Source organism: Nocardia spongicola (genome assembly GCF_047200775.1).
Classification (GTDB): Bacteria; Actinomycetota; Actinomycetes; order Mycobacteriales; family Mycobacteriaceae; genus Nocardia.
On sequence record NZ_JBJZOO010000002.1, the window covers coordinates 1 to 115,343 of the forward strand.

A 115,343-nucleotide genomic window follows, 5' to 3' on the forward strand; every position below is an offset into this window, starting at 1 on the left:
ATTGTTGTCCAGGTAGAAATAGGCGCCACCACCGAAGTTGGTCAGCGCGCCCGGCTGCAGCAGATCGACGGGGCTCTTACCTTCCAGGGCGTGTTTGCCGAGGACGGTCATGGTCGCTGGGTCGATGAGATACAGGCCGGGGTTCAGGCCGATGCAGGTGGCGACGATGCGACCGGCCCGGTCGAAGGCTATCGAAGCGCATTCGCTGAGCAGTTGTAGCGAGTTGGTTTGCGGTGCCAGGCCGAGCGGGCCTGGGCGGGTGTAGGTATCGCTCATCCACCCGTCGCCGTGGATGCCAGAGTCACCGTTGGGCGCCAGGTACGGATTCTGCGGGATCGGGGGGATGCCCGTGATCGGGTTGGCGGTGGCGGGTGTGCCGAGGAACTGTGGTGCCTCGGACCCGGCTGAACCAGGGGAAATCGGTGCTGCGTTGGCGGGCGCCGCTACCGCTGCCAGGGCCACGGCCAACAGCGGTAGGCGAAGGATACGAGAACGGAGAGGCATCGACACATGGGCAGGGTATACAGCTACGTGGCGGTATCGAATCCCCCACGCGGGGGACTATGCCTGTTCGGATGGGATCACGGCCAACCGTGGCCGAGCGATTTCGCCGGCTCCGCACCGATCGGCGCACTCGTTACTGCTGCTGTGCGCTCAGCTGCTGCGCGATCACCCCGTGTAACCGTTGCAGACCGTCCACGGTGATGCCGCTGTGCAGCTGTGCCTCGATATCGCGTACCAGTCCCGAATCGTTCAGCACTTTCTCGCTGGACTGGATCAGGACGGTGCCCTTGCCGGTGAAATCGAACTGGCGTTCCTCACCGGAGCCGACCCCGAAGCGCGCCGCGCCCGCGGCCAGGAAATCGGATACCCATCGTTGGTCGTAGTGATGGCTCGGTGAGGGGCAGTCAGCCCATCCCACCAGTGATTCCGGGTCCACTCGCAGCGGTGGTTCGGCGAATATGACCGGTCCGTTGGAGGAGGCAAGGAAGGTGCCGGTGCCGATAAGGGTGAGGAAGCCGGGCACGATGGATTGATTCAGCGACAGTCCCGGTTCGAAGGCCAGCAAGTTCGCCGCTCGAATGGTCAGGTTGCCGTTGTCTTCGAGGTCATAGGAATTGATGTCGTAGCCACGGTCGCCGATGATCAGCTTGCCGTGTCCTTCCGCGACGACGTAGTCGCCGGTGAACAGCGGTGCGGAGAACTGTTGTGCCACCATCTGCAGCAGATCACCCTGTAGCCCATGGGTGAGCGTCTGGAATCGCATATCCCCGTAGTAGGCGATCATCGCGCCCTTGCGCATGAACCACGGGCGGTCAAGGTCGATGCAATAGGCGTAACTGTTTTCCGGGATATTGTCGCTCGCGCTGAGATTCGTGGGATCGAGGATCTCGGACATGATCACAACTTCTCTTCGGAGGCTTGTATGTAGACGACACCCTGTCCGGTGCATTGCAATTGCATCGCCTCACCGGAACCACGTCCGACAGCGTCTCGCCAGCTCAGCGCTGTCTTCAGTTCGGTATTCACCGCACCGTAGGCAGCGACGAAAGCCTGCGGGTCGACCACGATCGGATTCGGTCCGCCGACGGACAGTTCCAGGAACCCGCCGTGCGCGAGTAGCGCTGCGGCGCCCTGCCCGGACAATTGGGTGGTGAACATGCCCTGACCGGTCAATGTGCCCGAGGCCGCACCGCGTAGCGCGCCCATCAGGCCACCGCCGCCGCCACCGCCGGAACTCAGTACCGAGACCACCGAACTCTGCAGGCTCGCGGTGTTGGCCAACAGCCGCGACGCCTCGACGCGTAGCGTCGCACCTGGCTCTATCCGCACCACATGGACTTCCAGCCCAGCGAACCCGTAGTGCACTTCCCCACTGCCCTGCGCCAGCATGGTGTGCTCGTGCTCACCGGCCATCGCGCGCCCGGCCAACCGCATCAGGCCGCCCGCACCACCCATTGCCTGCATACCCGGAATCTGGTGTGGCGCAAAGGAAACATCGCCGGTGTAATAGAGCATCGCGCCTTTGCGGGCGATTACGCTACCGGCCGCGGCGAGGTCGGCCTTGACCACCTTGTCGTTGATCTTCTCGAACATCGCGTCCTACCGTTCTGCCGGCTGGATCGACACCACACCTCGACCTTCCCAGCGCAAGGAGAATGCCTCGCCTCCACCCTGGCCGACCACACTGCGCCAGGATACGTCCGTGACGAACGAGTGGCTGAGGTCTCCGCGCGCGGCGACGAAGGCATCCGGATCCACTACGAGGGGGTACTGCGGTGTCACCGCGAGATGGATGAGCGGCCCACCAGCCGAGAGCAGCGCGACCTGACCGTGCCCGGATACGGTCGTGGTGAACAGTCCCTGGCCGGTGGACGCGCCGCGGACACCGGCGAAACGTACATCGGTGCGCAGATTTCCGGCGAAGGCCAGTAGCTGTTGTGATTCCACCTGCAGCGTCTCGTTGTTCAGATCGACCACGGTGACGTGCTGGCCATCGACCGCGAAAAAGACCCTGCCCTGACCGGAGCACTCCATCAGCGACAGCTTCTCACCGGTCGCCCGGCGCTTGAGCCCGGCGAGAACCCCGTCGCCGCCACCGAATCCGGCTGCCTTGAACTGGATATTTCCTTCGTAGGCGATCATCGAACCGGAGACCGCTCGTAGTCCGGTTCCGGCGAGCTGGGCCTCGATCACCTTCTTCGATTGCTCGAACAATTGCGCCATGGCGTGTTTGCCTGCCGTCTCGACGGGTCATGGTGCTATCGCGTATTCCCTGCGCGTGTTGTCACCTTAACCGATCTTTTCGCGGGTGTCGGGGTATCGCGGTCGTTCAGGATCCGCGGCACCGAGCGGGTTTCTCGTAGAGTGTCAGGCGAACACACCGACAAGCGAAGGGTCCGAACTTGTCCGCAACACTCGTCAAGGGTCAGAACGGTCCGCTGGACACCAATGATGTGGTGATTTCCATCCAGCTCACGGCACCGGCGGATCTGTCGGCGCTACTGGTCACCGAGCGCGGTAAGGTCCGCTCCGACGCGGATTTCGTCTTCTTCAACCAGCCGAGCGGCCCCGGTGTGAATCTGCAGCCCGCCCCGGCAGGACAGCCCGCCTCGCTGGCGGTGTCGTTGTCCGCGGTGCCCGCCGATATCGACCAGATCCGCGCTGTGATCACGCTGGACGACGCCACCAGCAATTTCGGCAGGTTTCCCGCCCCGGTCGCGATCGTGTCCGATACGGCGGGCAATCACTTGTACGAGTACCGGATCGACGGACTCGACACCGAGTCGATTGTGATCGCGCTCGAACTCTACCGGCGCCAAGGCTCTTGGAAGGTGCGCGCGGTGGGTCAGGGCTACGCGGGTGGTTTCGCCGCGCTGGTCACCGATCACGGTGTCACTGTCGACGATGCCCCCGCTCAGGCTCAGCAGCCCGCTCAGGCTCCGCCGCCGCAACAGCAAGCGGGTTATCCGCAGCAGGCCGCTCCGGCCCAGCAGCAGCCGCCGCAGTACGCGCCGTCGGGCGCGTATCCGCCGCCAGGGGGTCCGGGCTACCCGCCGCCGGGAGGTCCGGGCTACCCGCCGCAGGGTGGGCCGGGGTACCCGCCGCCGGGAGGCCCGGGTTATCCGCCGCAGGGTGGGCCGGGGTACCCACCGCCTGGTCAGGGCACCGGTGGGTACCCGCCGCAGGCTCCGCCCGAGCCTGCGGGCGAAGTCAGCTTGAGCAAGGATCGGCCGGTCAGCTTGGTCAAGGGCCAGCAGGTCACACTCCGTAAAGAGGGTGCCGCGCTGACCTTCGTCAAGATGGGTCTCGGCTGGGATCCGGTGCGTAGCCGTGGCATGTTCGGTAGCCGTACCGTCGATATCGACCTCGATGCGGCGGTCGTCCTATTCGCCGAGATGAATCCGGTGGATGTCGCCTACTACGGCCAGTTGACCTCCAAGGATGGTTCGATCCGCCATCAAGGTGACAACCTCACCGGTGAAGGTGCGGGGGACGATGAGGTGATCCTGGTCGACTTGACTCGCGTCCCGGCGCATGTGACCACACTGCTGTTCATTGTGACCTCCTATAAAGGCCATACCTTCGAACAGGTGCAGAATGCCTTCTGCCGCTTGGTCGACGGCACCAACAACGGCGAATTGGCCCGGTACACCATGGCGGGCGGTATGCCGTTCACCGCGATGGCGATGGCCAAGGTGTACCGGAGGGGCAACGACTGGAAGTTGCAGGCGCTCGGCGAGGGGTTCCAGGCCAAGCATCCGGGCGAAGCGATCCCGCAGCTCGGCCGGTTCCTCGTCAACGGTTGAGCATGCCGGTGGTTGAGTGCGTCGATGGTTGAGCGGCGGCGCGAATAGCAGGGAAGACTACGTGATTGAGCTGACGGCCGGTCAGAATATCCCCCTGACCGGTGCGACCGTGCGTTTCAGTGCGAAAGCCGATGCCGCTCTCGATATGTGCGCGCTGGTTGTCGACGCGAATCTGAAAGTGCACTCCAGTGCCGATGCCGTTTTCTACAACCAACCCGCCACCACCGGGGTGGTCGCGGCCGCCGACGGGATTACGATCACGCCCGCCGCGGTGCGTCCCGATGCCGCGGCGGTGCTGTTGGTGGTCAGCGCGGACCCGGGTACTCCCCCGCGACCGGAGCGGCTCGGTCCGGTGCTGGCGACGTTGTCCGAGAACGGTGGGGTGATCGCGGAATTCCCGATCACCCCACTATCCGGTGAGACAGCGCTGATCTGCCTCGAGGTATACCGGCGTGGTCCAGGCTGGAAGCTGCGTGCGGTCGGCCAGGGATACGCGGGCGGGCTCGCGGTGCTGTTCACAACGCACGGTGTGGACGTGGATGGGGCCGAGGGCGGTGCCGATAGGGGCGCGGGCGGCGCATCCGAGGAACGACATCAGGCAGCGAGGTCCGGTGCCTATGCTCTGTCCAGTCATCCGGTGGACGAGACGCGCACTGCCCCGGCGGGAACTCCGCTGGAAGTCGGGCACGGATTGGAACGGCTGTGGATGATCTTCGAGGATGCCGCACGATCGGCCGCCGCGTTGATCTCGGCGCGTGAGTACGCGGCGCAGCGATTGGACAATGAGCTTTCGCTCGCCGTCTCCGATCCGGCGACCAGGAACAGTCCTGCGGCCGCTGAGGCATGCCGGGTCGCGCAGCGGCGCAATGACGAACTGATCGAGACTGCCGAGCGCAACCATCAGCGCGATTCCGAACAACTGGTCCGCGAACTCGCCGAGGCGGATCTGGTGCTGCCGCCCGCACTGGCCTCATGGGGTTCGCCTGCCTGGGATGGGCCGCCCACGGTCAGCGATGGCATCCGGCTCGGTGAGCTCTACGCACTCGATCGTGGACCGTTGCGTATCCCGTATTGCGTTCCGGTGCCGCTCAATCGGCCGCTGTGGATCGACACCGAATCGACCCATGCGGTCGCCCCCGTGGTAGGCGCGTTGCTCGCGCGACTGCTCGCCGCGGCACCGCAGCGGCGAACACTGGTCGACATCATCGATATGACCGGCGCGTTCAGTGGTTTCACCGATCTGCTCACTCCGGTGTTGAACGGTCCGCCGATTACCGACCACACCGAGATCTCGGCACGATTGCAGGCCTTGGTCGATGCCGCCGAACTCGCGGAATTGGCTCAGCTCAGTGGCGCCGCTATGCCACCGAGCACGCATCGGGTCCTCCTGGCGGCGGATTTCCCACACGGATACCAGAGTTCGGACGCGCAGCGTCTCGGCGTGCTGATCGCCAAGGGTGCGGCGCTCGGATTGTCCACAGTGATCATCGGCGCCGTCGATTCGGCGGTGGTCGGTACCACTGTGGCGATGCTGTCGAGGTTGTGTCAGCATCTTCCTGTCGCGGGTGCCACTCCGCTGTTCGATCCGTGGACCGGCAGCGCATGGCAGCTGGATCTCGATCTGCTGCCACGGGAACCGGACCAGCGGGCACGATTCTTGCGGACCCGGTAAGCGGATGGACCCGTCTCAGCCGCGTGCCACCGCGGTCCGTGGCCGCAGTGGTGCGGGCAACCATCCGGACAGCGGATCGGGCATCCGGTCGAGGATACCGCCCACCGGATCGTCGATGTAGTTGCGTCGTACCGGATCCTCCGCCGGACGATAGATCTGGCGCACGATCAGCGCGCACAACCCCGCTACCGCTAGATCGCGTAGCACTACGGTGCCGGTGAACCACTGTTCGGGCAGACCTTTGTTCGCGGGGTGTGCGCCGAGATAGTAGAACATGCGGGGTACCCAGACCAGTGCGTCGATGGTCATCCAGGCCAGCAGGATGCGCCGGTGCGGCAGCGCGAGCACAGCGAGTGGCACCAGCCATAGCGAGTACTGAGGGCTCCACACCTTATTGGTCAGCAGAAATGCCGCGACCACGAGGAAGCACAGTTGCGCCAGGCGTGGGCGCCGCGGTGCGGTGAGGCCGATATAGCCGATCAGTGCGCACGCCACCACGAACGCCAGCAGGGAGACCATATTCAGGATGCTCGGTTGCTGGCTGTGGTCGAGCACGCCGTCGAAGCCGGGCCAGCCGGTGAACGAGGTGATCACGTTGTAGATCGAATCGGGATCGGCGTGCCTGGTGGTGTTGAGCCGGAAGAATTCTCGCCATCCGTCCGGATACAGCACGGCGATGGGCAGGTTCACCGCCACCCAGGTAGCCAGTGCGGCGGATACGGTGTTGAGTGCGGCGCCGAGCGGCCTGGCATTGCCTGCCCGGAGGCGGTGGGGTGTCTCGCGTATCCAGACCAGCAGGGCCGACCAGCTGTCGATATCGCGTATTCGCAGGTTGTTGTTGGTAAGCGGTAGGCGAGATGTCGTCTCGGCGCGTAGGCACAGCACAACGATGGGGCCGAGCAGCAAGAGCGGATACAGTTTGGCGGCGCCGCCGAGGCCGAGCAGGATCCCGGCGAGTACCGGTTTACGCCGGGCCCAGGCGAGCAGGCCGGTCGCGGCGAAAGCTGTGGCGAGAGCATCGAAATTGGTGAAGATGTGCACGATCACCAAGGGTGAGCAGGCGATCAGCGCCGCGTCCCATATCCTTCGACCGGCCGATAGCGCGGCGGCCCAGATGGTGACCAGCCAGGCTATCGCCAGGCCGAACGCGACGACGTTGAAGTAGATCACCACTTGCAACGCACCGGGCAACGGGGAAGCATCCCAGCTCTTGGCAATCCGCATCGCGAGGTATTGATACAGGCCCGAGAGCACCGGGTACTCCATGTACCGCGTCTGCTGTCCACCGTCCGGGGCCTGCTCGGTCCACTGTTTCTTATAGGGGAAGGCGCCTTCGTTCAATCGTTCCGCGCCATAGAGTGGCACGGTGTCCGAGTAGCACATGGCCACGTACTGGCGGCTGTCGCTCCAATCGAGGGTCAGGCGGCCATCCGCCCCGGTGGTCTGCTGGAGGCAGCCCGCCTTGCCGAACCAGCCGAGCGCGAGAAACACGACCGCGAAGGCGAGGAGTACTCGCATCGGTGTCCAGAATCGGGTCCGCCCGATCAGGGCATGCTTACCGACCGGCCCGCCGACCACCGTGGACAGCTGTGCGGTGAGGGAGTCGTTACGGCTCGGCCGGTCTCGGGTATCCGCCGAGCGGAGATCCGGTGCGAGCGCGGCAGGTGCGGTGTAGTGCGTCCTGCCGACGCCCGCGCGGCCGGATAGCGGCGTCCTCCTGAGCGTTTGTGGCTCCACTACCTGCTGATCGGTCACGGGATCCGAGGCTACCCGGGCACGGCTGATGGCCTGGGACTGCTATTGCGTCGGCCTCGACGTGCCTGCGCCATCCGAGGGGGCCACCGGCTGCCCTGGCAGCGGGCCGGGGTCCGGTTCTTGCGGCTGCTGTTGTTCCTGGCGTTGCGGTTGCCGCTGCGGCTGCGGAGCGGGCTGGATACCGGGAATCGGGATGGTGAAGCCTGGCAGCAGGTCGGGCAGGGGCTGCACCTGGGTCGGTGTGATCACGATCGGGGGCAGCAGCGGTGGCGGCTCGGTGGTCGACGGCGGGGTGTAGGGCGCTGTCCATGCCGGAACACCGGCTTGACCCGCGATCGCCGCCGGCTTCGGGAATGTCTCGCGTGTGGTGCCTTCCAACGCACCGTCCATAGTCGCCTTCCAGATATCGGAGGGCAGGGCCGAACCATAGATCATGCTGCCGTTGTAGTTACGCAGTGGGGAGTTGTCGGTGGTACCCACCCACACCGCGGTCGACAAGGATGGGGTGTAACCGACCATCCAGGCGTCCTTGTTCTCGCCCGTATCGCCCAGTTGCGCGGTGCCGGTCTTACTCGCCGATTCACGACCGCCCGCGAGGCCATGGTTGCGTGAATAGGCGGCGATGGGCTTCATCGCCGCGGTGACGTTGTCGGCCACCGCGGCCGATACGCGCCGTTCCCCGGCTACCTCACCTCGGTCGAACAGGACCTGTCCGTCGGCGGTGACTACCTTCGACACGAAATGTGGTGCGTGGTACATCCCGGAGGCAGCCAAAGTCGCATAGGCCGAAGCCATGTCGATCGGCCGGGCTTGGTACTGACCGAGCACGATACCGTTGTTCGGGCCGGAGCCGTCTGGTTCGGTCAGGGTCTCGCCGACTCCAGGAATGGTTTCCGGGATGCCGAGTTTGTGACCCATATCGGCGATCTTCTGCGGACCGTTCTGCATATCCAGCTGCATCCGGTAGAAGCTGGTGTTCAGTGAGCGTTTCAGCGCTTCGGCGATGGTGCATGTGCCGCATTGCTCACCCTCGACATTGGTGATCTTGATGCCGTTCACGGTCATCGGTGAGCTGTCGTACATCTGGGAGAGCGGGATCCCCTGTTCCAGATTCGCCGCCAAGCCGATGACCTTGAACGAGGACCCGGTCTGCAGGCCGGCGTTGGCGAAATCGTAACCCTGGCCGTCGCTGCCGCCGTAGTAGGCGCGCACCGCCCCGGTGCGCGGATCGATGGAGACGACGGCGGTACGCAACTTCTCCGGTTCGCCCTGCATGTTCTTGGTCACCGCGTCGACGGCCGCCTGCTGTGCCTTCGGGTCGATGGTGGTGGTGATCTGCAGGCCCGCGGTATTCAGCTGCTGTTCGCTGATGCCCGCCGCGGCGATCTCTTTGAGCACCTGCGTCTTGATCAGGCCCTCGGGACCGGAATCCAGTTCCTTGTCTATGGTCGACGCGAGGGGGACGACGGTGGGGAACTGTAGATCCTGCCGCTCGGCTGCGGGGAGGCTACCGGTGGCGACCATACCGTCGAGCACATAGTTCCAGCGGGTCCGCGCGCCCTCCGGATTCTGCTCCGGGTCCAGTGAGGACGGCTGCTGGATGGTGCCTGCGAGCATCGCCCCTTCGGCGACGTTCAGCTCCTCTACCGGCTTACCGAAGTAGGCCTTGGCCGCGGCATCGATGCCATAGGCGCCGCGACCGAAGTAGATGGTGTTGAGGTAGGCGGCGAGGATATCGTCCTTGCTCCACTGATTGGCCATTTTGATCGAGACGACCAGCTCGTGCGCCTTACGTGACAGCGAGCGCTCGTCACCGACCAGCGCGTTCTTCACGTACTGCTGGGTGATCGTGGAGCCACCGCCCGCGCTCTCCTTACCGAGGAGATGGCCGAGGACAGCGCGCCCGAAGCCGGTGAACGAGAAGCCGGGATTGGTGTAGAAATCCCGGTCCTCGGCCGCCATCACCGCATTGCGTACGTGCGGCGGGATCTGCTCGATGGTGACATCGGTCCGGTTGCCTTCCGGCGGAACGACTTTGCTGAGCACGGTGGTGCCGTCCGTGGCCAGGATGGTGGCAACCTGATTGGTTTTCAGGTCGCCGGGCCGTGGTACCGACACTGTTGTGTAGGCGGCCAGAAAGAGGCCGCTCGGCACGAGGATGAACAGCGCGATGAGAACGTAGAGGGTACGGCGCACAATGCGCCAGCGCGACTTCTTCTTCGACGGTGCCGGTTTACGCCTGCCGCCCGATCCACCGGAACCGTTACCGCCGCCGTTACGGCGCGGTGGTGGACCGGATGGCGGAGCGCCTGCGACCCGCTGACGTTCGCCGGTGGTGGGTCTGTTGCGGGAGGCGTCACGACTGTCACGGCGCATGGCCGGGCGTTCGCCGGTGGTGGGGCGGGAGGCCTCACGGTTGTCGCGGCGCGCGGCGGGGCGTTCGCCGGTGGTGGGGCGGGAGGCCTCACGGTTGTCGCGGCGTGCGGCGGGACGCGGGCCGGTGGCCGGGCGCGAACCGGACGGATCGCGCCGGTTGCGTTCGGACGCCGCCGCGTTCGGTGATCCGGGACGCTGAAACTTCTGGGTCGCCTGAGAACCGGGGGGGTGCTTATCGGACGCGCCGCGATTCGGCTGCGGTGCGCGTCCGGGCCGGATGGGACGGCCTTCCTGGGCCGGGCGCCCCTGTGGCGGGGGGCCGGGACGGCGTGGGGGCTGCGCGCCGCGCGGCTCGCCAGGAAACGGGACACCGGGACGTGGGCCTGTCGGCGGCCCTGGCCTCGGGCCGGGCGGTGGCCCTGGCCGAGGGTTGCGGTACGGGTTGGGACCTGGTTGTGCACTCCGCTGAGGACGGCCGCCATGCGGGTCATCGCCATAGGGGGAAGGCTCGTAAGGCGAATTCACGGACACGATCTCCATAACTCGTAGCGGTCCAGGTGACTATCAGCGGTAGTGGCCACCGCAGCGGAGGAGTACACGCTCCGCCAGTCACCCGATGGGCGGGTGATCAGGCACTTCATTCGGCAGCGGTGCGCCGGTTCGAGCGTGTCCCGGTGCGGCGCCGCGGCGGTGCGGGCGCGGAGCCGAGTACATAGGACTGCACTAGATGGTTCCAGCTACAGGTCCGGCATACCTCGACCACATGGACCGAGAACTCCTCACGGGTCTCGGCCAAGCGCACAAGCTCCTCGGGTGTGCGAGCTGATCCGGCGACCGGCCCGAGCCCGTCACCGAAGACCCAGGATACGAGGGTCAGTTGTTCTTTTCGGCAGATGGGGCAGGTGACCTCGCTGCCTCGGCCGTGGAACTTCGCCGCACGCAACAGATAGGGATTGGCATCACATACCTCGGCGACATCGACGCGGCCCGCATAGACGTCAGCCAGCAGAGACCGCCGCCGGAGGGCGTAGTCGACCACTTGCCGCTGAATTCGCACGAGAACCAGAGTAGCGGTGTCGGAATCGGGCCGCCCCTGGCTGTGGGGATTGTCCGGTCCTGATATGCGCGCGAACCAGCGTGTCGTTCGGATGGCCTGCTATTGATGTATCGCTCCGATATAATGTTCATTGCATCTATCGGTTAGGTTTGTGCCACAGTCAGGGGGTGAAGCCCGGTGCTCGAACTGGCAATCCTCGGGCTGCTCCTCGAAGCGCCTATGCACGGTTACGAGCTGCGTAAGCGGCTGACGGGGCTGCTAGGGGCGTTTCGGGCCTTCTCCTACGGATCGCTCTACCCGACGCTGCGTCGTATGCGAATGGATGGGTTGATCGCCGAGGAGACCCCGGCAGGTGCGGCGACACGCCGTGCGCGCCGGGTTTACCAACTGACTCCGGCAGGGCGGGAGCGGTTCAGCGAGTTACTCGCCGACACCGGACCGCAGAACTACACCGATGACGGCTTCGGCGTTCATCTGGCTTTCTTCAGTCGCACCCCCGCGGAAGCGCGGATGCGGATTCTGGAGGGCAGGCGGCGTCAGGTCGAGGAACGCCGAGAGGGGCTGCGGGAAGCGATCAAGCGGGCCAGTGGCTCCTTGGATCGCTACACCAGGCAGCTCCACCAGCTCGGACTCGAATCAAGCGAGCGCGAAGTGCGCTGGCTCAACGAGTTGATTGCGGCGGAGCAATCGACGAAGACGGCACCACAGAAAGAGGGAAATATCGGCCATGAGTGACGTCAATAAGGTTGACAGCGCCACAGAAGTTCGCGTCGCCATCGTTGGTGTGGGTAACTGCGCCTCGTCGCTGGTCCAGGGCGTGCAGTACTACAAGGACGCGGATGAGTCCTCCACTGTTCCCGGTCTGATGCACGTGAAGTTCGGCCCGTACCACGTTCGCGATGTCAAGTTCGTCGCCGCGTTCGACGTGGACGCGAAGAAGGTCGGCTTCGACTTGGCCGAGGCGATCTTCGCCAGCGAGAACAACACGATCAAGATCTCCGATGTACCGCCGACCGATGTTGTGGTGCAGCGCGGCCCGACACTGGACGGTATCGGCAAGTACTACGCGCAGACCATCGAGCTGTCCGAGGCGGAACCGGCCGATGTGGTGCGGGTGCTGCGGGAGAACAAGGTCGATGTGCTGGTGTCCTACCTGCCCGTTGGTTCGGAGGAGGCCGACAAGTTCTACGCGCAGTGCGCCATCGACGCCGGCGTCGCGTTCGTGAACGCATTGCCGGTGTTCATCGCTTCCGATCCGGTGTGGGCGGAGAAGTTCACCAAGGCCGGTGTGCCGATCGTCGGTGACGACATCAAGAGCCAGGTCGGCGCGACTATCACCCACCGGGTGATGGCCAAGCTGTTCGAGGATCGTGGCGTGCAGCTCGACCGCACCATGCAGCTCAACGTCGGCGGCAACATGGACTTCAAGAACATGCTCGAGCGCGAGCGCCTGGAATCGAAGAAGATCTCCAAGACCCAGGCTGTCACGAGCAACCTCAAGAAGGAACTCGGTGCCAACGACGTGCACATCGGCCCGTCCGACCATGTCGGCTGGCTCGACGACCGCAAGTGGGCTTACGTCCGCCTCGAGGGGCGTGCCTTCGGCGATGTGCCGCTGAACCTGGAGTACAAGCTCGAGGTGTGGGACTCGCCGAACTCGGCGGGCATCATCATCGACGCGGTGCGCGCGGCGAAGATCGCCAAAGACCGCGGTATCGGTGGACCGGTGATTCCGGCATCGGCCTACCTGATGAAGTCCCCGCCGCAGCAGCTCCCCGACGACGTCGCTCGGGCACAGCTCGAAGCCTTCATCATCGACGCCGAATGATCCGGTGAGCACCGGCGCCCGCCGGCCGCAAGGGTAACCTTTCGGCCGGCTGCCGCCGGTGTCCGGCATGGTGATTTCGATCCGGTCTAGTCCAGTGAGACGTACACCTCGACGGAGGCAGGGCCGAGGTAGCGCTCGATCTCGGCAGTATGCGACCGGGTGATGGTCCCCGCGTTCTCCGCCTTCGCGACCTGGGCCCACGCAGTGCGCAGCAAATCGTAAGGCTTGTCGGTCACGACGAACTTGGCATAGCGCCCCCGCGGGATGATGGTGAGCACATCGCCCGGATCCAACTCCTCCAGCGTGGCGACCGCATAGCCGAGCACCGCGACGGCATGGTCGTTCTGGCCGATATAGGCGGCCACCCGCGGCACGTTCTTCTCCCGTGCCAGATATCGGTCCCAGGTGAAATTCACCAGATCGAGGTCGCGCGCAGCCACTTCACGGCCTGCCAGCGGTACGGTGAGGCCCGCGACCATGCTCTGTTCCAATGTGACGATCTCGAAGTCCACTGTCTGTTCCTACCCGGTGACCTGGTCGTCCGCCAAAGCTACGAAGACTTCCACGGTGCGTTCATCGGGGTAGTGTTCCCAATCGCCGGTGTACGCGCGGACCAGCCTGCCCGAGGCTTCCGCGTCCCATACCGCCCGCCAGACACTCACGATGGTGTCGCCGATATGGTCGCCGCTGGCGATGAATCGGGCGAATCGGCCCGCGGGCACCCGGGCGAGTACGTCGCCGGGGAGCAGGTCGGTCAGGCTGTGGCAGCGGTAGCCGATGATATGGGTCAGATACGAATTGATCTCCGGCGCGTGATCGACATACGCGGTAGTCGGTGGCCCGGGTAGTCGGCGAGCTCGGTTGCGTTTCCACGCCTCTTCAGCTTTCGCGCGCCGCGGCCCTTCGACCGCGAGGGCTGGGCTGCGAAGCACTGTTCCCGCCACCAGCGTCTCGGGTTGGTCAACGACATTGAAATCCACCGGCGTAGCCCCTATGTCTCGTCTTCCGTCGTCGCTCGAGCGCATATCCTTCCGCATCATGCCCGCGGTGTCGGCGTCTGCTCGTTGACGAGCTCTCGCTGTTCGCTCTCACTCTGGCAAACGATGCTGCCATGTCCTCCGTTCCGCCGGGCCAGGGAAGGTCACAGCATCATCGCTATCCGGGCACCGGTATGCGCAATCCTGGGAAAATCTCTACTTCTCTCGGCGGTTCCGTGATAGCGGGCGGGATGATGATAGGTGCGTTCGGAGGCGGTTGGGGTGCCGGGGGCGATTGGGGTGCCTGCGGTGACTCGGGTGGCTGGGGTGCCGGAGGTACTCGAGGTGCTTGGGGTGCGGGATTCAGGATATCGGTGGGCGGGGTGGTGGACGGTGCGTAGCTCGGCGCACGGTGCGCCGGCTGCGGCGGGTTCAGGATGTCGTAGGTCCCGCCGGAGGGCTGGCGTCGGTTCGGTTGTGTTCGGGTCGGCGTGCCGGGGAACTGCTCGACCTCGGTACCGTCGAGCGCGTTGTCCATGGCCTGCTTCCAGATATCGGCGGGCAGGCCGGAGCCGTAGATATCGGCGCCACCGGCGGTGCGGATCGGCTGGGGCTGCTCGGTCCCGACCCACACCGCTGTGGACAGCGAGGGAGTGAAGCCGATCATCCACGCGTCCTTGTTCCTGTCGGTTTCCCCGAGCTGGGTGGTACCGGTCTTGGCGGCCGAGGGGCGGCCGCCGCGCAACTCGTGTCCGTGAGAGTAGGCCGCGATAGGTGTCATCGCCCGGATGGTGTGCTCCGCGATCGACTTCGCGATGCGCTGTTTGCCCGGCGGCAGCTGTTTACCGACTCGCTGGGCCGGGGCGCCACCGCGATCCAGCAGTACTCGGCCGTCACCGTCTACCACACGCTGTACGAAGTACGGCGGATGGTAGACACCCGATGCGGCGATGGTGGCGTAGGCGGAGGCCATATCGATCGGCCGGGCCAGGTATTGGCCGAGCACGATTCCGTTCAACGGCTTCTCGCCGTTCTCGGTCAAGGTCTTACCAGGGACACCGGGTATTTCTTCCGGGATTCCCACCGTATGCGCCGCATCGGCAATGGCCTGAGGCCCGTCGAACATCGACATGGTCAGCCGGTAGAAACTGGTGTTCAGCGAGCGCTTCAACGCCTCGGCTATGCTGCACCGACCACAGGACTCTCCGGCGACATTGGTGATCCGGATAGTGCCATCGGTTACCGGGGAGCTGTCCAGCATACGAGACAGCGGAATGCCCTGTCGCTGCGCGGCGATCACCGCGAAGACCTTGAACGCCGAACCGGTCTGCAGTGGCGCCCTGGCGAAGTCGTAGCCGAGGCCGTCATAGCCGCCGAAGTAGGCGCGCACTGCCCCGGAGCGTGGATCGATGGATACCACCGCGCTACGCAGCTCGGCAGGCTGGGAGCCGAGCCGATCGCGCACCGCGTTCAGCACCGCCTGTTGCGTTCTGTTGTCGATGGTGGTGGTGATCCGCAGGGCGCTGGTATTCAGTTGGCGTTCACTGATACCGGAGGCGAGCAGCTCCCGCAGCACCTGGCTGCGGATCAGGCCCTCCGGGCCGCGAGTCACCGTGGTTTCCGGGACCTCGGTGAGTGGGATGACCGAGGGGAACACCGTCGCGTCGCGGTCACCAGGGGTCAGCACCCCCATGCTGACCATGCCATCGAGTACATAGCGCCAGCGTGCCTTCAGCTCCGGGAGATGAGTTTCCGGATCCAGAATCGATGGCGTCCTGATCAGCGCGGCGAGCATCGCGCCTTCGGCACGGGTCAGCCGGCTCACTTCCTTGTCGAAGTATGCTTCGGCGGCGGCGGCGATCCCGTAAGCCCCGCGACCGTAGTAGATGGTGTTGAGGTAGGCGGCGAGGATATCGTCCTTGCTCCACTGCCGTGCCATCTTCGCCGCTATCACGAGCTCGCGCATCTTGCGGCTGATCGTGCGATCGGAGCCGAGGAACGCGTTCTTCACATACTGCTGGGTGATCGTGGAGCCACCACCCGCGTCCTCCCGCCCGAGCAGATTGTCCCTGGCCGCCCGCAGGAAGCCGGAGACCGAATATCCAGGATTGGTATAGAAGTTGCGATCCTCCGCAGAAAGTACCGCCTCGCGCACCGCCTGTGGCACCTCGGACAATGGGGTATGCGTCCGGCTACCCTCAGGTGGAACGACTTTCGCGATCACAGTGCTGCTGTCCGAGGCGAGGATGGTGGCGATCTGGTCGGTCCGCATCGCGGCCGGATCGGGTACCTCGGCGCTCCAGTACGAGAGGGCGGCCAGCAGTGCGGGCACCACACCGAACAAGAGGAACAGGGCCAGCAGCAGGCGGCGGATGCGTGCGCCCCGACCGGCGGGCTGCCGGTCCGGATGTGGCGCCGTACGCGTCGCCCGGTGCTTCGAGGTGCGGCGGCCCGCGGTGCGCCAGCGTCCGCTCCGGGTATTCCGTTTCGCCGCCCGCGGCGGATCGCTCCAGCCCGCGATCGAAGCGTATGGTGCGGGCCGGGGATTTTTCCCGGCACCGCGGTGACGCCTGCGCGGTATGCGGACCGAGCTCACGACGATCTCCTCCCGTAGCGCCGGACGAACTCATCTGCACGAACACGATCGGAAAGAAGCTTTGAAGAAGCTACTCTAGTTGGGCGGCGCGTGAGCCGCCGCATGTTCGCGGTCCTCGAGGGCGGGTCGCGGCTCGGTGGGGTGGGTCTCGGCAGGGTGAATTCGGGCTCGGTAGCCGGCCGGCGTCAGCTCTTCACGCCGCCCGCGGTGAGGCCGGAGATAATACGACGCTGGAAGAGTAAGACCATGATGACCAGCGGGATGGTGACCATGGTGCCCGCCGCCATGATCGCGGCGTACGGCTGCACCAGCGGGTCGTTGCCGGAGAAGCGGGCGACCGCGACCGTCACCGGTTCGGTCTTATCGCTGGAAAGCAATCGAGCCAGCAGGTATTCGTTGACCGCCGCGATGAACGCGAGAATCGCGGTGGTGAACACGGCTGGGGCGGCCAGCGGCAACATGACGAGCCGGAACGCCTGCATCCTGGTGGCGCCGTCGATCCGCGCGGCTTCCTCCAACTCCCATGGCAGATCAGCGAAGAAAGACGCGAGGATATAAACCGTCATCGGCAGGACGAACGAGATATTCGGGATGATCATCGCCTGGTACTCGCCGATCCAGCCGAGATTGGTGAACAACTGGAACAACGGGGTCACCAGTACCACAACCGGAAACATCGAAGCGCTCAAGATCAGCCCGGACACCACATATTTGCCCCGGAAGGTGAGCCGGGCCAAGGCGTATGCGGCGAACACACCGATCACCAGCGCGATCACCGTACTCGCCGCACCGATGACGAGGCTGTTCAGCAGTGCCTTGCCGAAATCATTACCGCGGCTGGTATCGAATGCGTTGCGGAAATTCTCCAAGGTGAGGTGGGTCGGCCACGGGGTGTTGTCGAAGGTGTAACCGGGATCGCGGAAAGCGGTGACCGCCATCCAGTAGAACGGCACCAAGCCCCAGACGAGTATGACCGCCGCACCGAGATATACCCGGACCGAGCCGAGTCGCTTGGTCCACGGCACCGAAGCCGGGGCCGGTTCTTTCGTCATCTGCACGGACATCAAGGAACCTCTGGTGTTCTGCGGGACACCCGCACCCGGTCGGGCCACATGGTTGCTGCGCGATGGTGACTCATCCGGCCCTCCGCTGTTCTTCCTGGGTACGGACGGCGTTGGCGCCGAGCACTTTCACCAGGAAGAACGCCGCTGCGAAGATCAGGAGGAAAGTAATGGTCGACAATGCGGCAGCACTGTTCGGTCCTTGCCGTACCTGCTCGACCACCAGGATCGACACCGTTTGAGTGGACGGATTACCCAGCGTCATGATCGCGGGCAGGTCGTACATGCGCAGTGCGTCCATGGTCCGGAACAGCACCGCGACCAGCAGCGCAGGCTTCAGCAGTGGCAGCGTGATCTGGGTGAACCGTTGCCAGGCCGATGCGCCGTCGACCCGTGCCGCCTCGTACACATCGGCCGGGATCACCTGCAGACCGGCGAGTAGCAGCAGCGCCATGAACGGGGTGGTTTTCCAGACGTCGGCCACAATTACCGCGAACCGGGCAGGCCATTCGTCGGAGGTCCACAGGATATGCGTGCCGAGGACCCGATTCACCACGCCGTCGTACTGGAACATGAACTCCCACAACCGCGCGGTGACGGCGGTCGGGATGGCCCAGGGAATCAGGACCGCCGCGCGCAGCAGCGCCCTGCCGCGGAAAGTCTTGCCCATCGCCATGGCCATCCCGAGGCCGAGGGTCAGCTCGAGCGAGACGGTGACGATCGTGAAGAACAGCGTGATCGCGACGGCCGCCCAGAATTGCGAGCCGAGATTTCCGGTCGGGCAGGCCACTGTCGCGCCCGTCGCGGTCTGGCACTGCTGTAACAGCCAGTGCGTGTAGTTCGAGAAGCCGGCACTACCGCCTTCGACGAACATGCCGGTTGCCGGATCGAGCCCGGAGTCCTGCTGGAAGGACATCCACAGCGCCCGGATGACCGGGTACCCGATGACCACGGCGAGTGCGAGCAGTACGGGTGTGACGAACAGCCAGGCTTTCCCGGAGCGGCGCAACTCCAGAGCAATCGCTGTACCCAGGCTGCGCAGCTGCCGAGCGATCGCTGCGCCGAATCCACCTTTGCCCGGATCGAACTTGCCATTCGGCACGTTAGTCGCCGCTCCCGAAGGGTTCGACACCGTTTCTCTCTCCTGCGGGATCATCGGGTCCGTTGCGTTCTCCGCTTACGATCCTGCGGTCTCGATGCCCTTCTGCATGCCGATGATCGCCTCGTCGACGGACTTGTTTCCTTTCAACGCAGCATAAGCGTTGTCCTGGATGGCCTTGGACACCGCGGAGTAGAAGGGGGTCACCGGCCGCGGCACCGCGTTGGCGATGGAATCCTTCAGCGCGGGCAGGTACGGCATCTGCGCGATCAGCGCGGGATCGTCGTATACCGAGGCGCGCACCGAGGGCAGTGCACCGGAGGCGACGATGTGCTGTGCCTCATCGCTGATCAGGAAGCGCAGGAAGTCGAGCGCGGTGGCTTTGTTCTCGGAGAACGCGCTGATCGCCGCGTTGTAGCCGCCGAGGGTGGAGGCGCCGACACCGTTCTCGCCGGGCAGCGGCGCGACCCCGAATTTGTCCTTCACCGCGGAGGACGCATCGCTGAGGTCACCGAAGGTGGACGGCCACGAGCGCAGGAACAACAGATTGCCCTGCTGGAAGGCATTCTTGGACTCCGGCTCTTTGAAGGTGATCGCCTCCGCCGGGATATCGCCGTTGCCGAACGCGTCGACCAAGACCTGCAGTCCGGCACGCGATTCCGGGCTGTTCACCGTTGGGGTCTTGCCGTCGGCGCCGACGAAGCTGCCGCCGTAGGCATTGATGACCTCGGCCGTGTTCACGGTCAGCCCCTCATAGGCCGCGAACTGGCCCGAGTAGCAGCCGATGTTCTGCTCCCGCGCGATGCGGCACTGGTCCAGCATCTCGTTCCAGGTCTTGGGCGGTTCCGGCACCAGGTCCTTGCGGTAGAACAGCAGGCCGCCATTGGTGTTGCGGGGCGCGGCGTAGAGGGTGTTGTTGTAGGTGGCGCTGGTGACAGTCGGGGTGAGCAGCCCGGTGGTGTCGATGGTGAAGGAATCCTGCAGCGGCTGGATCCAGCCCTTCGCGGCGAACTCGGCGGTCCACGGCACGTCGAGGGCGACCACGTCGTAGCCGGACTGCTCGGCGCGCATGTTCTCGACCAGGTCGTCGTACTGCTGCGAGGCGTCGTTCGACTGCTCTTTGAAGGTCACCTGTTCATCCGGGTGCGCGGCGTTCCAGCGCGCGATCAGTTGCTTCACCGCGCCGTTCTGGGTGGTGTCCTTACCTTCGACGTAGGTGATCGGGCCGCGGCCGGTGAGGTTCTGGTCGAGCGGGCTCTCCCCGCTGTCACTGGAACACGCGCTGGCGAACGTCGCGGTCAGCAGCGCGACGGATGCGGCTGCCAGGGCAGCTCGTGGCATGAACGCCAGACGTAGGGACGACACCTTTTTCACGGCCATCGCGAGCACTCCAAAATCAATCGTGAGCGGCAGCACACCCTGCCGGTGCACATGGCAAGATACATGGTGCCGATCCGGTGCGTGGGAGAGTGGCCGGAACTCCGCGGTAGTTCCGCAGTAGGCTACCGGTGGTGACCTCCCCGAACGCGGCCCCGGATCGGATGCTCACCAGGATCGGCGGATTGCTGCGCAAGGCCGAGTCCACCGACAACGAACACGAGGCCGAAGCGTTCCTCTCCGCGGCCCAGCGGTTGGCAACCAAGTCCGCCATCGACCTCGCGGTGGCCCGAGCGCATATCGCGGGACGCGAGCGCAGGCAGGCTCCGGTACAGCGGGTTGTACCGATCGGCGCGCCGGGGAAGCGTGGCCTACGTACCTATGTCCAGCTGTTCGTCGCGATCGCCGCGGCCAATGATGTGCGCTGTGATGTTGCCCGCACTTCGACACAGGTCTACGCCCATGGCTTCGGCTCCGATATCGACGCATGCGAGGCGCTGTACGCCAGTTTGCTGGTGCAGATGGTGCGTGCCTCCGACCAATACATCAAGTCGGGAGCCTATCGCTCGGCGACCGTGGAGAAGGTTGTCGTCGAGCAGCGGTTGGGGCGCCGGATCGAGCGCCGGGTGCAGGCGCCGGTCGCAGGCGTGACGGCACGGTTGAACTTCCAGATGGCCTTCGCCGCGCGTGTCGGTCGGCGACTGGCCGAGGTGAAGGCCGAGGTCGAAGCCGAAGTGTTGCCCGATGCCGCTGATGGGCCAGGAGTCGCGTTGGCATTGCGGGACAAAGAGCTCGAGCTCGTCGATTTCTATACGCGGACATCGCAGGCGCGCGGCACCTGGCGCGGACCGCAGACCTCGACCGGGCATTCGGCAGCGGCGCGGGCGGCGGGGGATCGCGCGGGCCGTGCCGCCCGGATCGGTGCCTCGCCCGAGCTGCCCGCTGCCCATGGACAGTTGTCGTCCTCGGCGACGGACGAGTAGACAGCGGAGAGGCGACCGCGATGACTGTGCGTGACACTCAGCGGGCCAAGGTGTACGACGCGGAACAGCTGGTGCGTGGGGTATTCGATCGGGCAGATGAGCACCACACCCGCGCGGTCGAACTCTACGGTTCCCAGCTGACTCTGCCCATCGAGCGCCGTTTCGCTTCGGTCGAGTCGGTGCAGAGTTACGCCGATAAGGTGCTGTCCCTGGTGTGGATCCGCGCGCGATGGTCGCGCGCCGCGGTCCCGGTCCTTGTTCGCGCTCGCGCGGGTCGGACTGCCGCGCACTACGAGCCCGCCGAGGGTGTGCTGGCGGTCCCGGTGCACGTGGGCGGCACCGCTTGGGCACTGCGGGAACTGGTGGTATTGCATGAGCTGGCGCATCATCTGGCGCCCGATGCCGAATCCGTCGCACCACACGGCCCAGAATTCTGTTCTCGCTATATCGATCTGGTCGATGGTGTCATCGGCCCGGAAGCCGCGCTGTTGCTGCGCACCACCATGCTCGGCTGCGGGGTGCGGCTCGGCGGGTGAGCAGAGAGCGAGTGCGCGCCTCGCTGCCTGTCATCCCACGTGGCATACGGAAGTGCGGACAGGCACGGTGCGCCGCTGGCGCGGTGGGCCCGGTGATCACCGGGCCCACCGCGTTCACAGCGCGGAAAGCGCCCCTCGTCCGAAGCGGGGATCGGCCAGCGGGCGCAGTGCGATACGCATCAGGGCTACGGCGTTGTCGTCACCCGCGATGCGATTGGATTTCAATGCCCCGCATCCGAGGCATTGGTGCACGAGCGCCCATTCGCCGTCCCCGCGGGCCGACATACTCACCGCGACCATTCGGCCCCGGCATGATTCGGCGCGATCGCCCGGTATCCGGCGATCCACGTGACGACTGGTCAGGCAGTGCGGACAGTGGTTGCGGTGAGCGGTGCCCGGCGCTGCTGTCGGTACGGGGAGCCGACAGCCGACGCACCGGAACGTCTCACCGGCCCCACGGCTTCGTCCGTGTAGTACATCCTTGCCGCGTTGTGGGCGGCGGTCGCGGTCCTTTCTGCGTGGCATTCCGACCATCCCTATAGGTCGCTGAATACTTCGAGCGGGAAGGGAGGGTTCGCGAGTGGGCGAACCGCCAGCCGCATCAGGATGAGCCGATTGTCGTCACCACAGACCGGATGCAACGCGAGCTCATGGCAGCGGGTGCAGCGATGAACCAGAGCCCACTCGCCGCTGCGCAGCACCGCGATCGATAGTGGCGTCATTCGAGCCTGACATGCGGAGACGCCGCCTTCGATCTGGTCGTGGATATGCCGTGAGTTCAGGCAACTCGGACAGTGATTGCGCCTGCTGTGATCAGGTGCGAGCCTGCTGACGGCCGAGCCGCAGCGCAGGCAGGTGAAGATATCGGTGCGCAGTGCGGGACTGGCGCCGTGTGTGGTGTTGTCGGACACCCGGATGTCTCCTTACTCCAAAGCTGTGTATGAGCAGCGGAGCAGGCCGAGCGCGCCTCGATAGGTTCAGTGGCGGATAGCGGGACAGTGCTGAGGCGCCCTCGGCGCGGGCCGGGTCATAAACATCCTTTCAGTGGGTTCAGCCGTTGTGGCCGACCTCTCGACTACGCGTTATCCCGCGCGAGGGTCACGCTAGCAGCGGCGTCACGGGTTCTCCATCGAATTTCGCCGTGCCCCCGGATGCTGTGCGAGCAGGGCCGAGACGCGAGCCGATCGCTCCTGCCACCATGCGGTGCGGTCGGCGTCGGGGTGGCGATAGCGCACCAGCAGATCCGGGTCCGGTTCGGGCGGGGTGCGCAGGACCGGTAGGTAGCCGTCCACCGGACGCAGGATGTCGGATGTCAGGTTACCGGCGAGCAGGTTCGAAGTCCCGAGTCCACAAGCGAAGTCGAGTTCCGGGAGCGCTCCGGCCAAGGCCAGCTGGGCGGCAAGGCCGATGCTTGTCTCCAAGGCTGAGGACACCACACAGGGCAGGCCGGTAGCCTCGGCCACCTGCAGGGCGCGGCGGACACCGCCGAGCGGCGTGCATTTGAGCACGGCGATATCGGCGGCGCCGGCGACAGCGACCCGCATCGGATCCTCGGCCCGGCGAATGGATTCGTCGGCGGCGATGCGGACGGTGACGCGACGACGCACCGCGGCGAGCTCCTCGATGGTCAGGCACGGCTGTTCGACGTACTCCAGACCGCCTGCGGCCCGGTCGATCCGGTTGATGTGCCGCACCGCGGTATCGACATCCCAGACAGCGTTGGCATCGATCCGGATCGCGCCCCGCGGGCCGAGCGCATCCCGTACCGCTTCTACTCTGGCCAGGTCTTCCGCCAGCGAATGCGGGTGATCGGCGACCTTCACCTTGGCGGTGCGGCATCCGGACCCGGTGACGATCGCATGCGCCTGTTCCTGGCCGACCGCGGGTACGGTGCAGTTGATCGGAATCCGATCCCGCACCGGCTCCGGCCAGCCCGTCTCGATTTGCTCCACGGCGGTCGCCAGCCAGGTGGCGGCTTCCTGATCGTCGTATTCGGGAAACGGGCAGAACTCGCCCCATCCGAGTGGCCCTGGCAGCACCATCCCCTCGCGCACCGTGATACCGCGGAAACGGGTGCGCATCGGAATGGCGTAGACGATGCTCTCGGCTGCGGAATCGCTCATCGCAGCCAAGCTTATGCGCCCTGCGGCTACCCGTATGGGTGGTACCCGCCGCGCGGCGGGTACCACAGGGCTCAGAGACGTTCGAGGATGGTGGCGTTCGCCAAACCGCCTGCCTCGCACATGGTCTGCAGGCCGTAGCGGGCACCGCGCTCGCGCATGGCGTGTACCAGCGTGGTCATCAACCGGGCGCCGGAGGCGCCGAGCGGATGTCCGAGGGCGATGGCGCCGCCGTTGACATTGACTTTGGCCGGATCCGCTCCGGTTTCCTGCGCCCAGGCCAGTACCACCGGTGAGAATGCCTCATTGATCTCGATCAGGTCGATATCGGACAACTCCAATCCGGCTCGCTGCAAGACCTTTCTGGTGGCCGGGATCACCGCGGTGAGCATCAGCAGTGGGTCGTCACCGGCCACCGCGAAGCTGTGCAGCCTGGCCAGCGGTCGCAGCCCGAGTTGCTCGGCGCGTTCGCTGGTCATGATCAGTACCGCCGCGCTGCCATCGCTGACCTGGCTCGCGGTGGCCGCGGTGATCTCCCAGCCGATCTGCGGGAAACGGGCGGCCATGGCCGGGTCGTAGTAGGCCGGACGCAGTGCCGACAGCGTTTCCAGTGTGCTGCCGACCCGGATGCCTTCATCGGTGGCCAGGCCGTTGATCGGCGCGAGTTCGCTGGCGAATCGTCCGTCTTTGGTGGCGAGCGCGGCCTTTTCGTGGCTGCCGAGCGCGAACTCGTCCAGCTGGGTACGGGTCAGCCTCCATTCGGCCGCGATCAATTCGGCGCTGATGCCTTGGGATACCAGGCCGTCGGGGTAGCGTTCGGCGAAACCGGCGCCGGAAACATCGTCCGAACCGATCAGATTGGCGCCCATGGGAACGCGTCCCATCGATTCCACACCCGCGGCGACGACGATGTCGTAGGCACCCGCGATAACGCCTTGCGCGGCGAAGTGGATCGCCTGCTGGCTGCTGCCGCACTGCCGATCGACGGTGGTCGCGGGGACGGATTCGGGATAGCCTGCGGCCAGCGCCGCCCGCCGGGTCATATTGACGCCTTGTTCGCCGACCTGGGTGACGACACCACCGATCACGTCGTCGATGAGCGCTGGGTCGATACCGCTGCGGTCGACCACCGCGCGCAAGCTGTGGGCCAGCAGGTCCACTGCGTTGACCGTATGCAGCGCGCCGGTCGGCTTACCTTTGCCGATCGGGGTGCGCACCGCTTCGACAATCACCGCGTCTCTCATGGCGTATTCCTTCCTGACTGCGAGCCGGGCTTCTTCGCCTGGCTCTATCAGTACATAGCCAGGATACATCTGGCAATAGTTGATAAAAGTCAGGTTGAGTATGATGTTCGTCATGGCAGCAGTGATGGAAGGACCGTTGGCGGATCTGAGCTCGTGGAAGACCGAGGAATGCTCGATCGCGAAGGCGCTCGATATCGTCGGTACCCGCTCGGCGATGCTCATCCTGCGTGAGGCGTACTACGGAACCCGACGATTCGACGGGTTCGCCAGCCGGGTCGGTATTACCGACGCGGCCGCGGCCACGCAACTGCGCAAGCTCACCGCGGCGGGCTTACTGGTCAAGCAGCCGTATCAGGAGGAGGGCAAGCGCACGCGGCACGAATATGTGCTCACGGCGATGGGCCGGGATCTGCTGCCCGTCGTGCTCGCCCTCATGCAGTGGGGCGACGCCTACCTGCAAAACGGTCCGGCCCCGCTGTTGCTTGTCGAGGCAGCGACCGGCGCTCCGGTGCGGGTGCGGGTATGCAGTGAGTCCGGGCGTGAGATCGAGCTGGACGAGCTGGGAGTGCGGCTCAATGAGGAGTATGTCCTGGCGCGGCGGAAATCTCGCGAAAAAGCTTGAGCGGGAAACGCTGCCATGCGACGGCGCTGGCGTGAGTGCATCTGGCCCACGATATTTGCTGTTTTGCAATAGGTTTCGAGTTCGAAACGAATACGCGGCCTCTCGGGAACGAATCTGTGGTCTCGTTGCCGGACAACCGATTCCAGAGGCTTAATGAAAGAGCCAGGCCGACAACATAAGTCGGGCACCCCCGGTGACAAGTAATCACCATCACAGCCACAAGGGGTCGCTGCCATGCCTACCATCACCGCCATCTCCCCGACCTCGGGTCCGCCGTCGGGGTTGAACAGTGTCGTCATCACCGGCACCGGGTTCGATGGCCCAACCACGGTGTATTTCGGAGGCACCGCGACCTCCTACACCCTGGACTCGCCCGCGCAGATCACCGCCATCGCGCCACCGGGATCGGGAACCGTGCTGATCACCGTGGTCAATTCCGGTGGAGTCAGCAACGGTTTTCCCTACACCTATGGTGTGCCCGCGGTACCGACCCTGACCGCGCTCGTGCCGACGTCGGGTCCCGCGGCAGGCGGCACCGTCGTCGTGCTGACCGGAACGAATCTCTTCGGCGCCACCTCGGTCACCTTCGGTGGGACACCGGCGGCGTTCACCGTCGACTCCGCCACCCAGATCACCGCCACAGCTCCCCCCGGGGCAGGCACGGTCGGGGTCACCGTTACCACGCCGGGCGGAGTCAGCAACGCGCTCCTGTACACCTATGTTCCACCGGCGCCGATCCTGCTCGCGGTCGTCCCGAACACGGGCCCGGCGGCGGGTGGTAACTCGGTGTCGCTCATCGGCACCAACTTCACCAGCGCTACCGCCGTCACCTTCGGCATCTCCGCGACCGCGTTCGCCGTTGTCAACGACAACCTGATCACCGCAACGGTTCCCCCTGGGGCGGGGGCGGTCCCGGTTGTCGTGGTCACATTGGGTGGAAGCAGCAACCCGGTCGTCTACACCTATGCTCCGGTCCCGGTTGTCACCGTGATCGGACCGGTCAGCGGTCCGGCGGCGGGCGGCACCCCCGTATTGATCTCCGGTAGCGGCTTCACCGGGGCGACCTCGGTAACCTTCGGTGGGCTACCGGCGGTGTTCGTCGTGAACTCCGACAGCAGCATCAGCGCGTTCTCGCCCCCTGCTGCTATCGGACCAGCGGTGGTCCTCGTCACCGCACCGGGAGGAGTATCGGCTCCTGGTCCTGTTTTCACCTACGTGTAGTGGTTACCGGAACTCCAGGGTGAGTGCTGATCGGATCGAATCCGCACCGGCACCGCATCCGGGAGTACCAGGCCGGTAACGGTGCGGGCGGTAGCCGCGTGTCCTCGATGGGGCACGCGGCTACCGTCTCCAGCCGTTCGGCAGGTTGTTGTCACGGCTGAGGGCGGCCGGTGGACCTTTGTCTTTTCCGCTGGTGTGCTCCGGTTGCGAACATCGCTGGCGTGTTCTGGACCGGGAACATCCGGTCAGGACACGCTTTCGCATATGTCCCGCACGGGTTCAGCCGAGCCGTGCACCGTCGGCGCCGAAGAAGTAGATGTGTTCCGGGTCGGCGCTCATCCGCACCCTGGTGCCCTTTGCCGGTGGATTGCGCCAATCCGCCCTGGCCACCACGGTTTCCCCCGCACCGTTCCCGGTGCCGGTGCGGCCGTAGATATAGGCGTCGGAGCCCAGTTCCTCCACCACGTCGACCTCCATTTCGATGCCGGAGCCGTTGCTCAGGTCGAAATGCTCGGGCCGGATACCGACCGTGACGGTGGTCCCCGAGGCATCGGCGACCGTTCGCGGCAGCCGGATCGGATAACCACCCAGTTCGACCGTGCCATCGGTGACCGGCAGCGGGAAGAGGTTCATGGCGGGTGAGCCCATGAAGCCGGCGACGAACATATTGGCGGGGTCGCGATACAGGTCGCGCGGCGTGGCGCATTGTTGCAGCAGGCCGTCCTTCAGCACAGCGACCCGATCACCCATGGTCATCGCCTCGACCTGATCGTGCGTGACGTACACCGTGGTGGTGGCGAGCCTGCGCTGTAACTGCGCGATCTGGGTCCTGGTCTGTACGCGCAGCTTCGCGTCCAGGTTGGACAGCGGCTCGTCCATCAGGAACACCTGCGGTTGCCGCACGATCGCGCGGCCCATCGCGACTCGCTGGCGCTGGCCGCCGGACAGCGCTTTGGGTTTGCGGTCCAGGTAGGGCTCCAGGTCGAGCAGTTTGGCCGCTTCCAGCACCCGCTGCTGTTTCTCCGCCTTGGCGACCTTGGCCAGTTTCAGCGCGAAGCCCATATTCTCCGCGACGGTCATATGTGGGTAGAGCGCGTAGTTCTGGAACACCATGGCGATATCGCGTTCCTTGGGCTCGGCGTGGGTCACGTCGTGCTCGCCGATGAGGATGCGGCCGTCGTTGACGTCTTCGAGCCCGGCGAGCATGCGAAGCGATGTCGATTTCCCGCAGCCGGAAGGGCCGACAAGCACAAGGAACTCACCGTCGGCGATCTCCAGGTTCAACTGATCCACCGCGGGTTTGCCTGTGCCGGGGTAGCGGCGCGTCGCGTGGTCGAAGGTCACAGTAGCCATGGCGTAGGTACATCCCATCCCGGCAGGAACGTGCCGGACGATCCGAGTAAGGGCGGAGCGATCGTACTCGGTCGCCAGTCCGGCAGTGAGCTTTTTATGCGCGCCTGCTAATGTGTTTATTGTCATAATTTCGCTGTTGAGTGCCGGAAAAGGGGGCACCTCGATGACCACAGCACATGTGCAGCACACCGATCACACGCATACTCATGGTCCGGACTGCGGCCATAAAGCCGTTGCGCACGGCGACCACGTCGACTACGCCCACGACGGTCATCTGCATCGCGAGCATGAGGGTCACTACGACGAATGCGAGCCGTCCGGGCATATCGAGTGTGCTGATCACCTGCACCAGCACGGCCCCGATTGCGGGCACGATGCGGTGCAACACGGTGACCACATCGACTATCTGCACGACGGGCACCGCCACGCAGAGCACGGCGGACACTACGACGAGCACTGACTCGCGGTGGTCGGTTCGCCTGCCGGGAGACACTGTGCCCGGCTTGTCGCCGCTCGGCCCGACCTGGTCGAAGAAGGTGCATCCTGGACGCCGAGGACAGCAATCGTCGAACCATCGCGCAGTTCCGGGCGGGAGGTGCGCTTACGGGTCTGCGCCGCGACTGCTTGATCCTGCTGACGACGACAGGACGCCGTTCCGGGGCCCCGCACACCACCCCGATGATGTTCCATCGAGACGGTGACCGCCTGTTGATCGTCGGTGCCAACGCCGGTGCGTCGACCCACCCGGACTGGTATCTGAACCTGCGCGAGAACCCACACGTCACTGTCGAGATGGGCGAGAAAACCCAGGCGGCGCTCGCCGTTGTGCTCACGGGTACGGATCTGACCCGCACCTGGGCGATGCTCAAAACCACCTACCCGTTCTTCGCCGAACACGAGATGAGTACCGCCAGGATCATCCCGGTGGTCGCGCTGACCCTGCCGTGAGGCAGCGTCAGCGCTGTAAGGGTTACCTAGTTGGTTGACTGTTCACCTTGTCGTATTTTCCGGATTGTCCGGGTGGTTTAACGTGCGGCCGTCAGCCCAACCCAGGAGTCGCCGTGAGTCTGCAACCACTCGCCCTTTTCGTGAAGCATGACGGTCAGTCGTCACGCGCCGCTGTCACGTGCACGTACCGCTGCGCGAACGCGTGTTTTCACGAGGTACCGAATACCTCGAGCAACGCCTACTTCGGCGACATCATCAGCTCGCTGAACCGGCGCGGCCTGATCAAGGGCGGCGCGGCCGCGGTGCTCGCGGTCGGTGCGGGCAGCGTGCTTGCCGCATGCGGCGATGACAGCGAACCAGCCGCCACGCAGGAGCCGACGACCGGCTCGGCGGGAACCGGCACCGGTTTCACCGCCGTCGCACCGAATACCGAAGACGCCGTCGTGATTCCGGAGGGCTATGAGCAGTCCGTCGTGATCCGCTGGGGCGATCCGCTGTTCGAGGACGCGCCTGCCTTCGATTTCGACAAGCAGACCGCCGCCGCGCAGGCCGAGCAGTTCGGCTACAACAACGATTTCGCCGCTCTGCTGCCGATCGAGGGGCAGGCCAACAGCTACCTGCTCGTGGTCAACCACGAGTACACCACCGGTCCGCATATGTTCCGCGGCTACAACGAGGACGAGCCGACCGACGAGCAGATGGCGATCACCATGGCCGCGCACGGTTTGAGTGTGGTCGAGGTCAAGGGCGAATCCGGTTCGGGCGAACTCGTTCCCACCTTCGGTAAGTACAACCGCAGGATCACCCCGGCCACCGAGTTCGTGCTGACCGGCCCCGCTGCGGGCAGTGAGCTGTTGAAGACCTCCGCCGACCCGACCGGCACCAAGGTTCTCGGCACTGTGAACAACTGTGCTGGTGGTGTAACTCCTTGGGGCACAGTGCTTTCCGGTGAGGAGAACTTCAACGGCTACTTCGCCAACGGCGATAAGGTGACCGATGAGGCCGCCGTGGCCCGGTTGAAGCGTTACGGTTTGACCGAGGGCAAGACCGCCAACAAGTGGGAGCGCAAGGACAAGCGCTTCGATCTGCTCCAGGAACCGAACGAGGCCAACCGATTCGGCTACGTGGTCGAGGTCGACCCGTGGGATCCGAATTCGACGCCGATCAAGCACACCGCGATGGGGCGGCTCAAGCACGAGGGCGCCACCATCTACGTCACGAAGAACGAAGAGGTCGTCTCCTACACCGGTGACGACGAACGGTTCGACTATATGTACAAGTTCGTGTCCTCGCGCACGATGCAGCCGGGCACCGGCGCGGCGAGCATGCGGCACAACATGACCATCCTCGACGCGGGCACGCTGTATGTCGCCAAGCTCACCGGCGATCACCCCGACAAGATCGACGGCTCCGGCGAGAAGCCGTCCGACCAGGGCTTCACCGGCACCGGCCAGTGGATTCCGCTGCTCGAAACCGGCGCGGACGGCAAGGGCAAGTCCCTGGTCGACGGTATGAGCGCCGAAGAAGTCGCGGTCTTCACCCGCCTGGCTGCCGACAAGGTCGGCGCAACCAAGATGGACCGCCCGGAGGACTTCGAAGCCAACCCGCACACCGGCAAGGTGTATGTCGCGCTGACCAACAACAGCAAGCGCGGCGCGGAGGGCAAGCCTGGCGTCGACGAGGCGAACCCGCGCAACCTCAATAAGAACGGCCAGGTCTTGGAGATCGACGACGATCACACCGGCACCACGTTCACCTGGTCGCTGCTGCTGGTCTGTGGTGATCCCTCGGCGGCGGACACCTACTACGGCGGCTTCGACAAGGCCCAGGTCAGCCCGATCTCCTGCCCCGACAACCTGGCCTTCGACGAGCACGGCAATCTGTGGGTCTCCACCGACGGCAATGCCCTGAAGTCGAACGACGGGCTGTTCTCCGTGGTGCTCGACGGCCCGAACCGGGGTGAGACCAAGCAGTTCCTCACCGTCCCGCGTGGTGCGGAGACCTGCGGTCCGGTGGTCACCGAGTCCCGCGTCATGGTGTGCGTGCAGCATCCGGGTGAAAGCGACGACGCGACCGTCGACAACCCGTTCTCGCACTGGCCCGATGGTGGCACGGCCCAGCCGCGCCCCTCGGTCGTGGCGGTGTGGAAGAAGGACGGCGGCCGCATCGGCGTCTGATATCTCGGCCGCAGGCGCCCTGATCGGTCTTGCGAGCAGGGCCGAGCATTTTTCCTCCGAGTGGGGCCGCTACTCGCTGCAGTGTGTAGCGGCCCCACCGCTGTCGACACCCCTTGTACGCCGAGAGGTATTCGCTCTGAATACCACTGTCCGAGAAACGGTTCTGCCGCCGGTTACATCTTCATGGATTTCGTAAGATCGCCCGAACCTGTCGAGTTCGGATATGTCGAATGTGCGTGGAACGCGCAGAACAACTTGCCGGAACCTGGGTAAAGAGAATTGCAATAGCGCATGACCGTCCGGATGGAAGTCGCTGAGCAGAAATCGTCCGATCGCTGTGTAGGTCGGTCCGCCCCATGGTGGGTCGAGATTGACCGCATCAGCCTCGGTGCGTTGGGCGACTGCGAAGAAGTCATCGTGTACGAAGGTGATGGAATCCCGGACTCCGTAAACCCCGGCATTGTGCCGCGCCATCTCGAGTCGGTCGGCGTTCGTGTCGACGGCGATTACGCGTTTACCGGAGCGCGCAAATGCGATCGCGCTTCCACCGATTCCCGCGAAGCCATCCAGGACTACCGTTCCGGAGATCAAGCGTGCCTGCGCCATCCCGACTTCTTCGGGTATCACCGAATACAGGCCCTCTGCGTCGGTCTTTATCCCCTGATCGAATCGAGAGAAATACTCATACCGCTTGTCCCAATAGCGTTGTAGGTCTTGTCCGAACGGGCATATGTCCGTCGGCCTTCTTCCAGAGTTCCGCACTTCCCGATTCCCGCGAGTCAGCGTATGTTCGCGTAACTGGCGAGATCACCTTGTGCGCCGCTGTAGACGTTGAGGTCGACGGGGCCCGCGATGCCGGGGATGCTGCCGCTGTCGGTGGTCTGCCAGAACGTCCAGGTGCGCCAGCCGCCGGGGACTTCGGGCTGTGGGTTGCCACGGTAGTCGGCGATCCACAGCGGATGGTTGGCGAATTCGGTGGTGTCGGCCATCGCGGTCCGCCAGAAGCTGGGATAGGTGTAGATGATCGGGACCCGGCCGGTGAGGGCTTGTACGGTGGAGAGGTAGCGGCGGGTCCAGTCGATCAGGGCGGCTGGACCGAGTCCGCCGGTGTGTTCCAGGTCGAGTACCGGCGGCAGATCGTAGGGGCCGTTCTGGCCGAGCGCCACCGCCGCGTACAGCACCGCTTGTGGCTCGGGCGGCAGATTGGGTCTGGCGTAGTGATAGGTCCCTCGGGACAGGCCCGCGGCGCGGATCATCAGGCTGTCGGGTACGTAATAGGGGTTGATGTAGCTGAGCCCCTCGGTGGCCTTGACCATGGCGAAGTCGTAGCCTGCGCTCTTGACCGCGAACCAGTTGATCAGGCTCCCGCCGCCGTGCTGCCAGGACGAGACATCCGGGCCGCTCGGTGCGGCGTGCGCGGGGAGCACAGCGATCAGGACGCCGGACAGCGTGCTCAGCGACAGCGCTGCGCCGCGGCGGAGGAACGATCTCCAAGAGGACATGCCGACTTACGATAGCTATCCGCTATCGTAATGGCCGGTATTGCGATCGGTGTGGCGGTGCGGTGTCCGTTCGGGTGCGTGCGCAGGCCCGTCGGTTCAACCCAGCCAATCGAGTACGGACGCAGCCGTCCAGGACTGCTGCATACTGCCGAGCGCCTCGCCGGTGAACGGTTCGTAGTATTCGGCGAAGCTGCCGTCGCTGGCTTGGCGCAGGCCCTCGGCGCGCAGCATGAACGCGCGTTCGGCCCAGCCACGCCGGGCGAAGGCCCAGGAGAACAACCAGCTCATCACCGGCCACACCGGGCCGCGCCAGTACTCCCTCGGCCGGAAGTCCTTGGATACCGGCGAGGTCGACGGTGGCAGTGCGTACCGCAGATCCGGGTGTCCGCAGAAACGCGGGCCTTCGAACAGCCGTAGCAGGGCGCGTTCGGTATCGCGGGGCAGTCCGCCGCACAGCAACGGCGCGAACATCGCGAGTGTTTCGGTCTCGATCCACCGTTGCAATCGCACGTCGAAGTCGCGGGCTGTGCCGGTGCGTGGATCAGTGGTCGCGATAACGCCTGCGCGGAACCGATCGGCCCAGGTGTAGAGATCGCGGATATCGGCGTTCGGTTGCTTGTGCTCCTCGCCGATATTGGCAAGGACCTCGCAGGCCAGTGCGAAGATCCCGGTGACGAAGACATCCTCGACGGCGAAACTCATGGTCGAGGCGAGTTGATAGTCGTCATAGCCGGCGCGGCGCATCTGCTCGACCAACCACAGATAGCGGTCGTACTCGCGATCACTAGGGCGCTGGGTCGGGTCGGAGACCACCAGCACATCCTCGCGGTGGTAAGGCGGCAGATCGCCGGGGATCACGTTTTCGTAGGCGCGGTCCCAGCGCGGTGAATTGTCCATCCCGGATTCCCAGCCGTGATACAGCGTGATCCGGCCGGTCTCCTTGGGATCGCGAGCATGTGCCAGCCAGCGATGCCAGCGCACCAGATCCGGCCAGCGGCGGTTGAGGAATTCCTCGCCGACCATCCTGGTGGTGCGCCCGTGCCTGCGCGAATGGTCCAGAATCCGCTGTACCGCGATGGCGTGTACCGGCGGCTGGGTGATCCCGGAAGTATCCGGACCGTCCGGCGCATTAGCGGCCAGCCTGCGGCATTCCCAGCGGGCCGGGCCGGGAAAGTAACCGTCCACACCGTTGGCGAAGACGATATGCGGGATCATGCCGTTCTTCCACTGCGCGGAAAGCAGCGTGTCCAGCTCCATCACCGCCCGTTCCACACTGAGCGGAGCCAGCCCCACCGTGACGAACGCCGCGTCCCAGCTCCACATATGCGGATACAGCCGCGGCGCGGCGCTGGTCATGGTGCCCAGGTCGTTGCCGCGCAGCAGATAGGCGGCGCGGGCCGCGAGCTGGGTCGGGGTGAAGCCCGGATATACCATCCCCCTATTCTGCGGTGCCGCTCGTGGATATGCGCGGCAGCGCCGTCCTGTTCGCCTTCCACGCACACCAGGGCTCGGGTCGACGCATCAAGAGCGAACTCGCGGGCTTATCCCTCGAGATCCGGCCGCCCCTCACCCATCCTCGAGGAGGAATTCGAGTGACCGCAGCTCGTCCCATGCCGCCAGTTCTTCGGGGGTCAGTGCGTACTGCGCGGCGATTTCGCCGATCTCGGTTCGAGTCATCCCTACACGCTGCAGAATTCCTTGATGACGCCGCCGAAGTTCCTCGGATGTGGCGTGTTCGACCACGATGGTCATCGCTGAATCACCCTCCCTGCCTCGCCGGTGGCTGCCTGCGCTCATCACGCACACATCGCTCTCTGTTCGGGCGGATCGAGATGAACGGTATCGCCCGTGGTGTGCCGATGACCGGAACGCTACTTGCCCGGCCATCGGTCCGGCTCTGGTCGGCATCGCGATCGCCCGGCCGATTACCGTGAGAACCATGACTTCGCCCGTGTCTCGGAAACCGACCGCATTGATCACCGGCGCGGGCCGTGGGCTCGGCGCCGCCATCGCCCGCGAACTCGCCCCGACGCACGACCTGCTGCTCGGCGCCAGGTCGGCGGAGTCGCTGCGTGACATTCTGGCGGAGCTGCCCGGTGCGGAGGGGCTGCCGGTCGAGCTGACCGACTACCCTGCCGTCGCCGCGGCGGTCGCGCCGATCCAGCGGCTACATGTGCTGGTGCACAACGCCGGCGTCATCGATATCGATACGATCGCGGAATCCACCGTCGAACAATGGCGGAAAACCCTGGAAGCCAACCTGATCGCGGTCGCCGAGCTGACCAGACTGTTACTACCCGCACTGCGCGCGAGCAACGGCCACGTGGTGCTGATCAATTCGGGTGCGGGGCTGCGCGCGAACGCGGGTTGGGCCTCCTACGCCGCGAGTAAGTTCGGGCTGCGCGCTTTCGGTGACGCACTGCGGCTGGAAGAGCCCGCGCTGCGTGTCACATCGATTCACCCCGGCCGCATCGATACCGATATGCAGCGCGAGATCATCGCGGGTGAGGGGCGTGAGTACCGGGCCGAGGAATTCCTCAGCCCGAAGACCGTGGCTGGTGCGGTGCGCGCCGCCATCGAAACCCCACGCGATGCGCACCCTACCGAGATCGTGCTACGACCGTACTGAACACACCCGGGCCCGCCGCGTATGTTCAGTACGTGTCGTTTCGGATCAGGCGACGATGTTGACCAGGCGCCCCGGCACCACGATCAGCTTGCGCGGCGCCTTCCCGTCGAGCAGCGCGGCGATCTTCTCATCGGCCAGCGCGGCCGCTTCGATCGCCGCGTTATCGGCGTCGGCGGCCACCTGGATACGGCTGCGCAGCTTGCCGTTCACCTGGATCGGGTATTCCACCGATTCGTCCACCAGCAGCGCGGGATCGGCGACCGGGAACGGGCCGTGCGCCAGGGACGCGGTGTGGCCGAGGCGTTCCCACAGTTCCTCGGCGATATGCGGCGCCAATGGTGCCAGCATCAGCACCAGCGGCTCCACTACCGAGCGCGGTGCGCCGTCCGGGTAGTTCTTGGTCAGGTAGTTGGTGAGCTCGATCAGCTTGGCGCCCGCGGTGTTATCGCGCAGGGCGGCGAAATCCTCGTCGACGCCGGCGATCGTCTTGTGCAGCAGGCGCAGCGTCGCATCGGAAGGCGTAGCGTCGGTGACCCGCAGCGCCCCGGTCTCCTCGTCCACCACCAGGCGCCACGCGCGCTGCAGGAAGCGGTGCGCGCCGACGACATCCTTGGTCGCCCACGGCCGCGAGGTGTCGAGCGGGCCCATGGCCATCTCGTAGAAACGGAAGGTATCCGCGCCGTAGAGATCGCACATCTCGTCCGGGGAGATGGCGTTCTTCAGCGATTTGCCGATCTTGCCGTACTCCTGGAACACCCGGATCTCGGTGCCGGTCGTATCGGTCCAGAAGAATGCGCCGTCCCGCTCCACCACCTCGGCGGCGGGCACATACGCGCCGCGCTCGTCGGTATAGGCGTGCGCCTGGATGTAGCCCTGGTTGAACAGGCGCCGGTACGGTTCGGAACCGCTGACATCGCCCAGGTCGAACAGCACCTTCTGCCAGAACCGGGCATACAGCAGATGCAGTACCGCGTGCTCGACACCACCCACGTACAGGTCGACGCCGCCGGGATCGTCCGGCCCGCCGACCTCGGTGCGCGGGCCGAGCCAGTACGCTTCGTTCTCCTCGGCGCAGAACGCCTCGGTATTCGTCGGGTCGGCGTAGCGCAGCTGATACCAGGAGCTGCCCGCCCAGTTCGGCATGACGTTGGTATCGCGCCGGTAGGTCTCGAGCCCATTGCCGAGATCCAGTTCCACGTGCACCCAGTCGGTGGCCTTGGCCAGCGGCGGTGAGGGTTCGGAGTTCGCGTCGTCCGGGTCGAAGGTCACCGGGGCGAAATCGTCCAGTTCCGGAAGCTGTACCGGCAGCATGGATTCCGGCAAGGCATGCGGTGCGCCCTGCTCGTCGTAGACGATCGGGAACGGCTCACCCCAGTAGCGCTGGCGGGCGAACAGCCAGTCACGCAGCTTGTACTGGATGGTTCCGGTGCCGTGACCGCTCGACTCCAGCCGGGCGATCACCGTCGCCTTGGCTTCTTCGACCGAAAGCCCGTTCAAATAGCCGGAATTCACCAGCTCGCCCTCGCCGGAATAGGCCGAGACGGTGATATCGCCGCCGGAGATGACCTCCTTGATCGGCAGGCCGAGCGCAGTGGCGAAATCCCAGTCCCGCTGGTCGTGGCCGGGTACCGCCATGATCGCACCGGTGCCGTATCCGCTGAGCACATAGTCGGCGATGAAGATCGGCACCGGTGTGTTGTCGACCGGGTTGATGGCATAGGTGCCGAGGAAGACGCCGGTCTTCTCTTTGCTTTCCTGGCGCTCCAGATCCGATTTGGCCGCGATGGATTCACGGTAGGCAGCGACGGCCTCGGCGGGGGACGCGGCGCCGTCGTTGGTCCAGCGGGGATCGACGTCGGTGGGCCATGTCGCGGCGGTCAGCTTGTCGACCAGCTCGTGTTCGGGTGCCAGCACGACGTAGGTCGCGCCGAACAGGGTGTCGGGCCTGGTGGTGAAGACCTCGATCTGTGCGCCGTCGGCATCGAATTTCACCTGCGCCCCGCGCGAGCGCCCGATCCAGTTGCGCTGCATGGCCTTCACGTTCTCCGGCCAGTCCAGGCGGTCCAGATCGTCGACAAGCCGGTCGGAATAGGCGGTGATACGCATCATCCACTGCCACAGCCGCTTGCGGAACACCGGGAAGTTACCCCGCTCACTGCGGCCTTCCGCGGTGACCTCTTCGTTGGACAGCACGGTGCCGAGGCCGGGACACCAATTGACCATGGAATCGGTCTGGTAGACGAGGCGATACGAGTCGAGCAGCGCGCCACGCTCGGCGGCGTCCATGGTGGCCCAGTTCTTCCCGTCCGGCACCGGCCGCGCACCGGAGGCGAACTGGGCCTCCAGCTCGGCGATCGGCCGGGCGCGCTCGGCTTCCTCGTCGTACCAGGCGTGGTAGATGCGCAGGAAGATCCACTGGGTCCAGCGGTAGTACTCGGGATCGGTGGTCGCGAAGGAGCGGCGCCGATCGTGCCCGAGGCCGAGCCGGTCCAGCTGACGCTGCATGGTGGCGATGTTCGCTTCGGTGGTGTCGCGCGGGTGTGCGCCGGTCTGCACCGCGTACTGCTCGGCGGGCAGGCCGAAGGCGTCGTAGCCGAGGGCGTGCAGCACGTTGCGGCCGTGCATGCGGTGATAGCGGGCGAAGACATCGGTGGCGATATAGCCGAGCGGATGCCCCACATGCAGGCCGGCGCCCGATGGATAGGGGAACATATCCTGCACGAAAAGTTTGTCCGCCGGAGTGGCGCCCGCTAGCGGGCCTACCGGGTTCGGCGCATGGAAAGTTCCGCGTTCGTCCCACGCCCGCTGCCACCGGCGTTCGATACGGCCGGCAAGCTCCGCGTTGTACCTGTGCTCTGGTACATCGCTTTCGGTTGCACGTGTCTCTTGCACGGTCCTGCCTTCTGTGGTCGCCGATCCTCCGACAAACTTCGCCTCTCAGGGTAGAACGTCCGGTCGACCGGACCGGAAATCGGGCTGGCCTGGTTTTCCGGTTGCGGGCACCGTCACACGGCCCATCGGCCTATGGGAGGCGCCGGTGCGCTAGCCTGCAGAGGTGTTCGTCGTCGCTCTCGCCCTGTTCGTGCTGGCCCTGGTGGCCATCACTACCGGTACGCTCGGGCTGACCGGCCGGTTACCCCGCAACCGTATCTTCGGGGTGCATACCGAGGCCGCGCTGTCGGATGACGAGGCGTTCCGGGTTGCCAACCGGGTCGCAGCCCCCACCTCCATCGCGGCAGGCGCCCTGCTGTTCACCGGCGGTTCGGCCGCCCTGGTCGTGGGCGGGATAGCCGCGCTCGTCGTGGTGGCAGGCGTCGCCGTCATCGCGCTGTTCACCCTCGGTGCGGGCGCCAATGCCGCGGCACGGGTCGCCGATGACATCGCCCCGCCCGCCGAGGTCGGTGGCTGCGGCAGCTCTTGCGGCGCCTGTTCACTGCGCGAGACCTGCGAGCCCGCGAGCTGAGTTATCGCGCACACTCCGGAGGCGCGACGCTGTGCGACAGCGGACTGTCCGCCGGGGTGAGGTAGAGCACGTACAGCAGTACCGGAACCGGCCCGAGATTACGAGCCAGGTGCGGGTGGCGTGGTCCGCTCGGTTCCCGGAAAATTCGCCAGCGGCGGTAGGTGACCGGTGTGCAGTCCGCGCCGGGATGGTCCAATGTGCCGCGGGCGACCAGGACGAACAAGGTGCCGTCGTGGTAGTGCCAGCCGCTGTCGCCGCCGGGCTCGATGCGGGTCTGGCGAATGATGAGCGCCTGTCGGCCCAGGGACAACCGCAACAGCATCCGGCTGGTTGTTCCTCGGGCGGGCGGCGGGTTCGGTTGGAATGCGCGCCACGTCATCCATTGATCGAACCACGCGGAGGTAGGTTCGGCTCCGCGCAGTACAGGTACATCGCCTGAACAGGCGCTGCGCTGGGGTGCAATGCAACGGATTCAGGTGTGGTGCGCAGCGGGCCGCCGGATATGCGCGAGGGCTTGCCGGACGGCGTGATCGGCAGCCGGGTCGCCGACCGCGATGCGTGCGCTGCCGTCCGGGTAGGGCTTGGCGACGATATCCGCGCGGCGCAATGCGGTGACGATGCCCGGTCCTGGGAGGTACAGGAAGTTGGCGTGGCTTTCCGGTACCGCGATACCGCTGGCCAGCATGGTGTCGCGGAGTGCGTCTCTCGCCTCGGTGATGCGGAGGATCCGTGCGGTCAGTTCGGGTTCGGCGGCGTAGCAGGCGGCCACAGCGGCTACTGCCGCCGAGCTCATCCCGAACGGCAGTTGCAGTCCGAGTACCCGCGCGATCAACTCTGATCCACCGAAGGCATATCCGATGCGTAACCCGGCCAGGCCGTACGCCTTGGAGAAGGTGCGCAGGATGAGGAGATCGGGATGCTTATCGAGCAGAGCCAGCGGATCGACGTATTCGGCGGCGCCGAGAAATTCGACATACGCCTCGTCCAGGAGTACCGGCACCTGGGCGGGCATCTCGGATAAGAACGCCATCAGCTCGTCCGCCGGGATCACCGTGCCGGTCGGATTGTGCGGACGGCACAGCACGACCAGGGCGGTTCGCTTGCTCACGGCCCGCAGTATCGCCCGCAGATCCTGCTTGCCCGCCGTGTCCAGAGGCACCGTGACCGACTCGACTCCGGCCATCCCGGCCATAATCGGATATCCATCGAAAGTCGGTGTGCTGTAGACAATTTCGTCTCCTGGCGTGGTCAGCGACTGCAGAATCTGCATCGCGACTCCGGTCGCCCCTGATCCGACCACCACCTGATCCGTTCGTACACCGAGATGCTCGGCGATCAGCATCGGCAGGCGCCGTGGCAGGAATTCGGGATACCGGTGCGCCTGGGCCATTGCCGCCCCCACCGCCTGCAATACCGACGGTAGCGGTGGGAACGGATTCTCGCTCAGGCTCAGATCGAACCTCGGCGTCATTCGCGGGGAACCGAGCCTGCGCGAGGACCGGGTGCGGTCGGCGAAGTAGACGCTCATCGTGCCGCCCCCCACCGAACAGCGGCCGCGCCTGCGAAATCGCCCGCGTGCGCGAACCCGGCCATCAGCACCAGCGACCCATTGGGCAGCCTGCCTGCCCGATTCTCCGTATCCAGGGTTACCGGAATGCCAGCGGCGAACATGTTCCCGCAGGAGTCGAAGGTATCCGGATGCCGTTCCGGCGGAAGCTCCAGCGCATCGTGCCAGTTGCGCAGGAACAGGCGGTTCGGCTGGTTGGTGACGAAGGTATCGACCTCACTGCCCCGCACCCCGATCCGATCGCAGACCGCGAACGCCACTTCCGGAACCAGCCGGTTGCCGCGAGCCAATACCTTGGTGACCTTGGATTCGTTGAAACTGACGCAGCCCTGCCCTTCGCCCGGCTCCCAGTACCGGCGCGCACCGTTGGTGGAGAACTCCATGTCTCCGGCGAATTCGGGGTAGGTGCGGCATTCGATGTCCAGAATCGGCGCGCTGTCGTCCTTGCGGAGCAGCCCTACCCCGCAGCCGTCGCCGGGTACCGGCGCATGCGCCAGCTTACGGATCTCGGACTGGGTGAACACCGGTCCCGCGCAGTTCTGGGTTGCCGCGATCAATGCGGTACGGGCCGGTGTGGACTGCAACACCATGCGAGCTATCGCCATCATGTGTACGAATGCCGCGCAGCCGCTGTTGTGCACGTCGTAGACGAACGAGGGGCGAATACCGAGTCGCCGTGCCACCTCGGACCCACAGCCGAGCACCGGGTTGTCCGGCAGTTGGGTGTGGGTGATCAGTACGTCGATATCGGAGATCGCATCCTCCCCATGGCGTTCGCGTAGCGGTGCGACAGCCTGCTCGACCATATCCACCGCGGTCTCATCGCGTGCCACGTGATGCCTGCTCTTCGGCGAACGGAACATGACGTTCTTCGCCATCCGGTCCGAGCGCGAGAACTGGGTGAAGTACTCGGTGCCGATCGGCGCGCCGGGCAGATAGGAGGCCACATCGACGAGGCTCACCTGGGGAAGTCCCCCGGTGTGGGGAAGGGAGGTCATCGGGCTGCTCATTTCATCCAGTCGGGTTTGATGGGCAGACCGTTGGCAGCGCGGTACTCGCAGATCGCCTTGAGGTTGTCCATTTCCAGTTGGTGGCCCGCGGAGAACATTTCCCAGAAGTCCCCGACCCATACCGGCCGCTGCGGCGGCGCGGTATGGGGATAGGGGTTCTCGTCGTAGAACGGGTGCTTGCAGTTCATCCACAGCACTACCGAACCCGGCTTGTCGAACACCACCTGTGCGTCGATCACGCGCAGCAGGTAGATCATCCACAGGTGTTGTCCCTGGTCCCAGGCGCAGTGGTAGTCGACCGTCATCGCATCGGGGTTGGCGACGGTGCGGGTGAAGATGGTGGTCTCGGAGCCGAGCCGGTCGTAGGCGAGCCACAGTCCTTGCTCGTCGGTTTCCACGAACCCGCGCAGGCTGTAGGTCCATTCTTCCAGCGATCTGGTGTCGGCGAGGTATTCGTATACCTCGCGCGGTGGCGCGGCGATATATGCCTGCACCGGGCAATAGTCGCCGTAGATCTGGTCATGCGGGTACACCGAGCGCAGCATGTCCATGATGATCGGGGTGGTCGCGTCTTTATCGGAGTTCTCGATACGCAGTATCTCCGGCACGGCCCGGTCCGGGATATCGCTGAGTGCGGGCAGGGAACTGGTGGTCATGGGGATACTCCTCTCGGCTGGCACTGCCGTTGGGTCGGGCGAGTGCGGGTCGTCAGGGTTTGCCGGCTTGGTCGATGGCGGTCAGGAACGGTAGGAACGGGGGGATCTCGTCGGAGTCGCATTCGATCGAGAGAAACGCCGGGCCTGGTATGCGCATGCAGTGCTCCAGCGTGGCGGTGAGATCGCCGATGGTGTGCACGGAGAACGCGGGCAGGCCGGGGAACATGGCTGCGATCCCCTCCCCCAGGTGTGTTGGGCGGAATCGGTTGAAGCTATAGCGGTCTCGGTAGTACAGCTGCTCTCTGGTCACGCACATGGCATGGGCGTTGTTGTTCAAGACCACGAAGGTGATCGGCAGGGCGTGTTCGATCGCGGTATGCACTTCGAGGCCGTGCATGAAGAACGCGCCGTCACCCGCGATGACCACGGTGCGCCGCGGGTCTCCGGCAGCCTGCCTGGCGAATGTGGCGCCGATCGCGGCGCCGAACGCGTACCCCATGCCGCCCATACCGAGTGCGACGACGAACCGTCCGTCGCGCGGAACCCGCAGATGGTGCACGGCCGCCGCACCGGTGTTGCCCGCGTCCGCGAACACATCGGTGCCCTCCGGTAGCGCGGCGTCGATTGTCTCGATCAGATCCCGGTAGCGCAGGCCGGGGCCGGAGGCGAAGGGTACCTGCAGCGGGGTGGGTGCTTGTGTCGCCGGGATGTATTCGGAATCCGCTGTGCTGCTGGGTGATTCGTTGATCAGGTGGATAAGGGTTTTGGAAAGATCGGTGCTGTTCGCGTGCACGGCAGGCAGATACGGTGGTGCGCTACCGATGCTGACCAGTGTGCTTTCGGTGAGTAGCGCTTCTAGCCCGGCTCTGGCGGTAACCGGCAGCCTGGTGCCGACCAGCAGGCACAGCGCCGAAGATCGGATGGCCGCTGCCAGTTCGGGATGACCCATACTGCCCGCGACACCGCAATATCCGGGGTCGGTGTTGTCGTAGGCATCCTTCGCATCGGGTGTGACGCCGACAGCGGCGTCCAGTGCGACAGCCAAGTCGGCCAGTTCCGCCCGCGCTTCGTCCCGTGCGACCTGGTCACCGGCGATGATCACGATCTTTCCGGTATGCCTCGCGGTATCCAATGCCGCACGCACTCGGGCGATTCCGTCTCTGTCGATCCGATGCCGCGCGGGAGGAATACGCACCGGTGCGACCGCGTCGAGCTCGGCCTGCTGTATATCTTTCGGGAGCAATAGCACTGCCGGGCCGCCGCGCCGGGCGGCGCCGATCGCCTCGGTCAGCTGACCGGGCAGGTCGGCGCCGTCCTCCACGCGCGCGCAGTATGTACTGACCGCGCTGAAGAGGCGGACGGCATCGATGGCGCCCGCGCGTCCACTGGTGTCCTGGAATGCTCCGTTACCCTCCGCCGCACTCGGTGGCTGCCCGATCAACGCGAGCACCGGAATCCGGGATGCGAACGATTCAGCCAGTCCGGCAACGAGATTCATCGCGCCGCCACCGGATGTGGACGCGACAACCCCGAAATCGCCGGTGGTGCGGGCGTAGCCGTCGGCCATGGTCGCCGCGGAGAACTCGTGCTTGGCGATGACGCCGGTGACCTCATCCCGCGCTTCGAAGATCGCGTCGTACAGGTCTTCGATATTGGCGCCGCCTACGCCGAAGATATGTCGCACGCCCAGCGTCGAGACTGTATGCACCAGATAATCCACAACTCGCGTCGGCATCGGCATTCCCTTCCGCTGAACGTTCGGCTGTGTATGGGGATACGGACGCCGCGGCGGGATAGTTCAACGCTTTTCCGGAGAGTTCACCGCTGATCCGGGAACCGGGCGCACGACTCTTGTCGTGTACGTATACATCTACGTATAGTTGTTTCATGCCTAATAAGACGATCTACGTCGCCGACGACGATCTCCCGCTCTTCCGACGCGCGCAGGAGCTGGTCGGTGGCAACCTGTCGGGGGCGGTGGTCGCGGCGCTGCGCCGGTTCATCGATATCGAGGAGGGCCGATCGGAGGGCTACGACGAGATCGTGCTCGGGGTCGGGCGCAACGGTATAAGGCAAGTGCGCTTCTCCGGTGTCCTGCTCGGCGAGTATCGCGACGTCAATAACGCGCGGATCGAATATGTCCGGGTGTATCGCAGCCGTAAAGGCAAGTACGTGATGCACGGACAGTATTCGAATTGGGATGAATACACCGCGGAAGAGGGCGCGAATTGGCTGGTGGACTGGCGGGATCCGAAGAATTGGCGCCGCCTGCTCGGTATCGGCCAACCGGAGTGGGGCGATTTCCACTTCGTTGTGGTCGACTCACTGGACGAACTGAAAGAGTGGCTACCCGAGAAGTTCTATCAGCGGGTGGTCGACCTGGCCGAGCGGCCGAAAGTCGAGGATCTCGATATCTAGCGGCGGGTACCTTCGGGGCCACCGCGCCGCCGATCAGACCATGCCACGTAACAGCACCTTGCCGCTGTTCGCGGCGCGGATCTCGACCGAGCGGACCTGATCGGGTGTGCCATCGATGGTCCGATCGATGGTCAGCTCGGTGCCAGGACCTGCGGGCCACCGGTCGAGTTCCTGTTGCTGTCCATCGGCGCGGATAACGTACAGGGCGAGATCCCATGGGTAACGTTGCTCGTCCGCTGCGTAGCTGCAGGACATCACCAACCGTGTCCGCTCACCCGCGGACACGAGTGAGAAGCTCGCCGTGACCGGCGTCGGCTCGAGTGCCTCCATCCGGTGTTCGGCGAAGACCTGCGCGGAAGTGTCCGCTGTTCGGTTCGATCCGGTGATCGTGACGGCGACCGGCACCGCGATGGCCACCGCGGCGGCGGCCGCCGCCACTGCCTGGCCGATCGACGCCCACTTCGCGCGGCGACGTCGGCGTTCGGCAGCGTCGGCGAGCCGCGACAGTACCCGCGGCGGCGCCTCGGTTGCCGTATCCTCGGCCGGTTCGGCAGGGGGTTCGATCATGGCCAGCGCGGTCTCGGCAGGCACTGTGGCGAGCATGCCGGGCAGGCCCGCGAATTCGGCCACCGCGGCCCGGCACTCGGCGCAGCCCGTGAGATGGTCTTCGTACTCCAGGCGTTCGTCCCGAGTGAGGGAGCCGAGCACGTATGCCGCATCCCATGTGGTGTAGTCATCGATGATATCCGTCATGTGTTCGTCACCCCCATCTCCTGTAGTGCCAGCCGCAATGCGCGCATACCGTAGTGCATCCGGGATTTCACTGTTCCCGCCGGAACGCCGAGTTCTTCGGCGATCTGCTGGGTGGTCAGACCACGGTAGTACGCGCGCACGATCACCTCGCGATGGTCGGCGCTGAGCCTGCCGAGCGCGTCCGCGACCAGCCAGCCGTCCAACGCGCGATCGGACTGATCGGGGAGGGGCTGTTCGGGTGGGTTGTCGGTGCGGAGTTCGCGGCGGCTGCGGGCGCTGCGGTGCTCATCGGTGGCGAGGTTACGTGCCACGGTGAACAGCCAGGCGCGGGCCGAGGCGGTGGACTGATCCAGGACGCTCGGGCGCTGCCAAGCTCGTAGCAGTGTTTCCTGCACGATGTCCTCGGCCCGTCCAGGATCGCGAACCAAGCCGAGCGTGTAGCGCCACAGTGGGGTGGCATGCTCGCGATAGAGAACCTGCATCAATTCGGACGGATTGTCGAGCGTGCCGTCCTCGTTGTGTGCGCTGCGCACGAATAGGTACCTCTCCGCCAGAGTCTCGGGACCGGTATCCGGGCGCATCCGGGCAGTCACTCATGTTCCGACCGCTTCACGTATGCCTTCTCGTACCGTACTGGAGGTCCGTGCGGAGCACATCTTTTCAGTTGCGTTCGAGTTCGATCGGGTGCGTGGCGAGTAGGGCCAGCGGTAGCGGCTGGCGGCGCAGTACGTGTGCCCACAGGTCGGCGCGGCCGGTACTGATCGGATCGGATGGCAACGCCGACAGCACCATCCAGTCGTTGTTCTCCAGTTCGCCGTCCAGCTGACCGAAGGTCCAGCCCGCATAGCCCGCGAAGATCCGGATACCCTCGACGAGCGGGCCGATCTGTTCGGGATCGGCCTCTAGGTCGACCAGGACGACGCGGCCGTCGAGGCGCCGCACCCCGCGCACCCCGTCGAGTCGCGCGCCCACTCTGGCGGTGCCGAGGCATAGCGCCGCGTCTCGTTTCACCGGACCGCCGATGAATAGCGCGCGTGGCGCCGTGGCCACCTCCGCCCAGCGTGGCAGCACATCGCGCACAGCCGTATCGCTCGGGCGGTTGAGCACGACACCGAGACTGCCTGCCTCGTTGTGCTCGATGATGTAGATGACGGTGCGCCGGAAGGTCGGTTCGGCCAATTCGGTGGCCGATACCAGCAACATCCCGGCACGGACCGTCTGTTCGCCGTACCGGAACTCCTGCCGTCCGCGGTCGTCTTGCCCGCCGCGAGTTCTCCGATCGTCCGGGTCTTCTGCGCGTGCCACTCCGCCATCATCGCAGTTGTTTGCTCATAATGCGCCCCCCACGGTCGACTTCTGTGTTCCGGATGTGCTGGACAGGGCCCGGAGGCGGGAGCGGGATACCGAGTTGCGTCGCTGCCGCCTGACCGTAGAGTCCACGATTGTGGAACTACCAGAGGTGCTCCTGGAACACAGCGACACCGTGTACGACTTCTATCGTGATCATCGCCAGAGCCGGGTGCAGGCATGGGGGGCCTACGCCTTCCTCGCCCACCGCTATCGCCCGCGCATCAGATACGCCGAAGGCGCCCGCGAATCACTCCGGACAGTGATCAGACAGGGCAGGCCGCTGCTGGTCGCCATCAACCATCTATCGGAGCGCGACCCCTACACCGTCGCGGCGGCCGCCTGGCGCAGCGGCCTGCGCCGGGTGATCGGCCGGGTACGCGTGCTGGCCAAAGACGAACTCTTCCTCGACCCGGCCCAGCGGCGCAAGATCGACATGATGGGCGGCATCCCGGTATTCCGTGGCAAGGACCACGGTATTCGGGCAGTACACGCGGCCGGACAACGCATGATGGACATCTGCGCCGAGCGGATGGCCCGCGGTGACGGTATCGCGGTTTTCCCCGAGGGCACCTGCAATGACGTCGACCCGACCCGAGTGCAGCCGGTAGGCAGCGGCATCGGACATATCGCCTTCCACGCACGTAAGCGCGGCGTCCAGCCGGTGCTGTTGTCCATGGGATTGAGCTACGGACCACAGACCGACCCGGCGGTGCGGTCGGATGACCGGGAGATCGAAGCGGCCAGCTGCTACTTCGGCGCTCCGGTGCTCGACCTGCCCGCCCGGCCCGGTGATATCGCCCGGTTGGTGCGCACCGATCTGCAGCAGGCCCTCGACGGCGCTGTCGCGGCATACTGAGCGCTCCCGTCCGCGGCGCCATCCCGGCGCCGCGGACGGGGCGTATCCGCTCACTGCGGCAGATTCATCCGGTCCCGCGCCCAGTGCGGCACCATCGCGAGGTATTCGGGACGGGTCTCGATGAAGTGGTTGACCGTCCGGCACATGGGCAATGCGCCGAGCTTGTCCGCGCGGGTGCGGTTCAGCGCGCTCTCGACCAACATCCGCGCGTAGCCCTGGCCTTCGTATGGTGGCGAGATCTGGGTGCGCACGAAGGCGCGTTCGGACATCGTGTCCTGGTATTCGGCGTAGCCGGCGATCACACCGTCGACGTAGATCTCGAAGCGTTCCAATGCGGTGTTGTTCCTGATCTCGGTCGACATGGCTCGACGCTACTCGGTGCGGTGATGGCCGGGTACCACAGCGCCCGTGGCATCGGCTCGGCCGAGCGAGATCTCGGCACCGGTGGGTCCGTTCCGGTGCTGTCGTCGTGCGGGTCATTCGCCCGCACCGGACAATAAGGGGATGACGCGCGTGTCAGCGGCCCAAGTGCTGCTCGCTCCCGACAAGTTCAAGGGATCGCTCACCGCAGCGCAGGTGGCTGCGGCGCTCGCCGCGGGTTTCGCGCGCAGCGCACCGGAGGTGGTGGTGCGGCACGTGCCGGTCGCCGACGGTGGCGACGGCACGGTCGAAGCGTTCGTCGCCGCGGGCTGGACCAGGGTAGAGCTGACCGCCCCCGGCCCAACCGGCTTACCGCACTCCACGTCCTATGCCAGGCGCGGAAGGACCGCGGTTGTCGAACTCGCCGCTGTATCCGGCTTGGTGATGCTGCCGGAAGGACGGCTGGATCCCTTGCACGCGAGCACCTTCGGGCTCGGTGTGGTCCTGGCGCATGCGATGGAACACGGCGTCACCGATATCGTGCTCGGCCTCGGCGGCAGCGCGTCCACCGACGGTGGAGCGGGCATGCTGCGCGCCCTCGGCGCCCGCATCCTGGACGCCGATGGCGCGGAATTACCGCTCGGTGGAGCGGCTTTGGCGCGTGCCGCGCAGCTGGACCGCTCCGGTCTGCATCCCGGTATCGCCACCACGACATTCACGCTGGCCTGCGATGTGGACAATCCGCTACTCGGTCCGACCGGCGCCGTCGCGGTCTACGGGCCGCAAAAGGGCGCGGGCCCAACGGAACTGGGCATCCTCGAATCCGCGCTCACCACCTGGGCAGGCGTCATAGGCGGCGAGTTCACCCACCATCCCGGTGCCGGCGCCGCTGGCGGTACCGGTTTCGCCGCCCTCGCCGTATTGGGTGCGCGAATGCGCAGCGGTATCGAGGTGGTTCTCGAACTTCTCGAATTCCCCGACCTGCTCGCCACCGCCACCCTCGTGGTCACCGGCGAAGGCTCGCTCGACCAGCAGAGCCTGCACGGTAAAGCACCCATCGGGGTATGCGCGGCCGCGCGCGCGGCGCGGGTCCCGGTGATCGCCGTTGTCGGTCGCGCTCTGCTCGAGCCCGCTGCGATCAAGGCCGCGGGATTCGCGGGGTGTTATGCGCTGGCCGATCTGGAATCCGATCCCGCGCGCTCGATGTCCGACGCGGCGGCACTACTCGAACGTATCGGCGCGCGAATCGCCGCCGAGCAGTTGGGGTAGCGCTGTTTCCGGGGATCAGAGCAGCGTCGAAGTCGGCTTATACAGATTCGACCTGTGCTTTCGGTGTGTTGTGGGAGCGGGCACACCAACATTGCTGCCACTCCACGAAACTATGTACACGATTTCAACCAGCCTCTCGAACTGCTACTGGCCTGCTGAAACCCGAGAATGACGGAACTGTGGACTTTGGCAGGACTCTGCTGTCAAAGCTTGTCCGGCAAAGGAAGTGGCTTGGCATCGGCCTCATTCTGCCACCAACCACTGTGTCCATACATAATATCTTCGGCCCAGAATTCTACTGTTTCATGATAGATGATATCGAGGCCTATGATCTCCTGCCCATGAAATCGATTCTTTATTCGAGTGATGGCCTCTTCTTCTGATATTTCAAAATATACCTCCATCTCCCACGCGACATCCATAAAAAAGTCTTCGGACTCCGCATCGGTGCGGAAATTGAATCTACTCATGGTTATAAACTAGCTGTATGAGGCTATGACGTTGGTGACGTTGGTTGGGCAATGGCGTTGGTGGCTAAGAGAATCTGAGCTTGGTGCATGAATCCGACAGTAGTGCAGGATCTCTCGTCATCGATTGCTTCGGTGTAGGCGAGTCAGGGGTAGTCATGCGACCGCTGAATGCGGAAATGCATAGCCGGCTCGGGCATCTCGGGTTTTGGTACGGACCGCGGTATTGGCCTGCTCCATGGACCTGCGGGCCGCCACCATCGGGGGATCCGGCAGGCCTGTCACCGATCAGTCGCAGGCGGTGGCGGTATATCAGAGCTCGAGCGTCTGGGTGAGTCGACCTGGATCGTGTCGTTCGACCTGGTGGACGCTGCGCCAGGAGCGTTGAAGTGGTGCAGTCGCGTGAACGGGCACCATCGTCACAAGAATAGAGAGCAGTGCTCTTGACTTTGCTGAACACCGCATGGAACACTTCTCTCAACAGAGAGCAGTGCTCACAAAGGAGTAGGTCATGGACCACAGCACCCGCTACATCAGCCCCGCCGGACTGGACCCGATCGTCGGCCGGATCTTCAACCTGCTGCCCAAGCTCGGCATCAGTGTGATGGGCTCGCGGTTGCTCGCGGTACGTGGGCGCAAGAGCGGGGAGTGGCGGACCACGATGGTCAACCTGATGGTGCGTGAGGATGGGGAACGCTTCCTCGTCGCACCGCGTGGACACACGCAGTGGGTGCGGAATCTGCGGGTGGCAGGCGGCGGTGAACTGCGGCTCGGGCGCAAGGTCGAGGTGTTCACCGCCGCCGAGGTGGCCGATGCCGACAAGATCCCGCTGCTGCGGCTCTACCTGAAGAAATGGGGCTGGGAGGTGGGCAGGTTCTTCGAGGGCGTGACCAAGGACGCCACCGATGCGGAACTGGCCGCCATCGCTCCGGGGTTCCCGGTGTTCCGGCTCAGCTGACTACTGGGGGTGTGGGGGCGGGTTACGTGGAGCGGGCCAGGAATTCGATCGCGGCGGCGTAGCCCTGGATACCCATTCCCGCGACCACGGCGGTCGCGATGGGTGAGATGTAGGAATGGTGCCGGAACTCCTCGCGGGCGTGCACATTGCTGATGTGCACCTCGACGATGGGGATCTCCGGAATCACCAGGGCATCGCGCAGTGCTACCGAGGTGTGGGTGAGGCCGCCGGGATTGATCACGATGCCCGATTCGGCGCCGCGGGCCTGATGGATGCGGTCGATGAGCGCGCCTTCGCAGTTGGACTGGAAGGCGACGATTTCCCGGTCGAATCTCGCCGCGGTCTGCTCGCACAGGGCGACGACATCGGCCAGGGTCGCCGATCCGTATACCTCGGGTTGCCTGGTACCGAGCATGTTCAGGTTCGGGCCGTTGAGAACGAGGATCGGGCCAAGGGTTGCATCGGTGGGCACAGCGCCGGTGGTCACAGCCATCCGGCAACCCTAGACCCGATCGATTACAGCCCTTGCGGCCCGGCCGAGCGCAGGTCGTCGACCTGACGCATCGCGGCGCGCAGCTCCTCCAGCCAGGCCTCCGCGTGCTTGCCTGCCAGTTTCACCGTCCAGGCCAGTGCGTCGGCACGGGAACGGGCGACGCCCGCGTCGACCAGGGTGTCGAGCACTTTGCGTTCCGGCTGACGCAACCGGGTCATCACGGGAACGGCCAGATGGGTGAACATGATTCGTTCCCCGTCCACCGAAACGCCCCAGGCGACGTTGCGCTGGTAGCGGTGCTGTGCCTCATCGGCGATCCGCATACGGGCCGAGCGGGTGGCCTCACGGAACCGGGCCGCCGCGCCCTCTTTGGTCGCCCGTGGTACTTCCTCGGCTGCTGGCCCGGTCTCTGTGGCCGAGGGTTTCTCCGGCTGCGGGGTCGGCAGTTCACCGATGACGATGATCTCGTCCCGGTCCACTTCGATGGCAGGCGGGCCGGTGAACCAGTCCTCAGGCAATCTTCCGGCGAACCAGTCGGGCGCGTCTGTGGCATCCGGTAGATCGGCCTGTTGCCATCCGCCGGACCGTCCGTAACCCCGGCCTCGGTGTGCGCTTTTCACAATGGATCACCTACTTACTGCGCTGTGTCTATTTCATTGATTACAAGATTACTCCGATAATTCGGCACTGGGATCGTTGTGATTCCGCCCAGTGTGAACAGGAGCGACATGCCGTGATTCGATATATTCGCGCGATTCGCGCAGTCTGCGTGGTCTGTACGGTCGGGTATGGCGGTCACCTCGCGATTTCCGGATCCGGCTGGAGTATGGGCTGCGCGTCTCCGAGGTGGCTCGATGATCATGAAAGCCACCCGGAGGGGGCGGCTCCAGGGGCACAATTGGGATGTTGAGCATGGATAACGTCCTAGCCACGGCGGCGTCGCGGTCTGGTCTTTTCGGGTACGGTGGTCTTGTTACTGAAGTGACGAGAGTGAAGAGTGGGTGTCATGGATGTGTGGGGATCCCGCCGCTTTCTTGTTCGCGGTGTTGTGGCACTCATCGCAGTGGCGGCGCTCATCCTCATGACGGCGGCATGCGGGACACCCGAGAAACGCGATGAAGCCGCAGCGGTCGTAGAGCGGTTCACGGATCTGCTCGATGCACAGGATTATGCCGAGGCTGCCGCGCTGACCTCCTACCCCACTGCGGCTTCGGCGACTTTGCAGCAAATGTTCACTGGCCTGCAGCCGGGCACGGTCGATTACCGCACTACCCAGTTCATCGGTCTGGACGCGCGATCGGCGATCTTCAACATGGATGTCGATTGGAACTTCGGTGCCGACCGGAACTGGAGCTACAGCCTGCAGGGCACCGTACGCAAGCTGGCGATCGGCTGGCGGATCTCCTGGGATCCCTCGGTCGTCCTGCCGCAGCTGACCCACCAGCGCACGGTCCGGCTGGTACGCACTCTGCCTTCGCCCGCGCCGCGGGTCAACGACATCGTCGGCGCACCGTTGCTGACCGAGCAGATCATCAATGTCATCAAGCTCGACCCCGCGAAGATCTCCGACCCGGTCGCTTCGACCGATGCGTTGGCCGCGGCCATCGAGCCGGTCGCGCCGTTGATCACCGGGGCGTCGATGCGGCAGAAGCTGGCCGCCTCACAGGGGAAGCCGGTGGTCGCGGTGAATCTCCGGGAGGGCGATTTCGCCATTCTGGAGCCGCGGATGGCGCCGATTCCCGGCGTGGTCATGGAAAAAGAACCGAGGCTGATCTCGGCCGACCGCCGGGTGTGGTCGCCGATGCTGGACGCTTTGCGCAAAGTGCAGCGGGCAAGCCAGGAGGCGCACTCCGGATGGGGGGTGCAGCTCTTCGATCGGGATGGAAAGTTCATCACCCAGCTCGCCGGTGCGCAGGGTCCACCGGGGCCGGATATCGCGGGCACCATGGACCAGCGGCTGCAGCGCGCCGCCGAGGACGCGGTGGTCAGCGTGGGAACGCCGGCGTCGCTGGTGGCGATCCAGCCTTCCAGCGGAGCGGTGGTCGCGGTCGCGCAGAACAATCAGGCCAGCCAGCGTGGCCCGGTAGCGTTCACCGGGCTCTATCCACTCGGTGGCGCCATGGAGCTGTTCCGCACCTTCGCCGCGGCGACCAAGGGCAAATCCCCGCAGGAGATTTCGGCGCAGGAAATAGCCGAGGCGGCGGCCGCCCTCGGGGTCGGTATCGACTTCGTTGTCCCCGGCCTCGACGAGGTGACCGGCAGGCTGCTCGTCGCGGGACACAGCGAGCAGGTACTACAGGGCGCTGGTTCGGATCCGGTGCTGGCCAGCCCGTTCGGTATGGCCATCGCCGCGGCCACGATTGTGCACGGGGCGGTGTCCCCGCCGATGATCGAGATCGCCCGGCCGGGGACGACCGATGCCAGGCTCGATCCGCTGCCACGGGCGGCGGTGGAGCGGCTCCGAGGCATGCTGCGCGACGCCACGAACGCACCGGAGCTGGCGAGTGTGCGCGGCTACCGGGATGTCGTCGCGTTCGCGGCGACCGCGGGATCGGATGGGTGGCTGATCGGGGCGATGGGCGATCTGGTCTTCTCGATCCACATCGACGATGTGGACAGCCGGAGCGCGACCGCGCGGATGGCGGCCAGGATGCTCCAGTCCCTGTCGACTCCGGATCCCTGATCAGCGCAGGGCGCTGTACGCCGTGCGCCAGCCGAGTATCAGCAGTCCGAGTATTGTGCCCGCGACCAGGATGAAACTCAGCGCCGTGCCCTGACCGCTGACCACGCGCAGCAGCATGCCGACTGTGAGCGTGCTGATCCAGATCACGACCCCGGTAGGCCACAGCGCAGTACCGGTGAACTGCGTGTCGTCGGTGGTCGCACCCCACCGGACGCGCGCGGCGACGATCAACCAGCCGACGGCAAGCCCGGACGCGAACGGCCACAGGGTGCGCAGCAGCCCGGCGAGCACCGCTTCGTCGTGGCTGCGCCTGCCGATCGCGCAGAAGACGGCGACCAGCAGCGCGTCTGTCACCAGCGGCAATAGTTTTCTCACGGGGGCAACAGTAGTGGGGTCGCCGAGTCTGCGGCCGCCACCATCGGCACGTTCGGCCCGATGCGTTACCGATGGCCGCTCACAGCCGCCGTTGCTCGAATTCTTTTTCCAGTGCCGCGTCGTCCACCTGTGGTGTCCGGAACAGGAACAGGAAGGTGATCCAGCCGGCTATGGCGACCAAGACGAAACTCACCATCCGATAGACGAATGCCGCGGCGACCGCCTGCGCGGCGGGCAGACCCGCGGCGGCGGTCAAGCCGTAGATCAGCGTGGCGTCGACATAGACGATCCCGCCGGGGGCGAAGGGGATGGTGCCGACCGCTTTGCCCGCGGCGAAGGCGAGCAGCAGTCCCGCGACGTGCGGATCGGCGCCGACCGCGTAACAGGCGGCGCCGAGACAGGCCACATCGGCGCCGCGATGTACCAGCGCCCATGCCGCGACCAAGACGCCGTCCCGTTTGCCCAGATCCACCGATTCCAGCTGGCCGAGCATCTCCGCGATGGTGCTCATACCGTGGTCGGCTCGGCGCTTGCGCACTCGGTTGAGCAGGGTGAGCAGCGCGCGCAGCAGCTTCTCCAGCGAACCTGGGTGGCGCGAGACGTAGTTACCCGCCAAGACCAAGGCGATGATGCCGCCAAGTGCGACGCCCAGTTTCAGCGGGCCGATCTGTCCCCCCGCCAGCAGTGTGCCGCCCGCGCCGAGCAGGGCCAGTCCTGCCGCGGCGACTACCCCGGAGAACACCAGCTGCCAGGAAGCGACGATCGGGCGCGCGCCCCAGTGTCTGGTCTGCCGATAGGTGAAGGCGGTGGAGAACACCTGGCCCGCGGGCAGGGTCACCGACATCGCGGTCGCGCCGTAGACCACCGCGACGGATTTCCGCTGACTCACCGCGACGCCACCCGCGTGGAGCAGTTGTTTCTGCACTCTGGCGAAGCCGCTCATGGATACCGCCTGCAGCCAGATCGTGGCCACCAACCAGCCCCAGTGGATTTCGGTGAGCTTTTGCCAGGATTCGTGCAGCCGTGGCCAGAGATAGACACCTTCGCCGATCAGCAAGGCCAGTAGGGCGGTGCCGAGTACCCAGCGCAGCCGGCGGAATCCGCTACGGCGAGAATCCGCCGCGGCTTGTGCTGGTTCTTCTGCCAGCTCCCCGTCGGCGACCACGCGGTCAGCCTAACGAAGGTGTCGTTTCACCGGTATCGTCCGCTGCTTCCCTCGGCCAGGCCAGCAAGGTCTTTCTGCGCCTGCCACGTAGCTGTACTTCGTCGCCGGTCTCCCAATGGTCCTGCTCGTCCTGATCGGCGAAATACAGCGCGCTGCCCGAGGCCAGAGTCCGGCCCGGCCGCTCTTTGGCCAGTTCGGTGAGCCGGGATGCCTCATTGACCGGGTCGCCGATCACGGTGTATTCGAAACGGTTCGCCGCACCGATATTTCCGGCGACAGCCAGTCCAGCGGATATCCCGATGCCGATATCGAGACCGGGGACTGCCTGCAGGACTTCGCGCAGTTCGCGTGCCGCGGCGAGCGCCGCGGTCGGTGCGTCCGGGCGGTCAAGCGGTGCGCCGAAGATGGCCAGTGCCGCATCACCGACGAACTTGTTCACGAATCCGTGGTGGCGGTCGATCACATCGACCACGATGCGGAAGAATTCGTTGAGCAAGCTCACCACCTCGGTGGGCGGGCGTTCGGCCGCGGTCGCGGTCGAGCCGACCATATCGACGAACAGCACCGCGACGAACCTGGTCTCGCCGCCGAGTTCGGTGCCGTAGTCCAGCGCCCGCTGCGCTACTTCCTCGCCGACGTGCTGACCGAACAATTCCTGCAGTCTGCGCCGCTTGGCTGCCTCCTCCATCATCCGGTTGAAGCCGACCTGCAGCAGCCCGATTTCGCTGCCGTCGAACACCTCCACCTGCGCGTCCCGCGCCCCTGCCTGCACCTGGTCGATCGCTTGGCTGAGCTGGCGTATCGGGTCGGAGATGCTGGAGCCGGTGAGCATGGACAAGGCGAGGGCCTGCATGATCACCACGCCGCACAGCAGCAGGATGGAGATGGCCAGCGACTGCGAGGAGAACTTCACATTCGAGGAGATCTGCGTGACGCATAGCAGCACGATGGCGATGGTGGGGGCGAAGGTACCCATCCCCCAGGTCATCGCCATTCTGGTGCCGACACCGGGGGTGAGGGTCTGGTCGAAGGTCCCCTCGGTCAGGGCTTGGGCCGCGACCGGGCGCAGGATGCGCTCGCCAAGCATGTAGGTGAAACCGAACACGATGGTCGCGGCCATACATTCGGTGACGATGACCGCACCGGCCAGCGCTGGAGTGTCCTTGATGACCAGTGCGGCGAAGACGGCGCCGCCGATCAACCACAGCACCAGGTGCAGGATCGCCTGGCGCAGGGGTGCGTGCAGGGCGGCCATCTGTTCCGCGCGGCTCGGCGGTCCACCGCGCATCTGCCAGCGCATTACCGGACGCAGCATGAGCGCCGAAGCGACCATACTGAGCAGACCGCCGGTCACGAAGACCAGTGCCGGGATCAGCAGGCCGGTGCGCCTGACCCCGGAGGGCTCACCCTCGGGGACCGGGAGCCCGTACAGGATGAACGCCCATACCAGAACCGCGCCGAAAGCGTTCGCCAACAGCATCGATGTCAGATACAGCGGCCAGCGCGTCCGCATCGTCTGTTTGACCGCTTCCAAAGGCGCTGACACGGGGATCAATCTTACGTTTCGATGAGGTGCGCATGTCCGGGGTGTGGACGGCCCGCCATCGGGCCAGGCGATGGTGCCACTGCTCGGGGGCGGGGTCAGGTTGCGCCCATTAGGCTCACAGAGGTGAGCGACCCGAAGTCAGAGCGGAAAATCACGCTGTCGCGTCCCGCTGCCGAGACCGTGCACCCGGTTGTGCGGGTAGGGGCGGAGTGGGGCTGGCGGCTGTTGGTGTTGTTCGCGGTGGGGGTCGTACTCATGACCATCGTGCAGCGACTCGCCACGGTGGTCATTCCGATGGCCATCGCCCTCTTGGCCGCGGCGCTGCTCGCGCCGTTGGTGGACTGGATGCAGCGGCTTGGGGTGCCTCGCGGGGTCGGCGTCTTCGTCGCGCTGGTCGGGTCGATCGGTGTGGTCGCGGGCATCATGACTTTCGTCGTCGAGCAGTTCGTCGCCGGTGTACCGCAGCTGTCCGATAAGTTCACCGACAGCATTCACCAGATCCAGGACTGGTTGATCAACGGCAGACCACACCTGAGCAATGAGCAGATCCGTAACGCGGGTGATGCCGTCATCAAGGCCATCCAGTCCAATCAGGACAATCTGACCAGTGGGGCGCTTACCACGGCTACCGTGATCGGCGAGCTGCTCACCGGCGCCTTTCTTACGCTGTTCATCTTGATCTTCTTCCTCTACGGCGGCGACCATATCTGGCAGTTCGTCACCAGAATCGTGCCCTCCGAGCACCGGGAACGGGTACGCACCGCGGGGCAGCTCGGGTTCGGCACGCTGGTCGGATTCGTGCGTGCGACCGTGGTGGTCGCCGCGGTGGACGCCATCGGTATCGGCGCGGGTCTGGCTATCCTGGGCGTACCACTGGCGCTTCCGCTGGCCTCCCTGGTGTTCATCGGTGCGTTCATCCCGATCATCGGTGCGTTTCTGGCGGGATTCATCGCTGTTTTCATCGCATTGGTAACCAAGGGACTCGTCACCGCCTTGATCGTGCTCGGTGTCATCATCCTGGTGATGCAGCTGGAGGGTCATGTGCTGCAGCCACTGTTGCTCGGGCGGGCGGTCAGCATCCATCCACTCGCCGTGGTGCTGGCCATTACCGCAGGCGTGGTGCTCGGCGGGATCGCGGGTGGTCTACTCGCGGTGCCGTTCGTCGCGGTGATGAACACGGCTATCCGTTCGTTGCTCCAGGGGCCGGAGGAGATGTTCGAGGATTTACAGACCGGCGGCAACCAGCACGGACGATATTCCGCCGCGCCGGATCGACCGGACCCGGTCCGGTTCGACTTGACGGCGGCCTTGGTCGAGGCGACGAACAGACAGGCCGGGCAGTCACCGGAAGCGCAGCGGTCGGAGTCCGGACATACCGGTAGGGGGCCTGATGACGGCACGGCGCAAGGCTGAGCTTCATCCGGCGGATATAGCGACCACGCCACTGTGGCGAGCGGCTCAGGCATTGCGTTTGGTGACGTTGCTGTATGCGATCGGCCAGCAGTTCGCTTCGGTGCCCTATTACACCAATCAGGCGTTGAGCTGGGCATGCATCGGGCTGATGGCGGTGTGGTCGGTGGTGTCGGCGGCGATGTTGTCGCAGTGGCGTTTTCCCGGGGCGATCCGGTGGCGCACCAGGGTGGTATTGGGCGACCACGTGGTGGTGATCGGTTTGATGGCCGCTACCCGCTTGGTCGCCGATTACGACTGGTACCACGAGCATCAGACCATACCGACCACGCTATGGGCCATCAATGCCGTGATCGGCGCGGCGTTCCTGCACGGGCCGCTCGGTGGTGTGTTGTCCGGCGGATTGATCGCGGTGGTAGCGCTGACCGTGCGCGATCAGTGGGGCGAGGATGTGTGGAAGGACGCGACGGTTCCGGTGCTCGTTTCGGTGGGGATCGCGCTGGGGTTGGCCGCTAATGTCGCGCGTCGCGTACAAGCCCAGCTGGCGCGTGCGATGCGTTTGACCGCGGCCGCCGAAGAGCGTGAGCGTCTTGCCCGCGAAGTGCACGACGGTGTCTTGCAGGTACTCAGCTATATCAAGCGTCGGGGAAGCGAGATCGGCGGCCCCACCGAGGAATTGGCGCTGCGTGCCGGTGAGCAGGAGGTGGCCTTGCGGGTGCTGGTTTCCGAGCAGGCCGGTCGTGAGGAGGCCGGGGACGCCGAGGTGGATCTGCGGCCGTTGCTGACCGCGCAGTCCACCCCTCGAGTACTGGTGTCGACGCCGGGCGATCCGGTGTGGATCGGGAGCTGGGTGGCGAACGAGATCGCGGCGGCCGTGGCCACGGCACTGTCCAATGTGCGGCTGCACGCCGGACCGAATGCGAAAGCCTTTGTATTGCTGGAGGATACTGGCAGTGAACTAGTGATCAGTGTGCGTGACGACGGCGTCGGCATCCCGCCGGGCCGGCTGGCCGAGGCGGAAGCCGAAGGCCGGATGGGGGTGTCCCGGTCGATCGTCGGGCGGATCACGGCACTCGGCGGTAGCGCGGACCTGCTCACCGAGCTCGGCGATGACATCGGGTCCGGTGCCGAATGGGAATTCCGAGTGCCGAGATGAGGGACAACGGAGAGATGTGATGACAGAGCAGGTGGCAGCCACCATCTCGGTGATGGTGGTGGACGACCACCCGATGTGGCGCGACGGTGTCTCCCGCGATCTGATCGAGGCGGGCTTGCCGGTGACCGCCACGGCCGATGGTGTCGGTGCGGCGACAAGACGGGCCGCGGCGGTGCGCCCGGATGTGGTGCTGATGGATATGAATTTGCCCGATGGCAATGGGGCCGAGGCCACTACCGAACTGTTGCGGGTCTCGCCGCATAGCCGGGTGCTGGTGCTCTCGGCCTCGGCCGAGCGGGACGACGTATTGGACGCGATCATGGCTGGAGCCTCTGGCTACTTGGTCAAGAGCGCGTCGGCGGCGGAACTTATCGCTGCCGTATATGCCATCGCCGCGGGTCAGGCCGTATTCACTCCGGGGCTGGCCGGGCTGGTGCTCGGTGAGTACCGACGGATGGCGACTACGCCGACGCGGCCCGACGAACCACATCGCCCCGCGCTCACCGAACGGGAGACCGAGGTATTGCGGATGGTGGCGAAGGGGCTGTCCGCCAAGCAGATCGCCGCGCGGCTCGGACTCAGCCATCGCACGGTGGAGAATCACGTACAGGCGACACTGCGCAAACTGCAGCTGGCGAATCGGGTCGAACTGACCCGCTACGCCATCGAACAGGGGCTCGAATGAACTCCGGGACCCAGCCGGCGAATTTCGCGGTGAAGAGCGGAAATCGGGGATCGCCCTGATGCGTCCGTGGTCGCGGGCTCGGTAATCTCGAAGCCATGGGCGGCCCTGAATCGGTATCCGATACCGGCGGCGGCGCGATAGGCGACCGTGATCTGCGGGTATCGGATGTGGAGCGCGAACATGTCGGGCAGCTGTTACAGCGCGCGGTCGGCCTCGGCATGCTTTCCCTCGGTGAGTTCACCGAGCGGATGGACACCGCGCTGGCCGCCAAGACGCGGGGTGAGCTGAATGCTGTGCTCATCGATCTGCCGGGAGTACGGCTGGCCGGTCGTCCCGCCGCTGCGCCGCGTACCGGGAACCCCGTTCCCGGCTTCGGCACGAGTCATCCCACCCTCCCGGTCTCCGGCCAGGATTCCGGCAGTGTGATCCGCAGCCGGATGTCCGGGGTATATCGCCGTGGTCCGTGGCAGGTGGCGCCCACGCTGTATCTGAACAACTGGATGTCCGGTATCACCTTGGACTTCACCCAGGCGATTCGGTCTACCCAGGTGGTTGAGGTGCGTATCGATGATTACTGCAGCTCGGTCACCCTGATCGTGCCCGCCGAGACGACGGTCGATCTGCATTCGCTGCAACTTATCGGTTCCAGCATCACCGATAAGGTCCGTGCCGGAGCGTCGTCCGGGCCGCTGCACTTGGTGGTGCGTGGCCGGATTCGATTCGGATCGATCACCGTCAGATATCCGTTCCTGACCCAGTGGCGCCAATGGGTGGCGCGCTGAACACGACTGTTGTGCCCTAGGACATCGGGAACAGCCGCGCCGAGGGCACCGGGGAGATCTGCCGCCCCGCGGTAGCCCGCAACAGTGACGACGGTGAAAGGCCCGGCGGCGGCCCACGACTCGAGGCCGCTGGAATGGTGCCGCGCCGGTGGCCCGCGGTGCGGGCGGGCAGCCACCGCTCACTCGTGGTCGCGTCGGCGCAGCAATTCGTTCACGCTGACCGTGCGCCCTTCGCCACCGTGGTGGCGGCCCCCCTCGGGCTTGCCGGTGTGGCGGCGAGCGGAACGGAGTTCGGCCATCCAGTTCTCGATGCTGCCGCGGTCGCTGCCGTTGTCGGTATCCGGTGCCGGTCCGGTATCGGTGGTGTGCTCCCCGTTGGCATCGGCATCGCCGGAGGTATGCGGCTCGGCCGGTGTGGCGGACTGATGCGGTAGCGCGGTAGCGGGGTCGGGCACATGGTCCGGCTGTGGTTGCTGCCGTGGCTGCTCGGCCGGACGCGGTACGGGCTTCACCGGTGCGCCGGGCGGGCGGGGGCGCTCCACAGCGGCATCCGTGGATGCGTCGGATTGCGGTGTGTCCAGATCTCGCGGCGTGCGGGGAGGTGGGGCCACGCGCGGGTCCGTTGGCATCGAGATTGCCGGTCGTGGATCGGTCTGCTGTGCCGGGGCTGTGGTATGCCCGCTGTTGTCCTGGGGCGGTGCGGTCTTGCGTGGCCGGATCGGCTGCTGCGTGGCTACCCGAGGTGCCGGGGTCGCCGGTTGCTTCCCCTTGGTATCCGGCGGTGTCGATGTCGATGTCGCTGGATACGGTGGAGCGGGTGGGGTCCGGTCCAGTCGCTGCGTGGGGGCCTCGGCCTCGATTTCCGCGATGGTGCGTGGTTTGCGCCTGCGCGGCACCGTATTGGCCGCGACGGCGGCGGGCAGCTGCATGGTCACCGGATCGGTGACCGGTGTGGTCTTGACCAGGTCGACCACCTCGCCGCCGCCGACGCGCTCGTCGTCGAGAATCGGCTCGCCGAGCCCGATCTTTTCCTGCACCTTCTTCATCCAGGCCGGTGCCCACCAGCAGTCGTCGCCGAGCAGCTTCATGATGGCCGGAACGAGCAGCATGCGCAGTACTGTCGCGTCGATGAACAGCGCGGCGATCATGCCGTAGGCCAGATACTGCATCATCACCAGATCGGAGAAGGCGAACGCACCGGTGACGACCAGCAGGATCAGCGCTGCGGCGGTGATGATTCTTCCGGTCTGCGCGGTACCGATCCGGACCGCCTCGGTGGTACTCGCCCCCATGGTGCGCGCCTCGACCATGCGCGACATCAGGAAGACCTCGTAGTCGGTCGACAATCCGTAGATGATCGCGATGATCAGTACCAGCACCGGCGACATGATCGGCTGCGGGGTGAAGTTCAGCAGGCTCGCACCGTGGCCATCGATGAAGATCCAGGTGAGGATGCCGAGTGTGGACCCGAGGCCGAGCGCGCTCATCAAGGCCGCCTTGATCGGCAGCACCAGCGAGCCGAAGGTCAGGAACATCAGCAAGGTGGTTACCAGCAGCACCACCGCGATCATCAGCGGCATTCGGTGCAGGAGCCCCTCGACGCTGTCCTTCTGGATCGCCGGTTGACCGCCGACCAGCATGGTGACACCGTCGGGTACCGGCATCGAACGAAGGAAATCGATGGTGGGATCGGCGTTCTCCGAGTCGGCCAGCGCTGCCTTGGTGGCGAAGATCGTCTTGTTGTCGGGAGCTACGCTCGGCGGGTATTCGAATGCGCCTGCGAGCCCAGGCGCCTGGCTGGCGTCTTTGATCGTCTGACCGACCTCGGCGGTCAGACCGGGGTCATCGATCGTGAAGACCAGTTCGATCGGGTCGGACTTGCGCAGCGGGAAGATGGCATCGAATTCTTGCTGCGCCAGCCTGGTCGCGTTGTCCGGCGGCAGATACCGCTCGTTGATCCCGCCGAACTGCAGGTTCTTGACGGGGATGATCAGCAGCAGCAGCCCGATGCACAACGGGATCGCGATCTTGAGCGGATGCTTCATCACCCAGCGGGTGGACCGCCCCCAGAACCCGTTCTCCACTTCCTCGGCGGTCTTGTTCTTGCGGAACCGTTTGAGACCGAGCATATCGATGCGTTTGCCGAGGATGCTGAGCAGGGCGGGCAATACCGTGATCGAGCTCAGCGCGGCCAGCGAGACCGTCGCGATGGAGCCGTAGGCGATCGACTTCAGGAAGCCCTGTGGGAACAGCAGCATGCCGCCGAGGCTGGCGACGATCATGGTGGCGGAGAACACCACGGTGCGTCCTGCCGTCATCACGGATCTGCGGACCGCGGCAGGTGTGTCGTAGCCTTCGGCGAGTTCCTCACGGAACCTGCTGACGATGAACAGGCCGTAGTCGATGGCCAAACCGAGACCGATCATCGAAACGACCGATGAGACGAACGAGTTCACCTCGGTGAATTCGGTGATGAAGCGGACGATTCCCCATGCGCCGATGATGGTGAGGCCGCCGACGATCAGCGGAAGTGCCGCGGCGACGATGCCACCGAAGATGAAGAACAACAGGACACCGACAGCCGGGATGGCGAGCAGTTCCATCCGCTTCAGGTCGTCGGCCATGGTGTCGTTCAGCGCGCCTGCGAAAGCTTGTAAACCGGTGACCTGGACATCGACGCCCGGGATATAGAAGACGTCTTTCACCTTGCGGTAGTTACGCACCATTTCGGTGTCGTTGTCGCCGGTGATGGCGACCGCGGCGAAGGCGTGCTTCTTGTCGTCGGAGCCGAAGATGCTGGTCTGCGTGAGTCCGGTCTCGGTCTGCCAGTACGCGCCGACGATCTTGGTGATCTCGTTCGGGTACTCGCGCGGCAGGCTGTTCAGGTTCTCGACGATCTTCCTGCTGAATTCAGGATCATCGATGGTTTTGCCGTCCGGTGCGGTGTACAGCAGGATGACGTCGGAGCTGTGATCCCGATCGAACGCGGCGTCCTTCGTCTGCGCGGCGCGCGCCGATTCCGAGGTCGGATCATCCCACCCGCTGGAGCTGAGGTGATCTTCCAACCCGAGGCCATAGCCGCCGAGAGCCAGCAGACCTGCCACCACGATGCCGAGGGTTGCGAAGCGTAGCCGGTAGACCAGATCGCCCCAGCGGGTGAACACTAAGCGACTCCTTGCGCTGAGCGGGAGGCCGATAACGCCGACAGCGGCCGGAACGGCTGCAGCCAGGCGCCCTCATCGGGCAGCGAGTCGAGGCTGACCCGGGGCAGTGGTTCACGAAATACGCCCGGGATGTCCTCGAGATCGATGAAATCGAGCGTATCGGATGCGACAGCCCAGCTGGCGTGCTCGCGGAAACCGAGCACCTGAACCGGTATACCGCTGGCGGCGATCTCCTCCAGCGGTTCGCGGAATGCTTGTCCGTCGGCGGAGGCGACCATGATGCCTGCCAGGCCCGCGCCGCGCCGACGCAGCGCGATGTGGCCGAGCATATCGGCGTCGACATCGGAATCGTCGTCCACCTTGGGTTTGGCGAAGACCGCGTAACCGACATTGCGCAGCGCCTCCACCCATGGCCGCACCACATCGGCGGTGCCGGGGGCGATATTGGTGAACACCGTGGCCTCGGGTTCGACCCGCTGCGCACTGCCAACCGATAGTTCGCTGGTCCTGGCCAGCAGCCAGCGGCCGAGCGCGTCGAAGCGCGGGCGATAGGCCGCGGTGGGCCTGCCACCGAGAATGGCGCCGAGGCCCATATCGAGATTCGGAGCGTCCCATACCAATAGGACCCGGCGCACGTCCGGAGCCGCACCGCTCAGACCTTCCGGTCCGGCTCCGTGCACCTCCCCGGCAACATCGACCACTTCATGGGCCATCTCACTGACGCTCATCGGTCGATCTTCCCCCATATGAACTCTGTGATGGCGCTACCGGCACGATGTGCCTTGCCTTCGAATTTCGTGACGGGCCGTTCGAAGCCGATCGGCGCACTCGCCCGATGCTGTGCGCTGACTCCTCCTGTGGTCTCGTTCAGCCCGCGCAGCAGTGGTTCTGCCTTGCCTACCTCGGCAATGTGCTCGGCATAGCCGGCATGGTCGGTAGCGACGTGCAACACACCGCCGGGTGCGAGGCGATCGGCGATCAACGCGACCGTTGCCGGCTGCAACAGCCGCCGTTTGTGATGACGCGCTTTCGGCCACGGATCGGGGAAGAACACCCGGACACCGGTCAGCGACTCCGCGGCAATCATGTTCTCCAGGACGTCCACGGCATCGCCGCGCAGCAGTCGGATGTTCTCGATCCCTTCGCGCTCGATGCGCTGGACCAACTGCGCGAGACCGGGTTGGTAGACCTCGATGCCGATCAGATTCAGATGTGGTTCGGCCTGCGCCATGGCGGCTGTCGCAGTGCCTGTGCCACATCCGATCTCGATGACCAGCGGCGCGTCGCGGCCGAACCAGGCGGTTGTGTCCAATGGCTCGTCGGCGACTTCCCTGCCGATCGTGGGCCACATCCGGTCCCAGGATTGCTGCTGGGTAGGGGTCAGCGCGCCCCGGCGGGACCGGAAGCTCGTGACTCGTGGATACAGGCGGGAGCCAGTCGTGTGGTGGGACCTTCCTTCGGCCGGAGCCGAAGCTGTGGACGGCGGTCCCGGAACTGACTCGGCAGCGTGGTTCGCGGCGTCGTTCACACAGCCATTGTCCAGCATCGCGCGATCGGTGTGGCACGCGGTTGGGTGCGGACCACCGAGCAGGAGGTCAGGCAGCGCGTGCGGAAGCGATTCTCGGCGCGGTGGGCTGCTGTTGGCGTAGCGGTCTACCCAATGCGACCATCGCCGCGGTCACCGCTACTTCCAGCAGGCCACGGGCAGCCGATGGGGAGGCCGCGACCGACCAGACGGTCTTATCGCCCGCATCACGCACCGGCTTCCCGGCGAACCTGTCGGCGATCCATTCCAGGCTGGTCGGGGTGGACAGCGGCAGCAGCGAGAAGTGCTCGCTGAGCCGGTCGCGTATATAGGTCACCGTGGCACCACCGCGGCGATAGCGCGCCACCTGACCATCGATGCCTGGCATGTGGATGACTTGATCGTGCACCGGTTGCACCACAAGCAGCGGGCAGGCGGGCGTGGTGTTGCCGAGTCGCAAATCGTCGAACATCGCCGCCAACTCCGGTGTGTCGAGCACTTCGGCGAGCGGGCGATGCATGAGGTCGTCCACGTTTTTCTTGGCGAGCCCGATGAGCGCGCCGATCGGGGTCGAGTTCTCCGCGTGGACGACGAAGCGATGGCCATCCGGGGTCAGCTCATGATCGATCAACGAGCTCAAGGCGGGATACAGCCTGCGAAGGGCGGCGATGACAATGGCGGGAAATCCCGCGTAGACAGTGCCGTTCAGCCGGTCGAACACCTGCTGAGGGTCGCCGACCGGTGCGCCGAGTACCGCCCCGACGATATCGAGTTCCGGAGCGTAGCTCGGCGCCATCTCGACTGCCCACGAGCTGGCCATACCGCCGCCGGAATAGCCCCACACCCCGACCTTGGTATCGGGGCCGAGACCGAGCGGGGCGAAGCGGAGGGCGGCGCGGATGCCATCGAGTGAGCGATAGCCGGGCTCGCGCGGAGCGCCGAAGTTTCCGTGCAGGCCCTCGTGGTCGGCGATGCTGACCGCCCAGCCGCGGCGCAGTGCGTTCGCGACAAGGAACCACTCGAGTTGCGTGATCGAGCCGAGCGCGTGGGCGCCATGGCGCAATGCGTACGACGGCGAGCACTTCTCGCTGACCGCGTCCATCGCGGTCTGGAACGCCAGCAACGGGCGGTCCTCGTCCGGTTGCGCGCCGAGTGGCAGCAGGACAGTGGTGATCGCCGCTTCCGGGGTGCCGTGCAGATCACAGCTGCGATAGAGCAACTGCCAGGCCGAGACTTGTTGCGGGATGATGCCGAACAGGGCCAAGTCGATCTTCCTGCTGCGCAGGATGGTGCCCGGTGCTGTGGTCGCGAATCCCCCTGGTGGCCGGTAGAACGGGTCCAGGCTCGGAAGCAGAGGCCGGTGGCCTCCGGTGGAAGCGAGTTCATCGGCAACGCCGACGCTATTCGCGGTCATCACAACCTCCTCATCATTGAGGTCGGTTGCCGGGTGCGCGAGTGAAGCTGTGCACCGGTTATAGCGCCGACCACGTCAGCAGGGTAGGTGACCGACCCAGTGTCTGGGAACCCCGGAGTACACGGCCCCCGCGACACTACACTTCTCGATATGAGCAAACCGGCGGTGTTCATCACGGGCGCGGCAACCGGTATCGGGCGGGCCACCGCCCTGCTTTTCGCTGCCCAGGGATATCATGTCGGCGCCTTCGACATCGACGAGGTCGGCCTGAGCCGACTCGCTGCCGACATCAACAACAGCGGTGGTGCGATATACACCGGCGTGCTGGATGTGACAAACGCCACACAGTGGCCGCAGCGGCTCGCGGAATTCTATGCGCAGACCGGGCGGCTGGACGTTTTGGTCAATAACGCGGGCGTACTGCGCGCCGGGCCCTTCGAATCCATCGCGCTGTCCGCCCACCGGTCGATCATCGACGTCGATGTATTCGGGGTGCTCGCGGGAGCCCACTGCGCGTTCCGCTATCTACGTGAGACTCCTGGCGCCCAGTTGGTCAACCTCTGTTCGGGTTCGGCGATCTACGGCCAGCCGGAACTCGCGAGTTATGCCGCGGCCAAATCGGCGGTCAAAAGCTTTACCGAGGCGCTTGATCTGGAATGGGAGCGCTACGACATCCGGGTGATCGCCGTGTGGCCGATGTTCGTGGCCACCGAGATGCTGAAGGGCGTGACAACCGGAACGACGAAGCTGTTCGGGGTACGGTTGTCCGTCGATGATGTCGCCGCGGGGATCTGGGCAGCCGTTCGGAAGAACCGCAGATCACGAAAGGTGCACTATCCGATCGGCGGGCAGGCGAAGATGCTCGTCATGGCCGGAAAGTACACGCCGAACCGGATAGCGCGGATCATGAACAAGCGTTTCAGCGGTTACTGAGCCCGATCCGGTCCGGCTGCGTGGTTTCTGCTGGATGCGTGGTTCTGACAGAATTGCGCATCGTAAAGGGGGTGCGCGGTATGCAGACAGCCACCGAGTCCGATGGGCCGCTGCGGGAGCGCGGCGTTCTCGTAGCCACCCACGATCAGTACACCCGAGATCAGTCCACCCACGATCAGCTCGACGCGGTGCTCACCGAATTGCGGTTCGGGCCGGGCCGGGATCCGCGAATCGGGTATGCCGCGGCGGCGGCTGTCCGGGCTTGGCGTAGCCCGTTGCGGATTCAGGTCACCGGACGGGCGCGCGCAGGCCGCAGCACGGTGCTGCACGCGCTGGCGCTCATGTCCGCGCTGGAGACGCCTCCGGTCGACGAACCAGGGGCACCCGATCCGGAACTCGATGCCGACCTCGTCGTCTATGTACTGGCTGCCGCTCCGGCACCTGCCGATCATCGAGTGCTGGCCACCTTGCCGCCGCAACGCACGATCGTGGTGCTGAACAAGGCCGATGCGATCGGCGCACGCTGGAGTGACGCGGTGGACGCGGCCGAACAATACGGCAGGCAGCTCGGGGTTCTTGTCCTTCCCATCGTCGCGTCGCTGGCGGCGCGTACCAGGGCAGGCGCGTTGACCACAACGGATCTCACTGTGCTGCGCAGACTCGCCACCGAAGCGGACCCGACACTGTTCCTCTCACCGGAGCTGTTCGTCGCGCCAGGGCCGGATGCCGCCGAGCGGGAACAGTTGTTGGAGCACTGGGATCTATACGGAGTGCTCTGCGCCTGCTCGGCCCTGCGGCACGATCCGCAGTTGTCCGCGCAGGCCCTTGTGCAGCTCCTGCATGCCGCGAGCGGCATCGATACCTTGCATCAACTGCTGCACCGCCGCTATGCGCAGATTTCCGCGCTGCGTGGCGGCGAACTGCTCGACGAATTCGCTCGCCTGGCCGCGCGCGCTGTCCCGGAGGACGGTGGCTGCGCGCGCGATGTGCTCGAGTCCTTTCTCCATGGCGACGATGCCAGGTGGCTCGGGCTCCGCGCCGGGCTCGCGCATCCCGAGGTGGCCCACCTCGCCGCGGGCTATCACGCCCCGGCGCCTGCCGATGCCGATGACGCGATAACCCGAGCGGCCCACTGGCACGGCGTGGTCACCAGCGATATGCCCGCGGCCGCACGCCGTGCTGCCCTCCGGGTACATAACGGCTACGTCCGACTATGGGAACGGATGCGCAGTGCCGGTCTCTGAACCAAGGGAACCGGCCACGGTGACCCCGAGCCAGGCAATCTCATCCGTTGGCGCGGAATACGACAACCCGGAGAACGCAGCCGCTATCGCGCCTGATCCCCGCCGGACCGGACGTGCCGAATCCGATCGGCCGAGTACCGCCGAGCCGGCGCCCGGCTTGTCATCCGAGGTCGAGGCAGTGGTGGCGCGGTGGAATCCGCATGGCACGGCACTGCTGCGCACGGTATCCGGGTCCGGGCGGGGTGGCGTGGTCTCGTTGTTCGGTCCGCCCGATGCGAACACCATGGTGTTGCGGACCGAGCTGGCGCGGTTCGAACCGCGTATCCCCCTATCCGAGCCGATCGCCGGGTTGGCCCCGGCGGCTACCGCGGACTCGGGCGCCGCACCGTCCGCGGTGGCGCTGATCTTGCTGGACGCGGGCATCACTGTGGGGGCGGACCTGCTGGAGCTGATCGACCGGCTGCGCGCGGACCGGACCCGCATCCTGCTCGCGATGAACGGAATCCACGCCTACCAGGATTGGCGGGCGGTGCGGGAGCGTGATCTGGAGGTGCTGGCCGGACACGGTGCCGCCGACCTGGATATCGTGCCGGTTTCGGCTCGGCTCGCTGCGGCGGCTCGCGCCACGGGCGATGCCGGTCTGTTGGATCGTTCCGGCCTTGCCGTCCTGCATACGCAGTTGGTCGCCGCGGCCTCGGGCACCACCGAGACCGGCGGTGCCCGGCAGGCTTCGGTGACCGGCCGGGTACTGGCCGATACCCGTGCGCGGGTAGTCGAGCAGATGGCAGCGCTGCGCTCCGGCGCGGAATCGGCGCGGTTGCGTGAGGAACGCGCGCTACTGCTCGCAGGCCGCGACGGTGGCCGGGCCTCCGCCATGTCCGCCCTGCGCGGCGGATTGCACTTGGCCAGGGTGGATCTGCTGACCGATATCGGTGCGCGAATCCGCGCGTTGCACGCCGATGCTAGAGCCGAACTGGACCGGCTGCGTCCCGCCGAGGCCGGTGCCTATCCCGACCGGCTGCAGCGGGCCGTCACCGAGCTGACCGGTGCGGTCGATCACGCCATCGATCATCGGCTGGCCGAACTCAGCGGCCGGATAACGGGCGACGAGCACGGGGCGCCGCAGCGGCGGCGTGACCCGGCCCCGCAGGTGGGCCCGGATCCGGAGCCGAGGCACCGGGGTGCCGAAGATCACCTCATGATCGCGCTCGGTGCATCGGCAGGTGTCGGACTCGGGCGCCTGCTGGTGGCTCCGCTATCGCTGGTGCCCGCGCTCGACGTCGCGAGTTTTCCGGTCGCCCTGCTGGTCGGCGGGGGTGCGGCGGCCTGGGTGGTCCGTGCGCGCAGGCAGCTGGCCGACCGAGCGCACCTCAGGCAGTGGGTGGCCGATGTCTTGGTCGCGATAAAAGCCCAGCTCGAGCAGCGGGTGGCGACCGCGCTCGTGGAAACCGAGACCGGGTTGACCGAATATGTGGTGCAGGCGAGCACCACGCGCATGCTGGATATCGACCGCAGGGTCGCCGAATTGGAGGCCACGCTGCGCCGGAAGACGGCTGAGCAGCCCAAACAGCTTGCGGCTTGCGAGCGAGATATTCGGATTATCGACAGCTGGATCTCCCCCGTCGAAACGAGCGACTGAACGAGTAAGCGAATGGGTACCCAGTGAGGAGCCCGATGCCATATCGATCGTCATATCGCGTTAACCTCTAGTCAGGAACTTGGGTGCCCGCTGAGTCCTGGTACGTCGTCCGCTGTGAGCGCGGCGTCGGCCGGTCGTAGCGGGTGCCTTCCCGCCAATGGTGGTGCTTGGTGTATTCGCGCTGGTCATGGGCCTCGGGCCGGGCGGCGAAGCATCGAACAGCCGCCCATCTCAGGAGAGTTTTCATGACGTCAGCGACCATTCCTGGTCTTCGTGGATCCGACGGCAAGGCGCCGACCGAGCACAGCGAACTACTCGCCTGGGTACAAGAAGTAGCCGAGCTCACCCAGCCGGAGCGGGTGGTCTGGGCAGACGGCTCGGACGCGGAATGGGACCGGCTGACCGAGCAGCTCGTCGCGGCAGGAACGTTCAAGCGATTGGACGAGCGGAAGAAGCCGAACTCCTTCCTCGCGCTCTCCGATCCTTCCGACGTCGCCAGGGTGGAGTCCCGCACCTACATCTGCTCCAAGACCGAGGCCGACGCGGGCCCGACCAACAACTGGGTCGATCCAACCGAGATGCGCGCCACCATGACCGAGCTGTACCGCGGCTCGATGAAGGGCCGCACCATGTACGTGGTGCCGTTCTGCATGGGTCCGCTCGGTGCCGAGGACCCGAAGCTCGGCGTTGAGATCACCGACTCCGAGTACGTCGTGGTGTCGATGCGGGTGATGACCAGAATGGGCGCCGCCGCCCTGGAGAAGCTCGGCACCGACCGGCCGTTCGTGAAGGCGCTGCACTCCGTTGGCGCGCCGCTGGCCAAGGGACAGGCCGATGTGCCGTGGCCGTGCAATGACACCAAGTACATCACGCACTTCCCCGAGGACAGGGAGATCTGGAGCTACGGTTCCGGCTACGGCGGTAACGCACTGCTCGGCAAGAAGTGCTACTCGCTGCGGATCGCCTCGGCGATGGCTCGCGACGAGGGCTGGCTGGCCGAGCACATGCTGATCCTCAAACTGATCTCCCCGGAGAACAAGGCCTACTACATCGCCGCCGCGTTCCCCAGTGCGTGTGGCAAGACCAACCTCGCGATGATTCAGCCGACCGTACCGGGCTGGCGCGCCGAGACCCTTGGCGACGATATCGCCTGGATGCGTTTCGGCAAGGACGGCCGCCTCTACGCGGTGAACCCCGAATACGGTTTCTTCGGCGTCGCGCCAGGCACCAACCACAGCTCGAATCCGAACGCCATGGCCACCATGGACGCGGGCAACACCGTCTACACCAATGTCGCGGCGACCGACGACAACGATGTCTGGTGGGAGGGCCTGGAGGGCGAGCCCGATCACCTGATCGATTGGAAGGGCAACGACTGGTACCTGCGGGAGACCGAGACACTGGCCGCGCACCCGAACTCGCGCTACTGCACCCCGATGTCGCAGTGCCCGATCCTGGCGCCCGAATGGGACGACCCGCAGGGTGTGCCGATCTCGGCGATCCTGTTCGGCGGTCGGCGTAAGACCACCGTCCCGCTGGTCACCGAATCCTTCGACTGGCAGCACGGCGTGTTCATGGGCTCGACACTGTCCTCCGAGCAGACCGCGGCCGCCGAAGGCAAGGTCGGCACCGTGCGCCGCGACCCGATGGCCATGCTGCCGTTCATGGGCTACCACGTCGGCGATTACATGGACCACTGGATCAACATCGGTAAGAACGCCGACGCGGGCAAGCTGCCGAAGATCTTCTACGTCAACTGGTTCCGCCGTGGTGCCGACGGCCGCTTCCTGTGGCCCGGCTTCGGGGAGAACTCCAGGGTGCTGGAGTGGATCGTCGGCCGTATCGAGGGTTCGGCCGATGCCGAGCCGACCGCGATCGGCAATGTGCCGACCGCCAAGCAGCTCGACCTGGACGGCTTGGACGTCGATCCCAGGGATGTCGACGAGGCGCTCGCGGTGAACGCCGAGGAATGGCGGAAAGAGATCCCGCTGATCGAGGAGTGGTTCGAGTTCGTCGGCGATAAGCTGCCTTCCGGAGTGCGCGACGAGTTCGAGGCACTCAAGCGGCGACTGAGCTGAAGCCCTCCGGCAACGAAATACAGCCCGTATCACCGGTAGGTGGTGCGGGCTGTATCCGTTATATGCGGCCGGTCGGCGGGCAGGCGCAATGCGGCAACAAGCAGACCGACCTCATGCACCGCACTCCCGTGCGGCGTGCTTATCGCCGAACTTCATCACCACAGCGCGCAGTGGTCTGTATTTCCTACTCCACGTCTATCTGCCACCGGGCCCTATTCGGCGAACGGCGCCATTCGGACCATGGTCAGAAAACCGGTGCTGTTGAGCCAGCTCACCCTGCCTTCCGGCATCGCTTTCGCCTCCGCCTCCAAGGCCGCGATCACATGCCGGGTGAGGTTGTGCCGGGGGTATCGTCGGATCAGCTCGGCAACCCAGTTCTGATCCAGTTCGGCTATCCGTGCGCCGAACACGTCCACCGCAGCGCCCGCGGAGACGAAGCCGCCAGGGTCACTGAGATCATCGGCGACTCCTGGGGTGATGTGGGCGGCGATGGCCGCGCCGATTGCTTCCGCGCGTGCGGGATCGGCGCCTGCGCCGAGCGCGAGCGCGACGGCGCGTTCGCCACCGACCACCGCGAAACACCGCCCCGGTGTGGGGTTTTCGATCTGTAGATCGTGCAGAAGACAGGAAACGTAGACCAGTTCGTCGTCATAGGCCGCGCCGTCGAGATCGGCCAGCACACGACCGAAATAGTAGGTCCGCAAGGAATGGTTCAGCACATGCGGGGAAAGCGTTTCGCGTGCTTCGGTTTCCGCCGCGACAGCCAGTGCGGAATCAGGTAGCCGCAGGCCGGCGAACTCAAGTGTGCCGCGTCCGCGCCTGCCCAGAGCGAGCCTGACCCGGTTGGGTACAGCGGCGGGCAGGGTCCGGGCGGAGGCGAGGGCCAGCCTGCGGCGTTGTTGCTTGGACAGTGCGCCACCGGTGCGAGTGGCCCATGCCCAGTCGATGCCCGTCGGTGCGGCCACGATGCTCTCCTTCGTTGTTGGAACTTCGCTTTTCAGTCAAGCGCGTCTCGAGGTGGGCGACGAGTGGCAGAAATGCCAGTAATGCTCGGATTCATGCCAAACTGGGGTGATGAAGCAGGTGGTGGCGTTGGCGTTGGACGGTGTCATGGTCTTCGACTTGACCTGTGCCGTGCAGGCGTTTCGGCACGGCCCGGATAAGACCGGTACGCCTCGTGGCTTCGAGATGCGCACCTGCGGTATCCGACCGGGGCCGGTCTGGACACCCAACGGTTTCGAGTTACGGGTGGAACACGGGCTCGAGCTGCTCGACGAGGCCGATATCGTCGTCGTGCCAGGCACCGGCATCCCAGCCCAGCCCGTCCCGCCCGAGGCACTGGCCGCATTACGGGCCGCGGCGGAGCGCGGGGCGACCATACTGAGCATCTGCGTCGGCGCATTCGTGCTTGCCGAGGCGGGCCTGCTGGACGGAAGGCCAGTGACCACACACTGGGCCTACTGCGATGAATTCGCCGCCCGATATCCCACGGTACGGCTCGACCCGGCGGCACTGTACATAGACGACGGCGATGTACTCACTTCAGCGGGCCTATCAGCGGGCCTCGACCTATGCCTGCACCTTGTCCGCCGGGAACTCGGCGCGCGGGCGGCGGCGGAACTGGCCAGGTGGAATGTGACCGCACCGCACCGGGAAGGCGGCCAGGCACAGTACATCCCGTCCGTCCCCGGCGAGCGCGATACCGATGGCGGACTCGCCGCCACGCTGGCATGGGCGGTCACGGAACCATCGGCCGCCGTGGATGTTTCGGCAATGGCCGCGCACGCGTTGATGAGCGAGCGCACCTTCATCCGGCGGTTCAAGGCCGAGGTAGGCACCACACCCCGGCGCTGGCTGGACGCCCAACGCACCACGCGGGCACGGGAGTTGCTGGAAACTACGCAGTTGCCGGTCGAAGTCGTCGCGGAACAAGCAGGATTCGGCAGCGTTACCGCACTGCGGGCACATCTGCGCGCGACGACGGGGGCCACCCCTGCCGCCTATCGCCGTTCACTGGGCGGCCCCTGAGTTCTTCGGCGTGTCGAAAAATATTTTGGGGGAACGAATTTCGGCACGCAAAACCATCAGCCCTGTCTGTGCGATGGAGGTGGCCAACTAGTCCTCTTCGCAGGCGTCGCCGTCGCGTTCGAGTCCTCAGTGTTAACAAGGGCCGCTCGGTATCGGTTCGGCGCGGTCGAAGGCTTCGCCCTCCATAGGCTCCAATAAGCCTGTCTACCAGCAGTCTTGCGTAATCTACGAAAGACCTCTTGACAAAGATGTGTCCTTAAGCCACGATTTTTACGGCAGCACAACTGTGCCTAACTCCATCTCATCGGAATATTCTCTTCGCCGAGACTTCTGGTATCGACTAGATCGAAACCCTGGTCCACCGTTACGGATCGGGGTTTCTCGCATTCCTGGACGCTGTTTGCGCAGCCGAGCAATGCGATTCTCGTCGGCTGACGGTTGCTAGGCAGGCGACGATGTCGCCAGCAGCACACCGTGCTCTTCTCGGCTTCTCGGATCGTTCCCACAAGCTGCGGAATGGAGTACGCGGTGGGTTGCGTCCGTGTAGTTCGTCGTTGTCGAGCCGGAGCGGCCACTCTGCCCGCTCGATAGTTGTGGGTCGCAGGCTGACACCGCCTGTAGGACGGCGGAAACCGGCGACACCATCATGACCATCAGGCGGAGGTTGTTCCACAACATCGTCGGCCAGTTCGAACACAACCACCCCACCGGCTACTACGCCGTGATCCGGACCGGCATCGACAGCTAACCGAATACCCCGATCACCACACGCGGCCCGTACCAACCCTGGTGTAGGTCGCGTGTCGTATCCGCCTGCCCTAGTGCAGGTATCACCCTCTTTCGTCATAACCGCATACCGATACCTCCGAGGTGTAATCCGATGACAATCCCTGGCCTAGGCGGTCGCGAGCCCGAGGACTACGCGTGGGTCACCCGGCATGCCGCCTGGTTCGACTCGATGACTCCCGCTCGTGAGGACGACCCCGATGCCGGTTCGGGATCGGCCGGTGGTGGAGGTGGGAAGGTTTACACCTTCCACGGTATGAACCCTGAATCGGCTGCGAGCATGGTCGATCGGGTGTTCCGCCGACGGGACCTGGTGGCCAGTGCCCGTGAAGTCGTCACTGTCGCAGATTCCTTCGACCTCAGCGCGTCATCACAAGCCCAGTCCTCGGCAGTCGTCGACCCCGTGCCCGACACAGCGCGGCCACCGAAAGCGCCTGCCCAACTACCGCTGCCGATTATGACCCCGCTCGGTTGGCGGTTGCCGAAGGTCACTCCGGCCAACGGGGCGGCGCTGATCGCCGAGCCTCAGGCGTTCACCCCCATGGATGACAAAGGTCAGCGGACACCGACCCCGGACACTATCCCCAATCCGAGTGTCGAAGAACAGCGCAGACCGTCGGGGTCGTTGCCGGTATCGACGCTGGAGAAGTTACACGAGAAGCTCGACGACCTCCCGGTCACAGACACCACACCATCGACCCCTGCGAGCCCGGCAACACCGGTCCCCTCAATGCCATCATCACCGTCCCCCGCTGAGCAGCCGACGCAGGCCGAGTTGGACGCCGACCGGGTCGAACAGATCCTGCCCGAAGGTGTGCAAGTGCCACAACGTGGCGGCGCACCCGTGGAATGGGTCAACGGAAACGGTACACAGGGCTCGCTGCGGATTGACGAATACGGCCAACGGCATTGGCGGCATCTGCTATCCAACGGTCGGCTCATCGAGGTCACCGAAGGCGGCGGCAGCGACGGCGCCGACCGGCCCTGGACTCGCACCAAGATCACCGAACCTGGCGATACGACCCCGCGCGTGGACACCTACGCAACCACCGCCGTCACCGTTCATGCCGAGACCATCGGTGGCGTCGACATACGTGATCTGCGCTTCCAGAACGGCGACCTCGGCATCGAGGAACACCACGGCGGCGACGAGGGCGCGCGCCGGCCCTGGACCCGCACCACCCAATACACCCCGCTCGGGCCCTTCATCACCACGGACACCCAAGACGGCACCACCCGGCAGAACCCGACCGGCAACAACCAGGTAGAACTCGTCTATGTCGGCAAAGACGGCAAAAGATCCGGACAACTGGTTCCTGATGACCCCACCCAGCCCGTCACCGGGTGGACAGCATTGCTGGGCGGCGTCACCCAAGAATCCACCACGCTCAACGGAACGATCATCGGCGGTCGTTACCTCGATCGCGACGGCATCGACCTGGGCAGCTACACCGTAGTCAACGGCACCAGCATATTCATCGCCAGCCAGGAATACATCGACCGTAAATGGCGCGAGATAGGCATCACGTACCTGCGGGTTGAAGTCGGCCCCGACGGTAAGGCAACGACCTACTTCCAGGACAACACGAGCTGGAAGGTCCTGCAGCGGGAAACCAGGATCGGCGACCTCCCCGGCCAAGTCCCTCCCACGGACATTCAAGCCCGCAACATTTTCCAAGTCCTCGGCCACCCGTTCGCGGTCCTCGGCGAATCATTGCTCAGCTTTGCAGGCGACGTCGATAACGCATGGGTCAACCGCGATTCCGCCTTGAGCGTGGCGCCCCCCAACCCCGACAGACACCCCATCGGCTACTACCTCCCGCTCTCGCAGATGCGACACACACCCGGCGAAGTCTTTTGGGCTGCCATCGACGTCGTCGGCATCGCCACCCTCTTCGCCCCCCTACCACCCATAGCCCCCCTCCTGGCCCGTGCCGCCGCCGCCGGACGCGCCATCACCACCAGTGCACGCACAGCCGGCTCCGCTGCGGCACGAGGTTTACGGTTCGGTCCCAAAGCCTCGGTGAACCAACCCGCCGTGGTGCCCTACAGCGACGTAATCCCACGGAATCCATGGCTGTCCCAAGAAACAACCATCGGACTCCGAGACACCCCGATACCAGGGTTCAGTCCACACCCATCCCTCAGAGAACCCCTCGATATCAACGCATTACCCAGATTCGACGAAATCCGACTACCCGGCCTCCACGACTTCCCCGACGCATCCAGCTTTCCAGGATATCGACCTAGGAATCAGACTGCTAAACCCTCGACAGGATACCCCGGTTCATCTCTAGGCCAGAAACAGGCGAATCCCCCGGTGCGGGAATCCATCCGGCATACCGACCTTTCCCGTCAGCATATCCTGGGAGGCGACCGCGGCAACTCTTCAACGGGAGGACATCGAGCAGGTACCGGTTTCAGCGGTAAGACCGAGTTTCCGAAAAATTGGTCAGACAATGACATCCTCGATGCCGTATATCAGGTCACGCAGAGCGGTAGGCCGACCAAGGGTCCATATCCCACAAAAAATGAACTAGGAGAGCGCTCCTCGGCTTTCGATTATGAAGGGAAGATTAATGGCATAAATATACGAACAACTGTTATAAAAGACGGAAAAATACGAACTGGATTCCCGACTTATTTTCTCGATCGTGGAGTAATAAAAAACCCGAAGCTCCCGAAGGGGTTGCCTCAGGAGTTAGTGAAATCCATACCACAAGGTAAGGTTCCTCGTTATAGCAACCCACAGATCGGGGGTGATGGAAGTTGGACTTGGCGTGGAAACAAATCTGGCAGAGACATTGAGGTGATCCTGTATCCTGATGGCCGCTGGATTAAAATCGATCACGGTAAATATATAAAGTAAAGCAGTCAATTAGCTTGTCGAGACAACCCGCAAAGGAGGATGTCGACGTGGACATGTACTCAATGACCGCCGATTTATGTCGACGGCTTGCAGGAAGAGTACCGGACGACTACATCAATGTAACTCGGTCTCACTTCTCCGCTGGAGAATTCGCTAGCGGGCTACAGGCGACAATACTTGGCCTGCAAGATCAACATATCGCTATTACTGATGATGAAGCAGATCTAATCGGCAGGCTACTTATCGACGCAGAATTGGATAGCGATGAGATGGATGCGATACCTCGGACGAGTGTAGCTCCCCCCGTTGAATATGAATTCAATCCCGGCGAGGCTGACGGTCTCCCCGACCCTTCGCCCGCCGATCGAATTATCCGCGAATTAGCGGTGCAGCGTAATTATCGCTGGATCGGAAGGACTTGGCGAACTCCGCTCACGGAATATTCAAATGCGGCGATCTGGCTATATCTGGTGAAGACCGCTCCGGGCATCGAAGAGTTCGGAGAATTCAGTCTCATTGATTCTCGATTCTCGTGCGACTTGGGGGTTAAATGGCTCATGGAAGTATTTGATGAAACTGCGAATTTACCGATGTATCACAGGGCTGCATTATCCAGCGCAAAGCAGATCTGGCCGGATTAAGCATGTAGAAAGATAGTGAGCCCTTTTCATCCTCGGTGATCGGCCTGATGTCGATGGTCAGGCGCGTGCGGCGAGCCTCTGCGGATAGTGGTGAAGCCTCTGGTAGGAGAGCTGATCGACCAAGATCACTTTCCACCAGAGGCTTCCATGTTGTTCTGCCGTGCCGCCCTGCCGTTGTCACGCCGGACCCTGACCTGGGTCGCTGGAGTCATCCGCCGCCATCGCCGCGGAATCGGTTCGACGTGGCGACGCCTCGATCCCGGTCGGCAAGCGATGCTCGCACTGGTCTACCTGCGTAAAGGCGAGACCTACCGTGATATTGCCGCAGGATTCGATGTCGCGATCAGCACCGCTTGGCGCTATGTCCAGGAAACCGTGGACCTGCTCGCCGACCACTCACCACGACTGAAAGACGCACCGCGGCAAGCACAGAAGGACGGACACGACTATGTGATCCTCGACGGCACCCTGATCCCGATAGACCGTGTGGCCGCCGACCGGCTGTTCTACTCCGGCAAACACCGGTGCCACGGCATGAACGTCCAGGTTATCGCCACCGGTGACGGGGACATCGTGTGGGTATCGGACGCCTTGCCCGGCAGTGTCCACGATTTGAAAGCGGTATGGATCTGGCGTCTCGCACGAACTACGCGACGCCGGACTGATCACGTTGGCGGACAAGGGATACCAGGGGTCGGACTGGGCGCTGACCCTGTGCAAGGGACGCGGCAAGCTACCCTCGCAGAAGCGCGCCAACCGCGCCCACGCGGACGCGGCGAGCGGGCTATAGCCCAACTCAAAAGCTGGCGTGTCCTGCGCAAACTCTGCTGTTGCCCCTACAAGGCCGGACAACTCGCCAAGGCCATTCACGCGCTCCAGAACCGCGAACTCAGAGCCGCTCATCAAAGATGAAAAGGGCTCAGTACATCACAAATCTGTCAACAGCTCGTGCCGAAGCCATTGCTCCGACGCTAAGAGCGTGTCTCATGTCGCTGATTTCGCCAGTTTTTTGTAGCAGGTCAGTGTGGCGGGAGGGTGAGGAAGGCGAGGAAGTGTGTGGCCTTGCGGTCGTAGCGGATGTTGAGCCGGTGGTAGCCGAACAGCCAGGCGATCGTCCGTTCGATTATCCACCGGTGTTTGCCGAGTTTCTGGCTGGATTCGATGCCCTTGCGGGCGATGCGCACGGCGATGCCCCGATCGCGGACCCAGTCGCGCAGGTCTTGCTGGTCGTATGCTTTGTCGGCGTGCAGCTTTCCGGGTTTCCGGCGCTGCGGGCCGCAGCGGGATTTGATGGTGGGGATGGCTTTGAACAGTGGTTTGAGGGCGTAACTGTCGTTGGTGTTGGCGGCGGATACCGCGACCGACAACGGCAGGCTGGTCCGGTCGGAAAGGACATGGATCTTGGAGCCGGTCTTGCCGCGATCGACGGGGTTCGGGCCGGTCATGGGGCCCCTTTTCGCCCTGACCGATGCCCCGTCCAGGACTGCGCGCGATCAGTCGATCAGGCTCTGGCTGCCGAGTTCGTCCAAGACCGCGCGGTGCAGCTTGCGCCATAGCTCAGCGTCGGTCCAGTCGGTGAACCGGCGATGCGCAGTGGGGACGGTGATCTCGAACAACGGCGGTAAATGCCGCCAAGCGCAGCCGCTGGTCAGCACGAACACGATCGCGGTGAACACCGCGCGGTCATCCACCGGTGCGGTACCTCCACCTTGGGGGCGGGGCTCGAACCGTGGGATCAGCGGTTCGATCAAGGCCCACAACTCATCCGGCACCAGCCGCAACGAAAGATCATCCTTCACAATGCATTACCATCGCCGACCATTGCCCAGGAGCCCCGTAAGACACACTCTAAACCTCGATACACCGATCCAGGTTTTGGCGTTGTCAGCTGATAGTGCGATGACCTGCGGTAGTTGCTGTGCGACAGGGGTGTTGAGGAGGTGGGGCGGGCACGGATTCCCCGAGGACGATGAAGGTTCTCTACGACTGAATTATCTTGGGGGAGTTGCCCGTTCCCGCTGTCTTAGTACGGTTCCATCACCACCATAGACAAGGACGCCTGCATTCCGATCCGGTATCTGAACGCGATCTACGACGAGGAATCCGGCTGCGTTTCAGGTCGCTGTGGCCGGTGGTGCGGATCGTAGTGCCGCGCGTACCTCCATCAGCGCGAAGCCGAGCAGGTTCAGTCCCTCCTACTGGGCCGGATCCTCGACACGTGGATCCCCGATGGCCAGGCCGATGCCCCAGATCCGGTCTACTGGAATGGCTTCGACGAGTACTTGATCACCGGTATGCAGAAGGAAACGGCGAAGGTCTTCGTGTTGACCGAATTTCGCGATGTTTCCGCTAACCACTACCTGGTATCGGTTTGTCTCCCAGATCTTTTCGTCGAATCCGCTGATCTGACGGCCCAAGGATTTGGCTTCTTTGGGGTGTTCGGCCGCCAGCACTTTTTCCGCGGTCGCGAGGTCTTCGAACAACATCGCCTTTCGCCACATCATAAAGTGTTCGGCTGTTCGGAAGGTCGAACCTTCCACAGTGAACTCCGCAGGCCACCACTGGCTCAGGCAGCTTGCCCCGAGTGTGTCGTCCTTGCGTGGCTGATGCCCCCAGAACGGGAAGTATTCCGCTTGCTCACCACGGGCAATGTCGTCGATCAACTCGGTGATACTGAGTGCCTGCACCCGGCAAGTCTGCCCGATACCCGCCCGGGGCCGCACCGGGTTTTCTGCCGGTGATACGGCGAAGAGGGAAGCGGCGGTAGAGCGGAAATTCTTGGCGGGCAGCGGTCTGGAGACCGGCTGTCGGCATTCCTGGGACTCGATACAGCGCGCGCCGAATACCGGTACGCGAGATTTGTCCGCATTAGTGGGTTTGCCGAGAATCTGGGCGGGTACTGCCTCCGGTAAGCTTCATATGCTCGTAAACTATGCTTGACCTGCACTCCCTTCCCCGTCGCACCAGTCTGATAGCCGACGGATAACTGACCTACCGAACTACTTCCCTATCGACGCCGGATTCCGCGATGCCCGCGGCGTCCGGCGAGATCGACGCGCGAGAGGTGGTTGAAATATGACCGATGTGGAGACGGGGACATCTATCGACCCGGCTGCCCTTGCGGCCGACCCGATGGTCGCCGGACCCGGATTCGCGACCGTGAGCACTCCGCTGCGCCGGGTCGCCGGGCAGCTGCGCGCGGTGCTGCCGCCGGGGTGGCGCCTCGAGATCGTCGAGGCGCCACCCCGGCAGAGCGGTGGCCGCGGGCCCATTCTTCGGGCGGTCATGCCGACCGACTGATCATTCGGTCCAGCCGAGCGGCATGAGCAGGGCTTTCTGCTCGCAGAACGAGTCGAGACCCTCTGGCCCGTTCTCCCGGCCGAGCCCGGAGGCCTTGTAGCCGCCGAAAGGCGAACTCGGGTCGAAGGCGTACCAGTTGATCGCGTAGGTGCCGGTGCGCACCCGCGCCGCGATCTCGGCGCCGTGTTCGATATCGGTGGTCCATACCGAGCCCGCGAGGCCGTAGACCGAGTCGTTGGCGATGGCAACGGCTTCGTCCTCGGTCTCGTACGGGATGACCGACAGCACCGGGCCGAAGATCTCCTCTTGGGCGATGGTGGATTTATTGTCCACATCGGCGAAGATGGTCGGCTCGACATACCAGCCACGGTCCAGACCCGCAGGCCTGCCGCCGCCGAGTGCCAGCCGCGCGCCTTCGGCTTTGCCTTTGGCGATATAGCTCTCGACCCGGTCGCGCTGGTGTTCGGAGATCAGCGGGCCCAGTTGTACTTCCGGGTCGTTCGGATCGCCGACCTTCATCGTCTTCACGTGTTCGACCAGTGCGTCGAGGATTTCGTCGTACCGGCTGCGCGGGGCGAGGATGCGGGTTTGCGCCACACAGCCCTGCCCGCTGTTCATCAGGCCGGAGAACGCGAGGGTCGGGATGCTCGCGATGTCCATATCGGGCAACAGGATTGCCGCCGACTTGCCGCCGAGCTCGAGTGAGACGCTTTTGAGCTGCCCGGTGGCGATCGCGCCGATCTTCTTGCCGACCGCGGTGCTTCCGGTGAAGGTCAGTTTGTCCACGCCGGGATGTGAAACGAGGTACTCGGCGGCATCGGGTTCGGCGGGCAGCACCGAGAGCACGCCTTCCGGCAGTCCGGCCTCGGTGAAGATATCGGCGAGGATATTGGCGGTGATCGGGGTCAGCGGCGCGGGTTTCAGCACCACGGTGCAGCCGGCCAGCAGGGCGGGTGCGAGTTTATTGGCCGCGAGGAACAGCGGGACGTTCCACGCGGTGATCGCCGCGACAACGCCGCGTGGTTCGCGGGTGACCCGGCTGGTGCCGAAGACGCCGACACGGGTCTCCTGCCAGGGGAAGGTGTCGACGAGCCCCGCATAGGTGTCCAGTGCCGCGACGGCCGGGATCTGGTTCAGCGTCATCGCGAACATCTGCGGGGCGCCGACCTCGGCGGTCAGCGCGGCGAGCAGCTCGGGGGAGCGTTGTTCGATGAGCCGGGCGGCACGGGTGAGCACCGCGGCACGCTCCCGCGGCGGTGTGGCCGGCCATGGCCCGTGGTCGAAAGCATGCCTTGCCGCGGCGACCGCGGCGTCGACGTCGGCCCGGCTCACTGCGGGGACGCTGCCCACCGGTTCTGCGGTGGCCGGTGAGATGACTTGGACGCGCTCGGCGGTGGCTGGCGCGGTCCAGCGGCCGCCGATGAACAAGCTGTCGTAGTGCATGAGAACACGTTACAGTTTTGCGCCCCCCTTGTCTGCAACCTGTTTCGGTTTCATGGCAGGTTCTGTGGTGGGTGTCGCCGTGTGTCTCGGCGTGTCCCGATATGAATTCCGACCTCCCGGTTCGCTTTTCGCAGAACGCACTATTGCGTTCTGTTGCTGGAAAGGGGATGCTGTATCGACATATCTGCTCGCTCCATTTCCGAACCGATTCCGCAAACTGGGGAGTCCGAGTCATGGCGGTGCAAGTGATCGGCCGGTCGCTGATGACAAGTGATCAGACCGAGCATCAGGCGAAGTCCGTAGGCAGTGGCGGCTGGGTAGTCTCTTTTCTACCCGGCCGCACCCTGACCATAGAGCAGGCCACTGCGGCTATCCAGGCCGCCGAGGCAGTCGCCGCGGTAGGGGCACTAGCCGATTTGGTCGGTCTGACCACATTGGAGACTGTCGGGCTCGCCATGCGGGAATCGCCGTGGAGCGAGCCGGTGCACGCGCCGTGCGGTAAGCGGAGCTGGCGCCGCGGGTGGTTGGAGCATTGAGCCGGGTGGCGGGAACTCGAGTCCGGCTAATTCTTGGTAGCCACGACGACCAGATTGCTTACGAGTAACTCCCGTACCAGCGGTACCCGTACCAGCCACCAGGCCCAGCGCGGGTGGTAGCGCGGGAAGATCGTATGCACCTCGGCTGGAGTGTCCGCCGCCCAGCGCATTCCGTCCGCGGCGCGTACCGCGAACAGTGACGTGCCGAACCGATTCTTCGGTTCCCTGCCGTGCTTGCGGCGGAAGCGGCGCGCGGCGTACTCACCACCGAGGTAGTGCCATGGTCCGGTCTCGTGTCCGCCGAACGGGCCGTGCCACACGGTGTAGGAGAGCACGATCAATCCGCCAGGTCTGGTCACCCGCACCATCTCGTCGGCCATCACCCACGGTTGTGCGACATGCTCGGCGACGTTCGAGGAGAAGCAGATGTCGACCGCGTCGTCGCGGAACGGCAAGGCCATTCCGGAGCCACGGACCGTACCGGCTACCGATAGCCCCGCCGCGTGCATTTCCGATGGGTCCGGCTCCACCGGGATATAGCGCGCCCCGGCCCGGCTGAACTCGTCCGCGAAGTAGCCCGGCCCGCCGCCGACATCGAGAAGCGTCGCGCCGTCCAGTGACCGGCCGGTGAGCTCGGTGTAGAAGTCGGCGATCATCGCCGCACTGTCGGCGGCCAGACCGCCGTAGAACAGCGCGGGATCGGTCTGTTCGAACCGGAAGCTGCCGAGCAGCCGCAGTGATCGGCGTAGGGTCGCCCGGCGGGCGAACCGCGGCGCGCTGCGGTATCTGAGCTTCGTTTCGGCTTCGAGCACGGCGCCGAGTGTGGCATAACTCCGATGATCGGTATATCAGGCGGGTACTCGGGTTAGGGTGTACCGCGTCATCCGACCGTCCCTACCGGGATACCTCACCGACCGAGAGAGCTCCACCGTGCGCGAAGTCCTCCTGCTGTGCTGGCGTGACACCGGGCATCCGCAGGGCGGTGGCAGTGAGCGTTATCTGGAACAAGTCGGCGCGCACCTCGCGGAACGGGGGGTCAAGGTCACCCTGCGCACCGCGCGCTATCCGGGGGCGCCGCGGCGGGAGCGGATCGGCGGTATCGAGGTCAGCAGGGCGGGCGGCCGTTACACCGTGTACCCCCGTGCGCTCATCGCCCTGCTACTAGGCCGGATCGGTATCGGCCCGCTCCGGGACATATGCCCCGACGCGGTGATCGACACCCAGAACGGCATCCCCTTCTTCGCCACAGTGGCCACCAAGGCGCCGTCGGTGCTGCTCGTGCATCACGGCCATCGTGAGCAGTGGCCGGTGGCCGGTCGGCTGGTCGGCCGGATCGGCTGGTGGATCGAGTCCAGGCTGTCGCCCCGCGTACATCGGGACAATCAGTACCTGACTGTTTCACTGCCTTCGGCCGAGGAACTGGCGGCGCTCGGTGTGGACCGTGAGCGCATCGCGGTGGTCCGTAACGGCGCCGAACCTGTTCCAGTCGGCGCGCCGACCGGCGCCGTGGGAACACGTGCCGAGGCGCCGACGGTGGTGGTGCTCTCCCGGCTGGTGCCGCATAAGCAGATCGAGGACGCGCTGGCCGCCGTAGCCCGGCTGCGCGCGCGCATTCCACAGCTGCGCCTCGACGTGATCGGTGGTGGCTGGTGGGCGGACAATCTGAAGGCCACCGCCCATGAACTCGGCATCGCCGAGGCGGTCACCTTTCACGGCCATGTGGACGAACGCCGTAAACACGAACTGCTCGCCCGAGCCTGGGTGCATGTGCTTCCTTCCCGGAAAGAGGGATGGGGACTCGCGGTGATCGAGGCCGCGCAACACGGGGTGCCGACCATCGGTTACCGGAGTTCGCGCGGGCTCACCGACTCCATCGTCGATGGGGTGACCGGTGTGCTGGTCGATGATGTCGCCCAGCTGTCCGATGCACTCGGCGATGTGCTGGAGGATCCGGCCGGGCGCGCGTTCATGGGCGAGAAGGCCAGGACCCGTGCCCGCGAATTCTCCTGGGAGCAGACCGGAAACGGGGTCTACGAGGTGCTGGCCGCCATCGCGCGCGGTGAGCACACCGAGGGCTTGATCGCACCACGGCCGGTCGGCTGAGCCACCTGCCGCCCGCTGGTATCGGGTAACCGCGCATCCCGGTGGCGTCGAGCCTTCGCGCCTGGCTGTGCTGTCGTATCAGGGCATCGCCTAGCTGTCGTGGTGGTCTCACCGCCGTGGTCTGGTGCGCGACAGTACGCGGGTGCCGAGCAAGACGAGCGGGCCTGCGAGGAGAGTGGCGCCCCAGAGCAGATGCGCGGCGTAGACGATCGAACGTTGTGCCGTAGTAGACCCGCGCTGCGCGATATCACCGGGCACGCGATACAGCGCGAGGTCGGTATCCCGGTAGGTGAGTTCGAGCTGGGCCAGGGTTTGCGCCGAGTCGCCGAGCGGACCGGGGGTGGTTCGTTCGACCAGTACCCAGCCGACACCGAGGTCGGCCAGATCCGTGGCCGGACCACCACGCAGCAGCAGATTTTCCACCTCTCTGGCACGAGTCCCCTCACCGGCGACGGTATGGCCGCGCACCGGCAGTTCACCGGTCTGCAGCACATCATCGGGGAGCATGCGTGGTGCCGGGTCGAGTACCGGCGCAGGGCCGCTGAAGCGGAACTTGCGGAACATCCCGCCCGGTAAGACCGCGATATCACCGGAGTCGTCCACCTGTTCGGCGACTCGCTGCCACCCGCTCGGGTAGTGCACCGCGCGCATGGTTCCGCCGACCCCCCACGCCAGGTCGTACAGCGGTAATACCAGTAACGCGATGAACAATGCCGCGACTGTCGACGTCACTGCCGGGTGTACCGATACGGGATGGCGGGTGGTCACGCCGACGAGCCGTCTGCCGGGTCCGGCGCAGGCGGCCGCGGCGCACAGTGCGTAGGCGGGCATGGCCAAGGCCACGTACTTCTGGGTATCGCGCAGCAGGCCGGTACCTGGAACCCAGGTGACCAGCCACTCCAGTGCGTGCATACCCCACGGCGTAGCGCCGAGGGCGGGAAACAGGATCGCCACCGCGGCGAGCAGGAGCACTATCCGGCGGACGTGGCGGTTGTCCGTGGCCGCAGTGCCGGAGGCGACGGCTGGTATCCCCAGTGCGACGATCACCAGCAACAGCAGGGTGCCGACCACGGCGAGCAGGGTGGTTCGGGAATCCGGTACGGCCGCGGCATTCCAGATCCCGCCGAGCCCGGCCAGGCTGCCGAGGGTGCCGAGGCCGGGTTCGGCCCGCGCGGCGAAGGCCGCGATCCCCGCCGGATCGGAGGGCTCGACTGCCGCGCCCGACAGTGCGGTCGCGGCCAGCCACGGCGCCGAAGCGATACACCAGAGGGCCACTGCCGCGGGTAGTTGCCGCAGGCGGACCAGGGCGAGGGCGGTGCAGCCCGCGAGCAGCGCGCCGGTCGGCGTGAGCCCGGCCGCGGCGAGCGCCGTCGCCAGCATCGCCCAGGCCGATAACTTGCGACCGCCTCCTGATGGCTCGGTCGCGGCGGCCGAGCGGACTCGATAAGCGGCCAGTACCGTCCACGGCAGGGCGGCATAGCCTGCCAGCAGGCTCCAATGCCCCTGCAACAGGCGTTCGGCCACATACGGGTTCCACAGCGCGACCGTGGCGGCGACCAATTGCGCCCCGATCGGCGCGCGCAGCAACTCGCGTGCGAGTACCGCGGCCCCGTACGCCGCGGCCCACAGTGCGAGCACCAGGATCGTCTTGACCAGCAGCCCGCCATCCACGATCGTCGACCCCAGCGCGAGCAAGGCATCCTGCGGCACCGCCCGCGGCGCCGCGTCGCCGAGCCCGAGCGCCGAGTCGGTCGGATAGCTGCGCGGCGTGCTCACCGCATCCCGCAGCAGCAGATATCCCGGCCGCAGCAGCGGACCGGTCACGAGCAGGGCTCCGGCCGCACTGGCGCCCGCGACGATCACTCGTTCTCTACTGCTCGCGTTCACGCCTGTGCACTGTACGTCCCGAGCGCCGCCGTAGGAGAGCCGAGCGGTGTCCGGAGCATCGCGGTGGGAGCGGGACCGGTTCGGCGCACGGTGCGCTTGGTGCCGCGTTCGCGTCGTTCCGGTGCCTGGATCGGCCGGGCGGTGCCCGTATTCCGGTGGTCGATGTCCGCCAGGGTATGGCGGGGTGCGACGATGAGCGGCGTGCCTGCTGTCCGTCGATTGCTTGGAGTGGCGGACCTGACGTGGGTGACGGCAGGAGCGATGACCGCCAACGTGGCCGGTTATCTATTGCAGTTACTGGCCGGACGGTGGCTTGGGGTCGCAGGCTACAGCGAGTTCGCCAGCCTGCTCGCGATACAGCTGCTGTGCGCGGTGCCTGCGCTGGCATTGCAGAACGTGGTGGCAAGGGAATGGGTTCGCGGTGCGGGGGTGGCGGCACTGCGCGGGACGCAGTGGCGGTGCGCGGTGATCGTGGCCGCGGTAGCCGCGGTGTTGGTGCTGCCGGTGTCGCGCATGCTGAACGTCGATCCGGCCGCTACCGCGGCGGCGCTCGGTGCGGCGCCTTTGCTGGTGCTGTTATCCGGCGAGCAGGGCATTCTTCAGGGCAGTAAACGATTTCGGGCACTGGGTGTCGCGCTCGGCGCGGCAGGGACCGTGCGAGTGACGCCTGCCCTCGGAGTTCTTGCGCTCGGGGGCGGTGCGACGCTCGCGTTATCGGCCGCGGCCTGCGGCATCGCGGCGGCGGCGCTGTTGACCAGGATGATCACTGGTTCGCCCGAGGCGGCGGACCGCCCCGGGCCCGAGCGGCAGGCAGTTCGGGTCACGGGCGTGCTGCCGGTGCTGCGGGCCGCTCAAGTGCAGGCAGCGTTGATGGCGCTGTCGTCCGCGGATCTGATCGTGGTCCGGATCGTGCTGACGGAGGCGGATGCCAGTCGCTACGCGCTCGGCACCATCGCCGCCAAGATCGCGTTCTGGTTGCCGCAGGCGGTTGGTGTGGTGCTGTATCCGAGGATGGCGCAGCCGACCCATTCGGCGGGTGCGATTCGAGCGGCGGTAGCGGTGCTCAGCGGGATCGGGCTCGTCGCGGTGCTCGGCGCGGCCTGCGCTGCTCCACTGGCCGTGCTGTTCGCGGGCGAGGACTATGCCCCCATCGAGGGTTTGTTGTGGTTGTTCGCGCTGCACGGTGCGGTACTGGCTGTATTGCAAGGCGCGGTGCTCTCGGCCATCGCCGTCGACCGCACATCGCTCGCCGTGGTCATCTGGCTTGGGTTGGCGGTCGAAGTCACGCTGATGTTGCTGGCGGCCCGCTCGATCCCGTCCCTGATCACCACGGCGGTATCGGTCGCGGTCAGTACCACTGTTCTGGTCGCCGTCCTCGTAGTGCGCACGGCCGACCGCACGGCACCTCCCGTGCCACTGCACCCGATCAGCTGATTCCGGTCCGGCGTGGCTGCCGCCGAGACGACTCCGGCTCCCCAGCCATGGCGGCGGGGGAGCCGGAGTCAGTGCCTTCGGTCAGCCGTGCTGATCAGCGATCTCGATCAGCTCAGGGCTGTTTGTTGATGCGGATCTGTTCGGTGGGCGCGTCATCGTCGCCGCGGTTGACCGTGCCACGCGGTGGCGCGGCGGCGGCTGGAGTCGATCCGCTCGGTGGCCGGTTCGGGCTGCCACCGCGCCGCGCGGGCGTCGGGGCGGGGCCATCGCCGCGCAGGCCGAGGAATGCCCCGCCGATCAGCGCGATCACGCCGAGGATGCCGAGGCCGATCGGTACGACCCGGCCGTACAGCGACAGCATGTCGACATAGGGCTTGACGGTATCGATCTGCGATTCGATGGTGCCCTCGTCGAACACCAGGTGCGTTTTCAGCGCGGTGACTTCGGCCTTGTCCGGGGTACGCGAGAAGTACATGTGCAGCTGCTCGCCGCCCTTGATCACCGCACCGGTCTCCGGCTCGACCCACAGATCACGGGTATTGGTGTAGTACCTGGTCATGGTCACCGGAGTATCGTCGCGCTCGTCGACGCCCCACTTGGCGGCAGGCAGGGTTATCCGGTTGCTCGGCGAAGGAACCGCATCGTACACGCTGGTCGGCGGCACCGACATCTGGAAGTGATAGACCTTCAGGTTGTTGATCTCGGTCTCTTCGATGAAGTTCGCGTCGTAGGTTTCGCGCACGGTGAGATCGAAGTACGGGTAGGACTTCTTCTCGGTGCCGATCGGGAACCGGTATTGCAGTCCTTCACGCTTGAAGGACTCGGCGACGCTCTGGCCCTCCCTGTTCACGGTGGCCGCGACGGAGCCGTTGGGGTCCTCGTCGACCGGCATACCGGTCTTACGGCTGATGGTCACCCGGTCGATGAGCGCGCTCAACAGGCCGATGTTCTCCGGCACGCCCTCGCGGCGCAGCGTCTGGCCTACCTGCACTGTCATTTTGTCGGCATCGGCAGGGTCCTCGACGGTGACATAACGCTGCGAGACCATCGGCACATCGGAATCGACCTTGGCCGGGCCCTCCGGCGAAGTCAGGGACCTGGAATCGAGCAAGAGGCTCTCTTCGCCGGGCTGGTTGTACGCGATTGTGGTGATCTCCAGATCGAGGGGAGTCTTCGCCATTTTGTCGATGGTGTAGGTCGGGATCATCAGCGCGGCGGTGATCAGCAGCGCGCCGAGAGCCACGAGCGCACAGGCCACCGTCCTTCTGGTACCGGCACTCAGTGCCATACAAACTCTCCTCGTCGTAAGAACACATGTTGCTCCGACGAGTACTGCGGGCGGGCCGCGGCACTCGTGAGCCCAGACACTAACAGTCCGATGTCGTACCATGCGGCGTCGAGGCCAGAAATGGCCGAGAAATCGGCCGATTCTGCCCTAAAATTCGAAAAGCCGGGTCATCGACTGCGCATAGGCACGGCAGACTGGAGTTCGATGACCACGATTCCGCGCACCGCAGCGCCCCGCAGCGTGCGTTCACGCACCTTTCTGCCCGCGTTGGAAGGTATGCGGGGGATGGCCGCGCTCGGGGTGCTTCTGACCCATGTCGCCTTCCAGACCGGGGCGGTGAACACACCGATTCTCGGCCGGGTGTGGGGGCGGTTCGATATGACGGTCGCGGTGTTCTTCGCGCTGTCGGGGTTCTTGCTCTGGCGTCCACACGCGGCGGCCGCGCGTGGACTCGGAAGCGCCCCCACAGTCGGCTATTACCTGCGGCATCGCGCCGCGCGCATCTTGCCCGCGTATTGGGTTGTGGTGTGCGTGGTGCTGGTGTTGCTGCCCGGTGCGGCCCGGACGGCGGGGCCTCAGGTATGGGTGTCGAACCTGGCCTTGTTGCAGGTGTTCATTCCACTCACCCTGACCGATGGGCTGACCCAGATGTGGAGTCTTTCGGTCGAAGTCGCCTTCTATCTGGTGCTGCCGTTGCTGGCCTTGACGCTGGTTCGGTTGCGTGGTCCCGTGGCCCGTATGCGAGTGCCGATTCTGCTGACCACGGCGCTGCTCGGTCTGGGCTGGAACCTCCTTCCGGTGCCGACACCGGAGGGTATCCATGCGGACAATTGGCTGCCCGGCTATCTGCCGTGGTTTTTGGCGGGCATGGTGCTCGCCGAGCTCGGTTGCTATAGCGTTCGGCTATCGCCGTGGTGGAAAATCGCGGCGAATCAGCGAGTGATGTGGAGCGTCGCGCTGCTCGCTTTCGCGCTGTCGGCGACCGATCTGGCGGGACCGGCCGGGCTGACTCGGGCCGAGCCATGGCAGTACGTATTCAAGGTAGGGTTCGGTACGATCATCGGGTTCACGCTGCTCGCACCGCTGGTGCTGCGCGAGCCTGCGACGCGCGCGCACCGATGGCTGGAATCGCCGGTCGCCGCGATGTTCGGGCGCTGGTCCTACGGAATCTTCATCTGGCATCTCGCGGTGCTGTCGATCGTGTTCCCCGTATTCGGGATCGTGCCTTTCCACGGCGACTTCGGTTATGTCCTCGTGCTGACGATCGCCATCACCCTTCCGGTCGCCGCGGCCAGCTACGCGCTGATCGAGGACCCGGTGCGGCGCTGGGCCCGCGCACGGGATCAGGTGCCATCCTCCCGCCGCGGCAGCGCGGCGATTCCCACCGCGACGATCGCGGCCAGCGCGGGTAATTGCACCAGTAACGATCCACCCAAGTAACCCTCGGGCGAGCGCCAGGGGCCGGTGGACAAGACCGCCGCGGACAGCGTCGCGCCGACACCGGCTACCACGACGAGGGCGTGTGGCGCGCGGCGTGGCACGACACGCAGCGCGACCAACCCGGTCACCGTCATGACCGCACCGATGGGGCCCGCGATCAGCGTGGTCGCACCGATGAGCCCGGCGATACCGAACAGGCGCCGTCCCCAGGTGCCCGGTGCCGATCCGGTGGGTGAATCCGGTGCGAGGTGCCCGGGCTCGGCTACGGCGGCCTTGCGGCCGGTGCGTCGGTAACCGGCGTGGATGGCGAGGGCGGCGAGCGGGATGAGCAGCAGCAGCCCGCCGAAGATGCCGAGGCGGTACCAGCGGTCGACCGGGAACGAGATCGTAACCGGTCCGGTGGCGTCGGCCGGTAGTAACCACGCTTGCTGCCAGCCATCGACCACCACCGGCTGGAGTGTGCGCCCATCCGCGGCTGTGGCATGCCAGCCGATGTTGGTGCTCATCGGCAAGGCGAGCAGGCGGGCGCCGGTATCCGGCTGGTGTGGCGTGCCTGCCTCCGTCGTGGTGCGGTGCAAGCGCAGCCGGTCCACGAAGAACAGCTCGGTCGGCTCGACCGCCACATCGTTGCGACCTTGCTGGAGCGCGAACTCATCCGGTGTTCCGGCCGAGGCGTCGGTGCACAGCCGCGCCGGAACCGGTGCGCCGGAACGTAACTCTTCGGCGGTAGCGGTGATGGTGGTACGTAGGGTCCGGCCGCCTGCCTCGATCGTCGGTCCCAGTGCGCACGGCACCGTGATCTCGCGCTCCGCGAGTGCGGCTTCGGGGTAGTCAGGTCCGAGAACCTTTACTTCCGCCAAGCCTGCCGGTTGGGTCTGTACGAAGCCGAGCGCGGTTTTGTCCAGTACCGCCCGCCAAGTCTGGATGCTGAGTTCGATTCGATCGGTGACGGTGGGGTGCAAGGAGATCCGCGTCCGGCTACCGGGTTGGTCGTCGTCCAGTTCGCGTACTTGCGGGCCGGTGCCGAGATCTACCGCGACCGTGGCAGGCGCCGCGGGTAGGTCGCCGCGCGATGCGGTGAGTTCCAGACCGGTCACCAGGGCCGGTTGGGGTAGTTCGATCGTCAGGGTCGGTCTGCCGCCGGTCGGATTGTGCACGGAGTGCTCCGGGGCGATCCAGCTCGTACGCGGGTCGCCATCGGTCGCGGCGAAAGCGCTCCCGCGCGGGTCGGCGACATCGGCCTCGCCTCGGGCTGCCGGGCGGCTGCGGTCGGTGAGCAGTGTCTCCAGCGCCGGGCCAGGTTCGGCGCGGACGGTGAGCTCGGGAGTGACCGATATCGGTGCCGCGGCCGTGAGTGTGCGCTGGAACGTTCCCGGTTCTTCCGGCTCCAGCCGGAGCCCCTTGCTGCACCGGACCCGATCGGGCGCGTCGAAACAGGCACTGCGCCCGGGAAATTCCTGACCGAGATCCCATCCGAGTACCTGCGCGCCCGGCGGGGGCGGCGGCAGCACCGTCCGATGCCGGATATCGACGCGAACCGGCGCTTCGCGCTCGGAGTAATCGTCGAGGGTGAGCTCACTGATGCCGAATTGGCTTACCCGGGAACCGTTCTCGGTCCGGATAGCGGTGATGGTCAGCCAGTCGGTTGTGCCGGGTGGCAGCGAAACCGAGACCGGCGTGCCTGGTTCGCCGACCTTGGTCGAGGTGGTGCCGTTCGCGGTGCGCACCTCGATCCACGTGACCGGGGCGCCGATGATGGCCGAACTGGTGGTCAGGCTCAGCTGCCCGGCCTTGACCGGGCGATCCAGATCGAGTCGAAGCCACTGTCCCAGTGCGGATTCGGTGCCATTGCTGAGCCAGGCAGTTGTCGGATCACCGTCTACAGCGGCAGCGGTCGAATTGCCAGGTGCCGTACCGCCGAGCTGGGTGGCGTCCGCGGCCGAACTGGAGGCGGTGATCGTCGCCCCCGACCACTCACCGCGCACCAGCTCGGCGTCCGGCACCGGATAGTCGGGTATCAGGTTGTAGGTGCGGCGCGGGTCGCTCGGCGCCCGCAGTGCCGAATTGTGATTGTCCACCCGGCCGAAGTCGGTCTCGCGATCCATCGGGGTATCGGTGACGAGCACCGGGCCGATGGGCAGCCCGGCGCGGATCGCGTCGGCGGCGAGCATGGTCGGGGTTGCGCCGGTGTCCGCCTCCCGGTGCAGCCGTTCCAGTACTTCGGGGCCGCCCTGTACCACAGGGACATCGGCCAGCGGCACGGTGTAGGCACCGGGGAAGGTATCCGGGGCGCCGGTGCCGCCGCGTACTTCGGCGGCTGTCCCCGGTCCTGGTACATCCACCCGATAGATCTCGATCGCTGGGTACGCCGGGCGAAGGTCGCTGTCGGCCACCAGACCGGCGGCGAGCACTGCCGGGGCGATCGGATCGCCGAACTCGGCGACCTTGGTCAGACCGGGTGAGTTGTCGAGTGTCTGATGCGCCAGCATCGGTCGCGTCGAGCGGGAGGTTTCCGGGTCGAGGTCATTGCGCAACACCACCACACCGATGCCCTGTGCGGCGAGTGTCGGGGCCAGCCCGGTCGAGGGCCTGCCATCGGCGATCAGCCGTTGCAGCGAATCCATCGCGCGGATGGTGCCTGGCGGATTCAGCGGTACTGCGTCGCGGACCGCCCATGGGGTATCGGCCAGCGCTTGCAGTGGTTCATCGCGAGTCAGGCCCCAGACCTGACTGCCGAACGGGGCGCCAGGCACCACAAGGGCACGGGTATCGGCGGCGTTGTCGCGTAGCCAGTCCGCGGTGTGCTGCCAGTACTGCGGCACCTGATCGTAGGCGCCGCGCGGTGCCAGCTTGCCGGTCCAGGCCAATGCGGTGGACAGGGCGAGGGCGGTGAGGATCAGCATGGCGAGCGCGACCGGGCGGTTGCGCTCCGGATGGGCGAACGCGCGTCGCCACACCGGAAAAGGCACTGAGCTCGGCAGCGGAACTCTGGCAAGCAGCTGGGCCAACCCGAGCACGAGCGGGATGCGGATCAGCGGCTCCAGTTTGTGCACATTGCGCAGCGGGGCGCCACCGGAATCCAGGAACAGGCGCACCGGCTCAGCGAACGGCCCGCCGAGCTCACCCGCGAACCCGACACAGATACCGACGATCCCGACACACAGGATCAGGGTGAGCCTGCCGCGATACGGCATGGATCGCAGTGCCAGGCCCGCCATACCCGCCGCGGCGACCAGCCCGGTCGCGAGTACTGCCGTTGGCTGGGCCACCAATACCGCGCCCGCGATGCGTTCCGGTGAGATGAACGGGGTCCAGCTACTGGTGCCGCGCAGTACCTCACCGAGCGCGGCCCATCGGGTGGTCACCCCGGCGGACTCGATGTAGTCGAGGAACGGCGGGCTTACCGCGCCGAGCAGCAGCAGCGGCACCACCCACCAGAACGTCGCGAGCACAAGCAGCGGAATCCACGCCGCGGTGAAGCGCCACCAGCGCCGGTTCGGCCGGTAGGACGCCCACCACAGCAATGCGGGCAGGAAGGCGGCCGCCGTCGCTACCGCGTTGACCGCGCCCATCAGGGCCAATGCCAGCGCACTACCCGCGGGTGATGCGGCTCTGCTGCGGCGCGATCGGTCGCGCCGGGCGACACCGAGCGCGGCAGGCGCGAGCAGCACCCACGGGGCCAGCATCATCGGCAGCGTTTCCGAGGAGATCGAACCGAGTGTGGTCAGGACCCGCGGCGAGAGCGCGAACGCGATCGCGGCGATGACGCGTGACCCGCGAGTACCGATACCGAGGGTCTCGCAGAGCCGGACGATTCCCCAGAACCCGGCCAGCAGCAGCAGCGCCCACCAGAGGCGCTGGGTCACCCAGGCGGGTACTCCCAGCGCCTGTCCGGCCGCGAAGAACGCGCCGTGCGGGAAGAAGTATCCGTAGGCCTGGTTCTGCACCTGACCCATCGGCGCCTGGCTACTCCACAGATGACTCGCACGGGCCAGAAAGCCGAACGGATTCTGCGCCAGGTCGTATTTCGTATCAGCGACCGTTAGCCCGGGCGCTTGCGCGAAGGTCAGCAGAAACGCCGCGACGACGGTGGCGGCGAACCACCGTCGTCCCAGCGGCGCACTGTCGCGCTGCCCTAGCGGCGCATTGTCGCGCTGCTTCAGCGTCGCGGAAGACCCGAGCGAACCGGCAGGGGATAGGGTCTCAGCGGGACCCGTACTCAACGTTGTTCAGCAGCGAGGAGTCCTGTTTGTCGCCGCGATCGATCTCCGGTCGCGTGTTCTGCTGGAGTGCCGTGGTGATGGCGAGGACACTGATCACACCGAGTACGGCGCCGCCGACCGCGCTCGCAACACCAGGGACAGCAAACTTCATCGCGGCACTCCAATACATCGACGCGGTCACGTTCCCGGTCAACCTAGCAGGACGACCGGTATCTGTGTGTGTTCAGGCCGCAAAATTATGGTCGATTCGGTCAACGGATCCACGGAGACGAGCGGTCGGCCTGCTGTCGCACCGAGTAGCGATCAGCGCACTGCCGAGGTTTTCTCGTTCACTGCGCGGGCAGGTCGCAGTTCAGCGCGCCGAGCAAAGTGCGCAGCTTGGCGGTGGTTTCGTCGAGTTCGGCGCGTGGATCGGAGGCGGCGACGATACCGCCGCCCGCGTGCGCGCGCACGATGCGGCCGTCGGCGGAAAGTTCCGCACAGCGGATCGCGACCACCCACACACCGTCACCTTCCGCATCGCACCAGCCGACGGCTCCGCCGTAGAAGCCGCGGTCTTCCTCCAGGTGCGTGATGACATCCAGGGCCGGACCGGTCGGCGTGCCGCAGACCGCGGGTGTCGGGTGCAGGAGCATCGCCAGATCGAGCGCGGTGGTCGTGGTGTCGCGGAGGCGGCCGGTGATCGGTGTGGCGAGATGCCACACCTCGGATGTGCTGATCAGTTCCGGGCTGTCCGGAATGGTCAGTTCGGCGCAGATCGGGCCGAGTCGCTGTCCGATCCAGTCGATCACGAAGGCGTGCTCGGCTCGGTTCTTGGTACTGGCCAGAAGTTCCCCGGCTTGGGCGCTATCGGCGCTCTGGTCGGGCAGCCGCGGTAATGTGCCTGCCAGCGGACGCAATGTCACCGTATCGCCCTGCCTGGCGATCAGTACCTCCGGTGTGGCGCCGACCAGTGTCGCGCCTGTGCGTCCGGCGGGGGTCAGATCGACGGCGAAGACATTCGCGTGTGGATGTCTGGTCAGCAGGTGCGCGGCGACGAGTTCCGGGTCGAGCGCGGCTTGCGCTTCGGCCAGTACCGAACGCGCCGCGACCACCTTGCGCAGTGGCTGTGCCGGATCGTTGAGCTGTGCGACCAGTTTCCGTACCCGCGCCATATGCTCGGCCGGGCTCGGCAGTTCGGCGACCGCCCGCACCGCGGGTAGTTCGGGAAGTGCCGCTGGCCGCCACGGGCCCGCGGTGTGCTCGACACGCTTCGGCGCACTCAGTGCCGCGGGCTTGCGTGGGTCGAACGGCAACGCACCGACGACGAACTCCGCGTGTCCCGTGCGCAATGCTGCCAGTGCTTGCCGCGCGTCATCGAAAACGATACGGCTCCCATAACCCCGAACAACGCCATCGGCCCGAGCGAGCAGGAACCCATCCATACCCCTAACCTAACCCCGGCCGGATCGCCCCCCGCATGAGCGGCGCATTCGGCAGGCCGGTCATGCCACCTGCCGAACTGCCCGTGCCGGTCAGGAAGGCTTACCGGGCGGGACGAGCAGAACGGGACGATGGCAGTGCTTGAGGACAGCGTCGGCGACACTGCTGTGCCACAGCGCACGGATACCGGTAGCGCCCCTTGTCCCCGCGACGATGAGATCGGCGTCCAGTTCGTCGGCGCAGTCGACGATGGCGTTCCAGATGGTCGTCGCGCATTCGGCGGTACGTGCCTCGGCGTTCAGGCCTGCCAGTTCGGCCAGTAGCAGGCCCTCCGCATTGGTGGTGCGGGCATCGAGGTAGGCGACGTCCTCCAGTTCCTCATCGGGCACCCACTCCGGTTGTACGACACCGGATAACCCGGACAGGCGGGCAGCTTGCCGTACCAGGGGCTCCCACGCGGTCAGTACGACAGCGCGCTGCGCGTCGAGGAACCGTCCGGCGTATTCGATAGCGCGTTTGGCATTCTCGGAGCCGTCGTAGGCGATGAGTATCCGATCGCAGGGCACGATGACCTCCTGAGGGAGGAGCGCGGTGGTATGTCGAGATTACCCCTTGTCCAGTACCCGAAACGATGTGGCGGATACCGGTACGCACGTGCGAACGCAGTGGCCGATGGTCGCTGCGGGTTTCCGATGGGGTGTCGTCACCTGCTCTCGGGAGTGTCGTAACGAGTACGGTTGGGCGCTATGCGGAAGACGTCTCTGCTCGTCCTCGCGGTTCTCACCGCCGTAGCGGCCGCCTGCTCCAGCAGCGGCAGCAGTATCGAACCGGCCGCCTCGGACAGCGCTACCCCCGCGGTGGCGTCCGCGACCCCGGTCACCGCCTCGGCCCGGCCGGATTGCACCGCCGAGTATCTGGCGCAGTTCACCACCAGAGAGAAGCTGGCCCAGCTGTTGACGGTCGGGATAACCGGCGCCGCGGATGCCACCGCCGTGGTGCGCGATGAGCAGGTCGGCGGCATCTTCGTCGGCACATGGACCGACCAGGCGCTCCTTGGATCCGGCGAGATCCGGCAGGTCGAGCAGGTTGCCAAGGTGCCACTGATGGTGACCATCGATGAGGAGGGCGGCCGGGTCTCCCGCGTGAGCGATCTGATCGGCCCTGCCCCTTCGGCACGCGTGACGGCACAGACCATGAGTCCGCAGGAGTACTACGACGCGGTGCTGGTGAGGGCGCGCGCCTTGCGCGATTTGGGGGTGACGGTGGACTTCGCCCCCGATATCGATGTCAGCTCCCAGCCCGACGATACGGTCATCGGCGACCGCTCCTATTCCGATGACCCCGCTGTGGTCGTCAGCTACGCGGATGCCTTCATCCGAGCGATGCGCGCGGCCGGGGTCGGTACGGTGCTGAAACATTTCCCCGGGCACGGCTCCGCCTCAGGCGATTCGCACACCGGCGCGGTCCGCACACCGCCACTGGCACAGCTACAGACCGTGGATCTGGTGCCGTTCCGCGAGCTGATCGGCTCGGGTGCGGCGGTGATGGTCGGTCACCTGGACGTGCCAGGCCTGACCACCCCGGATGTCCCGGCCAGTATCAGTCCGGCGGCGATGACGCTGCTGCGCCAGGGCAGCGGTTATGGGGCCGCGCCGTTCGATGGGCCGATCTTCACCGACGATTTGGGTGGGATGGCGGCGATCGCCGACCGGATGTCGATCGAGGACGCCGTCGAGGCCGCCTTGCTCGCCGGTGCCGACAACGCTTTGTGGATCAGCACCGACGCGGTGCCGTCGGTGCTCGACCGGCTGGAACAAGCGGTATCGAGCGGCCGGTTACCGATGGCGCAGGTGGATGCCTCGGTGCTGCGCATGGCTGCCTTCAAGGGCGCGCTGCCGCGTTGCTGACCACCCTGCGCGGCCACCACGGGCGCCCGGCCGATGCGCACCGCCGGAACTTACCTTGGAGTAATATGTGAGGTTCACCTGCGGTAGGAGTATAGATGGCGGGCGGGACGAAGCGGCTTCCGCGAGCGATACGCGAGCAACAGATGCTCGATGCCGCTGTGGAGGTCTTCTCGCGTAGAGGTTTTCACGATACGTCGATGGACGCGATTGCCGCCGAGGCGAAGATCTCGAAGCCGATGCTGTACCTGTACTACGGTTCCAAGGACGAATTGTTCCGCGCCTGTGTGCAGCGCGAGAGGACGCGGTTCATCGAATCCGTCACGCCCGCGGGTAATCCGCTGCTGACACCGCATGAGCAGTTGCGCACCGCCCTCGAGGCTTTCCTCGGCTTCGTCGACCGTAATCGCCGCTCCTGGCAGGTGCTCTACCGGCAGGCCATGAGCCAGCAGGGGTTCGCTTCGGAAATCGAGAACGCTCGGGAGCGGGTTATCGAACTGACCGCCAAGTTGCTGGAATCCAATGCCAAGCATGCCGAGCCGGGGACGAACTTCGACGTTATCGCCGCCGCCGTGATCGGTGCGGGTGAGGCCATCGCCGATCGGTTGGCCGGTGGTCGTATCGAAGTGAGCCAGGCGGTCGATCTGCTCGACGATCTGGCCTGGCGCGGTTTGGCGGGCAGGAAGAAGACCGAATAACCCGCGCACCACGGTAATCCGGCGTCGTGGTGCCGCAGTGCCGCATCCCGATTCCGCCGGAATCGGGATGCGGCACTGCTTGTTCCGGCTTGTTCAGCGCAGGGTGGCCGTCAGATGCGGGTACCCCTTCTTCGGATGCCGCAAGGCCAGATCCCAGCCGTCTTTCGTCTGATCGGCGTACACATTCACGGTGGAAGGCAGCAGAATCGGCTTCCCGAACTTGACCGCGTACTTGGTCTGCCCGGGAATACGGCCCTCGATGGCACCGAGAACAGCTGCCGCCGACCACATTCCGTGCGCGATCGATTTCGGGAAACCGAACGCTTTGGCACCCAGTGCCGAGGTATGGATCGGGTTGTGATCACCGGACGCGGCCGCGTACCGGGTGATCATCTTCTGATCCACCCGCAGGGTGCGCAGCGGGGGCGGCGGGACCTCCTCCGGTTTCGGTTCCGGTTTCGGCCCGCCGGACAGTGAGGTGCGCTGTTGATGCAGGAAGGTGGTGACCTGGTGCCACACCAGTTCTCGCCCCACCCGGATATCGTTGATCACATCGACGAGCAGACCCTTTGGATGCTCGCGCAGATTCTCGACATGGGCGTGGATATCCAGCGGTTCGCTCACCGAGATATCCCTGGTGCGCTCGATCAGGTTCTGCGCGTGTACCGCGCCCACCGCGACGAACGGGAAATCCCTGGCCACCACCAGCCGCATGGCCAGCGGGAAGGTGAGGACGAACGGGTAGGTCAGTGGCAGCGCGTCGCCGAACCGCAGGCCGGTCGCCCGGCAGTAAGCGGCCAGATGATCCGGGTCCACCCGCAGCCCCTCGAGCTGAACGGCTCGATTTGGCAGCGTCGGCTTACGCGCCGACAGCAGCGGCACCGCGCCGAGCGCGGCCTTGGCGAACAGGCTGCTGTTCTTCGGTGGTTCGGAGAGGGTGATCACCTGCGTTTTCTCCCCTCCCTGTGCCACGTCGTTCATCATGCTCCGATCAGGCTCTGCCCGCAGACCCGGACGATATTGCCGGTTACCGCATTCGAGGCAGGGCTGGCGAAGTAGGCGATGGTCTCGGCGACGTCGACGGTCTGGCCGCCCTGCGACAGCGAACTCATCAACCGGCCGGCTTCCCTGGTCGCCAGCGGAATGGCGGCGGTCATCGCGGTCTCGATGAAACCGGGCGCGACGGCATTGATGGTGATGTTCTTCTCCGCCAGTTTCGGCGCCTCGGCCGCCACCATGCCGATGACCCCGGCCTTGGAAGCGCCGTAGTTGGTCTGGCCACGGTTGCCCGCGATGCCCGCGATCGAGGACACATCGATCACGCGGCCGCCCTCTTTCAGCGCGCCCTTGGCTACCAGGCCTTCGGTAATGCGATGCGGTGCTGCGAGATTCACATTGATGACCGCGTTCCACCGGCCCTCGTCCATATTCGCCAGCAGCTTATCGCGGGTGATGCCTGCGTTGTGCACGATGATGTCGATGCCGCCGAAGCGCTCGGTGGCGAACTCGGCCAGCTTCTCGGCGGCATCGGGGGCAGTCACGTCGAGCGCGAGCGCGGTGCCGCCGATCTTGTTCGCGGTCTGTGACAGTGCCTCGCCCGCTGCCGGGATATCGGCCACGATCACCTGTGCGCCATCGCGGGCGAACACCTCGGCGATGGTCGCGCCGATACCGCGCGCCGCGCCGGTGACCACGGCCACCTTGCCCGCCAGCGGACGGTCCCAGTCGGCCGGAGCGGTCGCTTCGTCCTTACCGACCCGGATGACCTGTCCGTCGACGAACGCCGATTTGGCCGAGAGTAGAAAGCGCAGGGTCGATTCACATCCACTCGCGGTGGCCGAGGCCTCGGGGTGGAGGTACACCAGCTGAGCGGTGGCGCCGCGGCGTAGCTCCTTGGCCACCGAGCGGGTGAAGCCCTCGAGGGCGCGCTGCGCGATCTGCTCGTCCACACTGGCGGCCAGTTCCGGTGTGGTGCCGATGATCACGACACGACCGGACGGGGCAAGGCTGCGCATGGCGGGCTGGAAGAACTCGAACAGCTGCGAGAGGTCTTCGATCGTGCCGATGCCGGTGGCATCGAATACCAGGGCACCGTATTTGGTTCCGTTGCTCAGCGCATCGGCGAAGGTGTAATCCGGCAACAGGGCGCGGATCGGCTCGGCGACCCGGCCTTTGCCGCCGAGCAGTACCGGGCCGGGCAGCGGCGCCTCGCCCTTGACGTAACGGCGCAGGCTCTCCGGCTGCGGGAGGCCGAGTCTACCGGCCAGAAACGCGCCGGGAGCGGAGTTCACGAACGATCCGTAGAGGTTGGGAGCACCCTTGTTCTTGCTGGCGGCCACTATTCCTACCTTTTCTGAGTTCTGTCTCTCGGGTCTGGGGGTCGCCCCGGCGCGGTCTGCTGGCGCACTTTTGCGGGGTACGTATCGACTTTAAACTTACTCCAGAGTAAGTTTAAAGTAAACAACTGCGACGGGGCGCCGATCTGCGCGGATTCCTCCGCATCCGACCGGCCGCCGGGCAGCCATCCACGAGACCTTGGAGACTCGAGTGACCAGCAAAGCCCGTTCGGCGAAGAGCACAGCCAAGCCCGCCAAGACCGCCCGCCCGGTCGCGATTGTCGGCGGTAACCGGATCCCATTCGCTCGCTCGGACAAGGCGTATGCCCACGCCTCCAATCAGGACATGTTCACCGCCGCGCTGGACGGGCTGGTGAGCCGTTTCGGCCTGCAAGGCGAGCGGCTCGGTATGGTCGCGGGCGGTGCCGTGCTGAAGCGGGTCGGCGAGCACGGCATGATCAGGGAAAGTGTGCTCGGCAGCACGCTCAGCCCGTACACCCCGGCACATGATCTGCAGTTGGCCTGCGGTACCGGCCTACAGGCCATCGTCACCGTCGGCGACGCGATCGCCGCCGGGCGCATCGAGGCAGGTATCGGTGGCGGCACCGACACCACCTCCGATGCCCCGATCGGGGTCAGCGAGGATATGCGCGAGTGGATGCTCCAGGCCAATCGCGCCAAGACCAACCTCGACCGGCTCAAGCTGGTCGGCCAGTTGCGCCCGAGCATGCTCGGCGTCGAGATCCCGCGCAACGGCGAGCCGCGCACCGGGCTGTCCATGGGGGAACACGCCGCGCTCACCACCAAGGAATTCGGCATCTCGCGTGAGGCACAGGATGAGCTGGCCTACTTATCGCACACCAGGATGGCCGCGGCCTACGATCGCGGTTTCTTCGATGATCTGATCACGCCGTTCCTCGGGCTGACCCGCGACGACAACCTACGGCCGAACTCCTCGATCGAGAAGCTGGCCACCCTGAAGCCGGTTTTCGGGGTGAAGGCAGGCGGGGCGACCATGACGGCGGGCAACTCCACCCCGCTGACCGACGGTGCCTCCGCGGTGCTGCTGTCCAGCGAGGAGTGGGCAGCCGAGCGTAAGCTGCCGGTGCTGGCCCGCCTGGTCGACAGCGAGGTCGCCGCGGTCGACTACATCCATGGTCCGGACGGTCTGTTGATGGCCCCCACCTACGCGGTGCCGCGCCTGCTGGCCCGTAACGGCCTGACCCTGCAGGACTTCGACTACTACGAGATCCACGAGGCGTTCGCCTCCGTGGTGCTGGCCACTCTGCAGGCATGGGAGTCGGATCAGTACTGCAAGGAGCGCCTCGGCCTGGACGGTGCGCTCGGCGCGATCGACCGGGACAAGCTCAACGTCAACGGCTCCTCGCTGGCAGCGGGCCATCCGTTCGCCGCTACCGGTGGGCGTATCGTCGCTTCCGCGGCGAAGACGCTGGCAGAGAAGGGCTCCGGCCGTACGCTGATCTCCATCTGCGCCGCGGGCGGCCAGGGCGTGGTGGCGATCCTGGAGCGCTGATCCGGGTAGCGCGTAACCAGTATCGGCACGGCCCCTGGTCATCGGACCGGGGGCCGTGCCATGCCGATCGGCGCGGTCTATGCGTCAGGAAGCTCATCGTGTCCACCGAACGCCTTACGCATAGCCGAGAGCATTTTGTCCGCGTACTCGGACTCACCGCGTGAGGAGAAGCGGGCGAACAAAGCGGCCGAAAGCACCGGCGCGGGCACCCCTTCGTCGATTGCCGCGTCGATGGTCCAGCGGCCCTCACCGGAATCGGATACCCGGCCGCTGAACGAATCCAGACTCGGATCGGCGAACAGCGCACCGGCGGTGAGATCGAGCAACCATGAGGCGACTACCGATCCACGCCGCCATACCTCGGTGATCTCGGGCACATCGAGGTCGTACTGGTAGTACTCGGGGTTGTCCAGCGGGGCCTCCTCGGCCGAGTGCGCACCGGCCTTCGCTGCCCCGATATCGGCCTTGTGCAAGATGTTCAAGCCTTCGGCATAGGCTGCCATGGCACCGTACTCGATACCGTTGTGCACCATCTTCACAAAGTGGCCCGCACCTGCGGGCCCGCAATGCAAGTAGCCCTGTTCGGCGGTGGACGGTTCGCCGGTGCGGCCCGTTGTGCGTGGCGCCGCATCGATGCCGGGGGCGATCGATCGCAGCAGCGGATCGATATGCGCGACCGGCTCCTGCTCCCCGCCGATCATCAGGCAGTAGCCGCGTTCCAAACCCCAGACCCCGCCCGAGGTGCCGATATCCACGTAGTGAATGCCCTTGGGCTGCAGCCGCTTGGCCCGCTTGATGTCTTCGTGGTAGCGGCTGTTGCCGCCGTCGATGATGATGTCGTCTGGTTCGAGCAGTTCGGCGACCTCTTCGATGACCGTGCCCGTTGCCCCTGCCGGGATCATCACCCAGACAACGCGCGGCTTCTCCAGCGCGGCCACGAAAGTCCGGTAATCCGCCGCGCCCGTGAAGCTGTCGCCCAGCTCCTCGGCGAACTGTGTGGCCTGTTCTTTGCGGCGTGAATAGCCGACAGCGGTGTGCCCGTCCGCGACGATGCGGCGCACGATATTGCCGCCCATCCGGCCCAGACCGATCATTCCCAGCTGCATACCATCCCTTTCCCTCGTTTGTCCGAGTTCCTGTGGCGGGAGCCGGTGTCGATTGTCCTCGTCTTGTCTGTCTCAGGCATCGCCTGTCTCGCGGTATTGCCTCGGCAGGGTTCTGCGCAGGACCGGTAACGCGCCGCGCACGGCAGCGATACACGGGTTGGCTCCGCGTGGGCGCCGGCCCCCGACCCGGCACCCGCGCGGGGCCTTGCGGTTTCCCCCGTAGCGCCACATCCGATTGATGTGTGATGCGCGTGTGCTGTGCGATGTATGTGCTGACCCGGCATAAGCGAGTAGTCATCACTATGGTTGGCGGAAGAATCCATACCTGGGAGACCACACGGCAACCGAGCGGAGAGGGAGGTTCGTGACCAGCGAGTCCACAACCGGGCGCCAGGGACGTGGCCGGTCGCAGGGCGGTGAGGTCGGGCTGCGGCGGCTCCTCGAATCCACCCAGATCAGGGAATCCCCGCAGGTCGAGCCACCACACTTCGAAGCGCCAGAGCCGCAGACCGAGGTGTTGCCGCGGTACGGGGATGATCAGCCGACCCACAGACTGCCGTATGCGGTGACCGCCGAGCCAGCTGAGCAGCGTGCCGTGGATTCGTCGCCGACCGTGCCGCTGGCCGTGCAGCGTCCCGGCGCCGCGCCGGAGGCCGTACCGTCCGCGCCGCGGCCGGTGGCCGAGCCGAAAGCGCCCGGCCGCTGGACTGCCGCGCGTATTCTGCGGTCGGCGCGCCCCGGGAATCCGGCGCAGCAGGCACCGCTGGCCAAGCGGATCGGTATCGCGTTCGGTGTGGTGGTCTCGCTCGCCGGTCTGGCCTATCTCACCGATCTGCTGATGTCCTCCGGTCAGGTGCCGCGCGGCACCGTGGTCGCGGGTATCGACATCGGTGGTATGCACACCGCCGCCGCCGACGCCAGGTTGCGTGCCGAGCTCGGCCCACGGGCCACCACCCCGCTGGCGGTCACGATAGGGGATGAGCAGAGCGGCATCGTGCCGAGCGCCGCGGGTCTCGCGGTGGACTGGCCCGCCACCTGGTCGCGTATCGGTGATCAGCCGCTCAATCCTATTACCCGTCTCACCTCGCTGATGCGCACGCACAGCGTGCCGGTGGCGAGCACGGTCGACGAGGCGGCCCTGACACGTGCGTTCACCGCACTGCAGGTGCACGATCGGCCGTCGGTAGCGGGAAACATTGTCTTCCGCGGCGCGGAACCCATTGCGGTGCAGCCGGTTCCGGGTCGTATCTTGGATGTGCCCGCAGCGCGCACCGTGTTGTTGGACAACTGGTACTTCGGTCGTCCGCTCGTGCTGCCGGAAACCGCGGCACCGATGACCGTGCGGCCGGAAGCGGTGGATCAGGCGATGCGCACCATCGCCGAGCCCGCGGTACGCGCGCCGATCGGTTTCGCGGGCAAAGAGATCGAGGGCAAAGAGGTCACCGCCACCCTAGAACCGGCGCAGATCGCGCAGGTGCTCTCGTTCGAGCCGGATGGCCATGGTGGTCTCGCACCGGTCTTCGATCAGGAGATCGCGACCGGCTTGCTGGCTCCGCAACTGGCCGAGTCCGAGGTGGAACCGAAAGACGCGACCTTCGAACTCTCCGGCCGTACCGCGCGATTGGTGCCTGCGCGTGCCGGCGACAAGATCGACTGGCTGAAGACGCTCGAACAGCTGCCCGCGTTGATCACCGCTCCGGGAGAACGTCTAGGACAAGCCGTCTACGAGAAGATAGAGCCCGAGCTCACCACCGAGGCCGCGCAGGCACTCAATATCACCGAGGTGATGGGCAAGTTCACCACCAGCGGTTTCAGCGGCCCTTCCGGTATCAATATCCGCACCATCGCCGAGCAGGTGAACGGTGCCATCATCGAACCAGGCGAGACCTTCTCGCTCAACGACTTCACCGGACCGCGCGGTATCGCGGAAGGCTATGTGGAGTCCGGCATCATCGACCACGGCCGCCCTAGCACCGCGGTCGGCGGTGGCATCAGCCAGTTCGCCACCACGCTCTACAACGCCGCGTACTTCGCAGGTCTGGAGGACGCTGGGCATACCGAGCACAGCTACTACATCTCGCGCTATCCGGAGGCTCGTGAGGCCACGGTATTCGACGGCGTCATCGACCTGAGATTCCGCAACAACACCCCGAACGGCGTCTATATCGAGGCCTCCGCCTCCGCCTCCGACGTCACCGTGCGCTTGTGGGGCGTGAAGACGGTCGACGTCGAATCCATCACCGGAGAGCGCACCAAGCCGACCGAGCCCACCACCGTGGAACTTCCTGAGGGCGAAGACTGCATCGCCACCGAGGGCGCACCCGGCTTCACCGTTTCCGACACCAGGGTCATCACCGACCGTCGCACCGGTCGGGAAATCTCCCGCACCACACGTACTGTCAAGTACGACCCGATTCCGATCGTCAAATGTGAGTAAGCGCAACGAGTCTTGCGCTGGCAAATATCCAGCGATTACGCGGAATTCCGCTATTCGCCGCTTTCTTCGATGAATACCGCTGTAGCAGCATTGCTTTGGTACGCGATTGCTGGATAGATGCGGTATAACTACGCCATGTTCCGGGACGCTTGTTCAGCTCTGTTCCGGAACATGGGCTCGAAGTAGAGCGGAATTAGAAGGGGAACAGTGGTTGTGGATCGTATCGACTCGCTGGCAGAGTCTATTCCTGCGTGGAGCGGGAGTGTGACGAGCTTGCTCGGGGTGGTCATCGGCGGTGAGGCCGCACAGCGGGTCGCGCAAGGCACGGGCACGCTTTGTGATGTCGTGCTCGCGGCATGGGCGACTGATGTGGATCCGGCCGAGGCAGTCGTGCAATACGCCGAGGTGGTTGTGGCCGCAGGGAGCTTTCGTGATGGAGGCGAGCGCTGCGCTTGATCGCGCGGCAGGTGATGGGCGCGGTGCGCCCGCTGCTCTGATTCGTCGGTAGCCGCCGGCAACTGTGGCGGCTACCGATCCTCATCGCATCCGGCCTATTCGTCGGGGCGTTCCACATCGCGCAATGCCAGCGTGACGAATTCGCGCATGGGTATGCCGAGAGCTGTGCACAGCGCGTGTAGTTGTTGTATGTCCGGTGAGCGTTCGCCGTTCTCGAAACGCTGAATCGTGCTGACCCCCAATCCGGTCAGTGTCGCCAGCTGCGGGCGGGTCAGATTCCGCCGCGCCCGCGCGGCGCGTAGCTCGTTGCCCACCGCGCTATTGATCTCCGAAGCCGCCCTGTTCACACCCATACGGACTATTTTGAGGTCCGAACGGCCATGTGGCAAATGAAATGGCAAACATCGCGCTGACCTCCCTGGGCCTCCGTCCAGATCCACCTGGAGCGCCGTTATGAGTTGCAACAAGTCCAAACGGAACTTATTGTGCTCCACATGGAACATCTGGATCGCATGGTTGCCGATCTGATCCGGCACGCCATGTCTGCGGCTGGACTGACTCGGGACGAACTCGCGCGACTATCCGGCGTCCCGGAAGAGGTATTGCTGGACAAGCTCGACGCCATGGACTCGTTCGATCTGTACGAGCTCGTTTTCCTTGCGGCAGTACTGGACTGCCGAGTAGCCGATCTGCTGCCCGAGATGGCGGGGTCGAGTTGACCACTCGGCTTCGTAGTGTGCCGCGACCGGCCTCGTTCTGGTTATGTGTGAGATGAATCACGAACATCAGCCGCCTCGAAATCGACCGAAAAGCAAACTTTTAGCTACCGCAGTGGTGGTCCATGACCGGGCTATGTGGAATGCCTCGAGAACGCGTGGAACTGTTCCGTCGCCACATCGGTCATCGTGTTGTCTTCGTTCCCCCCGCCGGTCCCCAGTGCGGCGCCATCGAGCACGGTGTGATCATCGCGGTCGATCATCGGATGGTCTATGTCGACTACGGATATCCCAATCCGGTGTGGCCCGAACTGGGAAATTCTATCGCAACACATCCAGGTAATCTGCGTCTGAAACCCGTGACGATGCAGATGAAAAGTACTGTAGCGAAATACTTTTCGCATTCTCCTCGCAATACGCTATCTGCCGAGGGGTCGGCGCCCGGCCCGCTCTTCAGCGCGACCTGAACGGTACGCACAGCACCCGAATTCCCTGATCGACGCCAGCCGCCCGGTGCGCGTCCGGTCTCGCACGTCTACGAAAGGCATGTCGCCATGACCAGATTCGATCCACTGAACGGCAAGGGCTTTCGATCTTCCCACGCCGCGAACGAGATATTCGATGTGCTCATCGTCGGCGGCACCTGGAACTCCGATGGAGCGGGCGCATGCCGTGTCTTCGCCGACGCGTTGGATCCGAAAGTATTTACATCGCAGATGGTTCCGTATCCCGCCGATTACGGCAATCAGGTGACCTATGCCGATAGCGCGGCCGTAGGCAGGCGCGCGCTCATCGAGGCCATCGAGGCCACCGGGAATCGCGTAGTGCTCGCCGGTTACTCACAGGGGGCCGGAATCGTGGGCGATCTCGCGGCAGAAATCGGGCGCGGAGAGTTTCCGCTTCTCGAAGTGGTGGCCTGCGCACTCATCGCCGATCCGCTGCGCCCGATGGGCGCCTGCATCGATACCGATCCTGGTGGTTATGGAATCGCGGGCCAGCGGCCGATCACCGGTATCCCCACCTACTGGGCAGCCGCGGCAGGCGATCCGATCACCGCGCTACCCGCGGGAAACCCGTTGCGCAGTATCGCCGACCTGTCGGCGTATTTCAGCCTGCGCAGTCCCGAGGCGATGTTGCGCTGGGGACAGAGCCTGATCGAGGTCGCGATCGACCGCCAGCTACAGCGTTGGTGGTCGCCGCGCAACTGGCACAGCTGGGGCGGCGCCGTTGCCTACCTGCGCGGCTATCTGCTCGACGGCAGGCACACCGACGACTACATCCGCCATGGTCACGCACTTCGGCTCGCCGAGGTGATCAACCGTGAGGTGGCCGAGGGGGCCCGCTGATGCCCTGGTTCCAGGTAGACGATCAGCTCGGCTTCCACCCTAAGGTGGTCGCCGCGGGCAATGCCGCCATGGGCCTGTGGGTGCGCGCGGGCTCGTGGTCCATGCAGCAGCTCACCGAGGGTTTCGTACCCGCTGCCATCGTGCGTGGGCTCGGCTCGACCGCACAGGCGAAAAAACTGGTCGCGGTGGGCTTGTGGGCTGCTGAAGATGGTGGGTATCGCTTCCACGGCTGGGGTGAGCGGCAGATGTCCAAAGCCGAGATCGAGGATCGCCGCCGCAAGCGTGCCGCCGCCGGGCGCAAGGGCGGACAGATATCCGGGCAGGTGCGGCGAGCGCAAGCACATGCTTCAGCAGCCGCTACCCAACCGGTGCGGCACCAGCGAACCCCTGTCCCTGTCCCTGCCCCTGAGAAAAGCTCGGGGAGCGTGCGACCAGCCGACGAAGCCCCGGAACGCCGATGCTCGCTGCACCGCGCCCACCCGGCGCCACCGCCTTGCGGTGCCTGCGCCGAGGCCCGCCGAGCGCGGGAACGCTGGGATGCCAAGCACGGCGCCGAACGTCATGCCGAGGCGATCAATCGCCGCGAAGCCGCCCGTCGCTGCGCCATGTGCGATGACGCGGGGTGGCGGCACGCTCCCACCGAACTGCTCGCGGTGAATCCCGATCCACCGGTCCTCCGGTGCGATCACACCACCCCCACCACGCTCGACCACTGGCATTCCACCGCAGAGGAAGCGGCATCATGACAACTCGGCGTCCGGCGTCGATACGCCATAGCGGGCCGGCGCGGAACATCGACCCGAACCATCTCTACCTCGACCGCGTCCAGTTGCGCGAACTGGTGGAGCTATTGCGGGAGATCCCGGAATTGGTCGAGGATCTCGGCATCGCACTGACCAAGCAGGCGCGGCTGAGCAGCCCCGGTGACTACCGCATGCACCGTAGACCGAGCGAGCAGCCGCTGCCGTACAACCAGGCCGCGGCACTCGTCGCGGACGAATTACACGCGGTACTCGTGTCCTGGGTGCGGCTGGTCTGTGAGCAGCGCGGCATCGAATACTCCGGCGCGCCCTCGACACCTGGTCTGGCCCGCTGGCTCGACCGCAATGTCATCGCACTGGCGATGACCGAAGGCGTACAGGACGCGCCCACCGATGTTCGCGCCGTGGTCAAGGCCGCGTGGCAGGTGATCTGTCCGTCGGAAGCACGAGCCACTGTGGATCACGACAGGGTCGAACAAGCGCGACAGCAGCGAATGAATGTTTCGGGAATCGTCGCGCTGGCAAAAGAACTGGATGAGTCCTATCGGGGCCTCACCGCGCGGCGAGTGCGGACACTCCGCGATGCGCAGAAGGTCGCGCCCGTACCAGGACCGTGGGCCCCGGAATGGCCGGAGCTGTATGTCGTGGGTGAGGTGCTGGATGCGCACTTGGCGTACCCGGTACGGAAGCGGGTACGTAACTGAAAAAGAATATCCTTAAGGATCTTGATCGTACGCTCGAGCTGGACAAGTCCGCATCACCGGATCATGATCTCCGTGTCCAATGTTTCACAGATGCAATGCACGGGCTTATCGGGGTGCGAGCAGGATTTAGTTCGTATGGTTCGGTCCGGTCGACAGTTGATCAGTTGAAAGAAATCCGTAGTCGGGTAGTCGAACTGATTGCACTGAACTGGAGAACGCTTCACAACTACATATATATCTCCTGGAACCTTGCTAATAATTCGCTCTTCTGTGGCTGGTGGGAGTCTTGTATCCGGCGTTCGGTAATTGCGCTGCTTCTCGATGACTATCCGGGTGCGACCGAGGTTCTCGGTGAGGAGGATATGGATATGATCGGGGAAATGGATAAGGTGCTCCGTGGTAACATTACATATGCGCCACCTCTACGAGATCAGGATACACCTTGCCTAGAGCGCGTCCTATCGATTTGGACCTGAATGATTGAAGCGTACATGACGCGCAGAACTGTCTTCTACGGGTCCATCGAAACGGGTAGTCATCAGGTTGTCGAGCAGACACTCCGATCATGGCTGGTTGCCGGCGAACTGCAGGTTGAATTCCGGCTCAATGGCATTGAAATTACCTATGAGAATCCGTATCTGTATATCTACTGCTACGATGTAACGCGGCCGAGTATAGGATACAGTGAATTTCTTTTCGAGGGGTATGTGAATGACCATCTCGAGAATGCCGCTGTCCGACTACAGGGGCTTCTGCTCGAATGTGACAGAAAGTATGTGCGGTGCGCAATAGACTATAATGAGGTCGACGGTGATTATAATTGTATAGGTGAAGAATATACTATGAGTTCGGCTGCGGATTAGGTCGTTTGTCCTGATAGTCCGAGCCCGGATCGTGGGGTAGCGGATCACCGGAAAACACGTCGGTGGATCCGGGTTCGTCTGCCCGCTCCTGATGTAGCTTTGGTGAGTTCGCCACCTACCTCGGCGAGTACCGTCCGTGTCATATCTTGCTTGGTTCACGTTCAGATGTGCGTAGTAGCGGCATTTCGTCGATCTGTTGTTTTTGTCGCGCGGACGTCGGGATTTGTGCACTACAGGCGCTGTCGGATGCCATGGGGCGAACGCCGGTTGCCGGCGTATGCCCAGCCGTCGTGGCGGGCAGCACTTGCGTGGGCGTGTGCGCAGTAGGTGGATCTGGGTCCGGTGCCGTTGGTGCTGTACGACGTGTCCACCCTGCACTCGGGTCTTCCGCCGCGCCTGGCCATCGTTCTGGGGTGTCTGCCCCACGAGGGCCGTGGCCTGATGGTGTGTTGAGTGGCCGCCATCCACACACGAGTGGCATTCCATGCCAACAACCTTCGTCTGCCTGTGATCAAGACGCCGAAAACCCCTTGTCTACCTGCGGTTTTCCTGCTGATGTCGATTCCGGTTTTGACATCGAGGAATCCTTAAGCCAAGATATTCGCAGCGCCAGAGCTGCGCCCTGATCCCGAAATTCGGGAAACTTTCCTCACCCCAATAGCTTCGATCGAGGCCTCGTCTACGCTGGCGAGGCCTTTGTCATTCCCTACCAAGCGACCGGGGAATCCCCGACCACACGTGGTACGCCCCCGCGATTCGCTCGATAGTGCAGACAAACGGACACGGTCTGCCACCAACCCGCCCCCGGGCTCCCGCTGCTCTTTCCACCGTGGTGTAGCTGGACGCAGCGCCTGGGGTGCCCTGACCAGGCGCGTCCACCGTTACTGCGCAGCTGACTACTGCCGGTGTGTAATCGCCAGGCCTTCCATGCCTGGTCGTCCCAGGCCAGATCGTGCCGGATTCCTTCCGCCGCTACGGATACGGATGAGTTCCGCGCTGATATCGCGGATCGTTTGAAAGGTGTTGCTTTGATGTCTCTTTCGGATTCCGAGCAGCGTGAGTTGTTGGACAAGGTGCGGCGGGTGCATCTGGAGTTGACCGGTGCGTTCCAGTCGCGGGTGTCTGATTCGGAGTATTGCGACACTCTTGCTGGGTATGTGTTGAATTCCGATGCCGCTGACTATCGCAATGAGCAGCGGTTGCGGGCGTTGGAGTTGAAGCTGGATCGGGTGCTGGCCGCGGTCGAGGAGGCATCCTGATGCGTATCACTCGTTTTCCCGAACCCGCGTTGGTGCGTTCGGTGCTGGTCGCGGTGACCGGTGTGCTGGCGTATCTGCTGGGTCGTCAGCTCGATACGTCCTGGATCGAACCGGTATTGACGCTCTATGGCTTGTTGTCACCGATTGTGGCCGGGGTGTTGATCCGGCCGGTGGTCACTCCGGTCGACGGCCTGGACGGTGGGGGGTGAGGTGGAGAGTTTGCTGAACCCCGAGCTGGTGCAGGCAGGTGGGGTGGCGTTGGCGTCGGTGATCGGGGCAGTGACGGCGTGGCAGGCACGGGAGGTATCGAAGCTGCGGCGGCGAGTGGAGTCGTTGGAGCAGCAGGCGGTCGATGACAACAAGCGGTTCCGGGAGGCGATCGTGTTGATTCGTGCGTTGCAGCGGCATATCGATGAACTGCGTGGGTTTCTGCGTCTTCATCTGCCTGGGCATCAACCACCGACACCGGGGTACCGCATCCCACCGTCGTTACGCGAAGAGATCTGACATAACCAGCGGCCGCGGCCGCGCACAGCCTATCGGGACATTCCACGTTCCGATACCAGGAAACCGTTGAGAGACGGTTCTCGAAGCTCGCCCCGCCCGCCGGTTCCTCCCGTGGTTCAGCGAATGCGGTTGTAGGACGGCCAGGATGTCCGGGGCGCTCGGCGGTCTTGCCCGTGCGTCGCACGCGCGGGCAAGACCGCCCTTTCTCCGGCCACACCACCACCGGGCCACGATTGCCGATTTCCGCGGCGAATGTGTTCCGGGCTACTCGTTTTCGATTCGATGGAGATGACTCGACTTTGACCGCACATGATGAAACAACCCATGACCTCGACGGTGACTCGCCCACAGGGACCCTAGAGGTCGAGGTCCAGGTGAAACAATGACCAACCCGTACCCAACGCCTGGACAATTCCCGGATTTCGAACAAGTCCTTGTCGATCTGTGCACGCCG

The 115,343-nt window shown here is 65.2% G+C and carries 103 protein-coding genes and 3 pseudogenes (1 of these 106 running past the window's edge); 50 read left to right on the forward strand and 56 right to left on the reverse strand.

Annotated elements, in window-relative coordinates; all coding sequences use genetic code 11:
• The 4 genes and pseudogenes from ACL02S_RS05040 to ACL02S_RS05055 all read right to left on the reverse strand — a co-directional run.
• Positions 1–510: pseudogene (locus ACL02S_RS05040) on the reverse strand (hypothetical protein); the annotation flags it as partial.
• A gap of 127 nt (positions 511–637) precedes the next feature.
• Complete coding sequence (locus ACL02S_RS05045) at positions 638–1,399, reverse strand: AIM24 family protein (protein WP_412801114.1); 762 nt, start codon at positions 1,397–1,399, stop codon at positions 638–640.
• A gap of 2 nt (positions 1,400–1,401) precedes the next feature.
• Positions 1,402–2,097 carry an AIM24 family protein gene (locus ACL02S_RS05050; protein WP_412801115.1) on the reverse strand — a complete coding sequence of 232 codons (696 nt, stop codon included), beginning with the start codon at positions 2,095–2,097 and terminating at the stop codon, positions 1,402–1,404.
• A gap of 6 nt (positions 2,098–2,103) precedes the next feature.
• Positions 2,104–2,727: an AIM24 family protein gene (locus tag ACL02S_RS05055; RefSeq protein ID WP_412801116.1), complete on the reverse strand. Its 624-nt coding sequence runs from the start codon at positions 2,725–2,727 to the stop codon at positions 2,104–2,106.
• Between the two features lie 179 nt (positions 2,728–2,906).
• Between ACL02S_RS05055 and ACL02S_RS05060 the strand changes: the two genes are divergently transcribed.
• A complete protein-coding gene (locus tag ACL02S_RS05060) occupies positions 2,907–4,310 on the forward strand; it encodes a TerD family protein (protein ID WP_412801117.1) in 1,404 nt (467 codons plus the stop codon).
• Positions 4,311–4,371: 61 nt separating this feature from the next.
• Positions 4,372–5,982 (forward strand): TerD family protein, encoded by a 1,611-nt coding sequence (locus ACL02S_RS05065; protein WP_412801118.1) that lies wholly within the window; start codon positions 4,372–4,374, stop codon positions 5,980–5,982.
• Between the two features lie 15 nt (positions 5,983–5,997).
• On the opposite strand, the gene ACL02S_RS05070 is transcribed toward ACL02S_RS05065, so the two are convergent.
• Positions 5,998–7,737 carry a glycosyltransferase family 87 protein gene (locus ACL02S_RS05070; protein ID WP_412801119.1) on the reverse strand — a complete coding sequence of 580 codons (1,740 nt, stop codon included), beginning with the start codon at positions 7,735–7,737 and terminating at the stop codon, positions 5,998–6,000.
• A 42-nt stretch (positions 7,738–7,779) separates the two neighbouring features.
• Positions 7,780–10,113, reverse strand: coding sequence for a transglycosylase domain-containing protein (locus tag ACL02S_RS05075; RefSeq protein ID WP_503129046.1), 2,334 nt, complete (start codon positions 10,111–10,113; stop codon positions 7,780–7,782).
• On the opposite strand from ACL02S_RS05075, the gene ACL02S_RS24380 reads away from it, so the two are divergent.
• Positions 10,112–10,312 carry a hypothetical protein gene (locus tag ACL02S_RS24380; RefSeq protein ID WP_503129047.1) on the forward strand — a complete coding sequence of 67 codons (201 nt, stop codon included), beginning with the start codon at positions 10,112–10,114 and terminating at the stop codon, positions 10,310–10,312. The two genes, ACL02S_RS05075 and ACL02S_RS24380, sit on opposite strands and share 2 nt — an antisense overlap.
• Positions 10,313–10,750: 438 nt before the next feature.
• Here ACL02S_RS24380 and ACL02S_RS05080 read toward each other — a convergent pair whose 3' ends face one another.
• Positions 10,751–11,170 carry a DUF5318 domain-containing protein gene (locus tag ACL02S_RS05080; RefSeq protein ID WP_412801120.1) on the reverse strand — a complete coding sequence of 140 codons (420 nt, stop codon included), beginning with the start codon at positions 11,168–11,170 and terminating at the stop codon, positions 10,751–10,753.
• Between the two features lie 177 nt (positions 11,171–11,347).
• Here ACL02S_RS05080 and ACL02S_RS05085 point away from each other — a divergent pair, with 177 nt between their 5' ends.
• Together ACL02S_RS05085 and ACL02S_RS05090 are read left to right on the forward strand one after the other, a co-directional pair.
• A complete protein-coding gene (locus tag ACL02S_RS05085; RefSeq protein ID WP_412801121.1) occupies positions 11,348–11,905 on the forward strand; it encodes a PadR family transcriptional regulator in 558 nt (185 codons plus the stop codon).
• Entirely contained in the window at positions 11,898–12,998 is a 1,101-nt protein-coding gene (locus tag ACL02S_RS05090) for an inositol-3-phosphate synthase (RefSeq protein ID WP_412801122.1), read from the forward strand. Before ACL02S_RS05085 ends, ACL02S_RS05090 begins: the two co-directional genes overlap by 8 nt.
• An 86-nt stretch (positions 12,999–13,084) precedes the next feature.
• On the opposite strand, the gene ACL02S_RS05095 is transcribed toward ACL02S_RS05090, so the two are convergent.
• The 6 genes from ACL02S_RS05095 to ACL02S_RS05120 form a co-directional block, all read right to left on the reverse strand.
• Positions 13,085–13,510, reverse strand: a complete 426-nt coding sequence (locus tag ACL02S_RS05095; protein WP_412801123.1) for a GyrI-like domain-containing protein — start codon at positions 13,508–13,510, stop codon at positions 13,085–13,087.
• Positions 13,511–13,519: 9 nt separating this feature from the next.
• A complete protein-coding gene (locus ACL02S_RS05100) occupies positions 13,520–13,978 on the reverse strand; it encodes a GyrI-like domain-containing protein (RefSeq protein WP_412801124.1) in 459 nt (152 codons plus the stop codon).
• 175 nt (positions 13,979–14,153) lie between these two features.
• Positions 14,154–16,571: a transglycosylase domain-containing protein gene (locus tag ACL02S_RS05105; protein WP_412801125.1), complete on the reverse strand. Its 2,418-nt coding sequence runs from the start codon at positions 16,569–16,571 to the stop codon at positions 14,154–14,156.
• Positions 16,572–16,756: 185 nt separating this feature from the next.
• Positions 16,757–17,623, reverse strand: a complete 867-nt coding sequence (locus ACL02S_RS05110) for a carbohydrate ABC transporter permease (protein ID WP_412801615.1) — start codon at positions 17,621–17,623, stop codon at positions 16,757–16,759.
• Between the two features lie 82 nt (positions 17,624–17,705).
• The gene (locus ACL02S_RS05115) at positions 17,706–18,764 is read right to left on the reverse strand and encodes a carbohydrate ABC transporter permease (RefSeq protein WP_412801126.1); all 1,059 of its coding nucleotides are present in this window, start codon (positions 18,762–18,764) and stop codon (positions 17,706–17,708) included.
• A gap of 45 nt (positions 18,765–18,809) precedes the next feature.
• Positions 18,810–20,111 (reverse strand): ABC transporter substrate-binding protein, encoded by a 1,302-nt coding sequence (locus tag ACL02S_RS05120; RefSeq protein WP_412801127.1) that lies wholly within the window; start codon positions 20,109–20,111, stop codon positions 18,810–18,812.
• Positions 20,112–20,272: 161 nt separating this feature from the next.
• Here ACL02S_RS05120 and ACL02S_RS05125 point away from each other — a divergent pair, with 161 nt between their 5' ends.
• Complete coding sequence (locus ACL02S_RS05125; protein WP_412801616.1) at positions 20,273–21,091, forward strand: DUF2786 domain-containing protein; 819 nt, start codon at positions 20,273–20,275, stop codon at positions 21,089–21,091.
• Between the two features lie 20 nt (positions 21,092–21,111).
• Positions 21,112–21,627 carry a TIGR04338 family metallohydrolase gene (locus tag ACL02S_RS05130; RefSeq protein ID WP_412801128.1) on the forward strand — a complete coding sequence of 172 codons (516 nt, stop codon included), beginning with the start codon at positions 21,112–21,114 and terminating at the stop codon, positions 21,625–21,627.
• A 114-nt stretch (positions 21,628–21,741) separates the two neighbouring features.
• Here ACL02S_RS05130 and ACL02S_RS05135 read toward each other — a convergent pair whose 3' ends face one another.
• From ACL02S_RS05135 to ACL02S_RS05150, 4 genes are all read right to left on the reverse strand, one after another.
• Positions 21,742–22,161 (reverse strand): RNHCP domain-containing protein, encoded by a 420-nt coding sequence (locus ACL02S_RS05135; RefSeq protein WP_412801129.1) that lies wholly within the window; start codon positions 22,159–22,161, stop codon positions 21,742–21,744.
• A gap of 2 nt (positions 22,162–22,163) precedes the next feature.
• Complete coding sequence (locus tag ACL02S_RS05140; RefSeq protein WP_412801130.1) at positions 22,164–22,538, reverse strand: RNHCP domain-containing protein; 375 nt, start codon at positions 22,536–22,538, stop codon at positions 22,164–22,166.
• A 204-nt stretch (positions 22,539–22,742) separates the two neighbouring features.
• On the reverse strand, positions 22,743–23,750 hold the full coding sequence (locus ACL02S_RS05145) for an o-succinylbenzoate synthase (protein WP_412801131.1): 1,008 nt from the start codon (positions 23,748–23,750) through the stop codon (positions 22,743–22,745).
• 71 nt (positions 23,751–23,821) lie between these two features.
• Positions 23,822–24,991 carry a thiolase family protein gene (locus ACL02S_RS05150; protein WP_412801617.1) on the reverse strand — a complete coding sequence of 390 codons (1,170 nt, stop codon included), beginning with the start codon at positions 24,989–24,991 and terminating at the stop codon, positions 23,822–23,824.
• A 100-nt stretch (positions 24,992–25,091) separates the two neighbouring features.
• Between ACL02S_RS05150 and ACL02S_RS05155 the strand changes: the two genes are divergently transcribed.
• Together ACL02S_RS05155 and ACL02S_RS05160 are read left to right on the forward strand one after the other, a co-directional pair.
• Positions 25,092–25,613 carry a winged helix-turn-helix transcriptional regulator gene (locus ACL02S_RS05155; protein ID WP_412801132.1) on the forward strand — a complete coding sequence of 174 codons (522 nt, stop codon included), beginning with the start codon at positions 25,092–25,094 and terminating at the stop codon, positions 25,611–25,613.
• A 234-nt stretch (positions 25,614–25,847) separates the two neighbouring features.
• Positions 25,848–26,834: an IPT/TIG domain-containing protein gene (locus tag ACL02S_RS05160; protein WP_412801133.1), complete on the forward strand. Its 987-nt coding sequence runs from the start codon at positions 25,848–25,850 to the stop codon at positions 26,832–26,834.
• Positions 26,835–27,113: 279 nt separating this feature from the next.
• Here the strand turns inward: ACL02S_RS05160 and ACL02S_RS05165 are convergent, their stop codons facing one another.
• Positions 27,114–28,187, reverse strand: coding sequence for an ABC transporter ATP-binding protein (locus ACL02S_RS05165; RefSeq protein WP_412801134.1), 1,074 nt, complete (start codon positions 28,185–28,187; stop codon positions 27,114–27,116).
• 163 nt (positions 28,188–28,350) lie between these two features.
• Between ACL02S_RS05165 and ACL02S_RS05170 the strand changes: the two genes are divergently transcribed.
• The 3 genes from ACL02S_RS05170 to ACL02S_RS05180 all read left to right on the forward strand — a co-directional run bounded on the left by ACL02S_RS05170 (position 28,351) and on the right by ACL02S_RS05180 (position 31,312).
• Positions 28,351–28,647: a hypothetical protein gene (locus ACL02S_RS05170; protein ID WP_412801135.1), complete on the forward strand. Its 297-nt coding sequence runs from the start codon at positions 28,351–28,353 to the stop codon at positions 28,645–28,647.
• Positions 28,648–28,796: 149 nt separating this feature from the next.
• The gene (locus tag ACL02S_RS05175; RefSeq protein WP_412801618.1) at positions 28,797–29,135 is read left to right on the forward strand and encodes a nitroreductase/quinone reductase family protein; all 339 of its coding nucleotides are present in this window, start codon (positions 28,797–28,799) and stop codon (positions 29,133–29,135) included.
• Between the two features lie 113 nt (positions 29,136–29,248).
• The gene (locus ACL02S_RS05180) at positions 29,249–31,312 is read left to right on the forward strand and encodes a PhoX family protein (RefSeq protein WP_412801136.1); all 2,064 of its coding nucleotides are present in this window, start codon (positions 29,249–29,251) and stop codon (positions 31,310–31,312) included.
• Between the two features lie 69 nt (positions 31,313–31,381).
• Here ACL02S_RS05180 and ACL02S_RS05185 read toward each other — a convergent pair whose 3' ends face one another.
• The 3 genes from ACL02S_RS05185 to ggh form a co-directional block, all read right to left on the reverse strand.
• Positions 31,382–31,918, reverse strand: a complete 537-nt coding sequence (locus ACL02S_RS05185) for an RsmD family RNA methyltransferase (protein WP_412801137.1) — start codon at positions 31,916–31,918, stop codon at positions 31,382–31,384.
• Positions 31,919–32,091: 173 nt separating this feature from the next.
• A complete protein-coding gene (locus ACL02S_RS05190; protein ID WP_412801138.1) occupies positions 32,092–32,814 on the reverse strand; it encodes a glycoside hydrolase family 25 protein in 723 nt (240 codons plus the stop codon).
• A gap of 96 nt (positions 32,815–32,910) precedes the next feature.
• On the reverse strand, positions 32,911–34,248 hold the full coding sequence (gene ggh / locus ACL02S_RS05195) for a glucosylglycerate hydrolase (RefSeq protein ID WP_412801139.1): 1,338 nt from the start codon (positions 34,246–34,248) through the stop codon (positions 32,911–32,913).
• Positions 34,249–34,753: 505 nt separating this feature from the next.
• Between ggh and ACL02S_RS05200 the strand changes: the two genes are divergently transcribed.
• Positions 34,754–35,443, forward strand: coding sequence for an SDR family oxidoreductase (locus tag ACL02S_RS05200; RefSeq protein WP_412801140.1), 690 nt, complete (start codon positions 34,754–34,756; stop codon positions 35,441–35,443).
• A gap of 45 nt (positions 35,444–35,488) precedes the next feature.
• Here the strand turns inward: ACL02S_RS05200 and leuS are convergent, their stop codons facing one another.
• Positions 35,489–38,335: a leucine--tRNA ligase gene (leuS, locus tag ACL02S_RS05205; protein WP_412801141.1), complete on the reverse strand. Its 2,847-nt coding sequence runs from the start codon at positions 38,333–38,335 to the stop codon at positions 35,489–35,491.
• 163 nt (positions 38,336–38,498) lie between these two features.
• On the opposite strand from leuS, the gene ACL02S_RS05210 reads away from it, so the two are divergent.
• A complete protein-coding gene (locus ACL02S_RS05210; protein ID WP_412801142.1) occupies positions 38,499–38,906 on the forward strand; it encodes an SdpI family protein in 408 nt (135 codons plus the stop codon).
• Between the two features lies 1 nt (position 38,907).
• On the opposite strand, the gene ACL02S_RS05215 is transcribed toward ACL02S_RS05210, so the two are convergent.
• From ACL02S_RS05215 to ACL02S_RS05235, 5 genes are all read right to left on the reverse strand, one after another.
• The gene (locus ACL02S_RS05215; RefSeq protein WP_412801143.1) at positions 38,908–39,285 is read right to left on the reverse strand and encodes a cupin domain-containing protein; all 378 of its coding nucleotides are present in this window, start codon (positions 39,283–39,285) and stop codon (positions 38,908–38,910) included.
• Between the two features lie 93 nt (positions 39,286–39,378).
• A complete protein-coding gene (locus ACL02S_RS05220) occupies positions 39,379–40,434 on the reverse strand; it encodes an aminotransferase class I/II-fold pyridoxal phosphate-dependent enzyme (protein WP_412801144.1) in 1,056 nt (351 codons plus the stop codon).
• Positions 40,431–41,471, reverse strand: a complete 1,041-nt coding sequence (locus ACL02S_RS05225; protein ID WP_412801145.1) for a 3-oxoacyl-ACP synthase III family protein — start codon at positions 41,469–41,471, stop codon at positions 40,431–40,433. Before ACL02S_RS05225 ends, ACL02S_RS05220 begins: the two co-directional genes overlap by 4 nt.
• A gap of 8 nt (positions 41,472–41,479) precedes the next feature.
• Entirely contained in the window at positions 41,480–42,139 is a 660-nt protein-coding gene (locus tag ACL02S_RS05230; protein ID WP_412801146.1) for a DUF8713 domain-containing protein, read from the reverse strand.
• A gap of 52 nt (positions 42,140–42,191) precedes the next feature.
• Positions 42,192–43,874 carry a thiamine pyrophosphate-binding protein gene (locus tag ACL02S_RS05235; RefSeq protein ID WP_412801147.1) on the reverse strand — a complete coding sequence of 561 codons (1,683 nt, stop codon included), beginning with the start codon at positions 43,872–43,874 and terminating at the stop codon, positions 42,192–42,194.
• Positions 43,875–44,026: 152 nt separating this feature from the next.
• Between ACL02S_RS05235 and ACL02S_RS05240 the strand changes: the two genes are divergently transcribed.
• Positions 44,027–44,557, forward strand: coding sequence for an EXLDI protein (locus tag ACL02S_RS05240; RefSeq protein WP_412801148.1), 531 nt, complete (start codon positions 44,027–44,029; stop codon positions 44,555–44,557).
• A 33-nt stretch (positions 44,558–44,590) separates the two neighbouring features.
• On the opposite strand, the gene ACL02S_RS05245 is transcribed toward ACL02S_RS05240, so the two are convergent.
• The 3 genes from ACL02S_RS05245 to ACL02S_RS05255 form a co-directional block, all read right to left on the reverse strand.
• Positions 44,591–45,310 carry an anti-sigma factor family protein gene (locus ACL02S_RS05245; RefSeq protein ID WP_412801149.1) on the reverse strand — a complete coding sequence of 240 codons (720 nt, stop codon included), beginning with the start codon at positions 45,308–45,310 and terminating at the stop codon, positions 44,591–44,593.
• Entirely contained in the window at positions 45,307–45,843 is a 537-nt protein-coding gene (locus ACL02S_RS05250) for a sigma-70 family RNA polymerase sigma factor (RefSeq protein WP_412801150.1), read from the reverse strand. Before ACL02S_RS05250 ends, ACL02S_RS05245 begins: the two co-directional genes overlap by 4 nt.
• A gap of 127 nt (positions 45,844–45,970) precedes the next feature.
• The gene (locus tag ACL02S_RS05255) at positions 45,971–46,615 is read right to left on the reverse strand and encodes a YqgE/AlgH family protein (protein WP_412801151.1); all 645 of its coding nucleotides are present in this window, start codon (positions 46,613–46,615) and stop codon (positions 45,971–45,973) included.
• Positions 46,616–46,754: 139 nt separating this feature from the next.
• Between ACL02S_RS05255 and ACL02S_RS05260 the strand changes: the two genes are divergently transcribed.
• Positions 46,755–47,516, forward strand: coding sequence for a lysophospholipid acyltransferase family protein (locus ACL02S_RS05260; protein ID WP_412801152.1), 762 nt, complete (start codon positions 46,755–46,757; stop codon positions 47,514–47,516).
• Positions 47,517–47,566: 50 nt separating this feature from the next.
• On the opposite strand, the gene ACL02S_RS05265 is transcribed toward ACL02S_RS05260, so the two are convergent.
• The gene (locus tag ACL02S_RS05265; RefSeq protein WP_412801153.1) at positions 47,567–47,878 is read right to left on the reverse strand and encodes a GNAT family N-acetyltransferase; all 312 of its coding nucleotides are present in this window, start codon (positions 47,876–47,878) and stop codon (positions 47,567–47,569) included.
• Positions 47,879–48,020: 142 nt separating this feature from the next.
• Here ACL02S_RS05265 and ACL02S_RS05270 point away from each other — a divergent pair, with 142 nt between their 5' ends.
• Complete coding sequence (locus ACL02S_RS05270) at positions 48,021–49,145, forward strand: glycerate kinase (RefSeq protein ID WP_412801154.1); 1,125 nt, start codon at positions 48,021–48,023, stop codon at positions 49,143–49,145.
• 203 nt (positions 49,146–49,348) lie between these two features.
• Here the strand turns inward: ACL02S_RS05270 and ACL02S_RS05275 are convergent, their stop codons facing one another.
• The gene (locus ACL02S_RS05275; protein WP_412801155.1) at positions 49,349–49,615 is read right to left on the reverse strand and encodes a hypothetical protein; all 267 of its coding nucleotides are present in this window, start codon (positions 49,613–49,615) and stop codon (positions 49,349–49,351) included.
• Between the two features lie 508 nt (positions 49,616–50,123).
• On the opposite strand from ACL02S_RS05275, the gene ACL02S_RS05280 reads away from it, so the two are divergent.
• Positions 50,124–50,570 (forward strand): nitroreductase/quinone reductase family protein, encoded by a 447-nt coding sequence (locus ACL02S_RS05280; protein WP_412801156.1) that lies wholly within the window; start codon positions 50,124–50,126, stop codon positions 50,568–50,570.
• Positions 50,571–50,592: 22 nt separating this feature from the next.
• Here the strand turns inward: ACL02S_RS05280 and aroQ are convergent, their stop codons facing one another.
• Positions 50,593–51,063, reverse strand: coding sequence for a type II 3-dehydroquinate dehydratase (aroQ, locus tag ACL02S_RS05285; RefSeq protein ID WP_412801157.1), 471 nt, complete (start codon positions 51,061–51,063; stop codon positions 50,593–50,595).
• Between the two features lie 23 nt (positions 51,064–51,086).
• Complete coding sequence (abmR, locus tag ACL02S_RS05290; protein ID WP_412801158.1) at positions 51,087–51,683, reverse strand: ATP-binding transcription factor AbmR; 597 nt, start codon at positions 51,681–51,683, stop codon at positions 51,087–51,089.
• A 386-nt stretch (positions 51,684–52,069) separates the two neighbouring features.
• Here abmR and ACL02S_RS05295 point away from each other — a divergent pair, with 386 nt between their 5' ends.
• A complete protein-coding gene (locus tag ACL02S_RS05295) occupies positions 52,070–53,746 on the forward strand; it encodes an NTF2-like N-terminal transpeptidase domain-containing protein (RefSeq protein ID WP_412801159.1) in 1,677 nt (558 codons plus the stop codon).
• Here the strand turns inward: ACL02S_RS05295 and ACL02S_RS05300 are convergent, their stop codons facing one another.
• The 3 genes from ACL02S_RS05300 to ACL02S_RS05310 all read right to left on the reverse strand — a co-directional run bounded on the left by ACL02S_RS05300 (position 53,747) and on the right by ACL02S_RS05310 (position 56,799).
• The gene (locus ACL02S_RS05300) at positions 53,747–54,121 is read right to left on the reverse strand and encodes a DUF3054 domain-containing protein (RefSeq protein ID WP_412801160.1); all 375 of its coding nucleotides are present in this window, start codon (positions 54,119–54,121) and stop codon (positions 53,747–53,749) included.
• Between the two features lie 79 nt (positions 54,122–54,200).
• A complete protein-coding gene (locus ACL02S_RS05305; protein ID WP_412801161.1) occupies positions 54,201–55,286 on the reverse strand; it encodes a lysylphosphatidylglycerol synthase transmembrane domain-containing protein in 1,086 nt (361 codons plus the stop codon).
• Between the two features lie 4 nt (positions 55,287–55,290).
• On the reverse strand, positions 55,291–56,799 hold the full coding sequence (locus ACL02S_RS05310; protein WP_412801619.1) for an adenylate/guanylate cyclase domain-containing protein: 1,509 nt from the start codon (positions 56,797–56,799) through the stop codon (positions 55,291–55,293).
• Between the two features lie 156 nt (positions 56,800–56,955).
• Between ACL02S_RS05310 and ACL02S_RS05315 the strand changes: the two genes are divergently transcribed.
• From ACL02S_RS05315 to ACL02S_RS05330, 4 genes are all read left to right on the forward strand, one after another.
• Entirely contained in the window at positions 56,956–58,245 is a 1,290-nt protein-coding gene (locus tag ACL02S_RS05315) for an AI-2E family transporter (protein ID WP_412801162.1), read from the forward strand.
• Complete coding sequence (gene macS, locus ACL02S_RS05320; protein WP_412801163.1) at positions 58,223–59,398, forward strand: MacS family sensor histidine kinase; 1,176 nt, start codon at positions 58,223–58,225, stop codon at positions 59,396–59,398. Before ACL02S_RS05315 ends, macS begins: the two co-directional genes overlap by 23 nt.
• A gap of 19 nt (positions 59,399–59,417) precedes the next feature.
• A complete protein-coding gene (locus ACL02S_RS05325) occupies positions 59,418–60,083 on the forward strand; it encodes a response regulator (protein WP_412801164.1) in 666 nt (221 codons plus the stop codon).
• 95 nt (positions 60,084–60,178) lie between these two features.
• Positions 60,179–60,865, forward strand: coding sequence for a DUF1707 SHOCT-like domain-containing protein (locus tag ACL02S_RS05330; protein WP_412801165.1), 687 nt, complete (start codon positions 60,179–60,181; stop codon positions 60,863–60,865).
• Between the two features lie 179 nt (positions 60,866–61,044).
• Here the strand turns inward: ACL02S_RS05330 and ACL02S_RS05335 are convergent, their stop codons facing one another.
• From ACL02S_RS05335 to ACL02S_RS05350, 4 genes are read right to left on the reverse strand one after another with little or no spacing between them, the layout of a single operon-like run.
• On the reverse strand, positions 61,045–64,029 hold the full coding sequence (locus ACL02S_RS05335; protein WP_412801166.1) for an MMPL family transporter: 2,985 nt from the start codon (positions 64,027–64,029) through the stop codon (positions 61,045–61,047).
• Positions 64,029–64,757, reverse strand: a complete 729-nt coding sequence (locus ACL02S_RS05340; protein ID WP_412801167.1) for an NYN domain-containing protein — start codon at positions 64,755–64,757, stop codon at positions 64,029–64,031. The genes ACL02S_RS05335 and ACL02S_RS05340 overlap by 1 nt, the downstream gene beginning before the upstream one ends.
• Entirely contained in the window at positions 64,754–65,575 is an 822-nt protein-coding gene (gene trmB / locus ACL02S_RS05345; RefSeq protein WP_412801168.1) for a tRNA (guanosine(46)-N7)-methyltransferase TrmB, read from the reverse strand. The genes ACL02S_RS05340 and trmB overlap by 4 nt, the downstream gene beginning before the upstream one ends.
• A gap of 49 nt (positions 65,576–65,624) precedes the next feature.
• The gene (locus ACL02S_RS05350) at positions 65,625–66,968 is read right to left on the reverse strand and encodes a lipase family protein (RefSeq protein ID WP_412801169.1); all 1,344 of its coding nucleotides are present in this window, start codon (positions 66,966–66,968) and stop codon (positions 65,625–65,627) included.
• A gap of 150 nt (positions 66,969–67,118) precedes the next feature.
• On the opposite strand from ACL02S_RS05350, the gene ACL02S_RS05355 reads away from it, so the two are divergent.
• From ACL02S_RS05355 to ACL02S_RS05370, 4 genes are all read left to right on the forward strand, one after another.
• Positions 67,119–67,901: an SDR family oxidoreductase gene (locus tag ACL02S_RS05355; protein ID WP_412801170.1), complete on the forward strand. Its 783-nt coding sequence runs from the start codon at positions 67,119–67,121 to the stop codon at positions 67,899–67,901.
• 80 nt (positions 67,902–67,981) lie between these two features.
• Positions 67,982–69,145, forward strand: coding sequence for an ERA-like protein 1 (locus ACL02S_RS05360; RefSeq protein ID WP_412801171.1), 1,164 nt, complete (start codon positions 67,982–67,984; stop codon positions 69,143–69,145).
• A complete protein-coding gene (locus ACL02S_RS05365; protein ID WP_412801172.1) occupies positions 69,132–70,784 on the forward strand; it encodes a coiled-coil domain-containing protein in 1,653 nt (550 codons plus the stop codon). The genes ACL02S_RS05360 and ACL02S_RS05365 overlap by 14 nt, the downstream gene beginning before the upstream one ends.
• Positions 70,785–71,029: 245 nt before the next feature.
• Positions 71,030–72,862, forward strand: a complete 1,833-nt coding sequence (locus ACL02S_RS05370) for a phosphoenolpyruvate carboxykinase (GTP) (RefSeq protein ID WP_412801173.1) — start codon at positions 71,030–71,032, stop codon at positions 72,860–72,862.
• A 212-nt stretch (positions 72,863–73,074) separates the two neighbouring features.
• On the opposite strand, the gene ACL02S_RS05375 is transcribed toward ACL02S_RS05370, so the two are convergent.
• The gene (locus ACL02S_RS05375; protein ID WP_412801174.1) at positions 73,075–73,827 is read right to left on the reverse strand and encodes an HD domain-containing protein; all 753 of its coding nucleotides are present in this window, start codon (positions 73,825–73,827) and stop codon (positions 73,075–73,077) included.
• A gap of 109 nt (positions 73,828–73,936) precedes the next feature.
• On the opposite strand from ACL02S_RS05375, the gene ACL02S_RS05380 reads away from it, so the two are divergent.
• The 4 genes and pseudogenes from ACL02S_RS05380 (at position 73,937) to ACL02S_RS05395 (ending at position 80,098) form a co-directional block, all read left to right on the forward strand.
• Positions 73,937–74,890 (forward strand): GlxA family transcriptional regulator, encoded by a 954-nt coding sequence (locus tag ACL02S_RS05380; RefSeq protein ID WP_412801175.1) that lies wholly within the window; start codon positions 73,937–73,939, stop codon positions 74,888–74,890.
• 1,042 nt (positions 74,891–75,932) lie between these two features.
• Positions 75,933–78,545, forward strand: a complete 2,613-nt coding sequence (locus tag ACL02S_RS05385; RefSeq protein WP_412801176.1) for an EndoU domain-containing protein — start codon at positions 75,933–75,935, stop codon at positions 78,543–78,545.
• A 47-nt stretch (positions 78,546–78,592) separates the two neighbouring features.
• Complete coding sequence (locus tag ACL02S_RS05390; RefSeq protein WP_412801177.1) at positions 78,593–79,186, forward strand: hypothetical protein; 594 nt, start codon at positions 78,593–78,595, stop codon at positions 79,184–79,186.
• A 147-nt stretch (positions 79,187–79,333) separates the two neighbouring features.
• Positions 79,334–80,098: pseudogene (locus ACL02S_RS05395) on the forward strand (transposase family protein).
• A 72-nt stretch (positions 80,099–80,170) separates the two neighbouring features.
• Here ACL02S_RS05395 and ACL02S_RS05400 read toward each other — a convergent pair.
• Positions 80,171–80,985: pseudogene (locus ACL02S_RS05400) on the reverse strand (IS5 family transposase).
• A 396-nt stretch (positions 80,986–81,381) separates the two neighbouring features.
• Complete coding sequence (gene ybiA, locus ACL02S_RS05405; protein ID WP_412801178.1) at positions 81,382–81,873, reverse strand: riboflavin biosynthesis intermediates N-glycosidase; 492 nt, start codon at positions 81,871–81,873, stop codon at positions 81,382–81,384.
• A 388-nt stretch (positions 81,874–82,261) separates the two neighbouring features.
• On the opposite strand from ybiA, the gene ACL02S_RS05410 reads away from it, so the two are divergent.
• Positions 82,262–82,486, forward strand: coding sequence for a hypothetical protein (locus ACL02S_RS05410; RefSeq protein ID WP_412801179.1), 225 nt, complete (start codon positions 82,262–82,264; stop codon positions 82,484–82,486).
• On the opposite strand, the gene ACL02S_RS05415 is transcribed toward ACL02S_RS05410, so the two are convergent.
• Entirely contained in the window at positions 82,487–83,929 is a 1,443-nt protein-coding gene (locus ACL02S_RS05415) for an aldehyde dehydrogenase (protein ID WP_412801180.1), read from the reverse strand. It abuts the gene before it with no gap.
• 233 nt (positions 83,930–84,162) lie between these two features.
• On the opposite strand from ACL02S_RS05415, the gene ACL02S_RS05420 reads away from it, so the two are divergent.
• The gene (locus ACL02S_RS05420; protein WP_412801181.1) at positions 84,163–84,465 is read left to right on the forward strand and encodes a hypothetical protein; all 303 of its coding nucleotides are present in this window, start codon (positions 84,163–84,165) and stop codon (positions 84,463–84,465) included.
• A gap of 26 nt (positions 84,466–84,491) precedes the next feature.
• Here ACL02S_RS05420 and ACL02S_RS05425 read toward each other — a convergent pair whose 3' ends face one another.
• On the reverse strand, positions 84,492–85,277 hold the full coding sequence (locus ACL02S_RS05425) for a class I SAM-dependent methyltransferase (protein WP_412801182.1): 786 nt from the start codon (positions 85,275–85,277) through the stop codon (positions 84,492–84,494).
• A 118-nt stretch (positions 85,278–85,395) separates the two neighbouring features.
• Here ACL02S_RS05425 and ACL02S_RS05430 point away from each other — a divergent pair, with 118 nt between their 5' ends.
• Positions 85,396–86,568: a glycosyltransferase family 4 protein gene (locus tag ACL02S_RS05430; protein ID WP_412801183.1), complete on the forward strand. Its 1,173-nt coding sequence runs from the start codon at positions 85,396–85,398 to the stop codon at positions 86,566–86,568.
• Between the two features lie 108 nt (positions 86,569–86,676).
• Here the strand turns inward: ACL02S_RS05430 and ACL02S_RS05435 are convergent, their stop codons facing one another.
• Positions 86,677–88,455, reverse strand: coding sequence for an MmpA family trehalose lipid delivery protein (locus ACL02S_RS05435; protein ID WP_412801184.1), 1,779 nt, complete (start codon positions 88,453–88,455; stop codon positions 86,677–86,679).
• A gap of 192 nt (positions 88,456–88,647) precedes the next feature.
• On the opposite strand from ACL02S_RS05435, the gene ACL02S_RS05440 reads away from it, so the two are divergent.
• Positions 88,648–89,889, forward strand: coding sequence for a polysaccharide biosynthesis protein (locus ACL02S_RS05440; protein WP_412801620.1), 1,242 nt, complete (start codon positions 88,648–88,650; stop codon positions 89,887–89,889).
• Between the two features lie 112 nt (positions 89,890–90,001).
• Here the strand turns inward: ACL02S_RS05440 and pgfA are convergent, their stop codons facing one another.
• Complete coding sequence (pgfA, locus tag ACL02S_RS05445; RefSeq protein ID WP_412801185.1) at positions 90,002–91,177, reverse strand: cell envelope lipid trafficking protein PgfA; 1,176 nt, start codon at positions 91,175–91,177, stop codon at positions 90,002–90,004.
• Between the two features lie 204 nt (positions 91,178–91,381).
• Between pgfA and ACL02S_RS05450 the strand changes: the two genes are divergently transcribed.
• Positions 91,382–92,617: an acyltransferase family protein gene (locus ACL02S_RS05450; RefSeq protein WP_412801186.1), complete on the forward strand. Its 1,236-nt coding sequence runs from the start codon at positions 91,382–91,384 to the stop codon at positions 92,615–92,617.
• Here ACL02S_RS05450 and ACL02S_RS05455 read toward each other — a convergent pair.
• From ACL02S_RS05455 to ACL02S_RS05470, 4 genes are all read right to left on the reverse strand, one after another.
• Positions 92,521–96,780: an alpha-(1->3)-arabinofuranosyltransferase domain-containing protein gene (locus tag ACL02S_RS05455; protein ID WP_412801621.1), complete on the reverse strand. Its 4,260-nt coding sequence runs from the start codon at positions 96,778–96,780 to the stop codon at positions 92,521–92,523. The two genes, ACL02S_RS05450 and ACL02S_RS05455, sit on opposite strands and share 97 nt — an antisense overlap.
• 40 nt (positions 96,781–96,820) lie before the next feature.
• Positions 96,821–96,991 carry a DUF2613 domain-containing protein gene (locus tag ACL02S_RS05460; RefSeq protein WP_412801187.1) on the reverse strand — a complete coding sequence of 57 codons (171 nt, stop codon included), beginning with the start codon at positions 96,989–96,991 and terminating at the stop codon, positions 96,821–96,823.
• A gap of 178 nt (positions 96,992–97,169) precedes the next feature.
• Positions 97,170–98,264: an isochorismate synthase gene (locus ACL02S_RS05465; RefSeq protein WP_412801188.1), complete on the reverse strand. Its 1,095-nt coding sequence runs from the start codon at positions 98,262–98,264 to the stop codon at positions 97,170–97,172.
• A gap of 90 nt (positions 98,265–98,354) precedes the next feature.
• Entirely contained in the window at positions 98,355–98,828 is a 474-nt protein-coding gene (locus ACL02S_RS05470; protein ID WP_412801189.1) for a universal stress protein, read from the reverse strand.
• 180 nt (positions 98,829–99,008) lie between these two features.
• Between ACL02S_RS05470 and ACL02S_RS05475 the strand changes: the two genes are divergently transcribed.
• Entirely contained in the window at positions 99,009–100,169 is a 1,161-nt protein-coding gene (locus ACL02S_RS05475; protein ID WP_412801190.1) for a glycoside hydrolase family 3 N-terminal domain-containing protein, read from the forward strand.
• 95 nt (positions 100,170–100,264) lie between these two features.
• Positions 100,265–100,864 carry a TetR/AcrR family transcriptional regulator gene (locus ACL02S_RS05480; protein ID WP_412801191.1) on the forward strand — a complete coding sequence of 200 codons (600 nt, stop codon included), beginning with the start codon at positions 100,265–100,267 and terminating at the stop codon, positions 100,862–100,864.
• A gap of 93 nt (positions 100,865–100,957) precedes the next feature.
• On the opposite strand, the gene ACL02S_RS05485 is transcribed toward ACL02S_RS05480, so the two are convergent.
• Positions 100,958–101,836 carry a MaoC family dehydratase gene (locus tag ACL02S_RS05485; RefSeq protein ID WP_412801192.1) on the reverse strand — a complete coding sequence of 293 codons (879 nt, stop codon included), beginning with the start codon at positions 101,834–101,836 and terminating at the stop codon, positions 100,958–100,960.
• Between the two features lie 8 nt (positions 101,837–101,844).
• Positions 101,845–103,203, reverse strand: coding sequence for a 3-oxoacyl-ACP reductase (locus ACL02S_RS05490; RefSeq protein ID WP_412801193.1), 1,359 nt, complete (start codon positions 103,201–103,203; stop codon positions 101,845–101,847).
• Between the two features lie 208 nt (positions 103,204–103,411).
• Between ACL02S_RS05490 and ACL02S_RS05495 the strand changes: the two genes are divergently transcribed.
• Positions 103,412–104,734, forward strand: a complete 1,323-nt coding sequence (locus ACL02S_RS05495; RefSeq protein ID WP_412801194.1) for an acetyl-CoA C-acetyltransferase — start codon at positions 103,412–103,414, stop codon at positions 104,732–104,734.
• Between the two features lie 77 nt (positions 104,735–104,811).
• Here the strand turns inward: ACL02S_RS05495 and gnd are convergent, their stop codons facing one another.
• On the reverse strand, positions 104,812–105,840 hold the full coding sequence (gene gnd, locus ACL02S_RS05500) for a phosphogluconate dehydrogenase (NAD(+)-dependent, decarboxylating) (RefSeq protein WP_412801195.1): 1,029 nt from the start codon (positions 105,838–105,840) through the stop codon (positions 104,812–104,814).
• Positions 105,841–106,204: 364 nt separating this feature from the next.
• Here gnd and ACL02S_RS05505 point away from each other — a divergent pair, with 364 nt between their 5' ends.
• Together ACL02S_RS05505 and ACL02S_RS05510 are read left to right on the forward strand one after the other, a co-directional pair.
• Complete coding sequence (locus ACL02S_RS05505) at positions 106,205–108,277, forward strand: VanW family protein (protein WP_412801196.1); 2,073 nt, start codon at positions 106,205–106,207, stop codon at positions 108,275–108,277.
• 264 nt (positions 108,278–108,541) lie between these two features.
• Positions 108,542–108,733 carry a hypothetical protein gene (locus ACL02S_RS05510; protein ID WP_412801197.1) on the forward strand — a complete coding sequence of 64 codons (192 nt, stop codon included), beginning with the start codon at positions 108,542–108,544 and terminating at the stop codon, positions 108,731–108,733.
• 95 nt (positions 108,734–108,828) lie between these two features.
• Here ACL02S_RS05510 and ACL02S_RS05515 read toward each other — a convergent pair whose 3' ends face one another.
• Positions 108,829–109,086, reverse strand: a complete 258-nt coding sequence (locus tag ACL02S_RS05515) for a helix-turn-helix domain-containing protein (protein ID WP_412801198.1) — start codon at positions 109,084–109,086, stop codon at positions 108,829–108,831.
• A gap of 141 nt (positions 109,087–109,227) precedes the next feature.
• On the opposite strand from ACL02S_RS05515, the gene ACL02S_RS05520 reads away from it, so the two are divergent.
• The 9 genes from ACL02S_RS05520 to ACL02S_RS05560 form a co-directional block, all read left to right on the forward strand.
• A complete protein-coding gene (locus tag ACL02S_RS05520) occupies positions 109,228–109,452 on the forward strand; it encodes a helix-turn-helix domain-containing protein (RefSeq protein ID WP_412801199.1) in 225 nt (74 codons plus the stop codon).
• A 155-nt stretch (positions 109,453–109,607) separates the two neighbouring features.
• Entirely contained in the window at positions 109,608–109,916 is a 309-nt protein-coding gene (locus ACL02S_RS05525; RefSeq protein WP_412801200.1) for a hypothetical protein, read from the forward strand.
• Positions 109,917–110,003: 87 nt separating this feature from the next.
• Positions 110,004–110,795, forward strand: a complete 792-nt coding sequence (locus ACL02S_RS05530) for a PE-PPE domain-containing protein (RefSeq protein ID WP_412801201.1) — start codon at positions 110,004–110,006, stop codon at positions 110,793–110,795.
• A complete protein-coding gene (locus ACL02S_RS05535) occupies positions 110,795–111,541 on the forward strand; it encodes a hypothetical protein (RefSeq protein ID WP_412801202.1) in 747 nt (248 codons plus the stop codon). Before ACL02S_RS05530 ends, ACL02S_RS05535 begins: the two co-directional genes overlap by 1 nt.
• Complete coding sequence (locus ACL02S_RS05540; RefSeq protein ID WP_412801203.1) at positions 111,538–112,260, forward strand: hypothetical protein; 723 nt, start codon at positions 111,538–111,540, stop codon at positions 112,258–112,260. Before ACL02S_RS05535 ends, ACL02S_RS05540 begins: the two co-directional genes overlap by 4 nt.
• Positions 112,261–114,154: 1,894 nt before the next feature.
• Positions 114,155–114,382, forward strand: a complete 228-nt coding sequence (locus ACL02S_RS05545) for a hypothetical protein (RefSeq protein WP_412801204.1) — start codon at positions 114,155–114,157, stop codon at positions 114,380–114,382.
• On the forward strand, positions 114,382–114,591 hold the full coding sequence (locus ACL02S_RS05550; protein WP_412801205.1) for a hypothetical protein: 210 nt from the start codon (positions 114,382–114,384) through the stop codon (positions 114,589–114,591). Before ACL02S_RS05545 ends, ACL02S_RS05550 begins: the two co-directional genes overlap by 1 nt.
• Before the next feature lie 10 nt (positions 114,592–114,601).
• The gene (locus tag ACL02S_RS05555; RefSeq protein WP_412801206.1) at positions 114,602–114,889 is read left to right on the forward strand and encodes a hypothetical protein; all 288 of its coding nucleotides are present in this window, start codon (positions 114,602–114,604) and stop codon (positions 114,887–114,889) included.
• A gap of 382 nt (positions 114,890–115,271) precedes the next feature.
• A protein-coding gene (locus ACL02S_RS05560; protein WP_412801207.1) for a phage tail termination protein crosses the window boundary here: on the forward strand, positions 115,272–115,343 show its 5' portion. The gene runs 381 nt beyond the window's last position; 72 of the gene's 453 nt are visible here — the first part of the coding sequence; the start codon lies at positions 115,272–115,274; its stop codon lies off the right edge, out of view.

Excerpts from the sequence above, each read along its gene's own strand:
- ACL02S_RS05275 (WP_412801155.1), bottom strand. The coding sequence starts at position 49,615 with ATGAGTAGATTCAATTTCCGCACCGATGCGGAGTCCGAAGACTTTTTT.
- ACL02S_RS05350 (WP_412801169.1), bottom strand. The coding sequence starts at position 66,968 with ATGACCGCGAATAGCGTCGGCGTTGCCGATGAACTCGCTTCCACCGGA.
- ACL02S_RS05215 (WP_412801143.1), bottom strand. The coding sequence starts at position 39,285 with ATGACGTGGCGCGCATTCCAACCGAACCCGCCGCCCGCCCGAGGAACA.
- ACL02S_RS05540 (WP_412801203.1), top strand. The coding sequence starts at position 111,538 with ATGACAACTCGGCGTCCGGCGTCGATACGCCATAGCGGGCCGGCGCGG.
- ACL02S_RS05450 (WP_412801186.1), top strand. The coding sequence starts at position 91,382 with ATGACCACGATTCCGCGCACCGCAGCGCCCCGCAGCGTGCGTTCACGC.
- ACL02S_RS05185 (WP_412801137.1), bottom strand. The coding sequence starts at position 31,918 with ATGGCGCAGGCACGCTTGATCTCCGGAACGGTAGTCCTGGATGGCTTC.
- ACL02S_RS05145 (WP_412801131.1), bottom strand. The coding sequence starts at position 23,750 with ATGAGCGATTCCGCAGCCGAGAGCATCGTCTACGCCATTCCGATGCGC.
- ACL02S_RS05415 (WP_412801180.1), bottom strand. The coding sequence starts at position 83,929 with ATGCACTACGACAGCTTGTTCATCGGCGGCCGCTGGACCGCGCCAGCC.
- ACL02S_RS24380 (WP_503129047.1), top strand. The coding sequence starts at position 10,112 with ATGGCCGGGCGTTCGCCGGTGGTGGGGCGGGAGGCCTCACGGTTGTCG.
- ACL02S_RS05475 (WP_412801190.1), top strand. The coding sequence starts at position 99,009 with ATGCGGAAGACGTCTCTGCTCGTCCTCGCGGTTCTCACCGCCGTAGCG.
- ACL02S_RS05135 (WP_412801129.1), bottom strand. The coding sequence starts at position 22,161 with ATGGTCGGAATGCCACGCAGAAAGGACCGCGACCGCCGCCCACAACGC.
- ACL02S_RS05460 (WP_412801187.1), bottom strand. The coding sequence starts at position 96,991 with ATGAAGTTTGCTGTCCCTGGTGTTGCGAGCGCGGTCGGCGGCGCCGTA.
- ACL02S_RS05190 (WP_412801138.1), bottom strand. The coding sequence starts at position 32,814 with ATGTCCTCTTGGAGATCGTTCCTCCGCCGCGGCGCAGCGCTGTCGCTG.
- ACL02S_RS05360 (WP_412801171.1), top strand. The coding sequence starts at position 67,982 with ATGCAGACAGCCACCGAGTCCGATGGGCCGCTGCGGGAGCGCGGCGTT.
- ACL02S_RS05090 (WP_412801122.1), top strand. The coding sequence starts at position 11,898 with ATGAGTGACGTCAATAAGGTTGACAGCGCCACAGAAGTTCGCGTCGCC.
- ACL02S_RS05440 (WP_412801620.1), top strand. The coding sequence starts at position 88,648 with ATGAGCGGCGTGCCTGCTGTCCGTCGATTGCTTGGAGTGGCGGACCTG.
- ACL02S_RS05155 (WP_412801132.1), top strand. The coding sequence starts at position 25,092 with ATGATGTTCGTCATGGCAGCAGTGATGGAAGGACCGTTGGCGGATCTG.
- ACL02S_RS05545 (WP_412801204.1), top strand. The coding sequence starts at position 114,155 with ATGTCTCTTTCGGATTCCGAGCAGCGTGAGTTGTTGGACAAGGTGCGG.
- ACL02S_RS05075 (WP_503129046.1), bottom strand. The coding sequence starts at position 10,113 with ATGCGCCGTGACAGTCGTGACGCCTCCCGCAACAGACCCACCACCGGC.
- ACL02S_RS05220 (WP_412801144.1), bottom strand. The coding sequence starts at position 40,434 with ATGAGCGTCTACTTCGCCGACCGCACCCGGTCCTCGCGCAGGCTCGGT.
- ACL02S_RS05480 (WP_412801191.1), top strand. The coding sequence starts at position 100,265 with ATGGCGGGCGGGACGAAGCGGCTTCCGCGAGCGATACGCGAGCAACAG.
- ACL02S_RS05050 (WP_412801115.1), bottom strand. The coding sequence starts at position 2,097 with ATGTTCGAGAAGATCAACGACAAGGTGGTCAAGGCCGACCTCGCCGCG.
- ACL02S_RS05245 (WP_412801149.1), bottom strand. The coding sequence starts at position 45,310 with ATGACGGATATCATCGATGACTACACCACATGGGATGCGGCATACGTG.
- ACL02S_RS05325 (WP_412801164.1), top strand. The coding sequence starts at position 59,418 with ATGACAGAGCAGGTGGCAGCCACCATCTCGGTGATGGTGGTGGACGAC.
- ACL02S_RS05310 (WP_412801619.1), bottom strand. The coding sequence starts at position 56,799 with ATGCGGACGCGCTGGCCGCTGTATCTGACATCGATGCTGTTGGCGAAC.
- ACL02S_RS05370 (WP_412801173.1), top strand. The coding sequence starts at position 71,030 with ATGACGTCAGCGACCATTCCTGGTCTTCGTGGATCCGACGGCAAGGCG.
- ACL02S_RS05465 (WP_412801188.1), bottom strand. The coding sequence starts at position 98,264 with ATGGATGGGTTCCTGCTCGCTCGGGCCGATGGCGTTGTTCGGGGTTAT.
- ACL02S_RS05535 (WP_412801202.1), top strand. The coding sequence starts at position 110,795 with ATGCCCTGGTTCCAGGTAGACGATCAGCTCGGCTTCCACCCTAAGGTG.
- ACL02S_RS05550 (WP_412801205.1), top strand. The coding sequence starts at position 114,382 with ATGCGTATCACTCGTTTTCCCGAACCCGCGTTGGTGCGTTCGGTGCTG.
- ACL02S_RS05520 (WP_412801199.1), top strand. The coding sequence starts at position 109,228 with ATGGAACATCTGGATCGCATGGTTGCCGATCTGATCCGGCACGCCATG.
- ACL02S_RS05120 (WP_412801127.1), bottom strand. The coding sequence starts at position 20,111 with ATGGCCGTGAAAAAGGTGTCGTCCCTACGTCTGGCGTTCATGCCACGA.
- gnd (WP_412801195.1), bottom strand. The coding sequence starts at position 105,840 with ATGCAGCTGGGAATGATCGGTCTGGGCCGGATGGGCGGCAATATCGTG.
- aroQ (WP_412801157.1), bottom strand. The coding sequence starts at position 51,063 with ATGGCTGTGACCACCGGCGCTGTGCCCACCGATGCAACCCTTGGCCCG.
- ACL02S_RS05055 (WP_412801116.1), bottom strand. The coding sequence starts at position 2,727 with ATGGCGCAATTGTTCGAGCAATCGAAGAAGGTGATCGAGGCCCAGCTC.
- ACL02S_RS05410 (WP_412801179.1), top strand. The coding sequence starts at position 82,262 with ATGACCGATGTGGAGACGGGGACATCTATCGACCCGGCTGCCCTTGCG.
- ACL02S_RS05420 (WP_412801181.1), top strand. The coding sequence starts at position 84,163 with ATGGCGGTGCAAGTGATCGGCCGGTCGCTGATGACAAGTGATCAGACC.
- ACL02S_RS05130 (WP_412801128.1), top strand. The coding sequence starts at position 21,112 with ATGACTGTGCGTGACACTCAGCGGGCCAAGGTGTACGACGCGGAACAG.
- ACL02S_RS05200 (WP_412801140.1), top strand. The coding sequence starts at position 34,754 with ATGACTTCGCCCGTGTCTCGGAAACCGACCGCATTGATCACCGGCGCG.
- ACL02S_RS05385 (WP_412801176.1), top strand. The coding sequence starts at position 75,933 with ATGAACCCTGAATCGGCTGCGAGCATGGTCGATCGGGTGTTCCGCCGA.
- trmB (WP_412801168.1), bottom strand. The coding sequence starts at position 65,575 with ATGCTGGACAATGGCTGTGTGAACGACGCCGCGAACCACGCTGCCGAG.
- ACL02S_RS05270 (WP_412801154.1), top strand. The coding sequence starts at position 48,021 with ATGACGCGCGTGTCAGCGGCCCAAGTGCTGCTCGCTCCCGACAAGTTC.
- ACL02S_RS05340 (WP_412801167.1), bottom strand. The coding sequence starts at position 64,757 with ATGAGCGTCAGTGAGATGGCCCATGAAGTGGTCGATGTTGCCGGGGAG.
- ACL02S_RS05530 (WP_412801201.1), top strand. The coding sequence starts at position 110,004 with ATGACCAGATTCGATCCACTGAACGGCAAGGGCTTTCGATCTTCCCAC.
- ACL02S_RS05165 (WP_412801134.1), bottom strand. The coding sequence starts at position 28,187 with ATGGCTACTGTGACCTTCGACCACGCGACGCGCCGCTACCCCGGCACA.
- ACL02S_RS05265 (WP_412801153.1), bottom strand. The coding sequence starts at position 47,878 with ATGTCGACCGAGATCAGGAACAACACCGCATTGGAACGCTTCGAGATC.
- ACL02S_RS05355 (WP_412801170.1), top strand. The coding sequence starts at position 67,119 with ATGAGCAAACCGGCGGTGTTCATCACGGGCGCGGCAACCGGTATCGGG.
- ACL02S_RS05125 (WP_412801616.1), top strand. The coding sequence starts at position 20,273 with ATGCTCACCAGGATCGGCGGATTGCTGCGCAAGGCCGAGTCCACCGAC.
- ACL02S_RS05150 (WP_412801617.1), bottom strand. The coding sequence starts at position 24,991 with ATGAGAGACGCGGTGATTGTCGAAGCGGTGCGCACCCCGATCGGCAAA.
- ACL02S_RS05230 (WP_412801146.1), bottom strand. The coding sequence starts at position 42,139 with ATGACCACCAGTTCCCTGCCCGCACTCAGCGATATCCCGGACCGGGCC.
- pgfA (WP_412801185.1), bottom strand. The coding sequence starts at position 91,177 with ATGGCACTGAGTGCCGGTACCAGAAGGACGGTGGCCTGTGCGCTCGTG.
- ACL02S_RS05330 (WP_412801165.1), top strand. The coding sequence starts at position 60,179 with ATGGGCGGCCCTGAATCGGTATCCGATACCGGCGGCGGCGCGATAGGC.
- ggh (WP_412801139.1), bottom strand. The coding sequence starts at position 34,248 with ATGGTATATCCGGGCTTCACCCCGACCCAGCTCGCGGCCCGCGCCGCC.
- ACL02S_RS05225 (WP_412801145.1), bottom strand. The coding sequence starts at position 41,471 with ATGACCTCCCTTCCCCACACCGGGGGACTTCCCCAGGTGAGCCTCGTC.
- ACL02S_RS05160 (WP_412801133.1), top strand. The coding sequence starts at position 25,848 with ATGCCTACCATCACCGCCATCTCCCCGACCTCGGGTCCGCCGTCGGGG.
- ACL02S_RS05380 (WP_412801175.1), top strand. The coding sequence starts at position 73,937 with ATGAAGCAGGTGGTGGCGTTGGCGTTGGACGGTGTCATGGTCTTCGAC.
- ACL02S_RS05110 (WP_412801615.1), bottom strand. The coding sequence starts at position 17,623 with ATGACGAAAGAACCGGCCCCGGCTTCGGTGCCGTGGACCAAGCGACTC.
- ACL02S_RS05170 (WP_412801135.1), top strand. The coding sequence starts at position 28,351 with ATGACCACAGCACATGTGCAGCACACCGATCACACGCATACTCATGGT.
- ACL02S_RS05045 (WP_412801114.1), bottom strand. The coding sequence starts at position 1,399 with ATGTCCGAGATCCTCGATCCCACGAATCTCAGCGCGAGCGACAATATC.
- ACL02S_RS05235 (WP_412801147.1), bottom strand. The coding sequence starts at position 43,874 with ATGCCGACGCGAGTTGTGGATTATCTGGTGCATACAGTCTCGACGCTG.
- ACL02S_RS05295 (WP_412801159.1), top strand. The coding sequence starts at position 52,070 with ATGGATGTGTGGGGATCCCGCCGCTTTCTTGTTCGCGGTGTTGTGGCA.
- ACL02S_RS05240 (WP_412801148.1), top strand. The coding sequence starts at position 44,027 with ATGCCTAATAAGACGATCTACGTCGCCGACGACGATCTCCCGCTCTTC.
- ACL02S_RS05515 (WP_412801198.1), bottom strand. The coding sequence starts at position 109,086 with ATGGGTGTGAACAGGGCGGCTTCGGAGATCAATAGCGCGGTGGGCAAC.
- ACL02S_RS05280 (WP_412801156.1), top strand. The coding sequence starts at position 50,124 with ATGGACCACAGCACCCGCTACATCAGCCCCGCCGGACTGGACCCGATC.
- macS (WP_412801163.1), top strand. The coding sequence starts at position 58,223 with ATGACGGCACGGCGCAAGGCTGAGCTTCATCCGGCGGATATAGCGACC.